This is a genomic window from Microbispora rosea (assembly GCF_900156315.1).
GTDB lineage: Bacteria > Actinomycetota > Actinomycetes > Streptosporangiales > Streptosporangiaceae > Microbispora > Microbispora rosea.
The window spans coordinates 1-113,056 of the sequence record NZ_FTNI01000025.1; the positions used below are offsets into that span (position 1 = coordinate 1).

General features: G+C 70.4%; 111 protein-coding genes, 3 tRNA genes and 1 other RNA gene (1 of these 115 cut by a window edge). 54 read left to right on the forward strand and 61 right to left on the reverse strand.

What is annotated here, in order from left to right; translation table 11 throughout:
* Nucleotides 1-515, reverse strand: a 515-nt coding sequence (locus BXA11_RS29380; RefSeq protein WP_143734582.1) for a hypothetical protein, incomplete at its 3' end; no start/stop codon positions are given.
* Between the two features lie 141 nt (nt 516-656).
* Nucleotides 657-1,286 carry a TetR/AcrR family transcriptional regulator gene (locus BXA11_RS29385; RefSeq protein ID WP_076439783.1) on the reverse strand — a complete coding sequence of 210 codons (630 nt, stop codon included), beginning with the start codon at nt 1,284-1,286 and terminating at the stop codon, nt 657-659.
* Between the two features lie 72 nt (nt 1,287-1,358).
* Between BXA11_RS29385 and BXA11_RS29390 the strand changes: the two genes are divergently transcribed.
* Nucleotides 1,359-2,924, forward strand: a complete 1,566-nt coding sequence (locus BXA11_RS29390) for an FAD-dependent oxidoreductase (protein ID WP_076439785.1) — start codon at nt 1,359-1,361, stop codon at nt 2,922-2,924.
* A 182-nt stretch (nt 2,925-3,106) separates the two neighbouring features.
* Entirely contained in the window at nt 3,107-3,763 is a 657-nt protein-coding gene (locus tag BXA11_RS29395) for a GNAT family N-acetyltransferase (RefSeq protein WP_076439787.1), read from the forward strand.
* A 76-nt stretch (nt 3,764-3,839) separates the two neighbouring features.
* On the opposite strand, the gene BXA11_RS43345 is transcribed toward BXA11_RS29395, so the two are convergent.
* A complete protein-coding gene (locus BXA11_RS43345) occupies nt 3,840-4,379 on the reverse strand; it encodes a hypothetical protein (protein WP_076439789.1) in 540 nt (179 codons plus the stop codon).
* Nucleotides 4,380-4,605: 226 nt separating this feature from the next.
* Here BXA11_RS43345 and BXA11_RS29405 point away from each other — a divergent pair, with 226 nt between their 5' ends.
* On the forward strand, nt 4,606-7,632 hold the full coding sequence (locus BXA11_RS29405) for an AfsR/SARP family transcriptional regulator (protein ID WP_076439790.1): 3,027 nt from the start codon (nt 4,606-4,608) through the stop codon (nt 7,630-7,632).
* Nucleotides 7,633-7,878: 246 nt separating this feature from the next.
* Here the strand turns inward: BXA11_RS29405 and BXA11_RS29410 are convergent, their stop codons facing one another.
* From BXA11_RS29410 to BXA11_RS29420, 3 genes are read right to left on the reverse strand one after another with little or no spacing between them, the layout of a single operon-like run.
* Nucleotides 7,879-9,348, reverse strand: coding sequence for a DUF7059 domain-containing protein (locus BXA11_RS29410; protein WP_239105214.1), 1,470 nt, complete (start codon nt 9,346-9,348; stop codon nt 7,879-7,881).
* Nucleotides 9,349-9,378: 30 nt separating this feature from the next.
* Nucleotides 9,379-9,969 carry a TetR/AcrR family transcriptional regulator gene (locus BXA11_RS29415; protein ID WP_076439794.1) on the reverse strand — a complete coding sequence of 197 codons (591 nt, stop codon included), beginning with the start codon at nt 9,967-9,969 and terminating at the stop codon, nt 9,379-9,381.
* The gene (locus BXA11_RS29420; protein WP_239105215.1) at nt 9,966-10,481 is read right to left on the reverse strand and encodes a GNAT family N-acetyltransferase; all 516 of its coding nucleotides are present in this window, start codon (nt 10,479-10,481) and stop codon (nt 9,966-9,968) included. Before BXA11_RS29420 ends, BXA11_RS29415 begins: the two co-directional genes overlap by 4 nt.
* Nucleotides 10,482-10,576: 95 nt before the next feature.
* Between BXA11_RS29420 and BXA11_RS29425 the strand changes: the two genes are divergently transcribed.
* The 3 genes from BXA11_RS29425 (at nt 10,577) to BXA11_RS29435 (ending at nt 13,133) form a co-directional block, all read left to right on the forward strand.
* Nucleotides 10,577-11,044, forward strand: a complete 468-nt coding sequence (locus BXA11_RS29425) for a winged helix-turn-helix transcriptional regulator (RefSeq protein WP_197042658.1) — start codon at nt 10,577-10,579, stop codon at nt 11,042-11,044.
* Nucleotides 11,045-11,081: 37 nt separating this feature from the next.
* A complete protein-coding gene (locus BXA11_RS29430) occupies nt 11,082-11,867 on the forward strand; it encodes an SURF1 family cytochrome oxidase biogenesis protein (protein ID WP_076439797.1) in 786 nt (261 codons plus the stop codon).
* A 117-nt stretch (nt 11,868-11,984) separates the two neighbouring features.
* Entirely contained in the window at nt 11,985-13,133 is a 1,149-nt protein-coding gene (locus BXA11_RS29435; protein WP_239105216.1) for an amidohydrolase family protein, read from the forward strand.
* 16 nt (nt 13,134-13,149) lie between these two features.
* Here BXA11_RS29435 and BXA11_RS29440 read toward each other — a convergent pair whose 3' ends face one another.
* The 9 genes from BXA11_RS29440 to BXA11_RS29480 form a co-directional block, all read right to left on the reverse strand.
* Nucleotides 13,150-13,926 carry an ABC transporter ATP-binding protein gene (locus BXA11_RS29440; RefSeq protein WP_239105217.1) on the reverse strand — a complete coding sequence of 259 codons (777 nt, stop codon included), beginning with the start codon at nt 13,924-13,926 and terminating at the stop codon, nt 13,150-13,152.
* Nucleotides 13,923-14,771, reverse strand: a complete 849-nt coding sequence (locus BXA11_RS29445; protein WP_076439800.1) for an ABC transporter ATP-binding protein — start codon at nt 14,769-14,771, stop codon at nt 13,923-13,925. The genes BXA11_RS29440 and BXA11_RS29445 overlap by 4 nt, the downstream gene beginning before the upstream one ends.
* A complete protein-coding gene (locus BXA11_RS29450; RefSeq protein WP_030508670.1) occupies nt 14,768-15,598 on the reverse strand; it encodes an ABC transporter permease in 831 nt (276 codons plus the stop codon). The genes BXA11_RS29445 and BXA11_RS29450 overlap by 4 nt, the downstream gene beginning before the upstream one ends.
* A complete protein-coding gene (locus tag BXA11_RS29455; RefSeq protein ID WP_030508669.1) occupies nt 15,595-16,572 on the reverse strand; it encodes an ABC transporter permease in 978 nt (325 codons plus the stop codon). Before BXA11_RS29455 ends, BXA11_RS29450 begins: the two co-directional genes overlap by 4 nt.
* Before the next feature lie 22 nt (nt 16,573-16,594).
* Complete coding sequence (locus tag BXA11_RS29460) at nt 16,595-18,142, reverse strand: ABC transporter substrate-binding protein (protein ID WP_076439802.1); 1,548 nt, start codon at nt 18,140-18,142, stop codon at nt 16,595-16,597.
* A gap of 65 nt (nt 18,143-18,207) precedes the next feature.
* Entirely contained in the window at nt 18,208-18,930 is a 723-nt protein-coding gene (locus tag BXA11_RS29465; RefSeq protein WP_197042657.1) for a DUF1684 domain-containing protein, read from the reverse strand.
* A gap of 88 nt (nt 18,931-19,018) precedes the next feature.
* Complete coding sequence (locus BXA11_RS29470) at nt 19,019-19,354, reverse strand: YkvA family protein (RefSeq protein ID WP_030508666.1); 336 nt, start codon at nt 19,352-19,354, stop codon at nt 19,019-19,021.
* Between the two features lie 74 nt (nt 19,355-19,428).
* A complete protein-coding gene (locus tag BXA11_RS29475; protein WP_197042663.1) occupies nt 19,429-20,370 on the reverse strand; it encodes an LLM class F420-dependent oxidoreductase in 942 nt (313 codons plus the stop codon).
* Nucleotides 20,371-20,443: 73 nt separating this feature from the next.
* Nucleotides 20,444-21,091, reverse strand: coding sequence for a TetR/AcrR family transcriptional regulator (locus BXA11_RS29480; RefSeq protein ID WP_231513926.1), 648 nt, complete (start codon nt 21,089-21,091; stop codon nt 20,444-20,446).
* Nucleotides 21,092-21,245: 154 nt separating this feature from the next.
* On the opposite strand from BXA11_RS29480, the gene BXA11_RS29485 reads away from it, so the two are divergent.
* Complete coding sequence (locus BXA11_RS29485; RefSeq protein ID WP_076439804.1) at nt 21,246-21,881, forward strand: hypothetical protein; 636 nt, start codon at nt 21,246-21,248, stop codon at nt 21,879-21,881.
* Between the two features lie 3 nt (nt 21,882-21,884).
* On the opposite strand, the gene BXA11_RS29490 is transcribed toward BXA11_RS29485, so the two are convergent.
* The 7 genes from BXA11_RS29490 to ffs all read right to left on the reverse strand — a co-directional run bounded on the left by BXA11_RS29490 (nt 21,885) and on the right by ffs (nt 28,319).
* Nucleotides 21,885-22,952 (reverse strand): aspartate-semialdehyde dehydrogenase, encoded by a 1,068-nt coding sequence (locus BXA11_RS29490; protein ID WP_030508662.1) that lies wholly within the window; start codon nt 22,950-22,952, stop codon nt 21,885-21,887.
* Entirely contained in the window at nt 22,949-24,223 is a 1,275-nt protein-coding gene (locus tag BXA11_RS29495) for an aspartate kinase (protein ID WP_030508661.1), read from the reverse strand. The genes BXA11_RS29490 and BXA11_RS29495 overlap by 4 nt, the downstream gene beginning before the upstream one ends.
* A gap of 98 nt (nt 24,224-24,321) precedes the next feature.
* The gene (locus BXA11_RS29500) at nt 24,322-24,852 is read right to left on the reverse strand and encodes a DUF5063 domain-containing protein (protein ID WP_030508660.1); all 531 of its coding nucleotides are present in this window, start codon (nt 24,850-24,852) and stop codon (nt 24,322-24,324) included.
* Nucleotides 24,845-25,444, reverse strand: a complete 600-nt coding sequence (recR, locus tag BXA11_RS29505; RefSeq protein WP_076439806.1) for a recombination mediator RecR — start codon at nt 25,442-25,444, stop codon at nt 24,845-24,847. The genes BXA11_RS29500 and recR overlap by 8 nt, the downstream gene beginning before the upstream one ends.
* Nucleotides 25,445-25,447: 3 nt before the next feature.
* A complete protein-coding gene (locus BXA11_RS29510) occupies nt 25,448-25,798 on the reverse strand; it encodes a YbaB/EbfC family nucleoid-associated protein (protein WP_030508658.1) in 351 nt (116 codons plus the stop codon).
* A gap of 177 nt (nt 25,799-25,975) precedes the next feature.
* Entirely contained in the window at nt 25,976-28,180 is a 2,205-nt protein-coding gene (locus BXA11_RS29515; protein WP_076439808.1) for a DNA polymerase III subunit gamma and tau, read from the reverse strand.
* A gap of 43 nt (nt 28,181-28,223) precedes the next feature.
* Nucleotides 28,224-28,319: signal recognition particle sRNA small type (gene ffs, locus BXA11_RS29520), an RNA gene on the reverse strand.
* An 86-nt stretch (nt 28,320-28,405) separates the two neighbouring features.
* Between ffs and BXA11_RS29525 the strand changes: the two genes are divergently transcribed.
* A tRNA-Ser gene (locus tag BXA11_RS29525) sits at nt 28,406-28,491 on the forward strand.
* Nucleotides 28,492-28,558: 67 nt separating this feature from the next.
* Here BXA11_RS29525 and BXA11_RS29530 read toward each other — a convergent pair.
* On the reverse strand, nt 28,559-29,284 hold the full coding sequence (locus BXA11_RS29530) for an SDR family oxidoreductase (RefSeq protein WP_076439810.1): 726 nt from the start codon (nt 29,282-29,284) through the stop codon (nt 28,559-28,561).
* Between the two features lie 105 nt (nt 29,285-29,389).
* On the opposite strand from BXA11_RS29530, the gene BXA11_RS29535 reads away from it, so the two are divergent.
* Nucleotides 29,390-30,238, forward strand: a complete 849-nt coding sequence (locus tag BXA11_RS29535; protein WP_076439812.1) for a LysR family transcriptional regulator — start codon at nt 29,390-29,392, stop codon at nt 30,236-30,238.
* Nucleotides 30,239-30,248: 10 nt separating this feature from the next.
* Nucleotides 30,249-31,106 carry an MBL fold metallo-hydrolase gene (locus tag BXA11_RS29540; RefSeq protein ID WP_076439814.1) on the forward strand — a complete coding sequence of 286 codons (858 nt, stop codon included), beginning with the start codon at nt 30,249-30,251 and terminating at the stop codon, nt 31,104-31,106.
* A gap of 8 nt (nt 31,107-31,114) precedes the next feature.
* Here the strand turns inward: BXA11_RS29540 and BXA11_RS29545 are convergent, their stop codons facing one another.
* Nucleotides 31,115-32,653 (reverse strand): dolichyl-phosphate-mannose--protein mannosyltransferase, encoded by a 1,539-nt coding sequence (locus tag BXA11_RS29545; RefSeq protein ID WP_239105218.1) that lies wholly within the window; start codon nt 32,651-32,653, stop codon nt 31,115-31,117.
* 133 nt (nt 32,654-32,786) lie between these two features.
* On the opposite strand from BXA11_RS29545, the gene ypfJ reads away from it, so the two are divergent.
* From ypfJ to BXA11_RS29565, 4 genes are all read left to right on the forward strand, one after another.
* Nucleotides 32,787-33,644, forward strand: a complete 858-nt coding sequence (gene ypfJ, locus BXA11_RS29550; RefSeq protein ID WP_030508652.1) for a KPN_02809 family neutral zinc metallopeptidase — start codon at nt 32,787-32,789, stop codon at nt 33,642-33,644.
* A 55-nt stretch (nt 33,645-33,699) separates the two neighbouring features.
* Nucleotides 33,700-33,996 (forward strand): type II toxin-antitoxin system VapB family antitoxin, encoded by a 297-nt coding sequence (locus tag BXA11_RS29555; protein ID WP_030508651.1) that lies wholly within the window; start codon nt 33,700-33,702, stop codon nt 33,994-33,996.
* 94 nt (nt 33,997-34,090) lie between these two features.
* On the forward strand, nt 34,091-35,419 hold the full coding sequence (locus tag BXA11_RS29560) for an ATP-binding protein (RefSeq protein ID WP_076439816.1): 1,329 nt from the start codon (nt 34,091-34,093) through the stop codon (nt 35,417-35,419).
* Nucleotides 35,413-36,615 carry a tetratricopeptide repeat protein gene (locus tag BXA11_RS29565; RefSeq protein WP_076439817.1) on the forward strand — a complete coding sequence of 401 codons (1,203 nt, stop codon included), beginning with the start codon at nt 35,413-35,415 and terminating at the stop codon, nt 36,613-36,615. The genes BXA11_RS29560 and BXA11_RS29565 overlap by 7 nt, the downstream gene beginning before the upstream one ends.
* Nucleotides 36,616-36,694: 79 nt before the next feature.
* Here the strand turns inward: BXA11_RS29565 and BXA11_RS29570 are convergent.
* The 4 genes from BXA11_RS29570 to BXA11_RS29585 all read right to left on the reverse strand — a co-directional run bounded on the left by BXA11_RS29570 (nt 36,695) and on the right by BXA11_RS29585 (nt 38,315).
* Nucleotides 36,695-36,779 (reverse strand) — tRNA-Ser (locus BXA11_RS29570).
* A gap of 61 nt (nt 36,780-36,840) precedes the next feature.
* Complete coding sequence (tadA, locus tag BXA11_RS29575; RefSeq protein ID WP_076439937.1) at nt 36,841-37,296, reverse strand: tRNA adenosine(34) deaminase TadA; 456 nt, start codon at nt 37,294-37,296, stop codon at nt 36,841-36,843.
* A 32-nt stretch (nt 37,297-37,328) separates the two neighbouring features.
* Nucleotides 37,329-37,811, reverse strand: coding sequence for a tRNA adenosine deaminase-associated protein (locus BXA11_RS29580; protein WP_030508647.1), 483 nt, complete (start codon nt 37,809-37,811; stop codon nt 37,329-37,331).
* Between the two features lie 15 nt (nt 37,812-37,826).
* Nucleotides 37,827-38,315 carry a tRNA adenosine deaminase-associated protein gene (locus BXA11_RS29585; RefSeq protein WP_030508646.1) on the reverse strand — a complete coding sequence of 163 codons (489 nt, stop codon included), beginning with the start codon at nt 38,313-38,315 and terminating at the stop codon, nt 37,827-37,829.
* A gap of 138 nt (nt 38,316-38,453) precedes the next feature.
* On the opposite strand from BXA11_RS29585, the gene upp reads away from it, so the two are divergent.
* From upp to BXA11_RS29610, 6 genes are all read left to right on the forward strand, one after another.
* Entirely contained in the window at nt 38,454-39,092 is a 639-nt protein-coding gene (upp, locus tag BXA11_RS29590) for a uracil phosphoribosyltransferase (RefSeq protein WP_076439819.1), read from the forward strand.
* Nucleotides 39,093-39,267: 175 nt separating this feature from the next.
* Entirely contained in the window at nt 39,268-39,486 is a 219-nt protein-coding gene (locus BXA11_RS29595) for a hypothetical protein (RefSeq protein WP_030508644.1), read from the forward strand.
* Between the two features lie 75 nt (nt 39,487-39,561).
* On the forward strand, nt 39,562-39,738 hold the full coding sequence (locus BXA11_RS43350) for a hypothetical protein (protein WP_156080953.1): 177 nt from the start codon (nt 39,562-39,564) through the stop codon (nt 39,736-39,738).
* Nucleotides 39,735-40,265 carry a PH domain-containing protein gene (locus BXA11_RS29600; protein WP_030508643.1) on the forward strand — a complete coding sequence of 177 codons (531 nt, stop codon included), beginning with the start codon at nt 39,735-39,737 and terminating at the stop codon, nt 40,263-40,265. The genes BXA11_RS43350 and BXA11_RS29600 overlap by 4 nt, the downstream gene beginning before the upstream one ends.
* A gap of 138 nt (nt 40,266-40,403) precedes the next feature.
* A complete protein-coding gene (locus BXA11_RS29605) occupies nt 40,404-41,726 on the forward strand; it encodes a helix-turn-helix domain-containing protein (protein ID WP_036406927.1) in 1,323 nt (440 codons plus the stop codon).
* 99 nt (nt 41,727-41,825) lie between these two features.
* On the forward strand, nt 41,826-42,515 hold the full coding sequence (locus BXA11_RS29610; protein ID WP_030508641.1) for a FadR/GntR family transcriptional regulator: 690 nt from the start codon (nt 41,826-41,828) through the stop codon (nt 42,513-42,515).
* 90 nt (nt 42,516-42,605) lie between these two features.
* On the opposite strand, the gene dnaN (BXA11_RS29615) is transcribed toward BXA11_RS29610, so the two are convergent.
* The 3 genes from dnaN (BXA11_RS29615) to BXA11_RS29625 form a co-directional block, all read right to left on the reverse strand.
* Complete coding sequence (dnaN, locus tag BXA11_RS29615; protein ID WP_030508640.1) at nt 42,606-43,697, reverse strand: DNA polymerase III subunit beta; 1,092 nt, start codon at nt 43,695-43,697, stop codon at nt 42,606-42,608.
* Nucleotides 43,698-43,764: 67 nt separating this feature from the next.
* The gene (locus tag BXA11_RS29620) at nt 43,765-44,412 is read right to left on the reverse strand and encodes a response regulator transcription factor (RefSeq protein WP_076439821.1); all 648 of its coding nucleotides are present in this window, start codon (nt 44,410-44,412) and stop codon (nt 43,765-43,767) included.
* The gene (locus BXA11_RS29625) at nt 44,403-45,902 is read right to left on the reverse strand and encodes a sensor histidine kinase (RefSeq protein WP_076439823.1); all 1,500 of its coding nucleotides are present in this window, start codon (nt 45,900-45,902) and stop codon (nt 44,403-44,405) included. The genes BXA11_RS29620 and BXA11_RS29625 overlap by 10 nt, the downstream gene beginning before the upstream one ends.
* 132 nt (nt 45,903-46,034) lie before the next feature.
* Here BXA11_RS29625 and BXA11_RS29630 point away from each other — a divergent pair, with 132 nt between their 5' ends.
* From BXA11_RS29630 to BXA11_RS29650, 5 genes are all read left to right on the forward strand, one after another.
* On the forward strand, nt 46,035-46,922 hold the full coding sequence (locus BXA11_RS29630) for an ABC transporter ATP-binding protein (protein WP_076439825.1): 888 nt from the start codon (nt 46,035-46,037) through the stop codon (nt 46,920-46,922).
* On the forward strand, nt 46,919-47,668 hold the full coding sequence (locus BXA11_RS29635; protein WP_076439827.1) for an ABC transporter permease: 750 nt from the start codon (nt 46,919-46,921) through the stop codon (nt 47,666-47,668). The genes BXA11_RS29630 and BXA11_RS29635 overlap by 4 nt, the downstream gene beginning before the upstream one ends.
* A gap of 79 nt (nt 47,669-47,747) precedes the next feature.
* The gene (locus BXA11_RS29640; RefSeq protein WP_030508635.1) at nt 47,748-48,539 is read left to right on the forward strand and encodes a helix-turn-helix domain-containing protein; all 792 of its coding nucleotides are present in this window, start codon (nt 47,748-47,750) and stop codon (nt 48,537-48,539) included.
* Nucleotides 48,540-48,621: 82 nt separating this feature from the next.
* On the forward strand, nt 48,622-49,074 hold the full coding sequence (locus BXA11_RS29645) for an SRPBCC family protein (RefSeq protein ID WP_239105219.1): 453 nt from the start codon (nt 48,622-48,624) through the stop codon (nt 49,072-49,074).
* Between the two features lie 96 nt (nt 49,075-49,170).
* A complete protein-coding gene (locus tag BXA11_RS29650) occupies nt 49,171-49,905 on the forward strand; it encodes a metallophosphoesterase (RefSeq protein ID WP_076439831.1) in 735 nt (244 codons plus the stop codon).
* Between the two features lie 71 nt (nt 49,906-49,976).
* On the opposite strand, the gene BXA11_RS29655 is transcribed toward BXA11_RS29650, so the two are convergent.
* Nucleotides 49,977-50,534, reverse strand: a complete 558-nt coding sequence (locus BXA11_RS29655; RefSeq protein ID WP_159454856.1) for a TetR/AcrR family transcriptional regulator — start codon at nt 50,532-50,534, stop codon at nt 49,977-49,979.
* A 68-nt stretch (nt 50,535-50,602) separates the two neighbouring features.
* Between BXA11_RS29655 and BXA11_RS29660 the strand changes: the two genes are divergently transcribed.
* The gene (locus BXA11_RS29660; protein WP_143734585.1) at nt 50,603-50,974 is read left to right on the forward strand and encodes a nuclear transport factor 2 family protein; all 372 of its coding nucleotides are present in this window, start codon (nt 50,603-50,605) and stop codon (nt 50,972-50,974) included.
* Between the two features lie 136 nt (nt 50,975-51,110).
* Here BXA11_RS29660 and BXA11_RS29665 read toward each other — a convergent pair whose 3' ends face one another.
* Both BXA11_RS29665 and BXA11_RS29670 read right to left on the reverse strand, forming a co-directional pair.
* Nucleotides 51,111-52,430, reverse strand: coding sequence for a carotenoid oxygenase family protein (locus BXA11_RS29665; protein ID WP_076439837.1), 1,320 nt, complete (start codon nt 52,428-52,430; stop codon nt 51,111-51,113).
* Between the two features lie 14 nt (nt 52,431-52,444).
* The gene (locus BXA11_RS29670; protein WP_076439839.1) at nt 52,445-53,002 is read right to left on the reverse strand and encodes a hypothetical protein; all 558 of its coding nucleotides are present in this window, start codon (nt 53,000-53,002) and stop codon (nt 52,445-52,447) included.
* 94 nt (nt 53,003-53,096) lie between these two features.
* Here BXA11_RS29670 and BXA11_RS29675 point away from each other — a divergent pair, with 94 nt between their 5' ends.
* A complete protein-coding gene (locus tag BXA11_RS29675; protein WP_036406924.1) occupies nt 53,097-53,651 on the forward strand; it encodes a PadR family transcriptional regulator in 555 nt (184 codons plus the stop codon).
* A gap of 34 nt (nt 53,652-53,685) precedes the next feature.
* Here BXA11_RS29675 and dnaB read toward each other — a convergent pair whose 3' ends face one another.
* Nucleotides 53,686-55,053 carry a replicative DNA helicase gene (gene dnaB / locus BXA11_RS29680; RefSeq protein WP_030508627.1) on the reverse strand — a complete coding sequence of 456 codons (1,368 nt, stop codon included), beginning with the start codon at nt 55,051-55,053 and terminating at the stop codon, nt 53,686-53,688.
* A 291-nt stretch (nt 55,054-55,344) separates the two neighbouring features.
* On the opposite strand from dnaB, the gene BXA11_RS29685 reads away from it, so the two are divergent.
* Complete coding sequence (locus tag BXA11_RS29685) at nt 55,345-56,673, forward strand: MATE family efflux transporter (protein ID WP_076439841.1); 1,329 nt, start codon at nt 55,345-55,347, stop codon at nt 56,671-56,673.
* Nucleotide 56,674: 1 nt separating this feature from the next.
* Here BXA11_RS29685 and BXA11_RS29690 read toward each other — a convergent pair whose 3' ends face one another.
* The 7 genes from BXA11_RS29690 to rpsF form a co-directional block, all read right to left on the reverse strand.
* On the reverse strand, nt 56,675-57,418 hold the full coding sequence (locus BXA11_RS29690) for an amino acid ABC transporter ATP-binding protein (protein ID WP_030508625.1): 744 nt from the start codon (nt 57,416-57,418) through the stop codon (nt 56,675-56,677).
* Complete coding sequence (locus tag BXA11_RS29695; protein WP_083744672.1) at nt 57,415-58,323, reverse strand: amino acid ABC transporter permease; 909 nt, start codon at nt 58,321-58,323, stop codon at nt 57,415-57,417. The genes BXA11_RS29690 and BXA11_RS29695 overlap by 4 nt, the downstream gene beginning before the upstream one ends.
* Entirely contained in the window at nt 58,320-59,201 is an 882-nt protein-coding gene (locus tag BXA11_RS29700; protein ID WP_076439941.1) for an ABC transporter substrate-binding protein, read from the reverse strand. Before BXA11_RS29700 ends, BXA11_RS29695 begins: the two co-directional genes overlap by 4 nt.
* A gap of 179 nt (nt 59,202-59,380) precedes the next feature.
* Entirely contained in the window at nt 59,381-59,827 is a 447-nt protein-coding gene (rplI, locus tag BXA11_RS29705; protein WP_030508622.1) for a 50S ribosomal protein L9, read from the reverse strand.
* A 19-nt stretch (nt 59,828-59,846) separates the two neighbouring features.
* Nucleotides 59,847-60,083 carry a 30S ribosomal protein S18 gene (gene rpsR / locus BXA11_RS29710; protein ID WP_076439843.1) on the reverse strand — a complete coding sequence of 79 codons (237 nt, stop codon included), beginning with the start codon at nt 60,081-60,083 and terminating at the stop codon, nt 59,847-59,849.
* Between the two features lie 86 nt (nt 60,084-60,169).
* A complete protein-coding gene (locus BXA11_RS29715; protein ID WP_076439845.1) occupies nt 60,170-60,715 on the reverse strand; it encodes a single-stranded DNA-binding protein in 546 nt (181 codons plus the stop codon).
* Between the two features lie 101 nt (nt 60,716-60,816).
* On the reverse strand, nt 60,817-61,107 hold the full coding sequence (gene rpsF, locus BXA11_RS29720) for a 30S ribosomal protein S6 (protein ID WP_030508619.1): 291 nt from the start codon (nt 61,105-61,107) through the stop codon (nt 60,817-60,819).
* A gap of 184 nt (nt 61,108-61,291) precedes the next feature.
* Here rpsF and BXA11_RS29725 point away from each other — a divergent pair, with 184 nt between their 5' ends.
* Nucleotides 61,292-61,624, forward strand: a complete 333-nt coding sequence (locus BXA11_RS29725) for a hypothetical protein (protein WP_076439847.1) — start codon at nt 61,292-61,294, stop codon at nt 61,622-61,624.
* Nucleotides 61,625-61,695: 71 nt separating this feature from the next.
* On the opposite strand, the gene BXA11_RS43725 is transcribed toward BXA11_RS29725, so the two are convergent.
* On the reverse strand, nt 61,696-61,872 hold the full coding sequence (locus BXA11_RS43725; RefSeq protein WP_167530482.1) for a hypothetical protein: 177 nt from the start codon (nt 61,870-61,872) through the stop codon (nt 61,696-61,698).
* A 181-nt stretch (nt 61,873-62,053) separates the two neighbouring features.
* On the opposite strand from BXA11_RS43725, the gene BXA11_RS29730 reads away from it, so the two are divergent.
* Complete coding sequence (locus tag BXA11_RS29730) at nt 62,054-62,845, forward strand: deoxyribonuclease IV (RefSeq protein ID WP_076439849.1); 792 nt, start codon at nt 62,054-62,056, stop codon at nt 62,843-62,845.
* A gap of 43 nt (nt 62,846-62,888) precedes the next feature.
* On the opposite strand, the gene BXA11_RS29735 is transcribed toward BXA11_RS29730, so the two are convergent.
* The 4 genes from BXA11_RS29735 to BXA11_RS29750 form a co-directional block, all read right to left on the reverse strand.
* Nucleotides 62,889-64,124, reverse strand: coding sequence for a glycosyltransferase 87 family protein (locus BXA11_RS29735; protein ID WP_076439851.1), 1,236 nt, complete (start codon nt 64,122-64,124; stop codon nt 62,889-62,891).
* Between the two features lie 114 nt (nt 64,125-64,238).
* Complete coding sequence (locus tag BXA11_RS29740) at nt 64,239-65,606, reverse strand: glycosyltransferase family 87 protein (RefSeq protein ID WP_076439853.1); 1,368 nt, start codon at nt 65,604-65,606, stop codon at nt 64,239-64,241.
* A gap of 103 nt (nt 65,607-65,709) precedes the next feature.
* Nucleotides 65,710-68,319, reverse strand: coding sequence for a transglycosylase domain-containing protein (locus BXA11_RS29745; protein WP_076439855.1), 2,610 nt, complete (start codon nt 68,317-68,319; stop codon nt 65,710-65,712).
* 420 nt (nt 68,320-68,739) lie between these two features.
* Complete coding sequence (locus tag BXA11_RS29750) at nt 68,740-69,123, reverse strand: DUF5318 family protein (RefSeq protein WP_076439857.1); 384 nt, start codon at nt 69,121-69,123, stop codon at nt 68,740-68,742.
* A 125-nt stretch (nt 69,124-69,248) separates the two neighbouring features.
* Between BXA11_RS29750 and BXA11_RS29755 the strand changes: the two genes are divergently transcribed.
* Nucleotides 69,249-69,887, forward strand: coding sequence for a PadR family transcriptional regulator (locus tag BXA11_RS29755; RefSeq protein WP_076439859.1), 639 nt, complete (start codon nt 69,249-69,251; stop codon nt 69,885-69,887).
* A 13-nt stretch (nt 69,888-69,900) separates the two neighbouring features.
* Nucleotides 69,901-70,980, forward strand: a complete 1,080-nt coding sequence (locus BXA11_RS29760; protein WP_030508611.1) for an inositol-3-phosphate synthase — start codon at nt 69,901-69,903, stop codon at nt 70,978-70,980.
* Nucleotides 70,981-71,058: 78 nt separating this feature from the next.
* Here the strand turns inward: BXA11_RS29760 and idi are convergent, their stop codons facing one another.
* Nucleotides 71,059-71,655, reverse strand: a complete 597-nt coding sequence (gene idi / locus BXA11_RS29765) for an isopentenyl-diphosphate Delta-isomerase (RefSeq protein WP_076439861.1) — start codon at nt 71,653-71,655, stop codon at nt 71,059-71,061.
* Between the two features lie 101 nt (nt 71,656-71,756).
* On the opposite strand from idi, the gene BXA11_RS29770 reads away from it, so the two are divergent.
* Nucleotides 71,757-73,055: an MFS transporter gene (locus tag BXA11_RS29770; protein WP_076439863.1), complete on the forward strand. Its 1,299-nt coding sequence runs from the start codon at nt 71,757-71,759 to the stop codon at nt 73,053-73,055.
* 21 nt (nt 73,056-73,076) lie between these two features.
* On the opposite strand, the gene BXA11_RS29775 is transcribed toward BXA11_RS29770, so the two are convergent.
* Both BXA11_RS29775 and BXA11_RS29780 read right to left on the reverse strand, forming a co-directional pair.
* Nucleotides 73,077-74,342 carry an adenosylmethionine--8-amino-7-oxononanoate transaminase gene (locus BXA11_RS29775; RefSeq protein WP_076439865.1) on the reverse strand — a complete coding sequence of 422 codons (1,266 nt, stop codon included), beginning with the start codon at nt 74,340-74,342 and terminating at the stop codon, nt 73,077-73,079.
* Nucleotides 74,343-75,779 carry a CCA tRNA nucleotidyltransferase gene (locus tag BXA11_RS29780; protein ID WP_076439867.1) on the reverse strand — a complete coding sequence of 479 codons (1,437 nt, stop codon included), beginning with the start codon at nt 75,777-75,779 and terminating at the stop codon, nt 74,343-74,345.
* A 142-nt stretch (nt 75,780-75,921) separates the two neighbouring features.
* Here BXA11_RS29780 and BXA11_RS29785 point away from each other — a divergent pair, with 142 nt between their 5' ends.
* The 8 genes from BXA11_RS29785 (at nt 75,922) to trxA (ending at nt 85,512) form a co-directional block, all read left to right on the forward strand.
* Nucleotides 75,922-76,458 carry an aminoacyl-tRNA deacylase gene (locus BXA11_RS29785; RefSeq protein ID WP_030508606.1) on the forward strand — a complete coding sequence of 179 codons (537 nt, stop codon included), beginning with the start codon at nt 75,922-75,924 and terminating at the stop codon, nt 76,456-76,458.
* Between the two features lie 46 nt (nt 76,459-76,504).
* Nucleotides 76,505-78,763: a hypothetical protein gene (locus BXA11_RS29790; protein WP_143734587.1), complete on the forward strand. Its 2,259-nt coding sequence runs from the start codon at nt 76,505-76,507 to the stop codon at nt 78,761-78,763.
* Between the two features lie 97 nt (nt 78,764-78,860).
* Nucleotides 78,861-80,459, forward strand: coding sequence for a murein biosynthesis integral membrane protein MurJ (murJ, locus tag BXA11_RS29795; RefSeq protein WP_076439871.1), 1,599 nt, complete (start codon nt 78,861-78,863; stop codon nt 80,457-80,459).
* Nucleotides 80,460-80,875: 416 nt separating this feature from the next.
* Nucleotides 80,876-82,405 (forward strand): protein kinase family protein, encoded by a 1,530-nt coding sequence (locus BXA11_RS29800; protein ID WP_076439873.1) that lies wholly within the window; start codon nt 80,876-80,878, stop codon nt 82,403-82,405.
* Nucleotides 82,406-82,414: 9 nt separating this feature from the next.
* The gene (gene sigM / locus BXA11_RS29805; RefSeq protein ID WP_030508602.1) at nt 82,415-83,056 is read left to right on the forward strand and encodes an RNA polymerase sigma factor SigM; all 642 of its coding nucleotides are present in this window, start codon (nt 82,415-82,417) and stop codon (nt 83,054-83,056) included.
* Entirely contained in the window at nt 83,046-84,029 is a 984-nt protein-coding gene (locus tag BXA11_RS29810) for an anti-sigma factor family protein (RefSeq protein ID WP_076439875.1), read from the forward strand. Before sigM ends, BXA11_RS29810 begins: the two co-directional genes overlap by 11 nt.
* Before the next feature lie 151 nt (nt 84,030-84,180).
* Nucleotides 84,181-85,110, forward strand: coding sequence for a thioredoxin-disulfide reductase (gene trxB / locus BXA11_RS29815; protein WP_030508600.1), 930 nt, complete (start codon nt 84,181-84,183; stop codon nt 85,108-85,110).
* Nucleotides 85,111-85,188: 78 nt separating this feature from the next.
* Nucleotides 85,189-85,512: a thioredoxin gene (trxA, locus tag BXA11_RS29820; RefSeq protein ID WP_030508599.1), complete on the forward strand. Its 324-nt coding sequence runs from the start codon at nt 85,189-85,191 to the stop codon at nt 85,510-85,512.
* A gap of 129 nt (nt 85,513-85,641) precedes the next feature.
* On the opposite strand, the gene BXA11_RS29825 is transcribed toward trxA, so the two are convergent.
* Nucleotides 85,642-86,262: a GNAT family N-acetyltransferase gene (locus BXA11_RS29825; protein WP_030508598.1), complete on the reverse strand. Its 621-nt coding sequence runs from the start codon at nt 86,260-86,262 to the stop codon at nt 85,642-85,644.
* A 352-nt stretch (nt 86,263-86,614) separates the two neighbouring features.
* Between BXA11_RS29825 and BXA11_RS29830 the strand changes: the two genes are divergently transcribed.
* Both BXA11_RS29830 and BXA11_RS29835 read left to right on the forward strand, forming a co-directional pair.
* Complete coding sequence (locus BXA11_RS29830) at nt 86,615-87,847, forward strand: aminotransferase-like domain-containing protein (RefSeq protein WP_081903601.1); 1,233 nt, start codon at nt 86,615-86,617, stop codon at nt 87,845-87,847.
* Nucleotides 87,848-88,324: 477 nt separating this feature from the next.
* Entirely contained in the window at nt 88,325-89,275 is a 951-nt protein-coding gene (locus tag BXA11_RS29835; RefSeq protein ID WP_076439877.1) for a D-alanine--D-alanine ligase family protein, read from the forward strand.
* A 1,054-nt stretch (nt 89,276-90,329) separates the two neighbouring features.
* Here BXA11_RS29835 and BXA11_RS29845 read toward each other — a convergent pair.
* From BXA11_RS29845 to rpmH, 8 genes are all read right to left on the reverse strand, one after another.
* Complete coding sequence (locus tag BXA11_RS29845; RefSeq protein WP_076439882.1) at nt 90,330-91,316, reverse strand: ParB/RepB/Spo0J family partition protein; 987 nt, start codon at nt 91,314-91,316, stop codon at nt 90,330-90,332.
* 443 nt (nt 91,317-91,759) lie between these two features.
* On the reverse strand, nt 91,760-92,533 hold the full coding sequence (locus tag BXA11_RS29850; RefSeq protein WP_197042656.1) for a ParA family protein: 774 nt from the start codon (nt 92,531-92,533) through the stop codon (nt 91,760-91,762).
* 322 nt (nt 92,534-92,855) lie between these two features.
* Complete coding sequence (gene rsmG, locus BXA11_RS29855; RefSeq protein ID WP_030508593.1) at nt 92,856-93,536, reverse strand: 16S rRNA (guanine(527)-N(7))-methyltransferase RsmG; 681 nt, start codon at nt 93,534-93,536, stop codon at nt 92,856-92,858.
* 189 nt (nt 93,537-93,725) lie between these two features.
* On the reverse strand, nt 93,726-94,220 hold the full coding sequence (locus tag BXA11_RS29860) for a Jag family protein (protein ID WP_030508592.1): 495 nt from the start codon (nt 94,218-94,220) through the stop codon (nt 93,726-93,728).
* A gap of 18 nt (nt 94,221-94,238) precedes the next feature.
* Nucleotides 94,239-95,189, reverse strand: coding sequence for a membrane protein insertase YidC (gene yidC, locus BXA11_RS29865; protein WP_076439884.1), 951 nt, complete (start codon nt 95,187-95,189; stop codon nt 94,239-94,241).
* A 4-nt stretch (nt 95,190-95,193) separates the two neighbouring features.
* Entirely contained in the window at nt 95,194-95,508 is a 315-nt protein-coding gene (gene yidD, locus BXA11_RS29870) for a membrane protein insertion efficiency factor YidD (RefSeq protein ID WP_079314210.1), read from the reverse strand.
* A complete protein-coding gene (gene rnpA / locus BXA11_RS29875) occupies nt 95,505-95,882 on the reverse strand; it encodes a ribonuclease P protein component (RefSeq protein WP_030508590.1) in 378 nt (125 codons plus the stop codon). The genes yidD and rnpA overlap by 4 nt, the downstream gene beginning before the upstream one ends.
* A gap of 61 nt (nt 95,883-95,943) precedes the next feature.
* The gene (gene rpmH / locus BXA11_RS29880; RefSeq protein ID WP_015772801.1) at nt 95,944-96,081 is read right to left on the reverse strand and encodes a 50S ribosomal protein L34; all 138 of its coding nucleotides are present in this window, start codon (nt 96,079-96,081) and stop codon (nt 95,944-95,946) included.
* A 435-nt stretch (nt 96,082-96,516) separates the two neighbouring features.
* Between rpmH and dnaA the strand changes: the two genes are divergently transcribed.
* The 11 genes from dnaA (at nt 96,517) to BXA11_RS42480 (ending at nt 111,980) form a co-directional block, all read left to right on the forward strand.
* The gene (gene dnaA, locus BXA11_RS29885) at nt 96,517-98,169 is read left to right on the forward strand and encodes a chromosomal replication initiator protein DnaA (protein ID WP_076439886.1); all 1,653 of its coding nucleotides are present in this window, start codon (nt 96,517-96,519) and stop codon (nt 98,167-98,169) included.
* A gap of 524 nt (nt 98,170-98,693) precedes the next feature.
* Entirely contained in the window at nt 98,694-99,833 is a 1,140-nt protein-coding gene (dnaN, locus tag BXA11_RS29890) for a DNA polymerase III subunit beta (RefSeq protein ID WP_030508588.1), read from the forward strand.
* A gap of 103 nt (nt 99,834-99,936) precedes the next feature.
* Nucleotides 99,937-100,881: a phosphogluconate dehydrogenase (NAD(+)-dependent, decarboxylating) gene (gene gnd / locus BXA11_RS29895; protein WP_076439888.1), complete on the forward strand. Its 945-nt coding sequence runs from the start codon at nt 99,937-99,939 to the stop codon at nt 100,879-100,881.
* A 322-nt stretch (nt 100,882-101,203) separates the two neighbouring features.
* Nucleotides 101,204-102,391 (forward strand): DNA replication/repair protein RecF, encoded by a 1,188-nt coding sequence (gene recF, locus BXA11_RS29900; protein WP_076439890.1) that lies wholly within the window; start codon nt 101,204-101,206, stop codon nt 102,389-102,391.
* Nucleotides 102,381-102,914: a DciA family protein gene (locus BXA11_RS29905; protein WP_030508585.1), complete on the forward strand. Its 534-nt coding sequence runs from the start codon at nt 102,381-102,383 to the stop codon at nt 102,912-102,914. Before recF ends, BXA11_RS29905 begins: the two co-directional genes overlap by 11 nt.
* A gap of 457 nt (nt 102,915-103,371) precedes the next feature.
* Complete coding sequence (gene gyrB / locus BXA11_RS29910; protein ID WP_076439892.1) at nt 103,372-105,318, forward strand: DNA topoisomerase (ATP-hydrolyzing) subunit B; 1,947 nt, start codon at nt 103,372-103,374, stop codon at nt 105,316-105,318.
* A gap of 29 nt (nt 105,319-105,347) precedes the next feature.
* On the forward strand, nt 105,348-107,849 hold the full coding sequence (gene gyrA / locus BXA11_RS29915; protein ID WP_076439894.1) for a DNA gyrase subunit A: 2,502 nt from the start codon (nt 105,348-105,350) through the stop codon (nt 107,847-107,849).
* Nucleotides 107,850-108,066: 217 nt separating this feature from the next.
* Nucleotides 108,067-108,804, forward strand: coding sequence for a DUF3566 domain-containing protein (locus BXA11_RS41595; RefSeq protein ID WP_239105220.1), 738 nt, complete (start codon nt 108,067-108,069; stop codon nt 108,802-108,804).
* Between the two features lie 155 nt (nt 108,805-108,959).
* A tRNA-Ile gene (locus BXA11_RS29925) sits at nt 108,960-109,036 on the forward strand.
* 422 nt (nt 109,037-109,458) lie between these two features.
* Nucleotides 109,459-110,715 (forward strand): hypothetical protein, encoded by a 1,257-nt coding sequence (locus BXA11_RS44055; RefSeq protein WP_204053941.1) that lies wholly within the window; start codon nt 109,459-109,461, stop codon nt 110,713-110,715.
* A 374-nt stretch (nt 110,716-111,089) separates the two neighbouring features.
* Nucleotides 111,090-111,980 (forward strand): hypothetical protein, encoded by an 891-nt coding sequence (locus BXA11_RS42480; RefSeq protein WP_143734589.1) that lies wholly within the window; start codon nt 111,090-111,092, stop codon nt 111,978-111,980.
* 155 nt (nt 111,981-112,135) lie between these two features.
* Here the strand turns inward: BXA11_RS42480 and BXA11_RS29935 are convergent, their stop codons facing one another.
* Together BXA11_RS29935 and BXA11_RS29940 are read right to left on the reverse strand one after the other, a co-directional pair.
* Nucleotides 112,136-112,339: a helix-turn-helix transcriptional regulator gene (locus BXA11_RS29935; RefSeq protein ID WP_076439950.1), complete on the reverse strand. Its 204-nt coding sequence runs from the start codon at nt 112,337-112,339 to the stop codon at nt 112,136-112,138.
* A gap of 5 nt (nt 112,340-112,344) precedes the next feature.
* Nucleotides 112,345-113,056, reverse strand: partial view of a DNA-methyltransferase gene (locus BXA11_RS29940; protein ID WP_076439897.1) — the 3' portion only. It continues 287 nt past the right edge of the window; 712 of the gene's 999 nt are visible here — the last part of the coding sequence; its start codon lies beyond the right edge, outside the window; the stop codon is at nt 112,345-112,347.

Consider the following 113,056-nt stretch of genomic DNA (forward strand, 5'->3'; position numbering starts at 1 on the left):
ACCCGCGGCAGACGCGCCAGCTCCACCGCCAACGTCAGCAGACGTCCCGCACCGCCGACGCTCATCCCGGCGGCGGTACGCAGCCAGCTGCGGGTGGAGGCATGCCCATGCTGCTTGGCCCGCCCAGCACCATGCACCCGACCCACCCGATCGGCCAGCGCGCACGTGATCCGATCCCGCGCGAACAGCAAATCCTCCGCCTCAGCAAGGCAGACATCCGCATCCTCGGGAAGCGGCGCCAACGCCAACGCCTGCGCCGACTCACGCAACGACCCCACCAGCACCCACGACGACCGAGCACGGGGACGACCACCCGCATCGGCGGCATCCGCGCCGTCGCTCGTGTTCGCGCTCGTGTGCCGCGGCGGGTCGAGGTCGATGATCGGAAAGTGCTCGCGGGCGGATGAGCCATCGGACGACCACAACGGCGAACCGGAGGTCAACCGGTCCCACCACTCACCGCCGACGTCATTCGAACGACGAGGGTAGTCGGGATCAGAATCGAACAGATCCATCGCACCCCCTCAATGAATTCGAAAGCTTGTATTAATTGTCACAGCTCACGATCGCCCCCGGCAACCGCCGGAGGCGAATAGTTGGAGCAGCAGGTCAGCCCCGGTTCCACAGCAAAAGGGGTGGTGACGCCGGGGGACTGCTCAGAAAGCGGCGACGGCGCTTTCGACGGCGCACAAGGCCCGATCGAGCTGGGCGGCGCGGTCGGCGATCACGTCCTGCATGGGATCACCGGCGCGGATCCTGTCGATGTTGGTGACGTACACGGCGCGGTAGGCGGCGACGACCAGGGCGGCCGCGAGCCGCGGGGCCGGGTCGGCCGGCTCACTTCCGGCCGCCTCGGCGAACAGGCCGGCGAGCACACCCTCGAACTCCTCGACCAGTTCCCTCGCCCGGGCCCTGAGCGCGGGCGAGTCCAGGATCACCTGCCAGAACACCTCGTATCCGGGCGCGATCCCGCCGAGCGGGTGACCTTCCCTGAGCATGTCGAGGAACAGCCGGCGCAGCGCGGCGAGAGGGCTCTCCCCCTCGGCGCGCTCCCGTACGGCGCGGGTGACCAGCTCGACAGCCTCGGGATAGCGGTCGAGGAACAGGTCCTCCTTGCGAGGGAAGTAGTTGAAGACGGTCTTGGTCGAGACTCCGGCCGCCTCGGCGACCTCGGCGACCGTGACGTTGTCGAACCCGCGCTGCATGAACAGGCTCGAGGCCACGTCAGAGATGAGCGAACGGGTCTGTCGCTTCTTCCGCTCCCGCAACCCCAAGCTCTCCGTCACCCTCCTCACTCTAGTTGCTAAAAACTTATATCGACAGTAAGTTTTTAGCAACGGTAACTACGGGGAGGACACATGTCGTACGACGTCGTTGTGGCCGGCGGAGGGCCGGTCGGCCTGATGCTGGCCTGCGAGCTGCGGCTGGGCGGGGCGTCGGTCGTGGTGCTCGAACGACTGACCGAGATCGACCCGACGCTCAAGGCCGGCGCGCTCAACACACCGAGTGTGGAGGCGCTCTACCGGCGGGGCCTGCTGCCCGAGCTCAAGGAGGTGCAGGCCCGGGCGATGGAGCTCGTGCAGGCCTTCATGCGCAAACAGGCCTCCACGGGAGGGCCGCGCCGGACTCCGCCGAGGTTCGCCGGCCATTTCGCCGGGATGATGCTGAGCGCCGATCTGCTGGACGCCGAAGACCCCGACCTGTCCGGCCGGGGACCGATCACCGAGATCGGCCTGGTGCCCCAGCAGCAGCTCGAGCAGATCCTCGCCGTACGCGCGGCCGAGCTGGGAGTCGAGGTGCGGCGCGGCGTGGAGGTGACCGGCTTCGCCGACGACGGCGAGCAGGTCACGGTCACCACGACCGGCGGCCCGGTGCACGGCCGCTGGCTGGTGGGCTGCGACGGCGGCAGGAGCACGGTGCGCAAGCTGGCCGGCTTCGAGTTCCCCGGGACGGACCCGGAGATCACCGCCTACCAGGCCGTAGCGGAGATGGAGGGCACCGAGCACCTCGGCGTGGGCTGGCAGGCCACTCCCACCGGGATCTACTCCCACGGGCCGGTGCCGGGGCGCATCCTCGTCGCGCGCTTCGACGGCGGCGCGCCCGGCAGGGCCGACAAGACCACGCCGGTGACGACGGAGGAACTGCAGGACGCGGTCAGGTATGTCACGGGCTCCGGCGTCGTCGTCAAGGAGATCACGTCGGTCACGCGGTTCACGGACAACGCGCGGCAGGCGACGACCTACCGGCTCGGCCGGGTGCTGCTGGCCGGCGACGCCGCCCACGTCCACTCGCCCTTCGGCGGCCAGGGGCTGAACCTGGGGCTGGGCGACGCCGTGAACCTGGGCTGGAAGCTCGCGGCGGTCGTACGCGGGCAGGCGCCGGAAGGGCTACTCGACACCTACACGCGCGAGCGGCACCCCATCGGCGCCTGGGTGCTCGACTGGACACGCGCCCAGATCGCCCTGATGCGTCCCGATGCCCACGCGCGGGCGGCACGGGCGGTGGTCGCCGACCTGCTCGGGACGGTCACCGGCACCACCTACTTCGTGAAGAAGATCTCCGGCGTCTGGCAGCGGTACGACATGCCCGGTGACAGCGGGCACCCCCTGGTGGGGCGGAGCGCGCCGGACTACGAGTTCGAGGACGGCTCACGGCTCGCCGACCACCTCCACGACGGTCGCGGCCTGCTCGTCCGCCAGAGCGGATCCCGGCTCGACGGCGCGGCGGCGGACGGTCACGGCGACCGGGTCGGCACCCTCACGACGGCGATAGGCGAGCCGCACGCTCCCGGCGCGTTGCTCGTCCGCCCGGACGGCGTCGTCGCATGGGCGGAGGACCCGGACGCGGCCGATGCCGAGGGGCTCGCGAACGCGCTGGAGACCTGGTTCGGCGCCCCCGCGGACGTCCCCGCCACCCTCGGCTGAACCGTTCGGCGGACTCCATGGATCTTTGGCCAAATCTTTACCCTGGCCGCCTGCTGCACGGTGCCTGAATCAACGCTCTGACCTGCGATTTAACATGCGAGCACACCCCTTAACCCGTACCCCGCCAAGATGTCTCGTGTCATTTGGTATCAGTCGTGGTCAGCAGCCCCCATCATGTGCTCATGCCCGCTTTTGTCACCCTGTCCGGGCGCTCCGTGCGCCTGGAACCGCTCAGCCTCGCGGCGCTCGACGACCTCGTCGCCGCGGCGAGTGAAGACCGTTCGACATACGCCTTCACTCGCGTTCCCGCCAGCCGGGATGAGATGGCTTCCTATGTGGAGGCCGCCATGGCTGAGCAGGCGGAGGGCCGCACGATGCCCTTCGCCATCCGGTGGCTGCACACCGACCGCGTGGTCGGTGCCACCCGTCTGATGAACCTGGAGTACTGGCAGGGCCCGATGCCCTGGCCGCCGGGGACCAAGGGCGCGGTGGGCGAGGTCCCGTCCGTCGCGGACATCGGGTACACCTGGCTCGCCGCGTCGGCCCAGGGCACCGGTGTCAACCGGGAGAGCAAGTACCTGTTGCTCTCTCTGGCCTTCGAGACCTGGCAGGTTCACCGGATCACCCTCAAGGCAGACGTACGCAACACCCGATCCCGGGTCGCCATCGAGGCCCTCGGCGCACACCTCGACGGTGTGCGACGAGCGGACAGCCGAGGCGCCGACGACACGGTCCGAGATACCGCCTACTACTCGATCCTGAGTCCTGAGTGGCCCGCCGTACGCGACCGCCTGCGGGTGCGGCTGGGCCTCCTGGAAACGGCATCGGAAGCAGCGTGATCAGCCCATAGAAAAGAGCGGCCCGTCCCGGAAGGGACGGGCCGCGTCATGCGGGGGTGCCGACGGGGGACGGTCGTCAGGCGTCGTAGCCGAAGTCCTCGTCGTAGGCGTTGTAGATGTCGCGCCAGTAGCCGCACTTGACGGGCTGGTTGCTGTACAGACCGATCTGGCAGACCTTCGCCTGGACCTGGGCGACGTCGTAGCGCCAGAAGTTGATCGGCTTGTAGCCGCCGGCGCCGCAGTACTTGTACGACTTGTAGCTGGAGGACCAGTCGTCCTCGTCGTCGTCCCAGGACGACACGCGGAACTTGATGTACGCGCACTTGCCGCCGTGGTTGTAGGTGCGGTTGTCGTTGTCGTAGAGCTTGCCGGTGATGTGGACCCGGTTCGACTCCTCGTCGTCGTAGTTCACGTCGACGTAGCCCTTGGCCTTGGCGAGGTGGTTGGACGACCAGTAGGTGCCCCACCAGCCGTCGTAGTCCCAGTCGTTGTGGTGCGGCGCGGAGGCGGAGGAGGCGGAGGCGGGGGCGGCGTTGGCCGCGGTCGCGAGGGCCGGCAGCCCGAGGGCGGCGACGGCGGTGGCGGCGGCGAGACCGAGGGTGATGGAGCGTCGCATTTCGGTTCTCCTGTTCGAGGACGATCCCCCGATGCGGGGTGCTGTCGGGGTTGCACCTCAGTGATAGGCCCGCCCGCCTGCAACCCGCTTTCAGCGCTGTCGCCGTGGTTTGCAGGCCACTTTCAAGCACCTGAACACACACTGAACCGGCGCGGTCACTCCTACTGCTGCCGCGTGACACGATCTATCATTTGGTCGGAAATCTTGCCAATGGGAGACAGGTCACATGCCTGATCACGCCGCCGCGGACGGCCTGCGCTTCGCCGTGCTGGGACCCGTCCTTGCTTGGCGTGACGGCGTCGAGCTCGACCTCGGCACACCGTTGCAACGCTCCATTCTCGCGATGCTCCTGCTCAGGGAGGGGCACGCGGTCACGCCCGACGAGATGATCGACGGCGTGTGGGGCGAGGACGCGCCCCCGCGCGCGCTCGGCGCGCTGCGCACCTACGTCTCCCGCCTGCGCACCGTCCTGGAGCCGGACCGTTCCCCGAGGACCCCGCCGCGGCTGCTGACCTCCGTTGGCCGGGGATACGCGCTGCGACTCGGCCCCGATCAATCCGGCGCCGTTCAATCCGGCGCCGCCCGCTTCGACCTCGCCGTCTTCGAGCGCGAGTGCGCCGCCGCCGAGTCCGACCGCCGTAAGGGCCGGGCCGACGAGGCCGCCCGGCGGCTGCGCGGGGCCCTGCGCCTGTGGTCGGGCGAGCCGCTGACCGGCGCGGTCGGCCCGTTCGCCGAGCACCAGCGCGACCGGCTGGCCGAGCGCCGGATGAGCGCGGTCGAGACGCTCATGGAGCTCGACCTGGAGCTGGGCCGGCACGCGGAGATCGTCTCCGAACTGGTCGCGCTCGCCGCGGAGCACCCGCTGCGCGAACGGTTACGCGCCCAGCTCATGCTGGCCTACTACCGCTGCGGCAGGCAGGCCGAGGCGCTGTCGGTCTTCACCGAGACCCGCCATGCGCTCGTCGAGGAGCTCGGCATCGAGCCCGGTGCCGATCTGGCACTCCTGCACCGGCGGATCCTCGCCGCCGACCCCTCCCTCGCCCCCACACCCCCTCCCGTACGGCTCTCGCCGCAGGATGTCCACGATGACGCCTCGGCGACCGAGACCGGCCCGGCGATCGAGATGCCGCGGCCGGCCCAGCTCCCGGCGGCCGTGCCCGACTTCACCGGCCGTACCGGCCTGGTGCGGAGGCTGCTCGCGCTGCTGCGCGGCGAAGGGGCGAGAGAGGGCGTGCCGATCGCGGCGATGTCGGGCATCGGCGGCGTGGGCAAGACGACCCTGGCCGTCCATGTGGCCCACCTCGCCGACGACCTGTTCCCCGACGGCCAGCTCTACGCCGACCTGCGGGGATACGGCGCCGAGCCGACCGCGCCCGAGACCGCGCTGGTCGCGTTCCTGCGCGCCCTCGGCATCCCGATGGACGTGATACCGGACGGCCTGGCCGAGCGCTCCGCGCTGTTCCGTTCGCTGCTCGCCGACCGCAGGATGCTGGTGCTGCTCGACAACGCCCGCGACGCCGAGCAGGTCGAGCACCTGCTGCCCGGCTCGGCCGGCTGCGCCGCGATCATCACCAGCCGGGGCAAACTGGCCGACCTGCCCGCGGCCCGGCTCGTCGACCTCGACGTGATGGAGCCCGAGGAGGCGCTGTCGCTGCTCGCGGCGGTCGCGGGACCCGAGAGGGTGGCGGCGGAACGGGCCGCCGCCATGGACGTGGTCGCCGCCTGCGGTTTCCTGCCGCTGGCCGTGCGGATCGTCGCGGCCAGGCTCGCCTCCCGGCCGTCGTGGACGGTCGCCTCGCTCGTCCCCCGGCTCGCCGACGAGCGCCGCCGCCTGGACGAGATGAAGATCGGCAACCTGGCGGTCTCGGCCACGTTCGCCCTCGGGTACGGCCAGCTCGACGCCCGGCAGGCGCGGGCGTTCCGGCTGCTGTCGCTGCCGTCGGGCTCGGGCATCTCGGTCTTCGCGGCGGCGGCCGTGCTCGACCTCACCCCGGCCGCGGCCGAGGACGTCATCGAGTCGCTGGTCGACGCCAGCCTGCTGGAGGCGCCCGCGCCGGGCCGCTACCGCTTCCACGACCTGCTCAAGCTGTTCGCCCGGCGGCAGGCGGAGGACGCCGAGGAGCCCGCGGCCCGCGCGCTCGCCCTGCGGCGGCTGCTCGGCTTCTACCTGGCGTCGGCCGGCGCGGCCCACCGGCTGGCGTACGAGGGCAGCGCGATCGCCGACAACCTCACCGACATGGGCGTGCGCGGCCATTCCTTCTCCTCCGCCGACGAGGCCGTGGCCTGGCTGTCGGCGGAGGCCGAGGACATGTTCGGAGCGGTCGCCCAAACGGCCGGGGCCCAGGACGTGCCGGGCGGAGACCTGCTGGCGGCGGCCGACCTGCTGCTGGCGATGGAGCCGCTGCTGGAGTCGGGCACCAACCAGCGGGACTTCGAGCAGCGCACCTCGGCCCTGCTGACGGCGACGCGCGGGGCCGGTGAGCGGCGCGGCGAGGTGCGCTGCCGCTACGTGCTGGGCCGGGTGCTGTTCGGCGCGAACCGGCTGGCCGAGGCAGAGTCCCATTTCCTCGCCGCGCGGACGCTGGGCGAGGAGACCGGCGACCACATCGTCCTGGGCGAGACGTGCAACGCGCTGGCGGTCGTCGCCGGCCGGCGACGCCGCCACACCGAGGCGCTCGAATGGTTCGACCGGGCGACCGCGGTCCACCGGGAGACGGGCAACCCCGCGGGCGAGGCGCTCGCGTCGTGCTACTCCGCCCGCGACCACCTGGGCCTCGGGCGGCCGGACGACGCCATCGCCGCGGCCGAGCGCGGGCTGGCGGTCTTCTCCGAGATCGGCAGCGGCGCGGGGATGGCCCGCGCCCGCTACCACCTCGGCAACGTGCTGTCCTATGTCGGGCGGCTCAACGAGGCCGTCGTCCACCACGCCGAGTGCCTGGCCTTCTTCCGCGCGAGCAACCAGCGGGTCTGGGAGCAGCGGGTCTGCTACCGGCTCGCCGCCACCTTCATCGCCGCCGGGCGGTACGCAGAGGCGGCCAGGCACGCCGAGCAGGCGCTGACCGTGAGCCGCGAGATCACCCACCCGTACGGCGAGGCGCAGTCACTGGCCGCCCTCGGCAAGGCCCTCGCGAGCCTCGGGGAGACCGGCCGGGGCAGGCAGGCCCTGGTCAAGGCCCTCGACATCTTCACCCGGCTCGGCTCGCCCGAGGCCGACGACATCCGCGCCCTCCTGCGCGAACAGGTCGAGACGTAAGTCCTCGTCGAGCCGGCTCATGCGGACGTGGTTGATCACACCGAACACCCATCTTCGCGTGCGGGAGGCTGGACGCCCGGCCGGCCGCCGGTCGTCACTGGGACGCGCAGGGGGCCCGGATCCTTACCGGTGCGCCCCGTGACGACTCGCCGCCTCACGTCGGCGACCGGCCGGGCTTCGTGCGCGGACTCCGACCCCCCCGAAGCCCGCCCAGGACCACTGTCGGCCCGGCCGTTCAAACTCCGATCAACGTGGGCTTGCAACGGTGAGGAAGCCCTCGGCGATCAGGGACCGCAGCGCGGCGGGAGCCCGCCCGAGCACGTCGCCGGGGTCCTCACCGGTCAGCTCGGCGATCGCGGCGAGCAGCGGGCGCGTGGGCAGATCGCCGTCGCACACCCCGGCCAGGGCCGCCTCCACCGTCCCCACGGCGGCCGTACGGCGCGCGCCCCGGGTCTGCCGCAGGACGATGCGGGAGGGGTCGTCGGCGCCGGGCGGGCCGACACGCTCCTCCACGACGCCCTCGGCCACCTGCAGCCGCGCGTCGAGCAGGTCGTCGTCGGACAGTTCGTGGGCGGCGCGTGCCGCGCGCAGGACCTCCTCAACCAGCGCGCCGGACGGAGGCTCGACCGGCTGCGTCATCTCCTCCACCCGCACGAGCGGGCTCAGCGAGCCGGAATCGTGCAGGGCGATCCAGCCGAAGCCGACGCCGGTCACGTCCATCGAATCGAACCAGCCGAGCCACTCGTCGTAACGCTCCCGGTAGGCCGAGGTGCCGTGTTCGGCGGAGTCCCGTAGCCACAGTTCGACGTACTCGGCCGGGTCCTGCACGTCGCGCTGCACGGCCCAGCCGTCGCAGCCGGTCTCGGCGAGCCAGCCGCCCACCCTGTCCTGCCAGTCCTCGCCCTTGACGTGCAGCCAGTTGGCGAGGAAACGCGCCTGACCGCCCTGGGCGAGGTGCCGGGGGGTGCGCCGCACGAGGTCGCGGCAGAACTCGTCGCCGCGCCGCCCGGCCTCCCGGTAGGTGTACCTGGCCTCGGGCGCGATGACGAACGGCGGGTTGGACACCACGAGGTCGAACCGCTCGCCGTCCACCGGGTCGTACATCGAGCCCTCGCGCGCCTCGGCGCCGGTCACGCCGGACAGGCCCCAGCTGAGGCGGGCCAGCCGCAGCGCCCTGCGGTTCACGTCGGTCGCGACCACGTGGTCCGCGCGGGGGGCCAGGTGCAGCACCTGCACGCCGCAGCCGGTGCCGAGGTCGAGCGCCCGGCCGACCGGGGCGGTCCAGCCGAGCTGGGCGAGGTTGGCCGAGGCGCCGCCCGCCCCCACCACGTGATCGGGCCGCAGGGAGGGATCGCCGGGCCGCACCTTGCGGTCCGACACCACGTACGCAGGGTCGCCCGTCCCGGTGTCCCACGGCTGGAGGTGCACGGTGGCCTGCACGGAGTCGCCGAGGCGCACCAGCAGCCCGGCCTCGATGAGGTCCTGCACCGGCAGGTCGGCGGCGGCCATGCTGACCGGGGCGCCCAGCCACCACAGCCGGATCAGCGTGGCGAGGGGGTCGGCGTCCCTGGTCGCGCGCAGCGCGGGCACGATCTCCTCACGCGCCAGTGCGGAGGCGGCCATGTCGCCCAGCCGCTCACGCACGCCGTCGATCGTGTATCCGGTCTCCACGAATCTGCCGCGAAGCCGCCGGACCAGGTCAGAAGGGGCGTCCACGCATCGAATCTATCGCGGGGCCAGACACCACTAGGGCATCTTGAGGCTGTTCCAGGCGGCCTCGCCCAGCTCGCGGATCTCCTCCTCGGTGGGCTGGTGGGCGCCGCTGAACCACAGACGGCACATCTCCTGCGCCGGGCCGAGCCACAGCACGTAGCACATGGTCGGGGGGACGGGGCGGAGCACGCCGTCCTTCATGTGCGGCCGCCACCAGTCGGCGACCTGCCGGAAGAACTCGCGCCTCGACTCGGCGACCTCCGGCCCGCCGGGCTCGTTGCGCCGGGGCGGGCGCTCGCTGATCAGCAGACGGGCGCGCTCGGGATGCTCGCCGCACCAGGCCATGTGCATCGCGACGATGGCCTCGATGCCGGCGCGGGCGTCCTCGTGGCGGACGAGCTCACCGACGAAGGCCTCCTGGTACATCTCCTGGATCTCGGCGTAGAGCACGCCGAAGACGTGCTCCTTGCTCGTGAAGTGGTGATAGAAGCTGCCGACGCTGACGCCGCTCTCCTGCCGCAGGCTGGCCAGGGTGGTGGCCGACACCCCGCTCTGGCTGAACCTGCGCAGGGCGCCCTCGATGATCCTGGCCCTGCCGTCTCGCCCGCTCTTCGCGTTCTTCACAAAGTCAATGGTGAACCAACAGAACCTTGTTCTGCAAATGCGAGGTCGGCTTTGATCTCGACGGATGTGCCGTACGTGTCGATTGTGGCAGAGGGCCAGGCTCTGCGCACCATGGACAGGACCCGCCGGTTCTCCGTCATGACGTCCATGCCGACGACCACCGCGCCGCGCACGGACGCCCGCCGCAGGAGGGTGCGCACGAGCCGCGACCCCACACCGAGGCCCTGCCACCGGTCGTCCACCACGACCGCGATCTCCGCCTCGACCCCCCGGGCGCCGTCGGACAGGTGGCTCATGGCGTGGCCGATCACGGCGTCACCGTCCAGCGCGAGCAGCGCGTCACGCCTGTCGTCGCGCGCGACCATCGCGCGGATCAGGCTCGCGCTCGGCCGGCCCGGGCCGACGAAGAAGCGGTTCGTCAGCGTGTCCCGCGACAGGCCCTCCACGAAGAGGCGCACCCGCTCCTCGTCGTCGCCGGGGCACGCCGCGCGGAGGTCCGCAATGGGCCTCACCTGAGTTCCCAACATGGACTCAGCCTCTCCCGAACGAGCTGAGTCTGTCAAGTAGACTTAGATGCGAGGAGGCTGTTGTGGTTACGATGCGCGACATGCGGCGTTATCGGGTGGACAACTGCTCCATCGAGCGAACCCTCGCCGTGCTCGGCGAGAAGTGGACGTTCCTGGTCCTCCGGGAGGCGTTCAACGGCATCCGGCGCTTCGCCGACCTTCAGACGCGCACCGGCGCGCCCCGGCAGGTGCTGAGCGCGCGGCTGTCCCGGCTCGTCGAGGAGGGCCTGCTGCGCAAGGTGCCCTACCAGGAGCCCGGCCAGCGCCAGCGCGACGAGTACCGGCTCACCCAGAAGGGCCTCGACCTCTACCCGATCATGATCGCCCTCATGCACTGGGGCGACCGCTATCTGGCCGACCCCGAGGGACCGCCGGTCGTGGTGACCCACCGCGACTGCGGCGCGCCCGTCGAGCTGCACCTGGCGTGCGAGGAGGGCCACCGGATCGCCGGCCCACGCGAGGTTACGCCGCGCCCCGGCCCCGGCGCCCGCCTCAGCACCCCAGCCTGAAATCGGGGGCACTCACCAGGCTGCCTAGGCTGGTGACGTGTACCGCTTCCTCCTCTCGCGCCGCTGGGTCGGGCTGCACCTGCTCGTGCTCGTGCTGATCCCCGCCTTCTTCTTCCTGGGAAGGTGGCAGTGGGGGCGGTTCGAGGAGCGGTCGGCCGAGAGCGCGAGGATCACCGCCAACCTCGCCGCGGCGCCCGTGCCGCTCGACCGGCTGGACCGGATCGGCGCGTCCGCGCCGGAGCGGGACAAGTATCGCCTCGTCACCGCCACCGGACGATACGACACCGCCCACGAGCTCGTGGTGCGCAGGCGCACCCTCAACAGCCGCGTCGGGTTCTACGTGGTCACCCCTCTCGTCACGCCCCAGGGCGCCGTGCTGGTGAACCGGGGGTGGGTCCCGGCCGGGGCGACCGCCGACGCCCCGCCGCAGGTGCCCGCCCCGCCCACGGGAGAGGTGACGGTCACCGGACGGCTCCGTCTCGCCGAGACGCAGGACAACACCGGCATCAGGAACCGGTCCGGCCTGCCGAACGGCCAGATCCTGCTGATCGAGACGCCCCGGATCGCCGGAGGCCTGCCGTACAAGGTCTTCGGCGGGTTCGTGGAGCTCACCGCGCAGCAGCCACAGGGCGGTTCCGCCCCCGAACTCCTGCCTCCGCCCGACGTCGGCGCCGGAGGCGGGCTCAACCTGGCGTACGCCGTGCAGTGGTGGCTGTTCATCGGGATCGCGGTGGGCGGCTGGGTGCTCCTGGTGCGCCGGGAGGCCCGCGACCTCCAGACGGAGCAGGCGTCACAGGACGTGACGGTACGCGCCGCAAGGTGAGCGAACGGATACCAACCGGAGACCTCGCAGCTTGTACGGTGTTATCCCTTGGCCCTACCGTTTACTACCGTGACTACGCCGCTGCATCCCGACCCAGAGCCGAGGCGGCGGGACTACGTGATCATCTCAGTTGATGACCACTTGATCGAGCCGGCCGACCTCTTCGAGGACCGCCTCCCGGAGAAGTACAAGGACCTCGCGCCCAAGGTCGTGGAGACCGACTCGGGCCACCAGGTCTGGCGGTACGGCGGCGCCACCTATCCCTGCGCCGGGCTGGACGTGGGCGCGGGCCTGCCCAAGGAACAGTGGACGCTCGACCCCGTCCGCTTCGAGGAGATGCGCCCGGGCTGCTACGACATCGAGTCCCGGATCGGCGACATGGACCGGGCCGGGATCTGGGCGGCGCTGTGCTTCCCCGGCATGCTGGCGAGCCAGGCGGGGGTGGCGTTCGGCCGCACCCGCGACCAGGACCTCGGGCTCGCGCTCGTCCGGGCCTGGAACGACTGGCACGTCGACGTGTGGGCCGGCACCTACCCCGAGCGCATGATCGCGCTGCAGCTTCCCTGGCTCCCCGATCCCGAGATCGCGGCGAAGGAGATCAGGGCCAACGCGTCACGCGGTTTCAAGGCGGTCGTGTTCCCCGAGTTCCCCACGCGGCTGCGGCTGCCGTCCATCCACAGCCGCCACTGGGACCCGTTCTTCGCCGCCTGCGAGGAGACCGGCACGGTCGTGTGCCTGCACACCGGCGCGTCCTCCTGGGCGCCGGTGCCCTCGCCGGACACCCCGGTCGAGGCGATCACCACGCTGATCCCGGCGAGCGCCATGTTCGCCTGCGCCGACTGGCTGTGGTCGGGGGTGGCGCTGCGCTTTCCCAAGCTGCGCGTCCTCATCGTGGAGGGCGGCGTCGGGTGGCTGCCGATGCTGGCCGAGCGGGCCGACTACGCGCTCGACCACCCCGTGGCCGGCGAGCCGAGCTGGGAGGGCGGCCTCAAGCCCAGCGAGGTGCTGCGGCGCAACTTCTTCTTCGGCACGCTCGACGACAGCGCGCTGAGCTCGGTGCGGCTCGCCGTGGGCATGGAGCGCGTGCTGCTGGAGGCCGGCTACCCGCGCGCGGAGTCCACCTGGCCCGACACCCAGCGCGCCGTGGCCCGCAACCTCGGCAGCCTGCCCCCCGCCGACATCGCCAGGGTCTCGTACGGCAACGCCGCCCGCCTGTTCGGCCACCCCCTGCCCTCGCGGGCCTGGCTGCGGCAGGAGCAGCTCTAGCTAGACCCGCTCTTTCTCAACCCTTGGGCGGGGGCAGCCGGGGGACGCTGTCGATCAGCCGTCGCGTGTAGGGGTGGCGGGGAGCGCCGAGCACCTGGGCGGTGTCCCCCCGCTCGACGATCCGGCCCCGCTCCAGCACGGCCACCTCCTGGCAGAGGGCGGCCACCACGGCCAGGTCGTGCGACACCATCACGACCGTCAGCGCGCGGGTCTCCCGAAGATCCTGCAGCAGGTCGACGACGCGTACGCGGGTGGAGACGTCGAGCGCGCTGACCGGCTCGTCCGCGAGCAGCACGCGGGGCTCGCACACGATCGCCCGCGCGATGGCGATGCGCTGCCGCTGCCCGCCCGAGAACTCCTGCGGATAGCGGCTCGCGGCGTCCTCGGGGAGTCCGACCGCGTCCAGGGCCGCCGCGACGCGCGCGGTCATGTCCTCCCTGAGGCCCAGCGAACGGAGGGGTTCCGACACGATCCTGCCCACCCGCTGCCGGGGGTCGAGCGACGAGTAAGGGTCCTGGAACACCGTCTGCACGCCCCGCCGGAACTCCCGCATCAGGGCCCGGTCACGCGGCGCGAGCTCCTTGCCCTCGTAGAGGACCTGTCCGCTCGTCGGCCTGGCCAGTCCGAGCAGCAGGCGCAGCAGTGTGGTCTTGCCCGCGCCCGACTCTCCCACGAGCGCGAGGCTGCGTCCGGGCGTGACGGCGACGGAGACGTCCGTGAGCACGGGGGCCGAGCGGCCGTAGGCGAAGTGCGCGCCCCGCACCTCCAAAATGGGCCGGATCGGCCGGGTCATGGCGTCCTCCCGTCGATGGCGCCGTCGATGGCGCTGTCGAGTGCGCCGTCGAGCCGCCGTGCGCTGCCCACCAGCTCCCTCGTGTACGGGTGGCGCGGCGCGTTGACGACCTCGCCGACGCTCCCGGACTCCACCGCCACGCCGTCCTTGAGGACGATGACGCGCTCGGCGATCCGCGAGACGACCGCCAGGTCGTGGCTGATGAACAGCAGTGCCATCCCCCGTTCCTCCACCAGGCCGTCGAGCAGCGTGAGGACGTCGGCCTGCACGGTGACATCCAGGGCGGTCGTGGGCTCGTCCGCGATGAGCAGAGCGGGATCGCAGGCGAGGGCCATGGCGATCGCCACCCGCTGACGCTGGCCGCCGGAGATCTCATGAGGGTACGCCCGGGCGATCCGCTCGGGATCGGCCAGCCGCACCTCCTCGAGCGCGGCCGTCACCGCCGCGTGCAGGGCCCGTCCGCGCAGCCCCCTCCTGCGCCGGAGCGGCTCGGCCACCTGACGGCCCACGCGCATGAGCGGGTCGAGGGCGGTGAGCGGCTCCTGGAAGACCGTGCTCGTCAGCCGGCCGCGCAGCGAGGTGAGCCGCCGCTCCCCCGCCCCCACGACCTCGATGCGGTCGAGGCCCCGGTCGAGGCCGGGCGTGTCGAACACGACACTGCCCGAGACGGTCAACCCGGGAGGCGTGAGACCCGTGATCGCCAGGGCGGTCATGGACTTGCCCGACCCCGACTCTCCGATCAGGCCGAGCCGCTCGCCCGCGCCGAGCGTGAACGACACGTCCGAGACGAGGTCGCGGCCCTCGGGGCCGCGCACGTGCAGCCCCGCCACGGTGAGAAGGGTCACCTCGTCCTCCTCCTGGTCGGGTCGGCCACGTCGCGCACGCCGTCGGCGATGAGGTTGACGCCGACGACAAGGACGACGATCAGGACGCCGGGGGCGATCACCCCCGCGGGAGCGATGAACACGCTCGCCTGGGCCTCCTGGAGCATCCGCCCCCAGGAGGCGTTCGGGGGCGGCGCGCCCAGGCCGAGATACGACAGGCTCGCCTCCGCCAGGACGGCCAGGCCGAACTGCAGCGCGAGGTTGACCGACAGCGTCGGCCAGATGTTCGGCAGCACGTGCTCGACGACGATCCGGGGCCAGGACGTCCCCGAGGTGCGCGAGGCCGTGATGAAGTCCTGCGCCAGGACGCGCTTGACCAGCACCCGGGTCAGCCGGGCCACGATCGCCGACATCGCCAGCCCGATCGCGATGACCGCCGAGCCGAGCGACGCGTCGCGCGCGGCGGTCACCAGCATGGCCAGGAGCACGGTCGGGAACGCGATGAGGATGTCGAGGAGGGCCGAGACCGTGTCGTCGAGCCACCGGGTGGCGAAACCGGCGGCGAGGCCGGCCGCGAGGCCCACGACCGCGCCGATCAGCACCGACCCCGCTCCCGCCTCCAGGGCGACCCTCGCACCGATCATGAGCTGGGTGAGCAGGTCCCTGCCGAGCTTGTCGGTACCGATCAGGTGGGGCAGGCCCGGCGGCATCAGCCGGTCGCCCGAGGTGTCGTCCGGCGGAAACGGCAGCCAGAAGAACGACACGACGGCCACGGCGAGGACGAGACCGGCGAGGACGCAGCCGGCGACCAGCGTCGCCGACCGGGGGACGCGGCGGCCCGCGGTCATGCGCCGTCCCCGGAGAGGTCGCCGCCGAGGGAGCGGCGCAGCCGCGGATCGATCAGCCGCTGGACGAGGTCGGCCGCGAAACCGATGAGCAGCACCGCGAACGTGCTCACCACCAGGATCCCCTGGATGACCGGGTAGTCGTGCTGCGCGAAGCCCTTCACGAGCATGCCGCCGAGCCCCGGCAGCGCGAACACGCTCTCCACGACGACCGCGCCGAGGAAGGTGGTGGCGAGTTCGATGCCCAGGATCGAGACGACCGGGACCACCGCGTTGCGCAGGCCGTGCCGCCACATCGCCCCGATGAACGAAGACCCGAGCGCCCGGGCCGTACGCAGGTAGTCGCTGCCCAGCACGTCGAGGGTGGCCGACCGCACGTAGCGGATCAGCGAGGCCGACATGACCAGGGCGATCGTGACGACGGGCAGCGTCAGCGAGGTGAGCGCGTCACCCGGGTGCGCCCAGTCGTCCTGGGGGAACCCTCCGGCCGGCAGCACGCCGAGGTGGAGCGAGAACACCGTGATCAGCAGCATGCCGACCCAGAAGACGGGCACCGCGATGCCGAGTTGCGACAGCGCGCTGAGCACCGAGCCATACCAGGTGCTCGCCCGGTAGGCCGCGACGAAACCGACCGGCACGGCGATCACGACGGCCAGGAGGAAGGCGAGCAGGGTCAGCGGAACCGTCACGACGAGGCGGGCGGCGATCTCGGGGCCCACGGGAAGCGTGCTGACGAACGAGGCGCCGAGGTCGAGCCTCGACATCTCGCCGAGCCACGAGACGAACTGCACGGGCAGCGGCTGGTCCGTCCCGATCTGGTGGCGGGCGGCGGCGATCTGCTCCGGGCTCGCCCCGACCGACAGCAGCGCGTTGGCGGGGTCGCCGGGAAGCAGGCGCAGCAGCAGGAACAGCACCACGGCGGCCAGGAACAGCGAGACGACGAGGAACGCCGTCCGGCGCAGCAGGTAGACGGTCATGAGGACGCCGCAGACGAGGGCATCAGCCCCGGCCGCTCTTCTTGATGCCGTACGCGTAGAACTGGGAGTTCAGGCCGTTGACGGGGTAGCCCGACAGCGACGAGGACGCCACGACGATCTGCGGGTAGAGGTAGAGCCAGTCGCTGGCCGCGTCGGCGGCGATCTGCCGGTTGACCTTCTTGAGCAGCTCCGTCTGCCCGTCGGCCGTGTCGGACTGCTCGGCCTGCTCGACCCACTTGGCGACCTGCGGATTGTCGTAGCCCCAGTAGAAGTCGGGGTTGCCGTACCAGACCACGTCGCGGTCGTTGACGTGCTCCTGCAGCGTCGCCGCGAAGTCGCGGTTCTTGTAGACCTTGGTGTACCACTCGTCCGCCGTGATGACGTTGATGTTCACGGTGATCCCGACCTTCGCCAGCTCCGACTTCACGAACGTCGCGACGGTGGGGTGGGGGTCGTAGTTCGGCGTGTCGAGCGTGAAGGAGAAGCCGCTCCCGTAGCCCGCCTCGGCGAGCTCCTTCTTCGCCAGGTCCGGGTCGTACGGGTTGACCGAGGTGAGGTCCTCATACCAGGGGTCGGTGGGCGGCACCATCGAGCCGATCAGCGTGCCGTACTCGCCCCAGATCGAGCTGAGCAGCTTCTTGTCGTCGATCGCCGAGGTGATCGCCTTGCGGACCAGCACCTTGTCGAACGGCGCCTTGCGGTCGTTGAACGCCAGCAGCAGCTTGGTCGTCGACTGGCCGTTGTTGACCTTGTAGTCCCCGTTGCCCTTGAAGTTCGCCAGCGCGTCGGGGCTCTGCTCACTGGTCACGACGTCGACCGCTTTGGTCAGCAGCGCGTTGTTCAGCGCGGTCGCGTCGGTGAAGTAGTGGAACACGACCTGCTTGTTGGTCGCCGGGGTGCCCCAGTAGCCGGGGAAGCGCTCAAGGGTGAGCGCGGAGCCGCGCTTCCACGTCCCCAGCGTGTAGGGACCGGTGCCGTCCTCCGTGGTCGTCAGGCTCTTGGCCTGGGAGTTGACGATCCACACGTAGCTGAGGTTGTAGACGAGCGAGATCGACTTGCCGGAGAGCTTCACCGTGACCGTGGAGTCGTCCGGCGTCTCGATGCTCTTGATCACCTCGAGGCTGCTCTTGCGGGCCGACTGGGAGTCGGGAGCGATGACCTTCTCGATGCTGTACTTGACGTCGGCCGAGGTGAGCGGCTTGCCCGAGTGGAACTTCACGCCGCTCCTCAGCGTGAAGGTGTAGGTGAGGCCGTCCTTGCTCACCGTGTGGTCCTCGGCCAGCAGGCTCTCGACCTTGCCGTCGTCGGTGAGCCGGAACAGCCCCTCGTAGACGTTGCCGTTGAACGCCTCCGTCACGCCCTGTCCGCCCCCGGCCGTGTTGTCGAGGTTCTGCGGCTCGTAGAGCGACCCGATCTCCACCGTCGCGTCCGGGTCGTACGCCGCCGTCGCCCCGGCGCCGCTCGTGGAGCCGGAGGACCCTGCCGAACCGGAGGAGCCCGAACCGCACCCGGCGAGGGCGAGCGCGAGCACGAGCGCGGCGCCGATCAGCGACGTCGTCTTGCTGTTCACTGTTTCTCCTGGTCGGCGGCCATGCGGCCGCTCGCTTGGTGCTGTCGGTGAGGAAAGGGGGGAGATCAGTGCGGCAGGAAGCCGTCGCGGAAGACGGGGAGCTTCTCCCCCGCCTCGACGGGCACGTCCAGCCGGTTCCGCGGCGGCGGCAGCGGACAGTTGTAGAAGGGCGAGAAGGCGCACGGCGGCGCGAAGGCGCGGTTGAAGTCCAGGACGACACGGCCGCCGGGCTCGGGCTCCACCGTCAGGAACCGCCCGCCGCCGTACGTCACCGAGCCGTTGGTGCGGTCGCCCACGACCAGGAGGAGCGTCCCCCCGTCGTCGAAGGCGGCCAGGTTGTACGGCGTGCCGTCGAGCGTGAAGGTGATGTCGCCGGGGACGGCGTGGTCACGGGTGCCGCCGGCGTCCTGGACGTGCTCGAAGGGCAGCCGCCGCGCGTCGGACACCGGTGTGAAGACGGCCTCGACGACCCACTCGGGGGCGAACGGGAAGACGTCGATGGTCTCGAAGTGGCGGACGGCGGGCGCGTCCGCGTCCCACAGCCGGATGCCGTGCTCGGGCTCGCCGGTCGTGATGTGGGACCGCTCGATCCGCGTCGCCGTGACGCTCCACGGCCGGCCGGCGAGGGCCTCCTCCGGGGACACCTCCTCGCCCGGGGCCGGCCACAGGGTCTCCACCAGGGCCAGGTTGCCCTGTGGAGCCAGCACGGAGGCCAGCCGCTCCGCCCGCCACGCGTTCCACCCCGCGCGGGCGGCTTCGATCGTGGCTGCGGAGGCGCGTGAAGACATGGAGGTAACGCTCATTTCGAGGTAGATCAGCACCTTTGCTGATGTTTGAGCATTACCCTACATATTCGGTAGGATTATGACCAATTGATCACTTCACTGTGGCGCGCGGGTCCCTCTCCCACTCGACGAACTGGCCGCTCTCGCCGAGCAGCGCGGTCGCCAGCCACAGGAACACGCCGAAGTCGTCGACCACGCCGATACCGAGGAGGAAGTCGGGGACCACGTCGATGGGCGACACGATGTACGCCACGGCCATGCCGAGCATGGCGAGCTTGCCCTTGGTCAGGCCCGGGTAGTCGCCCTTCACCGCGGCGCGGAGCATCCGGGGCACCGCCCGCAGCCGGGCCCGGACTCCCGGCGAGCCGGGCTTGGAGACCTCGCGGTAGGCGCGCCAGGTGGCCGCCGCACGTCCTGCCTTCACCATGAGGACACCTCCAGGGGAACACCTCTGCCCGCTTTGCCCTCTGGTTAACGTACGGCGGCACCCGGCCGGTTCCGTCAGGCGCCGGGCGCGAGCGCCCGCACGGTGTCGGCGAGCGGCAGATCACCACCCGGCAGCGGGGCCAGCACGGGCGTGTCCAGCCCGTTGGCCACGTACTCCCGCACCCGGGCCCGGCAGGTCGCCGCGTCGCCGTGCACGACGAGATCGTCCACCACCTCGTCGGGGATCGCCTTCAGCGCGGCCTTCCGGTCCCCGGCCGCCCACGCCTCCCGCATGGGCCGCAGCAGCTCTCCCCGGCCCAGCCACTCGTGGAACGCCGCGTACACCGGCACGGTCAGATAGGCGGCCAGCAGCCGGCGGCCGATCTCGCGGGCCTTCGCCGCGTCCTCGGTCACCACGACGAACAGCCGCGCGGTCAGCTCGGTCTGCGGCCCCAGCTCGGCCCGGACCTTCCGTACGTCCCCGGGCGACAGCCAGTTGGTGATCGCTCCGTCGGCCTCGCGGGCGGCCAGGCGGAGCATCCCGGGCCGCAGCGCGGCCAGCACGATCTTCGGCGGCGTCGCGGGGGCCTTCTCCAGCCGGAAACCCTTGACGGCGAAGGTCTCGTAGCTCTCGCCGACCTTCTCCCCGGCCAGCGCCGCCCGCAGGAAGCGCAGGGTGTCGCGGACCCGCGCGTACGGCTTGTCGAACTCGCCAGCGTTCCAGTTGCCCACGATCACCGGGGACGACGCGCCGATGCCCAGCACGAACCTGCCGGGGGCGAGATCCGCGAGCGTGGCCGCCGACATGGCCAGCAGGGCCGGGCCGCGGGTGTAGACGGGGACGATCGCGGTGCCCAGGCGCAGGGACGGCGCCCACTCGGCCGCCAGGGCCAGCGGGACGAACCCGTCCGTGCCGCCCACCTCGGCCGACCACGCGTCGGTGTAGCCGAGCGCGGGCAGCTCGGCGACGAGCTCCTTCGACTCGACCGGCGTCTGCCCGAAGAACGGAATCGTCATGCCCCAGCGGTCCACGGCCACCCCTTCCAAGGTCTCGCCCCGACCATACCAACCGGACGGTATGGAGTCGCGGTCACGCCCGAAGTTCGTGGACCACCTCGATGACCTCTCTGGCCACGCCCTTGATGCCGGGCAGATGCGACAGGCCGACCAGCCGGTCGACGAGCGGGACGACCCGGTCGATCAGCCGATAGGTGCGCGCGCAGCCGGGCGAGCTGTCGTGGACCCAGAACAACACGACCCCCATCCACAGCAGCCACAGCAGTTCGGGAAGCTCCTCGCGCAGCTCGTCGTCCATCCGCCCGGCCGATCCCTCGACCACCTCCCGGTAGAGCGCGATGGCCGACTCGCGGGCGGGCGCGGACTCGGCGCTGAAGGGGCTGAGGGGGTTGCTGGGCTCCGCCGCGTGCTTGAAGAACTTCACCGCGAACTCGTGGTAGGGCTCGGAGATCCGCACCCACTCCCGCAGCACGCCGCCCAGCCGTCCGGCGAACGACCGCTCGGCGGCGAACACCTCATGGCAGGCCGCCTCGTGCGTCTCCTGCGCCCGGTCGTAGTACGCCTGGATCAGCTGCTCTTTGGACCTGAAGTAGTAGTAGGCGTTGCCCACCGACACGCCCGCCTCCGCGGCGATGGCACGCATCGTGGTCGCCTCGTACCCCCGATCCCTGAACAACCGGAGGGCCGTCTCGACGATCTGCTCCCGTGTACTCTCGGCCACGCTCGTCACTGTACGGCTCGGGCCCGCGTCCGGTCATGAACCGACAAGATGATCCACGGGTCGTGGCAAACCGCCTCGTGGCAGCAAGCCCACCCGCCCCCGCGTATGGCATTGAAGACCTCAGCCCCCGTCGTCGAGTGAGGAAACGAGGCACGTGGACGTCCGCCCGTCACGGCGGGGGCTGGCCGGCATCGGCACCGCCGTACTGATCTCCCTGCCCATGCAGCACCACGGCAAGGACCCCCTCCCCCCTCCGGCGCCGCCGCCCGCGGCCGATCCCGGTGTGGAGGTGAGCGTGGAGGTGAGCGGGGAGGTCTCCCTTCCGCCGCTGCTGGCCGGCACGTTCGTCGCCACCGTGAAGACCTGGGACACGATGGCGGCGGACGAGCGGATCGGCCACGCGCGGGCGACCGGCCTGCTGCTGGACGCCGGAGTGCGCCGGAAGTCGACCGGAGACTGCGCCGACCGCCGCCGTCCGTACTGCACGTCGCTGGAGGACATCCGGTACGGCACGCTGATGCGCACCATCGACCTGCGGCGGGACAGCGGGTGCCCGGTGACGGTCACCGGCGGCACCGAGACCGGGCACGCCGACGGCCACTACAGCCACGGCAACGGCTACAAGGTGGACCTCGCGCACAACCGGTGCCTCGACGCGTACGTCACGGGCACCTACCGCCACTGGCGCACGCGCGCCGACGGCGCGGCGCTGTACCGCGCCGCGCCGTCGGACGTGAGGGCGGACGTGTGGGCGGACGAGCCCACCCACTGGGACGTGCTGTTCAGGTGACCCCTACGCGAACTCGGTCGCGACCAGCGCGGCGATCTCGGCCGTGTTGAGCGCGGCGCCCTTGCGCAGGTTGTCGCCGCACAGGAACAGGTCGAGCGTGTTCGGGAAGTCGAGGGCCTGGCGGATCCGCCCGACGTAGGTCGGATCGGTGCCCACGACGTCCGCCGGCGTGGGGAACACGCCGTTCGCGGGGTCGTCGAGCACCACGACGGTCGGGGCGGCGTCCAGGATCGCGCGGGCGCCCTCGACCGTGACCTCCCGCTCGAACGTCGCGTGGACGGCCAGCGAGTGGGTGGTCACCACGGGGACGCGCACGCAGGTCGCCGAGACCCTCAGGTCGGGGATGCCGAGGATCTTGCGCGACTCGTTGCGGACCTTCAGCTCCTCGGAGGTCCAGCCGCCGTCCTTGAGCGAGCCCGCGAGCGGCACCACGTTGAGCACCAGCGGGGCCGGGAACGGCGATCCGGCCAGGTCGGGCACGGCCTTGCGCACGTCGCCCGCCACGGTGCCCATCGTCCGGTCGCCGGCGACGGCCTCGATCTCGGCGTACAGCCGCTCGGGCCCGGCCACCCCGGCGCCGGACACCGCCTGGTAGGAGGCGACGACCAGTTCGCGCAGGCCGTACTCGCGGTGCAGCGCGCCCATCGCGGCCATCATCGAGAGCGTGGTGCAGTTGGGATTCGAGATGATCCCCTTGGGCCGGTTGCGGGCCTGCTCGGGGTTGCACTCGGGCACCACGAGCGGCACGTCCGGGTCCATCCGGAAGGCGCCGGAGTTGTCCACGGCCACCGCGCCCCGCGAGGCGGCGATCGGCGCCCACTCGGCGGAGACCTCGTCCGGCACGTCGAACATCGCGATGTCGACGCCGTCGAACGCCTCCGGCGACAGCGCCTGCACGACGACGTCCTCGCCGCGCACGCTCAGCACCTTGCCCGCGGACCGCGGCGAGGCGATCAGCCGGATCTCGCCGTACGCGTCGGACAGGTCGGTGCGGCCGGTCAGGATTTCGAGCATGACGGTGCCGACGGCACCGGTCGCGCCGACGACGGCGAGGGTGGGCTTGCGGCTCATCGTCCGGTACCTCCGTAGACAACGGCCTCGACCTGGTCGGCGTCGAGGTCGAACGCGCGGTGGGCGGCGGCGACCGCGGTGTCCACCTCGTTCTGCCCCACGACGACGGAGATGCGGATCTCCGAGGTCGAGATCATCTCGATGTTCACCCCGGCGTCGGCCAGCGCGCCGAAGAACTTGGCGGTGACACCCGGGTGCGAGCGCATGCCCGCGCCGATCAGGGAGACCTTGCCGATCTGGTCGTCGTACAGCAGCGACTCGAAGGCCACCTGGTTCTGGATCTTCTTCAGCGCCGTGAGGGCCGTCTGGCTGTCGTTGGCCGGGAGCGTGAAGGAGATGTCGGTGCGACCGGTCGCCGCGGCCGACACGTTCTGCACGATCATGTCGATGTTGATCTCGGCGTCCGCCAGCGTGCGGAAGATGGCGGCCGCCTCGCCGACCTTGTCGGGCACCCCGACCACAGTGATCTTGGCCTCGCTCCGGTCGTGCGCGACCCCGGAGATGATGGGCTGCTCCACTTCGGTTCCTTCGCTGTAGGGGTCGGAGACGACCCAGGTGCCTTCCCTCGTGCTGAACGAGCTTCTGACGTGGATGGGCAGGTCGAACCTGCGGGCGTACTCCACGCAGCGCAGGTGCAGGATCTTCGCCCCGCACGCCGCCATCTCCATGGCCTCGTCGTAGGAGATCCGCGGGATCTGCCGCGCCGTACGGACGATGCGGGGATCGGCGGTGTAGATGCCGTCCACGTCGGTGTAGATCTCACACACGTCCGCGCCGAGCGCCGCCGCGAGAGCGACGGCCGTGGTGTCGGAACCACCCCGGCCCAGCGTCGTGATGTCCTTGCTGTCCTGGGAGACGCCCTGGAACCCGGCCACGATCGCGATCTGACCGGCGTCGACGGCCTCCTGGATGCGGCTGGGCGTCACGTCGATGATGCGCGCCTTGCCGTGCGTCGAGTCGGTGATGACGCCGGCCTGCGAGCCGGTGAAGCTGCGCGCCTCGTGGCCGAGGTTGGCGATCGCCATCGCGAGCAGCGCCATCGAGATCCGCTCACCCGAGGTCAGCAGCATGTCGAGCTCGCGTCCTGGCGGCAGCGGCGACACCTGCTGGGCCAGGTCGAGCAGCTCGTCGGTGGTGTCGCCCATCGCGGAGACCACCACCACGACGTCGTTGCCCGCTTTTTTCGTCGCGACGATCCGCTGGGCGACCCGCTTGATGCAGGACGCGTCGGCTACGGAGGAACCACCGTACTTCTGCACAACGAGCGCCACTGGAATCTCCAACGAATCAGGACGTGGAGCTCACAGTGTACTTGGACGTCCCAAACTGAGACCGGCACCGACCAGCATGTGGACGCCCCGCCGCCGGGTCAGACCGCGGTGCCCTCTTCGACCACGTCCAGCCGGGTGTGCGCGACCAGCGCCTGCAGGGCCCGCAGCGCCGCGCCCGCGTGGTTGCCCCAGGTGTTGAAGTAGGAGTACTGCCACCACCACAGCGCCTCCAGCGGACGGCCGGCCTGGTAGTGCCGCAGCCCGTGGATGAGGTCGGCCGCCACCGCCGTGAGGTCGTCGGACAGCCGGTAGGGGGTGACCACGGTGTCCTTGTAGGGGTCGAACACCTCGGCGTAGTCGTCCACCGGGGCGAGGCGGGCGGCGAGAGCCGTACGGAGGGGGTCGATGTCGGGGTCGTCGCTCAGCGCGGGTTCGACGTTGCCCTGGAGGATCACGTCCTGGGCGGCCCCGAGCTGGGTGCCCGCGAGGCTGACCTGGGCCACCTCCACCAGGAGAAGCGGCAGCGTCGCGTCGCCGCCCTCACCGCCGGCCAGGCGGGTGAGGCCGTCGATGAAGTTCTGCGCGTGTCCGGCGACGCGTGCGGCCAGGTCGTTCCACTCGTCAGACATCCAGCAGCCTCCGTCCTTCGAAAGCGCGGCCCAAAGTGACCTCGTCGGCGTACTCGAGATCACCGCCCACAGGCAGACCGCTGGCCAGTCGGGTCACTTTCAATCCCAGGGGCTTGACGAGCCTGGCCAGGTAGGTGGCCGTCGCCTCGCCCTCGAGGTTCGGGTCGGTCGCGAGGATCAACTCGGTCACCTGGCCGTCGGCCAGCCGGGTCATCAACTCGCGGATCTTCAGGTCGTCCGGGCCGACGCCGTCGATCGGGCTGATCGCCCCGCCGAGCACGTGGTAGCGACCGCGGAACTCGCGGGTCCGCTCGATCGCCACCACGTCCTTCGACTCCTCGACCACGCAGATGACGTGCGGATCACGCCGCTGGTCCCGGCAGATCCGGCACTGGTCCTCTTCGGCCACGTTTCCGCACACGCGGCAGAAGCGCACCTTCTCCTTCACTTCGAGCAGCGCGTGCGCGAGCCGCTTGACGTCGGCCGGGTCGGCCGCGAGGAGGTGGAACGCGATCCGCTGCGCGCTCTTGGGACCGACGCCGGGCAGCAGCCCGAGCTCGTCGATCAGGTTCTGGACGACCCCTTCGTACATGCTCTAGAACCCCGGCAGCTGGCCGCCGAGGCCGCCCCCGAGTCCTTGCGCGAGCGGGCCCAGCTTCTCCTGCTGCAGCTCCCCCGCGGCGCGTACGGCGTCCCGCACGGCGGCGAGCACGAGGTCCGCGATCGTCTGCGCGGTCTCCTCCGGGTCGCTCGCGTCGATGGCCAGCGGGCTGATCTCGAGATCGAGCAGTTCGCCGCTGCCGTTGACGGTGGCGACGACCAGGCCGCCTCCGGCACTGCCCTCGACCTCGGCGTCGCTGAGCTCCTGCTGCGCGGTGACGAGCTGCTGCTGCATCAGCTGAGCCTGCTCCAGCAACTGCTGGAGGTTGACATCCCCTGGATTCACGATGGTTGCGCTCCTCAGCGTCCAGCGACATGTTCGTCGCGACCGAGCCTACGGCGTCCGCCCCGGTTTCCGCACCGGCGTGCGTACGTGTTCCGCGCCGGGTCGTGGGCGGACGGACACCGGTTACCCCACCAGTCTCCGTCCATGCGGCGACCGTCCCTCGGGCGGGGAAGGCACTCAGGAGTGGTCGATCTCCTCGATGACGCGGCCGCCCAGCTCACGCTGGATCAGGGCCATGCCGGACAGCTCGCTGACGTCCGCGTCGTCGTCGTTGAGCGGGTCCACGTCGTCGTCCGGACGGGAGGCCCCGCCCTTGCGGCCGGGCACCGTCTCCGGCCAGGCCTGCCGGGGACCGGTCTGGGCGGCGGCCCGCGCCGCCGACCGTGCCGCCGAGCGCGCCGCGGCCAGGCCGGGGCTCGGCGTGGGCCGCGAGGCCGGGGACGGTGACGGTGACGGGGCGTCGTAGTCGTCGGACGGCGCGTCCGGCCACGACTCGTCGGTCGCGGGGGGCGCGGCGGGTGTGGTGGGTGCCGCGGCCTTCCGCTCCGACGCCGGGGCGGCCTCGGGAGCGGCCGGCGCCGGCGCGGGCGCGGGCGCGGAGGGCGCGGCCGCGGCCGCGGCCGCGGCCGGCGGAGCCGCCGGCGCAGGAGGTGGCGTGGAAGGCGGCACGGAAGGCGGCGCGGGCGTCTGCGGGCCGGACGGCCCGCGCGTGGCGGGGCCGGCCGGGCCGGGGCCCGAACCGCCGACGACGACATCGACGCGCCAGGTGCCGCCGAGCACGTCGCCGAGCGCGGCGGCCACCACCTCGTCGCGCTTGCCCTTGAGGAAGCCCTGCACGTCGCCCGGCTTCTCGAAGCCGACGGTCACGACGTTGCCCTCGACGCCGAGCAGCCTGCCCTGGGCGTTGAGGATCATCCAGGCCACCCGCTGGCGGTTCTTGATCGCTTCGAGCACCTGGGGCCAGGCCTGCTGCACCGGCCCACCGCCCGCGGCCGGCGCCTGTGCCTGCTGTGCCTGTGCCTGCGGCGGAGGCGGCGCCGTCCCGGCGCCGGGCCGTACCGGAGTCGGCCAGTCGTCCGCGGCCGGGGCAGTCGGGGCAGCGGGGGCGGCGGCAGGCGCCTGAACCTGCGGCGCCGGTGCCGGTGCCGGTGCCGCGGGAGCCTGTGAAGCTGCGGGAACCTGTGGAGCTGGGGGAGCCTGCGGCGCGGCGGCGTAGGTCCCGGCCGCGGCGCCGCGCTCCAGCCGTTCGAGCCGGGTCAGCAGCGCGGCCTCGCCCTGGTCGGCCCCGGGCAGCAGCACGCGGGCGCACATCAGCTCCAGCAGCAGGCGGGGGGAGGTCGCGCCGCGCATCTCGGTCAGCCCGGCGTTGAACACCTCGGCCGCCCGGGTCAGCTCGGCGGGGCCCATCGACGCCGCCTGCGCCTGCAGCCGCTCCAGTTCGTCGGCAGGCCGGTCGAGCAGGCCGCTGCCCGCGGCCTCGGGGACGTTGGAGAGGATCACCAGGTCGCGGAAGCGTTCGAGCAGGTCCGTGGCGAAGCGGCGCGGGTCGTGACCGCCCTCGATCACCCGGTGCACGGCCTGGAACACGGCCGCGCCGTCCCGCTTGGCGAACGCGTCGACCACCTCGTCCAGCAGGTCGCCGTCGGTGTAGCCGAGCAGGGACACCGCCCGCTGGTAGGTGATGCCGGACTCGTCGGCGCCCGCGAGGAGCTGGTCGAGGATCGACAGGGTGTCCCGGGCCGATCCCGCACCCGCCCGTACGACCAGCGGTAACGCCGCCGGCTCGTACGGCACGGACTCGGAGTCGAGGATCTCCTCCATGAGCCGGCGCAGGGTCGCGGGCGGCATCAGCCGGAAGGGGTAGTGGTGGGTGCGGGACTTGATCGTCCCGATGACCTTCTCCGGCTCGGTGGTGGCGAAGATGAACTTGAGGTGCGGCGGCGGCTCCTCCACCAGCTTCAGCAGCGCGTTGAAGCCCTCACGGGTGACCATGTGGGCCTCGTCGATGATGTAGATCTTGTAGCGCGCCGAGACGGGGGCGAAGAAGGCCCGCTCACGCAGGTCGCGGGCGTCGTCCACGCCGCCGTGCGACGCCGCGTCGATCTCGATGACGTCGAGGTGGCCGGGCCCGGTGGGGGCCAACGCGACGCAGGACTCGCACTCCCCGCAGGGGTCGGGCGTCGGGCCCTTCTCGCAGTTCAGCGACCGGGCGAGAATGCGGGCGCTGGAGGTCTTGCCGCAGCCGCGCGGGCCGCTGAAGAGATAGGCGTGGTTGATGCGGCCGCTGCGCAACGCCTGGCGCAGCGGGTCGGTGACGTGCTCCTGCCCCTTGACCTCGGCGAACGTCCCGGGCCTGTACTTGCGGTACAGCGCAAGACTCATGCCGCCTCCTCGGAGGGTCGACCCGGCCGGAGTGCCCCGCTAACGGAGAGACCCCTCGCACACCCGCCAGAGCCCGCTTATCCTTGCTGCCTTCCGGCCCTGGGGAGGTTCACAGGATGACGCCGCGCGAGGGGTCCGCTGCACAGTCTAGCCACTCGACGGGTGTGCGCGGGCCGTCGAGACAACAGTCGAAACCACGCCGGAAAGTGGGCTAAGCTGTCCGACGGAGGATTCGCCTAGTTGGCCTAGGGCGCACGCTTGGAAAGCGTGTTGGGGGCAACCCCTCAGGAGTTCGAATCTCCTATCCTCCGCGCTTGGTTGAGCAGCAAAAACGCGAAAGGCCCGGTCCATCCAACCGGGCCTTTCGCGTATTCGGATTCACCAGGGCACGTGCCCGGCGTCGTCGAAGAACGCGCCGGTCGGGCCGTCGTCGGGCAGGGTCGCCAGCCGGATCGCGATCGCCGCGCCCTGCTCGGGCGTACGGACGCCGCGGAAGCCGTTGAGGTCGGTCGCGCAGAAGCCGGGGCAACCGGCGTTGATCAGGATGTTCGTGCCGCTCAGCTCCTTGGCGTACTGCACGGTGACGGCGTTGAGAAACGTCTTAGACGGCGCGTACGCGGCGGAGATCGGGCCCGTCTCGGCGCCGGGAGTGGTCTGCCGGGTGAGAGAGCCGACGGTGCTGGACATGTTCACGATCCGCGGCGACGCCGAGCGGCGCAGCAGCGGCAGCATCGCGTTGGTGACGCGGATGACGCCGATCACGTTGGTCTCCACGGCCGCCCGCATCGTGGCGGGGTCCACCGTGGTCGGCGTCTGGGGCATGCCCCCGGTAATCCCCGCGTTGTTGACGAGCACGTCGAGACGTCCCGCGCGCTCCTCGATCAGCCTGGCGGCGGCGGCCACGCTCGCGTCGTCGGTCACGTCGAGCGGCACGCCGAACGCGTCGACACCGGCCGCGCGCAGCTTCTCCACCGCGGACTCCCGGGGCTCGTCACCCCGGGCGCCGACGCCGACACTCCAGCCGAGGGCGCCGAGGCCGACCGCGATCTCGTATCCGATCCCCTTGTTCGCGCCGGTGACCAGCGCGATCGTCTGTTCGCTCATGGATCTCATCCTGTCCGCGCCCACCGCGAAACCTCCAACACCGTTTGGGTGGGCATCGATACCTCCCCGATATCGATCGCCCGCTTCCGGCGATACCGTGGCGGCATGGAGACGCGTGAGCTGCGGTACTTCGTCACCGTCGCCGAAGAGCTGCACTTCGGGCGGGCCGCGCAGCGGCTCGGGATCGCGCAGCCGCCGCTGTCGCGGGCGATCGGGCAGCTCGAACGGCGGCTCGGGGTGACGCTGCTGGAGCGCACGAGCCGCTCCGTCGCGCTGACCGCGGCCGGGTCGGTGCTGCTGCGCGAGGGCCGGGCCGCCCTCGACGCGGTCGAGGCCGCCGAGCGCCGCACCCGCCGTACCGCGCTCGCCGCGACGGGCAGCCCCGGCCTGGTCCTCGTCACGAAGGCCGGAGCGGCCGGCGAACTGCTGCCGAAGCTGCTCGACGCGTACGCCGCCGAGCCGGGCGCGGTCGCCGTCGACGTGCTCCTGTGCGGCATCGGCGAGCAGGAGCGGCTGCTGCGCGACGGGCGGGCCGACGTGGCGCTGCTGCACCGGCCTTTCGACTCGGCGTCCGGGTTCGACACCGAGGAGCTGCGCACGGAAGGTCAGATCGTGGTCCTGCCCGCCCGGCATTCCCTGGCCTCCCGGGCGCACGTGCTGATGGCCGACATCACCGCCCTGCCCGGACTGCCGATGCCGCGCTGGCCGAACCTCGACGGCACCTATCCGGACGGTCCAGGCCCGCAGGTCCGCGATCATACGCAGCTTCTTCAGACGATCGCGCTCGGCCGGGCCGCGGCTGTGCTGCCGGAGTCGACCCGGGCCTATCTGCCCTCCGGCCTCGCCGCGGTGCCGGTGCTGGACGCCCCGGAGGTGACGACGTTGATCGCGTGGCCGCCGCACAGCCGCTCGCAGGCCGTCGCCGGCCTGGTCCGGGCCGCCACCCGTCTCTAGGTTGGGGCGCATGGAACAAATCTGCTTCCCGGCGATTCCGAGTGCGGGGAACCTCGACGTCCGGTGGATCCACGGCTCTGAGTCGGCCAAGCACAACACCGACCCCGACATCCAGGTGCACCGGTATGACGAGCACACATACGTCCTGCGGCAGAACAAGGCGATCAACTACGAGGCGCCCTTCATGTTCCTGATGTTCGGGAACGCCCGGGCCCTCCTGCTCGACACCGGCGCGACCGCCTCACCCGCGTACTTCCCGCTGCGCCGGACGGTGGACGAGATCGTGGACCGCTGGCTGGCCGATCACCCCCGCGAGGGCTACGGGCTGCTCGTCGCCCACACGCACGGCCACGGCGACCACATCGCGGGCGACGGCCAGTTCCGCGACCGCCCGGACACGGTGATCGTGGACCCCGCGGCGGAGCGCGTACGCGAGTTCTTCGGGCTCGGCGACGATCTCGACGTGCCCGGGACCGTCGACCTGGGAGGCCGCGTTCTGGACGCGGTGGCGAGCCCCGGGCACCACGGCTCGGCGGTGACCTTCTACGATCGGGCCACCGGCCTGCTCCTGACCGGTGACACCGTCTACCCCGGGCGGCTGTACGTCGCCGACTGGCCGGCGTTCGAGCAGACCATCGACCGCCTGGTGAAGTTCGCCGAGTCCCGTCCCGTCACCCACGTTCTCGGCTGCCACATCGAGATGACCGGCGTGCCGGGCGAGGACTACCCGATCCGCACCACGTATCAGCCGGACGAGCCGCCGCTCCAGATGACGGTGGAGCAGCTGCGGCGGATCCGCGACGCGGTGGCGGAGATCGGCGGCCGGCCCGGCGTCCACGTCCATCCCGACTTCATCGTCTACGCCTAGCGATCCGGTCAGATCCAGCCGCGCAGCAGCATGCGGCTCAGCCAGACGTCGTACGGCACGGGCACGGCGGTGAGCACGGGCGACAGCCACCAGAAGTTGACCAGTGCGAGCAGCGTGAACGCGCCCACCACCGCCGCCCCCGTGGAGCGCCGCACGGCCGGCGCGCCCGGCGGCCCGAGGACGAGCCCGCACGCCAGCACGAGCCCGAGGACCATGAACGGCACCGCCGGGAGCGCGTAGAACAGGTACATCGTGCGGTCGTCGGCCAGGGCGAAGTAGAACCACGGCAGCCATCCCGCGCCGTAGGCGAGCAGGACGGCGCCCGCCCGCCAGTCGCGGGTCCGCAGATAGCGGACCACCATCGCGATCAGCGCGAGCAGCCCGCCGTACCAGATCACCGGGGTGCCGGTCCCGAGGATCTCCTGCGAGCAGGAGGCGGCGCCGCACGTGCCGTCGGGCGACCGGTAGAAGAACGCGACCGGCCGCAGCAGCAGCGGCCAGGTCCACGGGTCCGACTGGTAGTCGTGGTGCGAGCTCAGCCCCTGGTGGAAGCCGAACACCTGGCTCTGGTAGCGCACCAGCGAGCGAAGCGAGTCGAAGACGAAGTAGGCCCAGCCGTTCGCGGTCGCGCGGTCCCAGTTGCGGCCCCATCCCCCGGCCGAGGCGAACCATCCGGCGAACGACGCGACGTACACGACGGCCGGCACGGCGCCGAGCCAGGCGAGGCCGAGCGGCCAGTCGAGGCGGGCCGCCTGCCGGCAGGGCCGGGGCAGGCCGACGGCACGCCTGGCCCCGCAGTCCCAGACGAACGTCATGATCCCGAACGCCACGACGAACAGCAGGCCGGTCCACTTGGTCGCCGTCGCCGCGCCCAGGCACACGCCGGCCGCCAGCCGCCATGGCCGTGCGCCGAGCCGTGGAGCCGGCCCGTGCAGGGGGGAGGTGCGATACCACTCCGTCAGGCGGGCGCGGGCCGCGTCGCGGTCGGCGACCAGGCAGGCGAAGCCCGCGAGCACCCAGAACATGAGGAAGACGTCGAGCAGCGCGGAGCGCGACAGCACCAGATGCAGGCCGTCGAGCGCCAGCAGCAGACCGGCGAGGCAGCCGAGAAGCGTCGAGCGGGTCATCCGGCGGGCGGTCCGCGCCAGGACCAGCACGCTGAGCGTGCCCGCGAGCGCGGCGACGCAGCGCCAGCCGAAGGGCGTGACGCCGAAAAGCCACTCTCCCGCGCCGATGAGCCATTTGCCGAGCGGGGGGTGGGCGACGTACGCGGCGCACTCCTCGACCGTCCCGCACGCCCTGAACACGTCCGTGCCACCGCGGGCGAACACCTGGTCGGCGCCGTCGGCGAACTGCCGCTCGACCCCGAACCTGATCAGCGAGTAGGCGTCCTTGGCGTAATAGAGCTCGTCGAAGACGAGCGCCTGCGGGACATCGAGACGATAGAACCGGAGGAATCCCCCGAAAGCGGCCACGGCCAGCGGGCCGAGCCACCCCCGCCCGCCCGGCATCGGCGGCACCAGCCGGGGTAGTGCGGTCAGAGGCACGCGGTGATCCTAACCCGGCAAAACGCGAAGATCAGGGCAAGACGGATCCGGCATGGCGACCGTCCTGCATGATCACCGCCATCCGGGGCAGTAGCCCCGCCAACCACCGGCAACTCCATTGGGAGCGTCGCAGATGGATTTCGATGACCGAGCGCAACTCGACGCCTCGCAGGTCGAGGACGTCGGCCGTGGAGGCGGGTTCCGCGGCGGGGGTCTGGCCGTCGGCGGCGGAGCCGCCGGCATCATCGCCCTCATCGTGGCCCTGATCTTCGGCGTCAACCCCGGCAACATCACCGGCGGCGACGACCCCGCCGGCCTGCAGCCGACCAGCGATCTGAGCGCGCAGTGCAAGACCGGCGCCGACGCCGACCAGTCGGAGAAGTGCCGGGTCGTGGGCGTCGTCAACAGCATCCAGAAATACTGGAGCGAGCAGATCCAGGGGTACTCCGGGGCGAAGACCACGCTGTTCTCCGGCGGGGTGCAGACCGGCTGCGGCGCCGCGGACTCCTCCGTCGGCCCCTTCTACTGCCCGACCGACAAGCACGTCTACCTGGACCTGTCGTTCTTCGACGAGCTGCAGTCGCGGTTCGGGGCCAAGGGCGGCCCGTTCGCCCAGGCGTACGTGATCGCCCACGAGTACGGTCACCACGCGCAGGACCTGCTCGGCACGATGAACCGGGTCGGCCAGGACCAGGGCGCGGAGAGCGGCTCGGTGCGGCTCGAACTCCAGGCCGACTGCTACGCCGGCGTGTGGGCCAAGAACGCGGTGGACACCGGTTTCTACGCCGAGCCGTTCACCGACGCCGACATCCAGGAGGCGCTCGACGCCGCCGCGGCGGTCGGCGACGACCACATCCAGGAGCAGGCCCAGGGCAGCGTCAACCCGGACGCGTTCACCCACGGCACCTCCGCCCAGCGGCAGAAGTGGTTCACGAACGGCTACTCGTCGGGCGACCCGGCGCGCTGCGACACCTTCTCCGGGGGCATCTGAGACCTGAAAAGGGCCTTGGGCGCGAACCTTTGCGTCGTCTCCTAAACTACATACCGTGATCTTTAAGTTGGTCGGTGACGGACGGCCCTATCCAGAGCACGGACTGTCGTCCCGCGAGTGGGCGCAGATCCCGCCCCGGCAGGTCCGGCTCGACACACTGGTCACCACGAAGGCGGTGCTGGACCTGCACTCGTTGCTCGCCAAGGACTCGACCTTCTACGGCGACCTGTTCCCGCACGTGGTGCAGTGGAAGGGCGAGCTGTACCTGGAGGACGGCCTGCACCGCGCCCTGCGCGCCGCCCTCCACCAGCGCTCGGTGCTGCACGCCCGCGTGCTGGAGGTGCAGGACTAGCCGGACGCTCCCTGGGCGAGATCAAGTGTCTGACTGCTTCGGTAGCCTTGCGGTCATTTGACTTGACCAGCCCTAGAAAGAAGGGAGCCGGGCAGTGCTCGACGACGCCGGACTCCACGCCCTCCGCGAGGCGGCTCGGCTGTCTCCGGACAACCTTCCCCTGCGGCGCCACCTCGCCGAGCAGCTTCTGACCAAGGGTTACCTCGCAGAGGCCGAGGCCGAGTTCCGCGCCGCCCTCGTGCTGTCACCCCAGGACCCGGACGTCATCGCCGGTCTCGCGGAGGCCTTCGTGCGGCAGAGTGCGTACGGCCCCGCGCTGTCGGCGCTGGAACCGCTCCTGGCGGCTCCCGGCCACGCGCCGCGCGCCGGGTTGCTCGCCGCCAGGGCGCTGCTGGGCGAGGGCGACGTGGCGGGGGCGGCGCGCCGGTATCACGACGCGGTCTCCCGTGATCCCTCGCTGGCCGACCCCGACCTCGCCGCCCGGCTGACGCCCCAGCCCGCCACGCCGCACGCGCCCGAAACACCCCCGGACAACGCCGAGCGCTCCGGTGTCACGTTCGCCGACGTGGCCGGCATGGAGGCGGTCAAGGAGGCGCTGCGGGTGAAGCTCCTGCTCCCCGTCCAGCAGCCCGAGCTGTTCGCCGCGTTCGGCAAGCGGGCGGGCGGCGGAGTGCTGCTGTACGGCCCTCCGGGCGCGGGCAAGACCCACCTCGCCAGGGCCGCGGCCGGCGAGCTCGGCGCGGCGTTCATCAGCGTCGGGCTGGCCGACATCCTCGACATGTACATCGGCTCCAGCGAGCGCAATCTGCGGGCCACGTTCGAGATGGCCCGCCGCAACCGGCCGTGCGTGCTCTTCTTCGACGAGGTGGACGCGCTGGCCGCGCGCCGCTCCGACATGCGGCAGGCGCACACCCGGCAGCTGGTCAACCAGTTCCTGGCCGAGCTCGACGGCGTGGAGGAGAACGCCAACGAGGGCGTCCTGGTGCTGGCGGCCACCAACGCGCCCTGGTACATCGACGTGGCGTTCCGGCGTCCCGGGCGGTTCGACCAGATGGTGTTCGTGCCCCCGCCCGACGCCTCGGCCCGCGCCGCCATCCTGCGCATCCTGTGCCGCGACAAGCCGCTGGCCGAGATGGACTACGACGCGGTGGCGAAGGTGACGGACGGCTTCGTGGGCGCGGACCTCAAGGGCGTGGTCGACCGCGCGGTGGAGACCAAGCTGCGCCAGTCGATCAGCGCGGGCCGTCCCCTCCCGCTGACGACCCACGACCTGCTCGCCGTGGCCCAGGGCACGAAACCGACGGCCGTCAAGGAGTGGCTGGGGACGGCGCGCAACTACGTCCTGCACGCCAACGACTCCGGCGCATGGGACGAGCTGATGCCCTGGATCGACGGCAAGAAGGGCAGCAGAGGCAGATGGTGACCGCCGCGGCACCGCTTGAGCGGGCGCGGACGCTGCTGGAGCTGAACCGTCCGGTGGAGGCCGAGCGGGAGCTGCGGGGCCTGCTCGCCCAGGACCCCCAGGACGTCAACGGGCACGCCTTCCTCGCGGTGGCGCTGGCGCAGCAGCGGAGGCCGGCCGAGGCGATCGGCGAGGCCGCGGAGACGGTACGGCTCGCGCCGGACCACTGGTTCCCGCACTACGTGGCTGGTCAGGCGTACTACCGGGCGGGCCGGCCCGGGGAGGCCGCCGACGCCACGAGGGCGTGCCTGGAGCTCGCCCCCGAGCACGCGCCGGCCTGGGAGCTGCTGGCCCGGGTGCACATCCACGTCGAGCAGTGGCCGCAGGCGGCCGACGCGGCCCGCCACGGGCTCGCCCTCGCGCCCGAGGACGCCGACCTGGCGAGCCTGCTCGCGGTGGCCCTCACCATGCTCGGCGACGCCGCCGGGGCGACGGAGGCCGCCGCGCGGGCCGTGGGGCTCGACCCCGAGAGCGCCCTGGCCCACCTGGCGTACGGACGCGCGCAGCTCGCCTTCGGCTCACCCGGCGAGGCCGCCCGCGCGTTCCGCGAGGTGCTCCGCCTGTCGCCGGGGTTCGACCAGGCCAGGGACCTCCTGGTGGCGGCGCTCAAGCGGCGCAACCCCGTCTATCGCCTGCTCGCGCGGCTGCGCGGCACGTTCTTCGGCGGGTGGCGGATGCTGTTCCTGCTGCCGGTCGCGCCTCCGGTCATCGCTTTGTTCGTCCTCATCGCGCTCCTGCACTGGGCGGCCTGGGTGGCCGAGGCGGCCACCACCCTGCGCCTGGCCCGGGCCAGGGCCACCCGGCTGCTCTTCGAGGGCACGGAGGCCCGCGTGGCCCTCGTGTGCTGCTGCCTACTGGTCATCGGCGCGGTGCTGCTCGTGACGGGCGTGGCGACCGCCCAGGAAGCCGTGGGAATGGGCGGCGCGGCGGTCCTGGCGCTGATCACCCCCGTGCAGGAGGCGGCGCACACGAGCGCACCCCGGGGCCGGGCCGTCCTGTACGGCTGGGCGGTCCTCCTGGGACTGGCCGCCGCCCTGGCGATGGCCCTGTCCTCCCCCTCCGGCGCGCTGCTCACCGCCTATGCCGGGCTGGCCGGCATCTGGGTCGCGGCGGGCGTACGGCGGCTGGCCGGGAGCCGGGCGGCGAACGCGCTCTGACCGGCCGCGCCGGGCGGCACCCCTGAACGCACGAAAGCCGCCGACCCCTGTGATCAGGACCGGCGGCTCTCACGTCGAGCGGTGGAGGTGGGATTTGAACCCACGGTAGGTTGCCCTACACACGCTTTCGAGGCGTGCGCCCTCGGCCACTAGGCGACTCCACCGCGCAGCAGCTTACCGGACGAACACCACTGCGCGTGCATCCGTTTTCTTCCGCCCGCCGGCTCAGGCGCGGCGGCCCGAGAAGAACTCGGTCAGCACGGCCGCGCACTCGCCCGCCAGCACGCCCATGACCACCTCGGGCCGGTGGTTGAGCCTGCGGTCCCGCAGGACGTCCCAGAGCGATCCGGCGGCCCCGGCCTTCTCGTCCACCGCGCCGTACACGACGCGGTCCACCCGGGCGAGGACCGCGGCCCCGGCGCACATCGTGCAGGGTTCCAGCGTGACGACGAGCGTGCAGCCCGTCAGCCGCCAGTCGCCGATCCGCGCCGCCGCCGCGCGCAGGGCGAGCAGCTCGGCGTGGGCCGTGGGGTCGGCGCTCGCCTCGCGGTCGTTGCCCGCCGCGGCGAGCACCTCGCCCGGCGCCCCCGACCCAGGCCGTGACGGGCCGAGCACGACGGCCCCGACCGGCACCTCGCCGCGCTCGCCCGCTCGTACGGCCTCCGCCAGCGCCAGCCGCATGGCGGCCTCGTACGCGTCCGAGGGCGAGCCGGTCACCGCAGCCGGTCGAGCTCGTCGGCGAAGCCGAGCCGTTCGGCGATGAGGGAGAGGATGTCGGCGGGCAGCACGCCCTCCTCCATGCTGAGCTCCACGAGCTCCTCCGCGCTCAGCGAGAAGTCGCCGAGCAGCTCCAGGTCGCCGACGGGACGGATGCCGAGGTCGGGCGCGTCCTTGTCCACCACGACGCCGGCCAGCTCGGCGAAGATCTCGCCCAGGGGGTCGTTCTGCACGGCGTGCGCGTCGGAGATGAACACGCGGGGGTCGAGGTCGTCCTCATAACGGATGATCGCGAACCACTCGTCCTCGACCTCGACGCAGAGCAGCGCGAGCTCGTCGCCGTTGAGCCCGAGGGCCTCCTGCAGGGCGTCACTGAGGTCGTCGGCGATCTCGGCCTCGCCGAGATCGACCTCGGCGCCGGCCCAGCGGCCGTCGATGCGGGCGAAACCGGCGGAGAAGAGGTTGGATCTGGAGGGCATTGCCGTCTCCCCAGGTCAGCCGATGGCGGCGTCGACGGCGCGTTCGAACGGCTGGGAGAAGCCCAGCCGCGCGGCGATGCTGGACAGGACCTCGTCGGGCAGCAGATCGAGGTCGCCGGACAGCGCGCCCAGCTCCATCTCGTCGAGCCCGAGGTCGGCGAAGATGGACAGGTCCCCGGCGGGAAGCACGCTGTCGAGCTCCTCCTCCTCGGGCACGGGCACGTCGAGGTATTCGAGGACCTGCTGCGCCAGCGGCCACTCCCAGGCGGCCGTGATGTCCGAGAGGAAGACGTCCACCTGCTCACCGAAGACCCGTAACGCCACGAAGAAGTCATCCCCTACGGCGACCATGCCAATCGTGGTCCCCATGCTGGGGGTCTGGCGGAGGGCGTGAATGAGTCCGTCCAGGTCCGAGGTGAGCGCCACCGGGAGCATCTCCGCCTCCCAGCGGTCCTCCTCGCGATAGACGACGATGGCGAAGTCAAGTGTGTCCACGTCTGTCATCGTCTTCCCCACCGCGCGCTCTTCACGCAGGCAATGGTCGCAGAATCGGAGTCACACCGTACGGTGCTCACTCCAAATCGTGATCAAAGACTCAGCCGACGTCGAGAGTCTGCCCAGGAGACGGTAACTTTTCTACCCATGGAGACCCTCGTCGTCGACCACCCGCTCGTCGCCCACAAGCTCACCACTCTCCGCGACGTGCGGACCGACTCGCCGACGTTCCGCCGCCTGGCCGACGAGCTGGTCACGCTGCTCGCCTACGAGGCCACCAGAGACGTCCGGGTCACCGACGTGACGGTCGACACACCGCTCACCCCCACCCACGGCGTACGGCTGGCGCGCCCCGCGCCGCTCGTGGTGCCGATCCTGCGCGCGGGGCTGGGGATGCTCGACGGGATGACCCGGCTCCTGCCGACCGCAGAGGTGGGCTTCCTGGGCATGATCCGCGACGAGTCCACGCTCAAGGCCCAGACCTACGCCACGCGACTGCCGGAGGACCTGTCCGGCCGGCAGTGCTACGTGCTCGACCCGATGCTCGCGACGGGCGGAACCCTCGCCGCGGCGATCAACTTCCTGTTCGACCGCGGCGCCCGGGACGTCACCGCGATCTGCCTGCTGGCCGCCCCCGAGGGCATCGCATACCTGGACGAGGCGTTCCGCGGCGGCGACCGGCCGATCCGGGTGGTGACGGCCGCCCTCGACGAACGGCTGAACGAGAACGGCTACATCGTGCCCGGCCTCGGCGACGCCGGCGACCGCCTGTACGGCGTCGTCTGACTCCTGCCGGCCGCCCGTCTCCCCGGGGGCGATTTCCCCGGGGTCTGATTTCTCTTCCTTTCCGCGTGGTCCGTCCCTATCTCACCTCTGGTTACACTGCGCGCCCAGTAGGGTACTCAGTGTGATGACGACGTCACCTCGCGCTCTCGCGAGCGGCGCGCCACCAGGGAGAGCGATGATCCAGCATTCGGCCGACGAGCACTACGAACAGCTCGAGGCCCTGCTCAGGGACGAGTTCGCGGAGGTGCATCCTCCCGCGACGGTGACCCGGTGCGTTCAGGCCGCCCACCACGGCGCCATCGAGGTCACCGGACACGCGCACCCCGCACTGGTCGAGCGCATCGCCCGCAAGCATCTGCGGGTCCTGGCGACCGCCGCGGCGGAGCGGGGCTGACGGCCGTCACGATCACGAAAACCCGTTGGCGATTAGCCGCTTTACCAAACGGGGCGTCTGGGTAATGTATTGGTCATGGGAGTGGTGACGGCGGTGCAGGCGAAGAAAGTCATCAAGTGGACGCTCATCGTGTCGGCGGGCTTCTACCTGCTCACGAGACCGACTGACGCGGCTCAGACGGTCCACGGGGCCTTCAACGGAATCATCAGCGCGGCCGACTCGATGGCGCAGTTCTTCGCCACCCTGACATGAGACTTGTGACCCACGGGGACTCGGCCCCGTCGTCGGTCAACCGTTACCTCCTCCCCCACGAACAACAAGTCATCATGGTCCGGCGTCACCCCGCCGTCCTCCTGCGCCCTATCGCCGAGATCTTCGGCGGCCTCATCCTCGCCGGAGTCCTCAGCAAGTTCCTGAGCGACAACGGCGCAAGCCAGGCCCTCGCCCTCGTCTGGTGGGCCTGGCTCCTCCTGCTGGTTCGATTCGTTTGGAAGGTCGCGGAGTGGTCGGTCGACTACTTCGTCGTCACCTCCCAGCGCATGCTTCTCACCACGGGCCTCATCACGCGCAAGGTCGCGATGATGCCCCTGAGCAAGGTCACCGACATGAGCTTCCAGCGCTCGCTCCTCGGCCGCATGCTCGGCTACGGCGAGTTCGTGATGGAGTCGGCCGGCCAGGATCAGGCCCTGCGCACCGTCCCCCACATCCCCTATCCGGAGACGTTGTACCTCGAGGTCTGTCAGATGATCTTCCCCAGCAAGGACGGAGACGACGACTGACCGACGGTCCACCGTCCGATATCTCGACACCGTGATCGAACCTTCACCGTCGTGATTCTTGACGGAGGGTTACACGATTCGGTCGCTTCGTGCCATTATGGCGACACTATTGACCCTTCCCCCGCCCTGAGAGACCAGATGCCGAGTCAGGGAACCATCGGCGACCGCGTCCGCGGATTGCGGTTGAGCAGGCGCATGTCACAGGCCCAGTTGGCCGGACCCGACCTGTCCGACAGTTACGTCTCACTCATTGAGTCCGGAAAGCGGACGCCCACACCGGTCGTTGCCCGGTTACTCGCCGAGCGGCTCGGTTGCACCACCGAGTTCCTGCTCCACGGGATAGAACCCCGGCAGCGCATCGACACCGAGCTCGGCCTGCGACATGCCGAGCTCGAGCTGTATCACGGCGATCCCGCCGTGGCGGCCGACCGCTTCGGCGAGATCGTCAAGGCGGCGGGTGAGGACAACGCCATGCTGGCCGCCCACGCACGCCTCGGTGTGGCGCGGGCGCTGGAGGCCCAGGGCCGCATCGGCCGGGCCGTCGAGGCGTACGAGCGGCTGCGCCGCGAGGCCGCCGCGCACCCCGAGCGCCTCGCCGACCTGCCGCTGACGGTGGCGCTGTGCCGCTGCTACCAGCGGGCCGGCGACCGGCTGCGGGCGCGCGACCTCGGCGCCCAGGCGCTCGGCCAGATCGACCGGCTCGGCGTGATCGAGGGCGAGTTGGCCGTCGAGCTGGCGCTGGCGCTGGTGGAGGTCGAGACCGGCCTGCCGTACGTCGAGCGGGTGCTGTCGGCCGCGGGTCCGGCGCACGCGAGCGACCGCAGCACGGAGATCCTCGCGCTGTGGCAGGCCAGCGTCACGGCAGCCGAAGGCGAGGACTCGGCCCTGGCCGTGCAGCTCGCGGAGGACGCCCTCGCGGCGGGCCGTCCGGCCCGGATCGCCGTGCGCCGTGCGCGCATCGCGATGCACTGGGCTCGCATCACCGCGGCGGATCCCGAAGGTGCCGATTTGGATCGAGCCAACGACCTGGCGAAGTCCGCGGTGGACGTCTTCGCGGGCTTCCCGGCCGAGCGGCAGAACCACGCGCGGAGCCTTGTGGTGCTGGGTTTCGTACGATTCCGGACCGGAGACGCGGAATCCGCAGCCGCACTCGCCGGTGAGGCACTGGATCTATTGGACGGCGCCAAGGGGACCACCGCGGCGACCGCGAACATGGTCCTGGCCGAGATCGCGTTGGCACGGTCCCAAGATCCGGCTGCCGCGCTCGGTCGTGCTCACGACCTGCTGGACGACGAGGCGCCCGACCGGGAGACCGCCCGGGCCTGGCGCATGCTCGGCGACCTGTGGGGACAGGCCGGTGCCCTCGACCGGCAGTCAGGGGCATATCGTAGAGCCCTGGAAGCGGTCGGAATCCGCGTGAACATACCGGGCTCCATGACCACGACGGTGCTCGCTCGATAGCCTCCCCTGGGGCTCCGGACTTGTTCTGGAGGCTCTGGAATAATGAGGGTCTACCACTCATTCCATCATCGGATGATTGGCAACCCAAAGGAGGCTGACGTGAGCCTGCGGACGGCGCAGCGGGCGTCTCTCGTGGACCAGGTGATCGACCAGCTCAAGGAGCAGATCACCTCCGGCTCCTGGCAGATGAATGCCAAGATTCCCACCGAGACGGTGCTCGCCGAGCACCTCGGGGTCGGCAGGAATACGGTCCGTGAGGCGGTCCGCGCGCTGACGCACGCCGGACTGCTGGAGTGCCGACAGGGCGACGGCACGTACGTGCGGGCCACCAGCGAGCTGTCGGGTGCGATGGCCAGGCGGCTGCGTGCTGCCGAGCAGCTGGAGATCCTGGAGGTCCGGCGCGCCCTGGAGGTCGAGGCGGCCCGGCTCGCGGCGACGCGACGGACCGGCGGGGACGTCGCGTCGATCGAGGCCGCGCTGGCCGCGCGCGAGAAGGCATGGTCGGGCGGCGACCCCGACGCGTTCGTCGAGGCCGACCTCGCCTTCCACGTGGCGGTCGTCGAGGCTACGCACAACAGGGTGCTGATCGACCTCTACAGCGACTTCTCCGCGGCGCTGCGGGCGAGCATCGCGGCGGCCGGCGGCTCCCTGGAGCAGAACTACATCCCCCACGACGCGATCGTGCGCGCGATCGTCGCCGGCGACGCCACCGCGGCCGAGCGGGCCGGTCACGCGTGCATGGAGCACATCCTCATCGCCCTCACCGACTCCGCCGCCATCCCCTCCTGAGCCCCGCCCCGAAACCCCACCGCCCGGCGGGGCCGCGCGAACGGCACCCGCGGGGCCCGATCAGGCGAGCACGCGGCCAGGCAAGCGTGCTCAGCCGAGCCGCAGGGACATGACGAGGTAACGGAAACCGGGGTCCTCGCCCTCGTCGGTGATCAGCGCGGGACGGGTCGGCGAGTCCATGTGGAGGCGCGCCCGCCCGGTCTCGACCCCCGCCAGCCCGTCGAGCAGGAAGTGGGGCTGGAAGGCGATCTGGATGTCCGGACCCGCCAGCTCGGCCTCGACGACCTCCGCGCCCCTGCCGATGTCACCGCCCCCGGCCTGGATCAGCACCTGTCCCTGGGAGAACGACAACCGGACCGCGGCGTTGCGCTCGGCGACCAGCACGACGCGCTTGACGGCCTCCACGAACGGTCCCACCTCGACGTCCGCGTGGATCGTCCACTCTGAGGTCAGCCGGGACCGGTAGTCGATGAACTGGTCGTCCAGCAGCCGCACGGTCGTCGTGCGTCCCTGGCTCTCGAAACCCGCCACGTTGTCGCCCAGGCCGATCGCCACCTCGCCGCCCCGGAGCGATCGGGCCACCTCGACCAGCACCCGCGCCGGCACGACCACGCCGTGCTGCGCGTCCTCCCGCTCGGGATGCCACAGGAACTCGGCGGCGGCGATGCGGTAGCGGTCGGTCGCGGCCATCGACATCCGCGTGCCCTCGATGTCCACGCGGATGCCCGTCAGCATGGGCAGCGTGTCGTCGCGGCTCGCGGCGGCGGCCACCTGCCCGACAGCGGTGGCGAACGCGCCGCCGCCCACGGCGCCGACCTTCGGCGGCATCGGCGGAATCGCGGGGAAGTCCTCGTCCGGCATCGTGATCAGCCCGAACTCCGCGCTGCCGCAGGTGAGCACCGCCTCCGAGCCGCTTCTGACGATCTCGACGGGCCGGGCGGGCAGGCTCCGGGTGATCTCGGCCAGGACCTTGCCGGGAATCAGCACCCGCCCCGGCTCGGCGACATCGGCCTCGACGTCGGCACGGGCCGAGACGTCGTAGTCGAAGGCGGACACCCGCAGGTCGTCTCCCGCTTCCAGCAGCAGGCCCGCGAGGACGGGCACGGCGGGCCGGGCGGGCAGCACCCGGGCCGCCCATGCCACCGCGTCGGCGAGCACATCGCGGTTCACCTGGAATTTCATCCCGACCTCCTGCCTGTGCCACGACTCGCTCCCAACGTAGCGGCCCGCACCGACAATCCCGGCGGTGCTACTTGCTGTTGAGGAAGGCGAGCACGGCCAGCACGCGGCGGTTGTCGTCGTCGGAGGCCGCGAGGCCGAGCTTGGTGAAGATGTTCGCCGTGTGCTTGCCCACCGCGCTGTCGCTGAGGAACAGCCGCTGCCCGATCGCGGCGTTCGACCTGCCCTCGGCCATCAGCTCCAGCACCTCGCGCTCCCGGGGGGTGAGGCGGCCGAGCGGTTCGTTTCGCGCGTTGCTCGCCAGGAGCCGGGCGATCACTTCGGGGTCCATGGCCGTCCCGCCGGCCGCGACCCGGCGTACGGCGTCGACGAACTGCTCGCCGTTGAACACCCGGTCCTTCAGCAGGTAGCCGACGCCGCCGGACCCGTCGGCCAGCAGCTCCCTGGCGTACAGCTGCTCGACGTGCTGGGAGAGCACGAGGACCGGCAGGCCCGGCACCTGCCGCCGCGCGGCCAGAACGGCCTGCAGCCCCTCGTCGGTGAAGGTCGGCGGGAGCCGCACGTCCACGACGGCCACATCGGGACGCTCCCCCACGAGCGCGGTGAGCAGCTCGGGGCCGGACTCGACCGCCGCGACCACCTCGAAGCCGTGCGCGCGCAGCAGGGCGACCAGACCCTCCCTCAGCAGGTGGAGGTCTTCGGCCAGCACTACGCGCACCCGCCGCCCTCCGTTTCCCTGGTCCGCACCGTCGTCGCCAGCGCGACGGCCAGCAGGCCGCCGCCGAGCAGAATCATGCCGACGATGGCCGGCCACTGGAAGGGCCCGGGCATGTACAGGGCCAGGAACCAGGACTTCACCGGCGACCCCACCAGCTTGAACACCATCGCGACCAGTCCCTGCGGGAACAGCGCGATCGGCCACAGCGCCCAGCACAGGCGGCCGAAGTAGCGCCACGGGGTCGTCGGCGCCGGCCTCGTCCGGAACGCCCGGGGAAGTTCGATGACGGCCGTGGTCGGGCCGCCCACCGGGCTGTTCACCGCGAGGACGCCGTCGAAGGCCCCGAGCCTGCGCTCGATTCCGCGCAGGCCGGTGCCGCGCTCGGGGTCCGCGCCGCCGTGGCCGTCGTCGGTCACCGTCACGCGCAGCGCCGGGCCCTGCGCGCTCACGTCCACCCACGCCTCGGTCGCGTCGCCGTGCCTGGCGGCGTTGGCCAGCAGCTCGCTCACCGCGAAGTACGCCGCCGACTCCAGCGGCGCGGAGGCCCGCTCGGGCAGGTCGACGGTGACGTGGACGCGCAGCGGACTGTCCAGGGCGAGGGCGCGTACGGCGTCGCCGAGGCCGCGCTCGGCCAGCACCGGGGGATGGATGCCGCGCACCAGCCGCCGGATCTCCTGCAACGCGGTCGCCGACGCCTCCCTCGCCTTGCCGAGCAGCGCCCGGGCGGCCTGCGGGTCGCTTTCCAGCAGTTGCTCGGCCGCGCCGATCGTCATGCCGATCGCCACCAGGCGGGCCTGCGCGCCGTCGTGCAGGTCACGCTCGATCCGGCGCAGCTCGGCGGCCTGGGAGTCGACGGCCTCGGTGCGGGCGGCGTCGAGGCGGGTGACCCGCTGGGCGAGCCTGGCCTTCTCCGTGGGCCCCAGCAGCGCGGCGGCGACCTGGCCGTGCAGGCGCACGGCCCACGGCGCGTACCAGGGCGCGACGATCACCGCGAGCAGGATCCAGACCGCGCCCATCGCCGGGTTGCCCCCGGCCGCCCACGCGACGCCGTACGCGACCGCCAGCAGCGGAGCGGCGGCCACGAATCCGCCGGCCAACGGCGCGGAGACCAGGAAGGCGAGGTCCCGCCAGGTGGCGGGGTCCTTGGTCATCCAGTTCCACCGCTTGTTGAAGGCCGGGATCGTGGGCTTCCTGTAGAGGGTGCGGCCGTCGCGATACCAGCCGTCGGCCTGTGGGACCGGCGGGGGCGGCGCGGGCCGGTACGGGTCGTCGATCGGCACGCCCGACCAGCGGGAGGCCAGCCCGCGCTGCCGCCGGGTCACGGCCCGCGCGAACCGTACGGCCGGCGGGAAGACGAAGACCAGGCCGACCAGGAAGGTGAGCATCACCGCCACGAGCATCGCCAGGCCGGCGGCCAGGCCCAGCAGGGCGAGGCCGGCGAGGGCGGTGCTCCGGGCCAGGGCGGTGAGGGTCGAGCGAGCTGAGGCCATGTGTTCAGTCTGGGCGCTGACGCCGGGCGGGCACAGTGGGCGAAGCCGCCCGATGGGGGTGGAGGAAAGTGCACCCCCATCGGGTCCGCAGCCGCATTCCGGGCCGCCCGCCAGATTCCTAGCGTCGTCGGCATGGCAATCATCACCGTGGACCACCTCCGCAAGACGTACGGAACGCGGGTCGCGGTCGAGGACGTGTCGTTCTCCGTGAAGGAGGGCGAGGTCTTCGGCATCGTGGGCCGCAACGGAGCGGGCAAGACGACGACGGTCGAGTGCGTCGCCGGGCTGCGCACCCCCACCGCGGGCACGGTCACCGTGGACGCGGACCTGAAGGAACAGGTCGGCGTGCAGCTCCAGGAGTGCTCGCTGCCCGACAAGATCCGGGTCGGGGAGGCGCTGGCGCTCTACGCCTCGTTCTACTCCCGGCCGGCCGACTGGCGGGCCCTGGCCGCGGAGGCCGGGCTCGACCTCCGCGCGCCCTTCGGGAAGCTGTCGGGCGGGCAGCGCCAGCGGCTGTCGGTCGCGCTCGCGCTGGTCGGCAGCCCGCGCGTCGCGATACTCGACGAGCTCACCACCGGCCTCGACCCGCGTGCCCGCCGCGAGACCTGGGAGCTGATCGCCCGGATCAGGGAGCGCGGCGTCACGATCCTGCTCGTGACCCACTTCATGGAGGAGGTGGAGCGCCTGTGCGACCGGGTCGCGGTCATCTCCCGGGGGCGGGTCCGGGCGGTGGACACCCCCGCCGGACTGGTCGCCCGCGCCGGCGGCGAGCAGCGCCTGATCTTCCACACCGACGATCCCGTCGACGGCCTGCGGGCGCTGCCCGAGGTGGCGTCGGTCACCGTCGCCGACAGGAACGGCACGGAGGTCACCGTCACCGGCACCGGCGACCTGTTGAGCGCCGTGGCCGCCGTGCTGCCCCCGTCCAGGACGCGGGGCCTGCGCATGGAGCGCACCTCCCTCGACGACGCGTTCCTCGTTCTCACCGCCGAATCCCTCACCGGCAAGGAGGAGTCATGACGAAGTCCTTCGGAAAGCTCGCGGCCGTGGAGGCCCGGCTCTTCCTCCGCGAGCCGATGGCGGTGTTCTTCGCGATCGTGCTGCCGGTGGGACTGCTGCTGGCGCTGGGCCTGACGATCCCCGGTTTCCGGGACGCGGATCCGTCGCTGGGCGGGCAGCGGTTCGTGGACGCGCCCTTCACGGCGATGATGGTGCTGCTGTCGGTCGTGACGCTCGGGCTCAGCGTGCTGCCGAGCAGCCTCGTGATCTACCGGGAGCGCGGCGTGCTGCGGCGGCTGTCCACCACGCCGGTGCGGCCGGGCGCGCTGCTGTCCGCCCAACTGCTGATCAACGTGGTCGTGTCCGTGGTCGCCACCACGCTGACGCTGGTGCTGGGTCACCTGGTCCTCGGGGTGCCGCTGCCGGGCTCCCCCTTGGCGTTCGTGGCGGTCTTCGTCCTCGGCACGCTCACCGTCCTCGCCATCGGGCTGCTGCTGGCCGCCGTCGCGCCGAGCTCCCGGGTCGTCCAGGGGGTGGGCTCGACCCTCATGTTCCCCTTGCTGTTCCTCGCCGGGATGTGGCTGCCCCGGCCGCTGATGCCCGAAATCCTGCGCCGGATCAGCGACTTCACGCCCACCGGCGCCTTCGGGCAGGGGCTGATGGACGCCCTGGGCGGGCACGCCCCCCAGCCGCTCCACCTCGCCGTACTGGCGGGCTGGGCGCTGGCCACCGGTCTCGTCGCGGCCCGGCTGTTCCGCTGGGAGTGATCGATGCGGGTACGGACGGCCCGGCGGCTACCTCGGAGGTAATCGCCGGGCCGATCGGCGACCCGATAGCGTCCAGGACGTGACCGTCGCAACGCCCTATCAGCGGCCGTTCGGTGAGCTCCTGCGTCAGTGGCGCGAGCACCGGCGGATGAGCCAGCTGGATCTGTCCAACCGCGCGGAGATCTCCACCCGGCACATCAGCTTCCTGGAGACCGGCCGGTCCACGCCGAGCCGGGACATGGTGCTCCATCTCTCCGAGCACCTCGACCTTCCGCTCCGCGAGCGCAACCACCTGCTGCTGGCCGCGGGCTACGCCCCCGTCTACGGCGAGTCCCCGCTCGCCTCGCCGCAGATGGCGGCGGTGTACGACGCGATCCGGCGGCTGCTGTCGGCCCACGATCCCTACCCGGCCGTGGTGGTGGACCGGCTCTGGAACCTCGTCGACGCCAACGACGGCATCGGGCTGCTGGCGGAGGGCATCGACCCCGACCTGCTCGGCAACGTGCTGCGGGGAAGCCTGCACCCCGAGGGGCTCGCCCCGCACATCGTCAACCTGGGCGAGTGGCGGGCGCACCTGCTCGGCCGGCTGCGGCGGCAGATCACGCTCACCACCGATCCGCAGCTCGCCGAGCTGTACGCCGAACTGCGCGAATACCCCTGCGACCAGCCCGAACCCGAGGTGGAGCTGCCCGGCCCCGGTGACATCCTCGTGCCGCTCCGGGTGCGGCGGGCCGGGCGGGAGCTGTCGTTCTTCAGCATCGTGGCCACTTTCGGCACCCCGCTCGACATCACGGTCTCCGAGCTGGCCATCGAGTCGTTCTACCCGGCCGACGCGGCGACGGCGGCCTTCCTCCGCGACACCTCTTCGTGATCATCCGGCGTCCGTGCAGCGATACGGCCCTGCCACAATTCCCGCAAAAGGATCAGGGGAGGGGACCGGGGTGGCCGCACGGGTGCTGGAAAACACGTTCCACGTGGACGCCGCGCCGGAGGAGGTGTTCGCGCACCTCACGACGCCGGACAGTTACATCGGCCTGTCACCGCTCGTGGTGGCGGTCCGGGATGTCGACCGGTCCGAGCCGGGGGTGGTGCGCTACGTTTCGGTCGAGCGGTTCCGCTTCCTCGGCCTGAAGTACGACAACCCCATCGCCGTCACGCTGCTGACCGAGCGCACCGCCGAGAGACTGTCCGTGCGGGGCGAGGTGCGCAGCCCCGGCGGCGTCCGGATGGGCTACCGCTTCGACATGTCCCCGGAGGCCGGCGGCACGCGGGTGGACGACCGGCTCGACCTGAGCGCCTCGTGGCTCGTCATGGGGTTCGCGGCGGGCCAGGCGCGCAAGGTGCAGCTCGCCAGGGCCCGGATCCTCGCCGAACGGCTGTCCGCGCGGTCTGCGCACGGTTCGTGAACGGACTCCGGCAGGCACGCTCCGGCCGGTTTCCCGCCGATGCAACGCGGCCTTGCGTGAGAAGCTGGAGTTCCCCTTCCGCCCCGGAGGTATCACATGCTCGTGCTGGCGCACGTCAGCGACATCCACATCGACGGAAGCGAGCGGAACACCTCGCGCGCCGCACGCGCGCTCACCTACGCGCGGTCACTGCGGCCCGACGCGATCGTGCTCACCGGTGACCTGGCGGACCACGGCGCGGTGGAGGAGTACGAGACCGTCCGCGAGCTGATCGCCGGCGACGACGTGCCGCTCGTGCTGTGCCCGGGCAACCACGACGCGCGCGGCGATCTCCGCAAGGTCCTGCTGGAGCAGGACGGCGACCACCCGGTCAACCAGGCGCTCAACCTCGACCACGCGACGATCGCGCTGTGCGACTCCAGCATCCCCGGCCGCCCGGACGGCGCGCTGTCCGACGACACCCTGGCCTGGCTCGACTCCGTGCTCGCCGCCACGCCCGGCGTCCCCGCCTTCGTCGGCATGCACCACCCGCCCGTCGCGCTCGGCATCCCGTACGTGGACGGCATCCGGCTCGGGCGGCCGGAGGGGCTGGCGGAGGTCCTGGGCCGCCATCCGCACGCCGTCGCGGTGCTGGCCGGGCACGCCCACACGGCGGCGGCGACGACGTTCGCCGGGCTGCCGCTGCTGGTCGCGCCGGGGGTGGTCAGCACCGTGCTGCTGCCGTCCGAGACCTCGGCGCGCCCTCCGGTCGACTACGACCTGCCGCCGGCCATCGCCCTCCACGTGCTGGACGACGGCCGGATCACCACCCACTACCGCCCCGTGCCCTAGCCAGGTGCCCCCGGCCAGGCACGACGCAAATCCACGGCGCTCCCACCTGCGGCACCAACGCACATCGCGCGTTACACGGGGTCAGGATCGTCGGCGCCGCACAAGCGCATCACCGAGGCCCGGAAGTGCCTGGCCGCCCCCCGTGCGTCCAAGCGGCCGGCGCGGATGTGACGGTCGGCGGCATGGCCGAGCGCGATCGTCGCCGCGACCAACCAGCCGGTGTCCAGGTCGGTCGCGAACTCGCCGCTGTCGCGGCCGCGACGGATCAGGCTCTCCAAGCTCTCCTCGACCGGCAGGTGATGCGACGCGTCTTCCTCCTGGGTGGCATCCCCATGACCGACTGCCGCCTGCTCGGTCAGCAGTGTTCCGGCTGCGGTGAGAAAACGGCCGAGAGCTTCGGTGGCGGTACCTGCCTCGAGATCAGCGGCGTCCAGCACGGCGAACGCACGGCGGCTCAGCTCGTCACGCACCGCCGCAAGGAGCGCCTCGCGGGTCCCGAAGTGGACATACGCGGTCTGCCGCGTCACACCGGCCATGGATGCGATCTCCGCCATGCTCGCCTCTGGGTGCTGGGCGAGAACCCGGATCGCCGCCGACACCAGCGCGTCACGGTTGCGGACGACCTCCACCCGCTGACGCCGCCGCCTTATATCTGACACGGTTGACAATCATAACCACCACCCTAATGCTGACAACCATGTCAGAGATAACTGAGCAGGCGGCACGCCGTCTTCTGATCGACTACACCCGCGACATGGCCCTTTCCGACGAAGACCCCGAGCGGATCGTGGACCGCACCATGACCGCCGACGCGGTCTGGGTAACCGACGGCACAACGCTCACCCGCGACCAACTGGTCGGCCATGCGGCCCCGGCACGCAAGAACGTCACCTCCATCGAGATGCGAATCGACGACCTCTTCGTCAGCGGCCACGAGTTCGCCGCACGCTGCCGCCTCATAACGGAGCACCGCAAGCGCGGGCACGTGATGATCGACTGGATCCTGATCGGCGACGTCGCCGACGACGGCCGGGTGCGACGCATCCACCAGCTCGGTCGTACCGCCTAGTACTCCGTCGAGCCAGGAGCGCACGCCGGCACCTACAACGCCGTCGGCGTCAACCGCTGGACCTCCGGCACGGGCTACGTCGTGGCCGACGCCGTCCGGGTCACCCGGGTCTGACCCCAGTGCGCGTCCGTACGGCTCACGCGCCGAGGACGTCGCCGGGAACCTCGTCCGGGATCCACGAGCCGTGGAACCCGGACGGCACCCGGCGCGGCAGCCGTACGGACGCCACCTGGGCCAGGTCCGACGCGTCGAGCACCAGCAGCTCGGCGCCGTGCTCGGTGGTCGCGATCGACAACAGCCAGCCCTCGTCCTCGGCCCTGGCGCCCGCGGCGGGGACGAACACGGCCTCGCCCGGCGAGCGCTCGCCCGTCTGGTGGGCCCGGCTCGCGCCGTTCGCGGTGTCGTACTTCACGATCGCGCCCTTGCTCACCGCGTAAATGTAACGGCTGGTCAGGCCGGTGCGCGTCTCGTTGATCGTGGGGAACTCGACGTCCAGGTCGTCGAGCTGCCCGTCGCGCGCGACGCCCGTGGCGGGGTCGAGCGTCCAGCGGTGCAGGGCCGCGCCGCCGGTGTGGGCGGCCGGGTTGGCCACGCCGCCGATGGTCGGCCAGAAGCCGCAGAACGCCCCCGGCGAGTAGCGCACCGCGTCGACGACGACGCGCCCGTGCTCGTCCTCGCTCGCGTTGCCCACGTGGAAGACGTAGCAGGGGTCGACATCGAACCACCGCACCTCGCCGGTGCCGCGGCGCATCACGCCCAGCCGCGCGCCGTACGCGTCGTCCCACCGGTACGGCATGCCGCGGCCCACCAGGCCGAAGTCGAAGACGACCGGCAGGTCGAGCCACACCACGTGGTGCTCGGTGATCGCGAAGTCGTGGGCCATGGTGGGACCCGGCACGTCCACCGGCCGGGTCTCCACCAGCTCGCCGTCGGCCGACAGCCGGTGATAGGTGAGGTAGGGCTCGGCCCAGCCGTACCCGAAGAAGTGCAGCTCCCCGGTGATCGGGTCCTCCTTCGGGTGCGCGGTCATCGCGGTGGCGAGCCGCCCGCCGAAGTCGCAGGGGCCGACCGTGCCGAGCTCCGGCGTCATCTCGTACGGCAGGCCGTTCTCCACGAGCGCGAGGATCTTGTCGGCGTGCCGGATCACGTGGGTGTTGGCGGGCACGGCCGCGAGGTCCACGCCGCGCTCGTGCACGTACGGCGCGCCGGCGAGGCGCTTGGTGCGGACCCACCGGTTGCGGTACCACTCGGCCCGCCCGTCGCGCAGCCGGATGCCGTGGATCATGCCGTGGCCGACGAACCAGTGCCCGCCGTCCTCCCCCGGGCGGGGGTTGGGGCCGTTGCGGAAGTAGCGGCCGGTGAGCTCGGGCGGCAGCGTGCCCTCGACGGGCAGGTCGACGGCGTCGATCTCGTCGGGGACGGGGGCGAGACGGCCGGTCAGGTAGGAGGCACTCATCTCGGTGGTTCCCTTCAGGCGGCGTAGCGGGCGCGGACGATCTGGGGGTAGCGGATGGTGAACAGCGCGGGGAGCGCGAAGCCGCAGACCTTCACCGCGATGATCGCGACGGTGGCGTGCGGGGCGAACGCGAGCAGCAGGGCGAGGCCGACGGCGTTGAGGGTGAAGCCCACCGCCCACACGGCGGTGATGACGGCGTTGACCCGGTAGAACAGCGGGGTCGCCTGCACCGCGGCCGGGGTCGTCCGGCGGGCGATGCCCAGCGTGAACGGCTTGCGGACGGCCAGCGACCCCCAGGCGGTGAGCGCCAGCCAGGCCACCGAGACGGCCGGGCCGTACTCGCCGAAGGGCGCCGGCGTGACCGTGAACGCGGCGAGCGTCAGACCGGCGAAGAACACCCCCGAGCTGAGCTCGATGACCATCTCGTCCCAGCCGCGCCCCGCCCGGCGGTCGATGGCGAGCAGCACGAGCGAGACGAGGAGCGCGGCCGCGGCTCCGAACCTGGCCTCGCCGTTCGTGCTGAGAACGGCGAAGGCGATCCACGGGAGGAAGGTGAGGACGTAGCGGAGCACCGGGGGGTTCCTTCGATTCGACGTTCCATAAGTGACATGTCGAAAGTAGAACCTCCACTAGCGACATGTCAACACAGGAATGTAGGATCGGGCCATGAGCCTTCGTCATGCCATGCTCGGCCTCCTGTCAGCCGGGCCCGCCAGCGGTTACGACCTGCTGAAGACCTTCGAACTGTCGCTGGAGAACGTCTGGCCCGCGACCCAAAGCCAGCTCTACGCCGAGCTCGGCCGGCTGGCCAAGGAAGGGCTGGTGGAGGTCGCGGCGGAGGGCCCGCGCGGGCGTAAGGAATACGAGATCACCGAGGAGGGCCGGGCCGAGCTGCGCCACTGGCTGGTCGAGGTGCCGCCCACCATGAGCCGGCGCAGCGACATGCTGCTGCGGGTCTTCTTCCTCGATCAGGTCGGCAGCGACGCCGCCCGCGGCTACCTGGAGCGGCTGGCCGACCGGGCCGTCCACGAGCACGACCAGCTCCTCGCCATCCGCGAGTTCGTCATCGGCCAGGGCGACGACGCGCTGCGGCTGTACGGCGACATCGCGCTTGAGTGGGGCCTGCGCCTGACCGCCGCGCAGCGCGACTGGGCCCAGTGGGCCGCCGGACGGGTGGCAGCGCTGGACCAGGAGAAGGCCGGGCAGTCCGCGGCGGAATGACGACTTCCGACGCGGTCGTACGCGTGTCCCGGCGTCAGTGCGTGGCCATGTCCACGAAGCGGCTGTAGTGGCCCTGGAAGGCCACGGTGACCGTGGCCGTGGGGCCGTTTCGGTGCTTGGCCACGATCAGGTCCGCCTCGCCCGCGCGCGGCGACTCCCGCTCGTACGCGTCCTCCCGGTGCAGCAGGATGACCATGTCGGCGTCCTGCTCGATGGAGCCCGATTCACGCAGGTCTGACACTTGTGGGCGTTTATCCGTACGCTGCTCGGGACCACGGTTGAGCTGGGAGATCGCGATGACCGGCACCTCCAGCTCCTTGGCCAGCAGCTTCAGGGCACGGGACAGCTCCGAGACCTCCTGCTGGCGGCTCTCGGTCTTCTTGGGCGAGCTCATCAGCTGGAGATAGTCGACGATCACGAAGCGCAGGTCGTGGCGCTGCTTCAGGCGGCGGCACTTCGCCCGGATCTCCATCATCGACATGTTCGGGGAGTCGTCGATGAACAGCGGCGCCTCGGCGACCTCGCCCATCCGGCGGGCCATCCGCGTCCAGTCGTCGTCGCTCATCATGCCCGAGCGCATCGTGTGCAGCGCCACCCGCGCCTCGGCGGACAGCAGACGCATGGTGATCTCGTTGCGCGACATCTCCAGCGAGAAGACGACCGTGGTCATCCCATGCTTGATCGCCGCAGATCGGGCGAAATCCAGACCCAATGTGCTTTTTCCGATTGCGGGACGGGCGGCGACGACGATCATCTGGCCGGGGTGGAGGCCGTTGGTCAGGGCGTCGAGATCCTGGAAGCCGGTCGGGACGCCGACCATCTGGCCGCCACGGCTGCCGATGGCCTCGATCTCGTCCAGCGCCGACGGCATGATCTCCGCGAGCGGGAGGTAGTCCTCGGACGTGCGGCGCTCGGTGACCTTGTAGATCTCGGCCTGCGCGCGGTCGACCAGGTCGTCGACCTCCTCGCCCTGGCCGCCGTACCCGTAGGAGACGATGCGGGTGCCGGCCTCGATGAGGCGGCGCAGGACGGCCTGCTCCCGGACGATCTTGGCGTAGTAGCCGGCGTTCGCCGCGGTGGGCACGATCACGGTCAGCGTGTGCAGGTAGGCGCCGCCGCCGACCCGGGCGACCTCGCCGCGCTTCTGCAACTCGTCGAAGACGGTCACCGAGTCGGCGGGCTCGCCCCGGCCGTACAGGTCGGTGATCACCTCGAAGACGATCTGGTGGGCCGGCCGGTAGAAGTCGTCGGCGCGCAGCACCTCGATGACGTCGGCGATGGCGTCCTTGGACAGCAGCATGCCGCCCAGCACCGACTGCTCGGCCTCGATGTTGTGCGGTGGCGTCCGCTCGAACGTCGAATCGGAGCCTCCCGGTCCCCCCGGGAAGTCGAGCACGCTCACCCTCACACCCCCTGCCCAGCGGTCACAGCATCCCCAGCCCGGTCCGCAAGTCTCCCCAACCTCAGGGCCGGGCGGCAACTTGACCAGTGGACAACCCTGTGGACAACATGTGCAGTCCGCTCCCCGGACATGTGAAAACCCTGGGGACGACCCTGTGGACAGCGATGTGACCACGTCGGCGAAGGGCGCTCCCACCTGGGATTTCGATATCCACGGCCTGTGGAGGAAAGAAAGTCACCGGAGATTTCCGATACCGATCGAGCATGGCCCAGTAAGCCGCAAAATAGTCTTATGCCACTTACCACCGAGACGGGACACGGCCGTGCCCACGACAGGGAGATCCTCAGGCTCGCGATCCCGGCATTCGGGGCACTGGTGGCCGAGCCGCTCTTCCTGCTCACCGACTCCGTCATCGTCGGCCACCTCCCCGATCCTGCACTCGGCGCTCTCGGCGTGGCCAGCGCGGCCCTGTCGGCCCTCGTCGGGCTGTGCGTGTTCCTCGCGTACGCCACCACGGCCGCGGTCGCGCGGAGGCGGGGGGCGGGGGACGTCAGGCAGGCGATGCGCCAGGGGATGGACGGCCTGTGGCTGGCCGCGATCATCGGACTGGCCGTCAGTGTGGCGTGCTGGCCTCTTGCTCCGTTTATCGTACACCTGTTCGGAGCGACGGGCCAGCTCGCCGCGCAGGCGGTCACCTATCTGCGCATCAGCCTCCTGGGCACCCCCGGCATGCTGCTGGTCCTCGCCGGCACCGGCGTCCTGCGCGGGCTGCAGGACACCCGCACGCCGCTGGCCGTGTCCGTCGCGTCGTTCGGGCTCAACGGGCTGCTGAACATCTGGTTCGTGCTCGGCCTCGGCTGGGGGATCGCCGGATCGGCCTGGGGCACGGTCGTCGCGCAGTCCCTGGCCGCCGCGACCTACCTCGCGCTGGTCGTGCGGACCGCCCGCGCGCACGGCGCCTCGCTGCTGCCCGACCTCGCCGGAGTGCGGGCCGCGGGCGCCGCCGGGTTCGCCCTGGTCGTCCGTACGGCATGCCTGCAGGCCGTGCTGCTCGTCGCCACCTCGCTCGCCACCCGGATGGGCGACGACCAGATCGGCGCGCACACGATCGCCGCCCGGATCTGGACGTTCCTCGCCTTCGCCCTCGACGCCATCGCAATCGCCGGGCAGGCCATCACGGGCCGCGCACTGGGCGCGGGCGACGCCGCGGGCGCCCGGGCGGCCACCAGGCGCATGGTGATGTGGGGCATCGGATGCGGCGTCGTGTTCTGTGCGGCCGTCCTGCTGGCGCGCCCGCTGGTCCCGGCCCTGTTCGACGCGCACGCCGAGGCGGCCGCCGAGCTGCTCGCCGTGCTGTGGCCGGTCGCGCTCCTGCAGCCGATCGCGGGCGTCGTGTTCGTGCTCGACGGGGTGCTCATCGGGGCCGGCGACCAGCGCTACCTCGCCTGGGCGGGGCTGTGGACGACGCTGGCCTACCTGCCGTTCGCCGCCGTGGCGGGCACCCTGGTCGCTCTGTGGCTCGCGCTCGGCGTCTGGATGGCCGCCCGGCTCGTCACGCTCGCCCTCCGCGCGTACGGCACCGCCTGGATGGTCACGGGCGCCTCGCGGACGGCCGCCTGACTCACATGCGGCGGGCCTCCAGCACCCGCTGGAGGAACGCCCGCGTGCGCGGATGCTCCGGCGCGCTGAAGATCTGCTCGGGCGGGCCGCTCTCCAGCAGCACGCCGCCTTCGAGGAAGCACACGGTGTCGGCGATGTCGCGGGCGAAGCCCATCTCGTGGGTGGCCAGGATCATCGTCATCCCGGTCTCCTTGAGCTCGCGGATCACGCCGAGCACCTCGGTGACCAGCGTGGGATCGAGCGCCGAGGTGACCTCGTCGAGCAGCAGCAGCCGAGGGTCGGTCGCGACCGCGCGGATGACCGCGACCCGCTGCTGCTGGCCGCCGGACAGGCGGTCGGGATACTCCCCCGCCTTGTCGGCCAGCCCGAACCGGTCGAGCAGCTCCCGCGCCCGCGCCTCAGCCTCCTCCGTCCGCACGCCGTGGACCTTGCGCGGCGCGAGCGTGATGTTGTCGAGCACGGTCATGTGCGGGAACAGGTTGTACGCCTGGAACACCATGCCGATGCGGCGGCGCACGTCGTCGGCGTCGGCCCGCACGTCGGTGATCTCCGCGCCGTCCAGATGGATCGCGCCGTCGTCGATCGTCTCCAGCAGGTTGACGCAGCGCAGCAGCGTCGACTTGCCCGAGCCGGACGCCCCGATCAGGCAGACCACCTCGTGCGGCGCGACCTCCAGGTCGATCCCGCGCAGCACGCTCAGCCCGTGGTAGTGCTTCCAGACGTCTTCGATCTTCAGCAGGCTCATGCCGTGCCGCCTCCCGTACGGCGCCGGGCGGCCCGCGCGGCGAGATGGTCGGTGAACCGCGCCATCGGCACCGTCAGCGCGATGAAGAGCAGCGCCGCGACCAGGTAGGGCGTGTAGTTGAAGGAGGATGCGACGTGGATCTGGGCCTGGCGCAGCGCCTCCAGCGGGCCGAGCACGGAGACCAGCGCGCTGTCCTTCTGCAGCGAGACGAAGTCGTTGAGCAGCGGCGGAATCACCCGGCGGACGGCCTGCGGCAGCACCACGTGGCGCATGGTCTGACCGTGGCTCAGGGCCAGCGACCGCGCCGCCGCCCGCTGGCTCGGGTGCACCGACTCGATCCCCGCGCGGAACACCTCCGCGACGTACGCGCCGTAGGACAGCACGAGCGCGATGATGCCGAGCGTCACGGGGTCACTCGGCGTGCCCTGCAACTGGAGCGCCGGGATGCCGAACCCCACCAGGTAGATGAGCAGGATCGTCGGAATGCCGCGGAAGACGTCCGTATAGAGCACGGCCAGGGCGCGCAGCGGGAAGAACACCGGTGAGCGCAGGCCGCGTACGACGGCGACGAGGAGGCCCACCACCAGGATGAACACCTCGGCGATGAGGAAAATCTTGATGTTGAGCAGGAAGCCGCGCAGCACGTCGGGCAGCGCGTCGACGAACGCCTGGGGGCTGAAGAACAACTCCTGGACCCGGGGCCATCCCGGCGAGGAGGCCACTCCGACGACCAGGGCGACCACCACGACGATCGTGGACGCGGTCGCGATGGAGATGGACCGCCGCGCCCGGCCGCGCAGCTCCGCCTCCCGGCGGAGCTGCCGCTCGCTCTTCACCCACGCGGGCCCCACCTGCTCCGCGTCTTGCGACGGCGCGGGCGAGGCGGCGGATTGCCCGTCGGTCACTTCAGCTCCGGAGCGCCCGCGGCGGCGGTCAGCCACTGGCTCTCGATCTGCGCCAGCTCACCGGACGACTTCAGCTCGCCGAGCGCCTTGTCGACACAGCTCACCAGCGGGCTGCCCTTCTGGAACAGAAGGCCGAACTCCTCGGGCTCCCCGCCGTTCGCGGCGAACTGGCCGACGATCTTCGAGCCCTCCACCTGGGCGGCGGTGACGTAGAAGGCGGTCGGCAGGTCGACGACGATGGCGTCGATCTGCTTGTTCTTCAGCGCGTTGACCGCGTCGACCTGCTGGTTGAACACGCTCGGGTCCTTGGCGGGCTGGATGACCGACCGCACCGCCTCCAGTGCGGTGGTGCCGGCCTGCACGCCGATCTTGGCGTCCTTGAGCTCGGCGAGGCTCGTGGCGGAGGCGAACTTCGTGCCGTCGAGGGCCACGACGCCCTGCTTGACCGTGTAGTAGCCCTGGCTGAAGTCGACGGCCTTGGCCCGGCTGGGGGTGATCGAGATCTGGTTGACGTCGAAGTCGAACTGCTTGGGCCCCGGGGCGAACGACGAGTCGAACGGCACGACCGCCCAGGCGACCTCGTCCTTGGTGAAGCCCATCTTCCCGGCCACCGCGTAGGCGACCGCGCTCTCGAACCCCTGCCCGCTGGAGGGGTTGTCATCCTTGAACCACGGCTCGTACGCCGGCTTGTCGGTGCCGATCGTGAGCTTGCCGGGAGTGGTGAGCTTCAGGCTCTCCTTCGCGCACGCGTCGGCGGCGCCGGAACCGGCCGGGCTCGCGGCCGCGCTCGCGGTGGTGGAGGTGTCGTCCGCCGGAGCGCAGGCGGCGGCCGCCAGCACGAGGGCGCCGGACGCCAGCAGAAGTGAGGGACGGCGCATCACAGCCTCCATCAGAGGGTCTTTCCACGAAATCCGGTAAATCGGACGGCAAGATACTAGCGTTCCGTATAACCCCGGTTTACCTGAGGGGAATCGTCTCTTCGCCGGACGACTCGGGGAACCGCGAAGGGCCCCTCTCCGGTGGACGGAGAAGGGCCCTCGACGGACTGCGACGGGTGTCAGCCCGCGACCACCTCGACGTCGAGGGTGGCGGCGACCTCCGGGTGCAGCCGGACGCTCACCTTGTGGGTGCCGACGCTCTTGATCGCGTTGCCGATCTCGATGCGGCGGCGGTCGAGCTGCGGACCACCGGCGGCCTTGACGGCGTCGGCGATGTCGCCGGTCGTGATCGAGCCGAACAGCCGGCCCGACTCGCCCGCGCGGGTCTTAAGGCGCACCTTGAGGGCGCCGAGCTGGCCGGCGACCTCCTTGGCGGAGCCCAGGTCACGGATCTCGCGGGCGGCACGCGCCTTCTTCAGCGAGGCGACCTGCGACTCGGCGCCGCGAGTCCAGCGGATGGCGAAGCCACGAGGAATCAGGTAGTTGCGGCCGTAGCCGTCCTTGACCTCGACGATGTCGCCGGGAGCGCCGAGGCCGGAGACCTCAGTCGTGAGGATGAGCTTCATTTGTCCTGAGTCTCCTTTCTCAGCGCGCGGTGCTCGTGTACGGCAGCAGGGCCATCTCACGGGCGTTCTTGATAGCGGTCGCCACGTCGCGCTGGTGCTGGGTGCAGTTGCCCGTCACCCGGCGGGCACGGATCTTGCCGCGGTCGGAGATGAACTTCCGCAGCAGCCCCGTGTCCTTGTAGTCGACGTAGGAGATCTTGTCATGGCAGAAGAGGCAAACCTTCTTCTTGGGCTTGCGCACTGCCGGCTTCGCCATCGTGGTGCTCCTTTCAGAGCCCCGCATGAAGCGGGAATGGTCGCTCGGTTGTGTTTACGGTGGTGGGACCGGAAGGCCCCGGTGACCTAGAAGGGCGGTTCGTCGCTGAAGTCGCCGCCGAAGCCGCCACCGCCCTGCGGGCCGCCGCCGAAGCCACCGCCACCGCCGCCGGAGCCGTAGCCCCCCTGCGGAGCGGGTGCCGCGGTCGCCCACGGGTCGTTGGACGGTCCGCCGCCGAAGCCACCGCCACTGCCGCCGCCCTGGCGCGAGGTCTTGTTGACCTTCGCCGTGGCGTTGCGCAGCGAGGGGCCGACCTCGTCGACCTCGACCTCGTAGACCGTGCGCTTCTCGCCTTCCTTGGTCTCGTACGACCGTTGGCGCAGCCGTCCCTGAACGATCACCCGCATGCCGCGCTGGAGGCTCTCGGCGACGTTCTCCGCCGCCTGCCGCCAGACGTTGCAGGTGAGGAACAGGCCCTCGCCGTCTTTCCACTCGTTGGTCTGCCTGTCGAGGAACCGCGGAGTGGACGCGATGCGGAACCGGGCCACGGCCTGCCCCGTCGGGGTGAAGCGCAGCTCCGGGTCGTCGACAAGATTGCCGACGATCGTGATCTGGGTGTCGCCTGCTGCCATCGGTCGCTTTCGCCTTCCTATCCCGTCAGCTGAGCCGTCAAAGGCTCAGAGTACGGCCCGGGCCCGACAAACCGCCGGGCTTCGGGTTCTGCCAGTGGAGCTCAGTGGAGCTCGGGGCGGATGACCTTGGTGCGGAGGATGCCCTCGTTCAGGTTGAGCTGGCGGTCCAGCTCCTTCACGGTGGCGGGCTCGGCGGTCAGGTCGACCACGGCGTAGATGCCCTCGGACTTCTTGGCGATGTCGTAGGACAGGCGGCGGCGGCCCCAGACGTCGACCTTCTCCACGGTGCCGCCGTCATTGCGGACGACGGTGAGGAACTGGTCGAGCGACGGCTGCACGGTGCGCTCGTCGAGGGACGGGTCGAGAATGACCATCATCTCGTAGCGACGCATGTGTGATCCAACCTCCTCTGGACTCTTGCGGTCACGACGCCTTGCCGTGACAGGAGGACCCTGCGCTCGGCGCCGGGCGGCAATGCCCCCGGCCCTTATCAGACGCAGTCGAATAAGGCTACCAGCCACTTGGCCGTACCCGGCCCGGAGAGTGAAACTGGAGGTCGGAGAGGGGGTAGGCGCGATGCGAAACGCCATCGGCCGCAAAAGGAGGCACCCCGGTCACCTCACGCTGAACACGGACGGCAGGCCGCACCCGCGGGAGAACGCGATGACGATCGCGACGCTGGTGTGCGGCCTGGTGGCGTTCGTCACGGGCTTCATCGTGATGGCCCACATGATCGCGTCGTGGGTGGGCGCGATCGGGTTCTGGGGCGGCCTGTACGCCCAGTACGCCTCGTCGACCACCAGACAGCGGGCGCTGATCATCGTGGGGATCGTGGGGTCGTTCGTCGGCGCCGCGCTGGGCATCGCGCACGGGGGCTTCTTCCCCCGCGGCTTCACCCTGCGCGGCTGAAGCCCACGCAACCGAAGCCCACGCAACCGAAGCCCGGGCGACCGAAGCCCGGGCGGTCGCGGCGTGGCCGATCAGCCGCCGATGTGGAGGTCCACGCCGAGCAGCACGAGGAACCACAGGAAGACCGCGATCAGAGCCTGGGCGACCTGCTTGAGGAGGGTGGGGGTGATGTAGTGGTGGAGCCAGGCCACATAGAGGCCGACGAGGATGTAGATGAGAAGGATGAAGCTGCCTAAGCGATATCTCATGCTCGTCTCCTTGACGACGAAGTAGTATCGCGCGCGGATTTCGGGGGCGCGTGACCACGCGACTGCCCTGGCTCGCACTTTTGAAACAGCGTGTCCTCTTGAAACGCTCTTGGAGAGCGCCTAGAGTTCGCCCTCCGCGTCCGGCAGCCCCCTGACAGGCAAGCAAAGGTGGAGGAACGGCATGGACAGCCACGACGGCGCCCGCCCGCGGATCGGAGCCCACGTCGACCAGGACGACCCGCTGGCGCACGCGGCGGCCCGCGACGCCGACGTGGTGCAGTTCTTCCTCGGCGACCCCCAGGGGTGGAAGGGGCCCGTGACACCCGCCACCGCCGACGCCCTGCGCGCCTCGGACGTGGACGTCTACGTGCACGCGCCGTACGTCATCAACGTGGCCACCGCGAACAACCGCATCCGCATCCCGAGCCGCAAGCTGCTCGACTCGCATCTCAAGGCGGCGGCGGCCATCGGCGCCAAGGGCCTGATCGTCCACGGCGGGCACGTCAACGCGGGCGACGACCCGCAGACCGGCTTCGACAACTGGCGCAAGGTCTTCGAGCGCACCGAGTGCCCGATCCCCGTGCTGATCGAGAACACGGCCGGCGGCGGCAACGCGATGGCGCGCAAGCTGGAGCGCATCGCCCGGCTGTGGGACGCGGTGACGTCGGGGGCGCCTGACCCCTCGGTCGTCGGCTTCTGCCTGGACACCTGTCACTTCCACGCGGGCGGCGAGGAACTACTCGGCCTCGTGGAGCGGGTGAAGGCGATCACCAGCCGCATCGACCTCGTCCACTGCAACGACTCACGGGACGCGTTCGACTCCGGGGCCGACCGCCACGCCAACCTCGGCAGCGGCCAGATCGACCCCGAGCTGATCCTGGAGGTCTGCCGGGCGGCAGGCGCGCCGATCGTGGTGGAGACGCCGTTCGAGGGCCAGGCCGACGACATCGCGTTCCTGCGAAAGCACCTGTAGACGCTCGTCCACACCCTGTGGATAACTCTGCGGATTGAAACCATCAGGAAGCGGGTACGACCGCCTGAAGGCCCCGCTCGTCCCTCACCCTCCCGGGCCTGCGCGTGGCACGCCACAGCTGCACGTACGACGTGACGGCCGCGGCGAGGAAGACGAGGTTGCGCAGGACCAGCACGAGCGTTCCCGGCAGGGCGCCCCGCCAGCTGTAGTCCAGTTCCACCCAGGGGTACATGATGCCCGTCAGCAGGGCGGCGACCATGACGAGCAGTGCGGCCGGGCGCTGCGTTGGGCCCGGCCGGTCGCGCCGCACCGACAGGATGACGGCGGCGATGCCGATCACCCACACGAGATACTGCGGTGACAGCACCCGGCTGGTGGCGACCAGGAAGAGCACGGTGGTGAGGGCCGCGTCGTAGTACGACCGCGGGCTGGGGGCCGCGCGCAGCCACCACAGGCCGATCAGCGCCAGCGCCAGGGGCGTGGCGACCAGGCTCAGCGTCGTCGCGACGCCCACACCGCCGCCGACGGCCTCCATCGCGCCGTGCCGGTAGGTGGTGTAGCCGTCCCACCAGCCGAGGGCCCGGGCGAGCGCGAACGGCGTGGCGGCCAGCGACTCGATCTGCAGCCCCCGCTTCTCCTGCGCGGTCAGGAAGTCCAGCGCGTGCGGCATGAGCAGGGCGGCCACGCCGCACCCCGCGACCGCGACGACGAGCGTGAGCCCCGACGCGGTCAGCAGTTCGCGCCACCGCCGCAGGCCGGCGAGCAGCGCGACCGGCCAGACCTTCACGAGGAGCCCGACACCGATGAGCGACCCGCGCACCGCCGGGTTGGCCGACGCCGTCAGCGCGAGCACCGCCACGAGCGTGACCATGAGGTCATAGCGGGAGACGAGCACCGGGCCGAGCAGAGCCGCGCCCACGGTCCACGCCCACGGGCCCGTGCGGCCCCCGCCGCGCCGCGAGTTCGAGAACCGCCACAACAGGAGCAGGATCACGAGGTCGCACAGCGCCGCCAGCAGGAAGAAGGCGACGTGATAGCCCAGCGGCAGCAGGCGGGGGGCGAGCAGCGGCACCGCCGCGAACGGCGGATACTGCCACTTCTCGTCACCCGCCGGGAACTCCCCCTCCATCAGGATCTCGGACCAGCGACGATAGAGGGTGACGTCGTTCCTGAACGCCTCGCCATGCCCGGTCGGGATGGTCTGGGTCGCGACGAGGAGGAGCACCCCCCTGGTCGCGGCCCACACCAGCAGCAGGAGCCATGGTGGCCTCCGGCGCATCGTGTCTCCCCCGTTCGTCGCGCAGACTCTCACGCGACGCTACGCGATGCCTCCGCTCGGACGGCTCAGGGCCGCGCCGCGACGGGCGCGAAATCCGATGTAACTTTCACGGGTTCACGCCGTCTCCGGCTCCTGCCGCACGCCTCGCGCAAGGAGCGAACGGCGCAGCACGAGACGGTCCTCGGCGTGGTCGAACACCCCGCCCGACGGGTCGTCGGCCTCCCTCTGGCGTACGACGTCGTGCTCGGGCCGCAGGATGTCGCGCACGACGAGCGCCATGAGGATGACGATGGTCAGCGCCCTGGCCCAGACCGACAGGAAGTAGGGGTCGTCGCCGATGCCCTCCCCGGCGTGGTCGGGATACTGGCTGACCAGGTAGAGCCAGATCGAGAAGAAGTACCAGCACTCGGCGACCTGCCAGGCGGCCAGCGCCCCCCACCTCGGCCTGGCCAGCACCGCGAACGGCACCAGCCACAGGACGTACTGCGGCGACCAGACCTTGTTGGTGATCATGAAGGCGGCCAGGGCGAGGAAGCACAGCTGCATCAGGCGCGGGCGGCGCGGCGCGGCCAGCGCCAGCACGGCGACGCCCAGCAGGAGCACCGCCAGCGCGACCATGGCCATGGTGTTCAGCTTCTCGGCGTCGCCGAGAAGCGCCAGGAAACCGGGCCTTTCCATGCCGAACCACTGGGTCTTCTGGAAGAAGAACCACAGCCCACCCCAGTCGGCGCCGCGCTCGCTGCTGAACGCGTAGAACTTCTCCCAGCCCTCGAAGTTCACCAGCATGATCGGCACGTTCACCAGCAGCCACGCGGCCGCGGCCCCGGCGACCGTCTTGAGGAACGGCACCCACTTCGCCGTACGCACCGTGAGCAGGAACAACGCGCCGAAGAACATCAGCGGGTAGAACTTCGTGGCGACGGCGAGGGCCAGCAGCACGCCCGCGAGCCACGGCCGGTTGCGGGCCCAGGCCAGCAGGCCACCGAGCGCGAGGGCGCCCGCGGCCAGGTCCCAGTTGATGTACGCGCAGAGGATGACGGCCGGGCCGACGGCGTACCAGAGCGCGTCCCAGCGACGGGCCGGTCCGGCGAGCGCGGCCGTGAGCAGCACGCCCGCGACCAGCGCGATCCCCATCAGGATCACGGTGACGTCGTAGAACACGACCCCGTCGCCGCTCGCGAGCCGGCGGGCGAACTCCATGATCCCGCCGATGCCCACCGGGTATTCGACCGGGTAGTCGACGTACGGGACCTTGCCCTCGTTGAGCTTCTCGGCCCAGAACAGCGGATAGATGTCGGTGTAGCAGAAGTTCGTGAACTGCCCGACACCGCCGTTCCATGCTCCGCCGAACCGGCAGGGATATTTCCACAGGTATGCGAGAACGGCGCCGAGCCCCGCGAGAAGCCCGAGAGGCAGGTACGGCATCGCCCGCGCGGCGACCCTGAGCAACGGGGCGAAGGCGTTCGTGATCCGGGTCGTCATGCTCGGTATTGCACCATTCAACGCCTCGGCTTGGCGACTCCGCGCACCGGAAGGGCCCGCGGCGGGAGTCGCCGCGGGCCCCTTCGGGACGCCGGATCGTGGATCAGGCGCCGGTGCCGTCTCTGCCGTTTCCCGAACCGGTCGGCATGGCGGCCGGGGCCTGGTTGATGTTCAACGGGACGTCGCCGCCCCCGGGGCCGCCGTCCTGACCGCCCGTGCCCTGGTCGTCGCCGAGGCCGTCGCCGCTGTCACACCCCGGGCCGCCGTCGAAGCAGCTGCCGTCGTCGGGGAAGTCCGTCGGGAAGTCCGTCGGGAACCCGGCGTCGTCCGGCTCCGGGCTGGGCGACGGCGTCGGGCTCGGCACGATGTTCTCCGGACTGCCCAGTCCGGCCTTCTGCGGGAACTGCTCGACCGGCTTGCCCGCGAGCGCATCCATCATGAACGTCCGCCAGATCGTGGTCGGCGGGCCGGCGCCCTCGAAGCCCAGGGACACCTCATGCGGCCGGGTGTAAGGGGTGTTGGGGCCGTACTTCTTGCTCTCCTTGCCGCCGGGGGTAACCGGGCAGTTGGAGTAGATCGGCTCCACGATCTTGCCGCTCTTGGTCAGGCACTGCTCGCGGTACATGCCGACCGCGACCGACAACTGCGGGGTGAAGCCGACGAACCAGGCTTCCTTCTCGTCGTTGTTCGTGCCGGTCTTGCCCGCGGCGGGGCGGCCGATGCCCTTGCCCATCGCCGTACCCGTCTTGAGGACCTCCTCCATGGCCGCCACAGAGTCCGCCGCCGCCTCCGGCGTGATCACCTGCCTGATGTCCCGCCGCTCGGCGATAACGACCGCCTTGTCCTTCCGGACCTCCTTGACGACGTGGTAGTCGACGTGCTTGCCCTCGTTGGCGAAGATCGAATATCCGGCGGCCTGCTCGACCGGAGTGACCAGGGCGCTACCGATGGAGAACTGGTACTGGTGCTCCTTGACGTCGTCCTCCAGCCGGGTCTTGTCGAGCCCGGCGTCCTCCGCGATCTGCTTCACCGCGCTGAGCTGCCCGATCGTGCCGTTCTCCTCGTCCAGCTTGTACGCCATCGAGGCGAAGGCCGTGTTGATCGAGTGCGAGGTCGCATAGATGGCGTTGATGGCGGCGGGCACCGAGTGGCCGTTGGTGATTCCGCCCTTCGCCTGACCCGGCAATTCCTTGGGCACGGTCTGGTTGCCGGGCAGCCAGCTGTTCAGGCTGTAGCCGGCATCCAGCCAGGCGGCCAGCACGTACGGCTTGAACGCTGAGGCGGCCTGCTTCTTCGAGTCGAACGGCTCGTTCCAGGGATCCTTGACGTAGTCGTTGCCGCCATAGAACGCGAGCACGCGCCCTGTCTTGGGATCCACGGCGGCCAGGCCGGCGTGGAACTCCTTCGACATGGTGGAGGTGGTCGCGGTCACCGCCTTCTTGGCGGCCTGCATGAGCTTCTTGTCGAAGGTAGAAATGATCTTGTAGCCGCCGCTCCTGACCTGGTCGGGCGACAGGTTCATCCGGGTCTTCAGCTCCTGCAGCACCTGGACGATCATGTAACCCCTGAGGCCGCCGTACTCGTCTCTGGTGTTCGCCGGGACGGTCTTGGGGAACTTGGCCGTGCTCGGCAGCTTGCCGTACTTGGCCGGGTCGAGCTTCGCCATGGCGTTGACGACGTCCTTGAACCGGCTCTGCAGCCGTGGGGAGTCGGCGTCCAGGGCGGGCGTCTGGATGCGCGCGGCGAGATAGGCGCCCTGCTCCGGGGTGAGCTGTTCGACGTGCTTCTTGAAGTACGCCTGCGCGGCGGCCTCGATGCCGTACGCACGGCCGAAGGGCACCGTGTTGAGGTACTGCAGAAGGATCTGGTCCTTGGTCATCGACTTGTCGAGCTTGACCGAGACGAAGATCTCCTTGATCTTTCGCTTGATCGACACTTCCTGGCTGAGGCCGTCGTAGTAGTTGCGGGCCATCTGCTGGGTGATGGTCGAGGCGCCCTGGAGCTGCTGCCCGGTCGCCGTCATGTAGACCGACCGGATCATGCCGGGGATCGAGATGCCGCTGTCGTCGCGGAAGGTGTCGTTCTCGATCGCGATGACGGCGTCCTGGACGTGCCTCGGCACCTTGTTGATGTTGTCCAGGATGACGCGCGGGGTGCCCACCTTGCCGATCAGCGTCTTGCCGTCGTTGTAGTAGATGGCACTGCCCTGCGCCACGGCCTCCGCCTGCGTCGCCGCGGGCAGCGGGGTGTTGGCGTAGGCCACCGCGATCATGCCGAAGGTGCCGGCGGCCAGCACGGTGAAGGCCGCCACCAGGATCTTCCAGCTCGGGACGAAGCGCCTCCAGCCCGTACGGCGCGGCCTCTCGTCGTCCTCGTCGAAGTCGTCGAAGTCGCCCGGATCCCGGGGGCCGCGCCCGCCGGGCCCACCCGGGCCCCCTGGACCCCCCGGGCCTCCGGGGCCGCCGGGACCGTGGCCGCCCCGGCCCGAGGGCCTGCGGCGGCGGCCGCCGGTCTGCATCGCTTCGGTGCTCTGCCCGTCCCCTCGGGCGTCGCGGGGGAAGCCGCCCGTCGGCATGCCCAGCGCCTGGGTGCGCTCGTCCCCGCCGGGAACGCCGGGAACGCCGGGAACGCCGGGACGGCCGGGACCCGCGGGGCCGCCGGGACCGGCCGCGTAGCGCGGGTCACGGCCCGCCGGCGGGCGTCCGCCGCTCACCGGTCCCCGGGCGCCCTGCTGCCCCCGGACCGGCCTCTGCGGCGGGCCCTGCTCCGGTCTCTGTTCCGGCCTAGGGGGCACCGCGTTCATGGCCGCCGTGTCCTCGAAGGCGGCCGCCTCACGGCGGTGGTGCTCGGGTGCGGCCGGCCGGGCGGCCCGAGGCGGTTGCGGGGCCGGTCCCCTGCCGGGCTGTCGCGGCGGGGCGGGCTCGCCGTACTCGTCGTACTCGTCGGATTCCCGGGGCGAGCGACGACGGCGCCCAGGGCGGGATGATCCACCGGAGCCCGAGGCGTCCTCGGGACGGCCGGTCGGCTCCGGTCCATAGCTGCTGTAAGTCACGCGTCCTCGTCAGATGGTTCGGGGAATTTGTCGACGTCGGCCGGCAGGCCGGCGGGCTGCCTCCTGGAGGTGGAGGTCGCCCTACAGGGAAGGGCCCGGGGGATCGGCTGTTCCGAGGACGAACGACACCGCCAGGTGGTTCCAGGAACAACCTTGGCAGACCTCCACCACGTAGACCCGGAATTCGCGGTATTCCCGGGCCATCGCGCTGAGCTCGGCCATCCCTTTTGCCTGGCCGGCCACTCGTCCTAATTCATCCCCATATACGTATGTGACGTTGGTCACGTTCCTTCGTTCACATATGGGGCAGCTGCGAGCCGTCGGCTCTCCGTGGAACCGAGCCGCGCGCAGCAGGTAAGGGTGGGCGTCACACACGTCCCGCGCCCGCATGCGGCCGGAGCGGACTGACTGCACGGCCGCCCGCTTAGCGAGGCCGTAGTCCACGACCGACCGCTGTGACCACATACGGCCAGATTACGACCCTTTGCCAAATCTTGCCCAACCGTTGACCCGTTGCCATCTATGACACCCCGACGTATCCTGCGGATGTATCGAGTCGATACATCGGTCGGACACAGGAGGTGGTTCCAGTGACGGGCTCTCGTGGAGGTGTGCTGGAGCTCGCCGTCCTGGGATCGCTGCACGAAACGCCGTTGCACGGCTATGAGCTGCGCAAACGGCTCAACACGCTGCTCGGCATGTTCCGTGCGTTCTCCTACGGCTCGCTGTATCCCTGCCTCAGGGGTCTGCTCAACGAGGGCCTCATCGCCGAGGAGGAGCCTCCTGAGGACACGGTTCTCGGCCGCAGGTCGAAGATCGTCTACAAGATCACGGCGGAGGGCAAGGAGCGGTTGCAGGAGCTGCTCAGCCAGTCGGGCCCGTCCTCCTGGGAGGACGAAAGCTTCGGCATCCACTTCGCCTTCTTCCGCCACACGGAGGCGGAAGTGCGGCTCCGCATCCTGGAGGGCCGCCGCAGCCGCCTGGAAGAGCGCCTCGACCGCGTCCGTGAGGCTCTCGCCCGCACAAGAGAGCGGCTGGACAGCTACACGCTTGAGCTCCAGCGCCACGGGCTGGAGTCGGTCGAGCGCGAGGTCCGCTGGCTGAACGAGCTGATCGACTCGGAACGGCGGAGCCGTTCGGTTCCCGGCGAGGGGGATCACCCCCCGGATCCCGCGCAAGCCGTACAGGAAGAGACCCAGAGGGCGGACACGCCCGAGGCAGATAGGTAAAGGAGCGAGTGCTATGGGTTCGGTGCGCGTAGCCATCGTCGGTGTGGGCAACTGCGCCTCATCGCTGGTGCAGGGCGTCCATTACTACAAGGACGCGGATCCGAGCAGCCGTGTGCCGGGCCTCATGCACGTGCGGTTCGGTGATTACCACGTCGGCGACGTGGAGTTCGTCGCGGCCTTCGACGTGGACGCCAAGAAGGTCGGCCGCGACTTGTCGGAGGCCATCGTCGCCTCCGAGAACAACACGATCAAGATCTGCGACGTGCCGCCGCTCGGCGTCACCGTGCAGCGCGGCCCGACCTTCGACGGGCTGGGCACGTACTACCGCGAGATCATCGAGGAGTCCGACGAGAAACCGGTCGACGTCGTGCAGGCGCTGAAGGACGCCCAGGTCGACGTCCTGGTGTCCTACCTGCCGGTGGGCTCGGAGGAGGCCGACCGCTTCTACGCGCAGTGCGCCATCGACGCGAAGGTGGCCTTCGTCAACGCGCTGCCGGTCTTCATCGCCTCCGACCCCGAGTGGGCCGCGAAGTTCACCGAGGCCGGCGTCCCGATCGTGGGTGACGACATCAAGTCCCAGGTCGGCGCCACGATCACGCACCGGGTGCTGGCCAAGCTGTTCGAGGACCGCGGGGTCGAGCTGCTGCGCACCTACCAGCTCAACTTCGGCGGCAACATGGACTTCATGAACATGCTGGAGCGCACCCGTCTCCAGTCCAAGAAGATCTCCAAGACCCAGTCGGTCACGTCGCAGATCCCGCACGAGATGGCCAAGGCCGACGTCCACATCGGCCCGTCCGACCACGTGCCGTGGCTGGACGACCGCAAGTGGGCCTACGTCCGCCTCGAGGGCAGGTCGTTCGGCGACACCCCGCTCAACCTGGAGTACAAGCTCGAGGTCTGGGACTCGCCCAACTCCGCCGGCATCATCATCGACGCGGTCCGCGCCGCCAAGATCGCCCTCGACCGGGGCGTTGGCGGCCCGCTGCTGTCGCCCTCGTCCTACTTCATGAAGTCGCCGCCGGAGCAGTACTCCGACGACCACGCCCGCGAGGCCGTGGAGCAGTTCATCCGCGGCCAGCTCGAGCGCTGACGTCCGTCGTTCACCGCGTGTCCCGCCCCGGTCCGATCGATCGGACCGGGGCGGTCGCATGTCCCCGCCCGCTACACCTCAGCGATGCGTGAGCGGGCGCGCGGCCGGCGGCAGAGCCGCGGCGTCGGCCACCGGCCACGCCAGCGGGTCGGGCCCGAGCGCGACGAGCTGGGGCACCTGCTCCCGGGCCCAGGGCGAGATGTCCAGCTCCCCGCTCATCACCTCGGCGGCGAAGCGCGTCCACGGCTCCCAGCGGACCTCGCCCACCTCCTCGGCGTTGGGCGCGGCCTCCTCGGTCACCACGGCCCGGTAGACCGGGCACAGCTCGTTCTCCACCATGCCGTTGTCCATCACGGCCCGGTAGGAGAAGCCCGGCAGGATCAGGTCGACGGACTCGACCGCCAGGCCCAGCTCGAACCCGAGCCGGCGGATCACCGCCGACGACAGCGATTCACCCGGCAGCGGATGCCCGCAGCAACTGTTGGTCCACGCGTCGGGCCAGGTCAGCTTCGTGCCCGCCCGCCGCGACAGCAGCACGCGCCCTTGGTGGTCGAAGACGTAGCTGGAGAACGCGAGATGCAGCGGCGTGTCCGCGCCGTGGACGGTGGACTTGGGAGCGGTGCCGATCGGGTTGCCCTCGCCGTCGAGCAGCACGACATGTTCCTGTGAAGTCACTCTGCGAGAGTACGTGATCACCTCGATCTCAGTGAGATGTACGGGGCTTTATCGGGGTTGCTCCTGATGCCCGTGCGTGATCGCCCGCGTAGGCTGTCGCCGTGTCCTACGTCTCCGATCTGCGGGTGGTCCTGCGGGGCCGAAACTTCCGGCGGCTTTTCGCCACACGGCTCGTCTCGCAGTTCTCTGACGGGATCTTCCAGCTCGCCGTCGGCGGCTACGCGTTCTTCAGCCCGGAACGGCAGGCGAGCGCCGCCGACATCGCCGCGGGCCTCGCCGTGCTGCTCCTGCCGTACAGCGTGCTCGGGCCCTTCGTCGGGGTGTTCATCGACCGCTGGTCCCGGCGGCAGATCCTCGTGATCGCGCCGATCGTGCGCGGGACGCTGCTGGTGCTGGCCGCCTGCCTCATCGCGGCGGGGGCCTCCGACGTCGTCTTCTACGCGGCGGCCCTCGGCGTCCTCGCGGTCAACCGCTTCTTCCTGTCGGCCCTCAGCGCCGCGCTGCCGCACGTCGTGCCGTCCGATCAGCTGATGATGGCCAACGCGGTCACGCCCACCTCGGGCACGGTGGTGACGTTCGTCGGAGCGGGCGCCGGCGTCGTGCTCCGCATCATCTCCGGATCGGACGACAAGGGCGTCGCCGTGCTGCTGGTCTGCTCCGGCCTCGTCTTCGGCCTGAGCGCGCTGATCGCGCGGACGATGGAGCGCTCCCTGCTCGGCCCCGCGTACGATCCGGACCGTCCGCAGGCCCGCGAGGCCGTACGGCACGTGCTGGCCGGCCTGGTGGACGGCGCGCGGCACATCGCGCACCGGCGTTCGGCCGCGGCGGCCCTCGGCGGCATCGCGACCCACCGCCTGATGTTCGGCATCTCGACGGCGGCCGTGGTGATGCTCTACCGCTACCACTTCACCACCGACGCCGACGAGGCGTTGAAGGGCATCGCGCTCGTGCTGGGCGCGGTCGGCGCGGGAAGCTTCGCCGCGGTCGTGGTCACCCCGTGGGCCACCGAGCGGATCCGCATCGAGGTCTGGATTCCGATGATGCTCGTCACCTGCGGAGTCCTGGAGTTCGCACTGTGCGCGACGTTCCGGGAGTGGGCGTTCTTCGGCGCCGGGCTGGTGATCGGGGTCGCGGGGCAGAGCGTGAAGATCTGCGTGGACACCGTCGTGCAGCGTGACGTCGAGGACGCCTATCTCGGCCGCGCCTTCTCCGTCTACGACATGCTGTTCAACGGCATGACCGTCCTCGGCGCGGTGCTGGCGGCGGCGCTGCTGCCGCCCGACGGCAAGTCCTATCTCGCGCTCGCCGTGATCGCCGTCGGCTACCTGCTCGGCGCGGTGGCGTATCGGCTGACCCTGCCCTCCGCCGTACGCAGGCCGCCGGTCCCCGCCACCGACTGACTCCGGCTGACGCCGACTGACTCAGAGCGCCGCCGTGGCGGCCACCATGGCATCGGCGATGCGGGCGACGTCGTCGGGCGTGCAGGCGTACGGCGGCATCGTGTAGATCAGACGGCCGAAGGGCCGCAGCCACACGCCATGCCCCATCACGATGTCCTGAATTTTCGCGACATCGACGGGCTGGTCGGTCTCGATCACTCCGATCGCGCCCAGCACCCGTACGTCCCGTACGCCGGGGGCGGCAGCGGCCGGGGCGAGGCCGTCGAGCAGGGCCGCCTCGATGCGCGCGACCTCCTCCCGCCAGGGCCGTTCGGCGAGCAGGTCGAGCGAGGCGCCGGCCACGGCGCAGGCGAGCGGGTTGCCCATGTAGGTCGGGCCGTGCATCAGCACGCCGATGCGGTCGGCCACCCGCGCGGTGCACAGCGTGGCGGCGAGCGTCAGATAACCGCCGGTGAGCGCCTTGCCCACGCACATGATGTCCGGCCTGATCCCGGCGTGGTCGCAGCCGAACATCTCCCCCGTGCGGCCGAAGCCGGTGGCGATCTCGTCGGCGATCAGCAGGATGCCGTGCTCGTCGGCCAGCTCGCGCAGCCGGCGCAGGTAGGCCGGGTGATAGAACCGCATGCCGCCCGCGCCCTGCACGACGGGCTCGACGATGATCGCGGCGAGCCGGGCCGCGTGGACCTCGACGGCCGCGGTCAGCTCCGCCAGATACGCCTCGTCGGGACCTGCCTCCGACTTCGCGGCCGGGCGGCGGCCGTAGTCGTCCGGCGGCGCCGGCGCGAAGACGTGTCGCGGGAGCATTCCGGTGAACAGATGGTGCATGCCGTTGACCGGGTCGCAGACCGACATCGCGCCGAACGTGTCGCCGTGGTAGCCGCCCCGCACGGTCAGCAGGGCCGAGCGCCCGCTGTACTGCACCGCCATCTTGATCGCGACCTCGACCGCCACCGAGCCCGAGTCCGCGAGGAAGACGCGGTCGAGCCCGGTCATCCCGGCCAGCCGGTGCGCGAGCCGTACGGCGGGCTCGTGGGTCAGTCCGCCGAACATGACGTGCGCCATGTCGTCGATCTGATCGCGCGCGGCCCGGTTGAGACGCGGGTGGTTGTGGCCGTGGATGGCCGCCCACCAGGAGGCCATGCCGTCGATCAGCTCACGGCCGTCGCCGAGGGTGATCCGCACGCCCCCGGCCCGCCGGACGACGTGCACGGGCGTCCCCGAGGGCACGGCCGTGTACGGATGCCAGACGTGCTCCCGGTCGAGCCGGAGGACCTCCCCGGCGTCCACCTACGAGACGATCCCGTTGTCGCGCGCCCAGGCGAGCAGGGCCTCCCGCGCGGCCTCCTTGCCGATCATGCCCTGGTCCATGCGGATCTCCAGCATGTGCTTGTAGGCGCTGCCGATGACCGGTCCCGGCGGCACGCCGAGGATCTCCTGGATCTCGTTGCCGTCCAACTCGGGACGGATCTTGGCCAGCTCCTCCTCCTCGGCCAGCCGGGCGATGCGCTCCTCCAGCTGGTCGTAGGTGCGCGACAGGGCCTGGGCCTTGCGCTTGTTGCGGGTGGTGCAGTCGGCCCTGGTCAGCTTGTGCAGGCGTTCGAGGAGATGCCCCCCGTCGCGGACGTAGCGGCGCACGGCGCTGTCGGTCCACTCCCCCGTCCCGTAGCCGTGGAAGCGCAGGTGCAGCTCCACGAGCCTGGACACGTCGGACACCACGTCCTTGGGGAACTTGAGCTCGGTGAGCCGCTTCTTGGCCATCTGCGCGCCGACGACCTCGTGGTGGTGGAACGACACCCGGCCGCCGGGCTCGTTGCGCCGGGTCTTCGGCTTGCCGATGTCGTGCAGCAGGGCCGCCCACCGCAGCACCCGGTCGGGACCGGCCGTCTCCAGCCCGATCGCCTGCTCCAGCACGATCAGCGTGTGCTCGTAGACGTCCTTGTGCCGGTGGTGCTCGTCGATCTCCAGCCGCAGCTTGGGCAGCTCGGGCAGGACGTGGGCGGCGAGCCCGGTGTTCACCAGCAGCGCCAGCCCCAGCCTCGGGTGCGCGCCGAGGATCAGCTTGTCGAGCTCCTCGCGGATGCGCTCGGCCGAGACGATCTCGATGCGGCCGGACATCGCGGTCATCGCCTCGACGACCTCGGGGGCCACGGTGAACCCGAGCTGGCCCGCGAACCTGGCCGCCCGCAGCATCCGCAGCGGGTCGTCGTCGAACGACTGCTCGGGCCTGCCCGGGGTCCGCAGCGTCTTGGCGGCCAGGTCCGGCAGCCCGCCGTACGGGTCGACGAACTCGTGGCCGGGCAGGCGGACGGCCATGGCGTTGACGGCGAAGTCGCGCCGGGCGAGGTCGCCGTCGAGCGAGTCGCCGTACATCACCTCGGGCTTGCGCGAGGCGGGGTCGTACGACTCGCTGCGGTAGGTGGTGATCTCCAGCAGCCAGCCGCCCTTGCGCACGCCGACGGTGCCGAAGTCGATCCCGATCGTCCAGACGGCGTCCGCCCAGTCCTTGACGATCTCCAGCACCCGCTCGGGGCGGGCGTCCGTGGTCAGGTCGAGGTCCTTGCTCGCGCGGCCGAGGAGGACGTCGCGGACGGAACCGCCGACCAGGGCCAGCTCGTGCCCCCGGGCCGAGAACAGCTCACCGAGTTCGTCGGCGACAGGGGCGATCCGGCGGAACAGTTCGTTCACGGCGTGCTGCTGGCTGTCGCTCAGATTTGAAACGGACAAGGCTGGGTAGGTCCTTCGGTCACGGAACAGAAACTCTCCCCCGATGGCCCAGGTGTTCGGGTGTCACCCAGGGGAGACACACCTAGCGATCACCAGGCTACGGACGGTTCGGGGGCGCTGGACGACGCAAGGAGCACACGAGATGAAAGACGCTCTCGCGATTCACCGCTGGCTCCTCGCCCACCAGATCCACCATGAGATCGTACGTCTTCCGCGCCCGTTGACATGCTCGGACGAGCTCCCCGAGGTGCTGGGGGTCACTCCCGAGAAGTGCCTGTGCGTGTCGCTGTTCGAGGTGTCGGCGCGTGGGCGGACCCACGAGGTGGCCGTGGTGAGCGCGGTGAACGCCTGCCCCGTGCCGGCGGCTGTGGGCGCCGTCCTGCGCGCCCACAGGGTAACCCCCGCGTCCGCCTTCACCGTGAACTCCGCGACCGACTACGCGCACGGCCTGGTCTGCCCGCTCCTGCTGCCCGACGACCTGACCGTTCTGGTGGACCAGCGCCTGATGGACCGCATCGATCCCGACGAGGTCGTCCACACCGCGACCGGCGAGCGCCGCACGGCGTTGCGCCTGCGTGCCATCCACCTGTTCGACCTGGTCGCGGCCAAGCCCGTCGACCTGAGCGCCACCCACAGGAGGGGACTGGCGAGCCTGGTGAGTCCTATGCGGACGGCTTAGGCCATAGCATTCTGGGCGTGCGCCGTACCTCACCGCCGGCCGGCACATGATCCGTAAGGCCGCGCTGCTGACATTGCTGACCGCCCTGCTCGCCTCCCCCGCGGGCATGGCCGGTACGGCTGTCGCGGCACCTCCTCCGGGTCGTGTCGCGGCCGCGGCACCGGCCGATCCGCTCTCCGTCAGCGAGATCACGCCGGAGGTCGTGCGCGTCGCCACCTCCCCCATCACGGTCGCGGGGACCGTTTCCGGCACCCCGGGATCATTCGTCCGGGTCGCCGTCCGTTACTCCCGGGGCAGACCGTTCGCCTCCCGTGCCGAGATGGCGGCCTACCTCTCGGAGCAGGGGTACGGCACCACCAACTGGAGCACCAGAATCCAGGCCACGCCGCTCGACCAGTCGGGAAAGCTTCCGTTCCAGTTCACCGTGACCCCCGCGGAGCTGGGCATGCCCCGGCCCGGGGTCTATCCCTTCGAGATCGAGCTGACCGACGCGGGGACCGGGCAGCGGCTCGGGGTCGAGCGGACCTTCCTGACGTACGCCCCCAAGGGCGAGCAGATCCCCAAGGTCAAGCTGGCCGTCGCCCTGCCGATCGTCGACCGGCCCCACCGCGCCGACGACGCGACGTTCATGGACGACGACCTGTCGGCCTCGCTCACCTCCGGCCGCCTGGCGTCGCTGCTCCAGACGGCGCAGGACACCGGCGACGGGGTGACCTGGTTCGTGGACCCCGCCCTGCTCGACGACGTCCGCGTCCTGTCCTCCGGTCCCAGGAACGTGCGTGGCACGCGCAAGGACGCCGACCCGGCCGCGGGCCAGTGGCTGAACGGCCTGCGCAGCGCGCTGACGGACAAGACCGTCCTCGCCACGCCGTACGCCGACCCGGACATGGCCGCGCTGGTCCACCACGGCCTCGACAAGCAGGCCGCCGCGTCCGTCCAGCGCGGGGCGGCGCTCGCCAGCGAACTGCTCGGCCGGGAGATCCACGGCACCACCGCGTGGCCGCCCAACGGCAAGATCGACCGCGACGCGGTGGACGAGCTGGCGATGTCGGGCGTGACGTCCGTGCTGCTCTCGGGAGACGCGCTGCCGCCGCGGGCCACGGCGCAGAACACAGGGCAGAACACGGGGCAGAACGCGCCGCAGAACGGACAGCCCGTCCCCCCGCCCGCGCAGACCACTCCCGACGGTGCCGCCACGCTCGACACCGTCGCGGACAACCCGCTCACCGCGCTGCTGGCCGACCCCACGCTCAGCGAGGTCCTCGGCGGGAACATGTCCGCTCCCGGCGCCGCGATGCTCGCGCGGCAGCGGTTCCTCGCCGAGACCGCGATGATCGCCTTCGAGCAGCAGACCGGTCCGTCCGGACAGACGGGCCCGACCGGCGGGACCGGGCAGGGCGACACGGCGAAGGCGGCCACGCGCACGGTGATCGCGACCCCCGAGTCGCATCTGTGGACGCCCGACCCGGCGTTCGTCTCCAGCCTCCTGCAGGCCGCCTCCAGCGCCCCCTGGCTGCGCATGACCTCGCTCGACTCGATCAAGCCGGGCCGGGCGGGGGTGCCGCGCGCCGACCTGACGTACACCGAGCGCGACCGCCAGGCCGAGCTGAGCCGCTCCTACCTCGCGACCGTACGCAAGCTGGAGCGCAAGGCCGACGCCGTGGCCACCGTGACCGAGGAGCACACGGACGTCTTCCACACGGCCATACTCCGGCTGTCCTCAGCCTCCTGGCGGGGCGACGGCAAGCGGGCGCTGTCCTTCGCCGGGCAGGTGCAGAAGGCCATCGACGAACGCATCGACGACGTGTCCGTGCTCGACACCCCGCGCGCGGTCGCGGGAAGCAACGGCCAGGTCCCGGTCAGCGTGGCCAACAACCTCGACAAGGACATCCAGATCAAGATCCGGGTCACGTCGGCCAGCAAGTCGCGGCTCGCGATCGACGCGCCCGCAGGGGTCTACCTGACCCCCACCACCAGGATCCTCGCGGGGCGCAGCCAGCTCGTGAACGTGCCGGTGATCGTGCGCAACGAGGGCGGCGACGCGAGCATCGCGGTGCAGCTGCTGACCGACGGTGACGAGAAGTACGGCAGTGCCGTGCGCGTCGTGGTGCGCGCGACCGGCTACACCGGCATCGCCCTCGTCATCGTGGGGGCGGCCGTGGTCATCATGCTGGCCGCCGTGGTGATGCGCGTCCTGCGCCGCAGGTCGCGCAAGGCGTTCCCATTCGACGGTTCCGGTGACGAGGAGGGCCCGCCCGGCGACCGGCAGGGAGCCGTCCCGGCCGAGCGCACCCAGTCGCCGTAGTCTGGGTCGCCGTAATCCGGACCACCACTCTCACGCCCGGGACCACTGGAGGAAGGCGGCCACCCCAAGTCCGGCCGCCGCGAACCGAAGGACAACCATGAGCAGGATGCTGCGGGCCAGCGCGATCATGGCGGCCGGGACGATGGTCTCGCGGCTCACCGGCTTCGTCCGTACGGCGATGCTCGCCGCCGCCATCGGCACTCTCGCACTCGGCGACGCCTACAACGCGGCCTACCAGATCCCCTACATCCTGCTCGACCTGCTGCTCCAGGGCGTCCTCAGCGCCGTGGTCGTGCCGGTGATCGTGCGGGCGCAGAAGCGGGACCCCGACGGGGGCCAGGCGTTCGAGCAGCGGCTGATGACCCTGGGCGTCGTGGTGCTGACGGCCGTCGCGGTGATCGGCGTGCTGCTGGCCCGGCCGATCATGGAGCTCTACACCGCCTCGAACTGGTCCGAGGACAAGGTCGCGGTGGCCACCACGCTCGCCAGGTATCTGCTCCCGCAGATCGCGTTCTTCGGGATCGGCTCGCTGGCCGGGGCGATCCTCAACACGCGGGACAGGTTCGCGGCCCCGATGTGGGCGCCGGTGCTCAACAACATCGTGGTCATGGGGGTCCTGGCCGCCTACTACGTCGTCGGGACGTCCGACATCGAGAAGGTGAGCGAGCGCGACCTCACGCTGCTCGGCCTCGGCACCACCGCGGGCATCCTGGCCCAGGCGCTGGTCCTGATCGTCGCGCTGCACCGGGTCGGGTTCCGGTTCCGCCCCCGGTTCGGGGTGCGCAACACCGGGCTCGGCGAGGCGGCCAGGGCCGCCGTGTGGACGTTCGTCTTCGTCGGCGTCAACCAGATCGGGTTCTGGGTCACCACCAAGCTCGCCACCGGCGCGGGCGACCGGGCCCCGGGCGCCGGCAACAGCGCGTGGGCGTACGCGTTCCAGCTCTTCCAGCTCCCGTACGGGATCATCGCGGTGTCGGTGATCACGGCGATGCTGCCGCGGATGAGCAGGCTCGTGGCGGACGGGGACTTCGCCACGGCCCGCGAGGAGTTCTCCTCCGGGGTGCGGATGGTCTCCTGCGTCATCGTCCCGGCGGGCCTGCTGCTGATGGTGCTCGGCCCGGCGGTCACCACGCTGATCTTCTCGTGGGGCCACATGACGACGGGCAACGCGATCTACATCGGTCATGTGCTGCAGGTGTTCGGCGTCGCGCTCATGCCGTTCTCGGTCTTCCAGCTCCTGCTGCGGATCTTCTACAGCTTCGGCGACACCCGCACCCCCGCGATCATGTCCGGGGTGAACGTGGTCATCAACGCGTCGCTCAGTCTCGTCGCCTACTTCACGCTCCCCGACCGGTACATCGTCATCGGGCTGGCGTTCGCCTACCTGATCACGTACGTCGCGCTCTGCGGCGTCGCGTGGGTGCTGGCGAGCCGGAAGATCGGCGGGCTCGCCGGCCGTGAGGTCACCGCCGGCCTGGGCCGGATGTACGCGGCGGCGATCCCGGCAGCCGCGCTGGCGCTGGCGGTCCTGTGGCTGGCCAGGGAGATCACCTCGATCACCCCCGTCAGCTCGGCCGTGGTGCTCGTGGTGGGCGGCGGCGCCGGAATGCTGCTCTACATGCTGGCCGCGCACCGGCTGCGGGTTCCCGAGGTCCGCTCCATCATTGGACTTGTCGCAAGCCGGGTAGGACGGTAAGAGTCCTCAAGAACGACCGGCAACTGGAAGGTAACTCGAAAGTCCGATTCGGACGTCTTCGATCGGGAAGGCGGGCACAAGCGGCACGGCACTAGCATGGTGCGCCAGGGAGTGTTGAGACACACTCAGGGAACGTCCCGCAGAAACTTGCCCTACCGATGGATTCGGCCGGGCGGGCGACCGCGAGGCGGAGGAGGACCGGCGGCGGCGGCCGTGCGGGCCTGTTCCGGCCCCGCGGATGCTCGTCTCCGGGGTCTCGCCGACCCGGCGGTGCTCCGCTCGGCGACCACGGCAGGCAGGAGGTCTTAGGGGCGCGATCTGGAGTTTCGGACCGGCGAGCGGAAGCGGGAAGGCGTGGGCGGAACCACCCGGCATCGGCTGATGCATGCCGACAAGCCGCGGAGCGGGGCGGCCGCATGAGCATGTCCACGGTCGAACCGGGGACCCGGCTGGCGGATCGGTTCCGCCTGGAGGACAGGGTCCACGAGTCCGGCGGCGCGACCCTGTGGAAGGCCCTGGACGAGATCCTCGCCCGCCCGGTCGCGGTCCACACGTTCACACCCGATTTCTCCCGGGTCCAGGAGGTGGTCACCGCCGCACGCCAGGCGAGCCGCCTGACCGACCCCCGCCTCACCCAGGTCTTCGACGCGGCGGACGAGGACGGCACGGCGTACGTCGTGAGCGAGTGGGTCAGCGGAGAGTCGCTCCTCGACCTGCTGGAGAGCGGGCCCGTCGAGCCCGAGCGGGGCGCGGCCCTGGTCGCCGAGGCCGCCGAGGCGCTGGCGCACGCGCACACGGCGGGGCTCACCCACCTGCACCTGACCCCCGGCCGCCTGGTCTGGACGAGCGGCGGCACGGTCAAGCTCCTCGGCCTCGCCGTCGACGCCGCGATCCTCGACCTGAGCAGCGAGGATCCCGCCAGGGAGGACGCCGAAGGGCTGGGCCGCCTGCTCTACGCGGCGCTGACCGGCCACTGGCCCGGCGACTTGGACTGCGGGCTGCCCCCCGCGCCCCTGGACGACGGCAAGATCTGCACGCCCCGGCAGGTCACCGCCGGAGTCCCCGGCTATCTCGACGCCATCACCTGCCGCGCGCTGCTGCAGGAGCCGCGGCGGGGGCAGCCGCCGCTCGCCACCCCGGCCGACGTCGCCGAGGCGCTCGCCGTGGTGCCCCGCCCCGCGCCGGCGCCGGTCACCACCGCGCCGCCCGCGTTGAACCTGCGCAGCGAGGCGCCGGACGCGCCGGGCATGTCCACCATGCCGCCCCGCATGCCGTCTCATCTGGCGCACCAGATGGCGATGACCTCGCCGCCGCCGCTGCCCCCGCCCCGCCCGCAGACCGGCGCCGCGAGCAAGATCCTGCTGACCGTCATCGTCCTGCTCGTGATGGCGGCCGTCGGCGTGGGCGCCTGGACCGTGGGCAAGAACCTCGGCAACACCCCGCGGGGCGTGGCCGAGTCGGGTGCCGCGCAGTCCCCCTCCCCCTCGCGGAAGCCGGTCACCGTCAAGCCGGTGAGCGCGGCCGGGTTCGACCCCCTGGGCACCGACCGCGCCGAGAAGCCGGAGATCGCTCCGCTCGCCGTCGACGGCAAGCCGTCCACCGACTGGCACACCGACAGCTACAGCAGCGCCGACCTGGGACGGCTCAAGGACGGGGTCGGGCTCATCCTCGACATGGGCAAGCCGGTCCCCATCGCCGACGTGGTCGTCTCCCTGGGTAGCGCCGGCGGATCGACCGTGCAGCTCAAGGTGGGCGACGCGGCGGAACTGTCCTCACTCAAGACCGTGGCGGAGAAGAAGGGCGCATCGGGTTCGGTGACGCTCACTCCGGAAAAGGCCACAACGGGTCAGTACGTTTTGATCTGGTTCACTCGGCTTCCCCCCTACAACGGGCAGTATCGTGGCACTATCTACGACGTAACGGTGCATTCCCCAGGATCGGCATAGCAGGGACTTGTGAATTCCCCACCAGACAATCCCCCGACGGCTGAGCACGCGCGACGCGCGACGTCCGATGCCGACCTGCTGGCCCGCCATCTCGGCGGCGACCCTCACGCGTTCAGCGAGATCGTCAGGCGGCACCGCGACCGGATGTGGGCGGTCGCCCTGCGTACGCTCGGCGATCCCGACGAGGCCGCCGACGCGGTCCAGGACGCGTTCGTCTCGGCGTACCGGAAGGCGGACAGCTTCCGCGGCGAGGCGGCGGTCACGACCTGGCTGCACCGCATCGTGGTCAACGCCTGCCTCGACCGCATGCGCCGCAAGTCGGTGCGCCCTGTCGCCGACGACGAACTCATCGAGGCCGCGGAGCGCGAGTCCCCGGCGACCGACCAGGCAGGCGAGCGCGAGGTCTCCCTGGAGGTCACGGCGGCGCTCAAGCTGCTGCCACCCGACCAGAGGGCGGCTCTCGTGCTGGTCGACATGATGGGGTACGCGGTGGACGACGCGGCGGCGGTGCTGGGCGTCCCACCGGGCACCGTGAAGAGCCGCTGCGCACGGGGGCGCGCCAAACTCGCCCCGATTCTTTCGCATCTGCGGAACCGATCCGACCTCACTCGCGTCTCATCCGGGAAGGGAGCAGAACTTCGTGACGGGTGACACGCACTACGACCTGGAGGTTCTCGCCGAACTGGCGGAGGGTCTCCTCGACGACACGACGGCCCGGCGGGTCCGCGAGCATCTCGCGGTCTGCGACCCCTGCGGGGAGAGTCTCGCCGACCTGGCCGCGGTCCGCGAGGTCCTGGCGGCGATGCCGGTGCCGGCGATGCCCCTGGGCGTCGCCAGGCGTATCGACCGGGCGCTGGCCGCCGAGGCTCCGGACTGGGACCGCGTCCTGCGGGACGCGCCATGGGAAAGCGCTCCACAGGAGACCGCTCCGTGGGACAGCGCCCCATGGGATGACGTCCCGTGGGAGACGGTCGAGCCTCCGGTCGCGAGCCCCGTGGGAACCACCGCGGAAACCGCTGCGGACGTGGAGCCGGAGCGCGAGCCGGCGCCGGTGGCCGCGACGGCGGCTCCATTGGGCGTCGTCGCCGACGACGGGACGATCGTGCCGGCCAGGCGCCGATCGGGACCGCGTACGGCGGGCCGCAAGGCGTCCAGGCGGCGCACGTGGGCGTTGCCGGCCGCGGTCGCCGCGGCGGCGGCCGTGGTGATCGGGAGCGGCGGTCTCGCCACCGGCCTGCTCTCGTTCGGCGACTCGCCGGCCCAGCAGGTGGTCAGCCAGGGCGACCCCGGCCAGAGCCCGGACAATGTCGAGGCGCTGACCTACTCGACGTACGCCAGCGGCCACAACTACACCAGCCGGGAGCTGCACGGTCCGCTGCTGGGTTACTTCGGCGTGGCGCCCGGCTCGGGCACCAACGACGACGAGGACCTCGACACCTGCGTCAAACGGTTCTCCACCGAGCTCGACCGCACACCGATCGGCGTCGACAAGGCCCTCTACAACGGCAACGAGGCCACGGTGATGGCGTTCTGGGAGGACAAGAGCAGTAACGCCGTGCGGGTGGTCGTGGTGGACTCGCAGTGCCACAAGCTGCGGCCCGAGGTTCTGGCCTCCTGGAAGTGAACGCGCGGCGCGAGCCGTACCATCGGCAGTGACGAAGCCCCCCGCGACCTCCGGGGGGCTTCGCCGTATCGGGGCTCGGCACGGGAATGACCGGGGCCTAGGATCTGTTGACGGCACTGCACATCCACCGGGAGCGAAGAAGGCGGGTCCGTTGAGCGACGTTCGTAACGTGATCATCATCGGGTCGGGTCCGGCCGGTTACACGGCGGCCGTCTACACCGCGCGCGCGGACCTCAAGCCGCTCGTCTTCGAGGGGTCGGTCACCGCCGGCGGCGCGTTGATGAACACGACCGATGTGGAGAACTTCCCCGGGTTCCCCGACGGCATCATGGGCCCGGACCTCATGGACAACTTCCGCAAGCAGGCCGAGCGGTTCGGCGCCGAACTGGTGGCCGACGACGTGGTCGAGGTGGACCTGGAGGCGAACCCCAAGGTCGTCAAGACCCACACCGACACCTACTACGCCAAGGCCGTGATCCTGGCCACCGGATCGGGCTATCGCGAGCTCGGGCTGGAGAACGAGAAGCGGCTGTCGGGGCGGGGTGTGTCGTGGTGCGCCACCTGTGACGGGTTCTTCTTCCGCGACCAGGAGATCGTGGTCGTCGGCGGCGGCGACACGGCGATGGAGGAGGCGATCTTCCTGACCCGGTTCGGCAAGTCGGTGACGGTGATCCACCGCCGCGACTCGCTGCGCGCCAGCAAGATCATGCAGGACCGGGCGTTCGCGAACGAGAAGATCCGCTTCGTCTGGGACAGCGAGATCGTCGAGGTGCTCGGCGAGGACCGGATCTCCGGTGTGCGGGTGCGCAACGTCAAGACCGGTGAGGAGTCCGATCTCGCGGTGGGCGGCCTGTTCATCGCGATCGGACACGATCCTCGCACCGAGCTGCTCAAGGGCCAGATCGATCTGGACGAGCAGGGGTACATCAAGGTCGAGTCGCCGTCGACGCGGACGAACATCGACGGGGTGTTCGCGGCCGGGGACGTCGTGGACCACACCTATCGTCAGGCCATCACGGCGGCCGGGACCGGATGTGCGGCGGCGCTGGACGCCGAGCGCTGGCTGACGCTGAACGCCTGAGTCCCGGCATCGGGAATGCGGGGACCGTCCCCGCGGTTGACTGCACCGCCACACCACTCACGCAAGGGGAGAGATACCGTGGGCGCGATCAAGAGCGTGACCGACGCGAGCTTCGAGGCCGAGGTCCTCAAGAGCGACAAGCCGGTTCTGGTCGACTTCTGGGCCGAGTGGTGCGGTCCGTGCCGTCAGGTCGGGCCGATCCTCGAGGAGATCGCCGCCGAGAACGCCGACAAGCTGACCATCGTCAAGCTCAACATCGACGAGAACCCGGTCACGCCGCGGGACTACGGTGTGCTCCAGATTCCGACGATGAACGTCTACAAGGGCGGAGAGGTCGTCAAGCAGATCATCGGCGCCAAGCCGAAGGCCATGCTGCTGCGCGAGCTCGACGGCGTCATCTGACGCGGTTTCCGCCGGCACCACCCGAAGAGCCTCCCGCGTGTGCGGGGGGCTCTCGCGTTTCCCGGGTCCGTACGGGACCGGCTCTCTGGGGGGCGTGCGGGACCCGTGTGCGGGATCCCTGGAAGCGCCTCAGACGGGCCGCAGGGCCCGCTCCGGAGACATGGACCCCAGGAGGCGCTCCAGTGCCACCTCGACGTCCTCACGCCACGACACGGCCGTCTTGAGCTCCAGCCGGAGCCGGGGGAAGCGCAGATGCGGGCGCACGGTCTTGAACCCGACCGACAGCAGGTAGTCAGCGGGCAGCACGCAGCCGCCCACCTGCTCCCACTTCAGGTCGCCGAACGCCTCGATCGCCCGTACGCCGCGGCGGGTCAGGTCCTTGGCCACGCCCTGCACGAGCATCCGGCCCAGCCCGCCGCCGGTGAACTCCGGCACGATGTGCGCGGTCATCAGCAGCACGGCGTCCGAGCTGACCGGGGAGGTCGGAAACGCCACGGAGCGCGGGACGTACAAGGGCGGGGCGTAGAGCACGAATCCGGCCGCCACGCCGTCGACATAGGCGATCTTCCCGCAGCTTCCCCATTCGAGGAGGGTCGCGGAGATCCACGCCTCCTTCTCCAGGGCCGGGTCGCCGGCCTCCGCGGCGCGCTCACCGCTGACGGGGTCGAGCTCCCAGAACACGCACCGCCGGCACCGCCGCGGCAGGTCATCGAGATTGTCCAGGGTGACATTGACCAGCCGACGCGACACGTGATGCCCCAATCCCCGTCAGGAGTCCTGCCAGAAAAGCGCGCGAATACGGCGTCTCCAGCTCGCATCGTAACTCAGCGGAAGGGCGGGAGCGGGTCCGCCACAACGGCCGCCGACGACCATTAAAGGGGTTGGGCGGGCCGAAACCAGTGGTGCGGGAATGCAAGAAAAGGGGCCCTTGATGGTCAATACCCTGTTGTGATCGGAGTGGCGCGTTACCGTACCCTGGATTTCTCGGCTACGTGATCGGAGGTGGACCGTGGCACAAGAGATTGATCACGGTCGGACGAACGCGACTCATGGGTCGCGCATTGACGCCTACGTCGACAGGTACGCCGCCCGCGCAGCCGGGATGGTCGCCTCCGAGATCCGAGCTCTCTTCGCCGTCGCGTCGAGGCCCGAGGTGGTCTCGCTCGCCGGCGGCATGCCGTACGTGAACGCGCTCCCCCTCGACCTCGTCAGCGAGCTCGTCGCCGACCTGGTCGCCTCGCGCGGCTCCGTGGCTCTGCAGTACGGCTCCGGGCAGGGCGACCCCGCCCTGCGCGAGCAGATCTGCGAGGTCATGCGCATGGAGGGCATCGAGGCGAACGCCGACGACGTGGTCGTCACCGTGGGCTCGCAGCAGGCGCTCGATCTGATCACCAGGATCTTCATCGACCCCGGCGACGTCGTGCTCGCCGAGGGACCCTCGTACGTCGGCGCGCTCGGGACGTTCAGCGCCTACCAGGCCAAGGTCGTGCACATCGCGATGGACGACCAGGGCCTCATCCCCGAGTCCCTCGCGCAGACCATCTACGCGCTCCATGCGGCCGGCAACCGGATCAAGTTCCTCTACACGATCCCCAACTTCCAGAACCCGGCCGGCGTGACGCTGAACGAGGTGCGCCGCCGCCAGGTGCTGGAGATCTGCCGCCGCGCCGGCGTCCTCGTGGTGGAGGACAACCCCTACGGCCTGCTGGGGTTCGACGGGGAACCGATGCGGGCGCTGCGGGCCGACGACCCCGAGGGCGTGGTCTACCTCGGCTCGTTCTCCAAGACCCTCGCCCCCGGCTTCCGCGTCGGCTGGGCCCTCGCCCCGCACGCCGTACGCGACAAACTGGTCCTGGCCATGGAGTCGGCGGTGCTGTCGCACTCGTCCTTCACCCAGCTCGCCGTCGGCCAGTATCTCGCCACCCAGCCGTGGCGGGAGCAGATCAAGTCGTTCCGTGAGCTGTACCGCGAGCGGCGCGACGCGCTCCTCGGCGCGCTCGACGTGCTCATGCCGCCCGGTTGCACGTGGACCCGCCCCGCCGGCGGGTTCTTCGTCTGGATGACACTGCCCGAGGGGCTCAACTCCAAGGCGATCCTCCCCCGTGCGGTCGCCGAGCGGGTCGCGTTCGTGCCCGGCACCGGTTTCTACTCCGACGGCGGCGGCGCGCGGAACATGCGCCTGTCGTTCTGCTACCCGGAGCCCGACCGCATCAAGGAGGGCGTGCGCCGCCTGGCCGGCGTGATCGAGCAGGAGCTCAGGCTGCGGGACACGTTCGGCACGGGCTCCACCCCGGGGCACGCCGGCGTCGACACTCCCGGCCCGGATCTCGCCTAGCGGGGTGTCCACGAACCTTGGCCGGGTCGGTCACTGCGCCGGAAGGAAACGCAGATCCCCGCGAAGCCCGCTCCGCTCCACCCGTTCTGGGTCTTCGCTGTGGTCCTCGCTCCCTTCCGCTCCGCTCTCTCCGCCCGGTGAATGGTGACGGACAGCGCACTAGACACGGTACGGCCGCTGCCCGCACGTGACAGAGGAGCCGCCCATGGCACCGCTCATGGGCGGCTCCGGCACAAGTACGACCTTGTCCGAGACGTGACGGCGACGACGCGGCGGCACGGGCGGGGCACTAGCCTGTTCAGGCTGGCCGTACTGACTTCTCGAGGCGAGAAAGGCCCTCTTCGTGAGCGAGCGAACGATGACCCAAGGATCGCCCCCCGCGCGTCCGTGGAGGGGGACGCGACTCGGGCCAGGCGGAACCGATCACCGCCGGACCGTGGTCGGCGCCGTGGCGGAGCGCACGGGCGGTGAGGCGTGATGAGCGACCTGGGCCACGTGCTCATCCTCGCGGGAGGGCTCTCCTACGAGCGTGAGGTCTCCATCCGGTCGGGACGCCGCGTCGCGGAAGTGCTGCGCACTGCCGGTGTGGACGTGGAGACCCGCGACGCCGACGCCACTCTCGTGCCCGCCGTGCTGGCGGACCCTCCGGACGCGGTCTTCGTCACCCTGCACGGCGGCGCCGGAGAGGACGGCGCCATCCGCTCGGTGCTGGAGCTGCTCGACGTGCCCTACGTCGGCGCGACCCCGGACGCCTGCCGGGTCGCCTTCGACAAGCCCACGGCGAAGGCGGTCGTCCGCTCCTGGGGGCTGAACACGCCCGACTCGGTGGCACTGCCCAAGGAGACGTTCCACGATCTCGGCGCCACGGCCGTGCTCGCCCGCATCATCGACCGGCTCGGCCTGCCGCTCTTCGTCAAGCCCTCGCGCGGCGGCTCCGCGCTGGGCGCCTCCATGGTGCGCACGGCCGAGGAGTTGCCCGCCGCCATGGTCGGCTGCTTCGCCTACGGCGACACCGCGCTCATCGAGCGGTACGTCCAGGGCGTGGAGGTGGCGGTCTCCGTGGTGGATCTCGGCGATGGGCCGGTCGCCCTGCCGCCGGTGGAGATCGTGCCCGACCGAGGCGTGTACGACTACGCAGCCCGATACACGGCCGGACAGACGGAGTTCTTCGCGCCGGCCCGGCTCTCCCACGAGGCCACCGAGGCATGCGCGGGCATGGCGGTCGCCGCCCACACCGCGCTCGGCCTTCGGGACATCTCCCGCACCGACCTCATCGTCGACGCCGACGGCAAGCCGTACTTCCTCGAAGTGAACGTGGCCCCAGGCATGACGGAGACCTCTCTGCTGCCCATGGCCGCGGAGGCCGCGGGCCGGGATCTCGGCACGCTGTGCAAGGGGCTCCTGGAGCTCGCCGCCGCCCGAGGCTGATCCGCCTTCGTTTCACGTGAAACACTCCCCTCCAGGCTCACCTGGAGGGGCGGCTCAACCGCACGAGCCGCCCTTCTACGGGCGGCGGGGGCACAGGCGAGGCCGCTCGATCCAATGGCCCGGTGACAGTGCGGTGCCCTCTTGCGCGAGACAGCCGCCCAGGAACCACGCCGATGGAGCGTGCAAGCTTCTCGGCAGGGACCGGTCGGTGCGCCGTGCGGTGAGCAGGACGCGCGCAGGGGTGGCGTCCACTCCACCCGCTCTGGGTCTTCGCTGCGGTCCTCGCACCCTTCCGCTCCGCTCCCTCCACCCGGTGACACGGGGGCACCGTGGCGGGTTGAGGTCCGCGCGGTCCCTGTGGCGGCGTCTCCGGCCATCCCACGTGCTCTCCCCCACGGCCGCCTACACTCCCGGCGGCCGTTCTGCCGCCGCGGCCGGGAGTCGCATCTGCCTCATGCGCTGGGTGCGCCGGATCACGACGTCGGCGTCGCCGGCCTAGGAACTCTCCAGGCTGGCGAGGCGGCCCATGGCAATCACGGCCATCCGCGTCGGGGCGGCATGGGTCCCCAGTCGTGGTTGTCAGTCGGCGCCGAGCTCCATGGCTGCCTGCTCCATGGCTGTCCGCTTCACGGCTGCCTGCTCCAGGGCTGCCTGGTCGAGGAGCTCCTCCTCGGTGGAGGTGTCCCCACGAGAGGCGATCGCCTTGGCCCCGCCCTCGGGGGCATCGCACCGATCAACCCGGTCGACGCCGCGTGGGCAACCCGGATCAACGCCGGCTACCGCAGCCGCCGAGACTGCCGAGCCGCCGGCCTCCTGTGGCCGTCCAGCCATGTGGGCGCCACGGCCATCCGGCTGCGCAGCCGAAAGGAGCACAACGAGGCGTGCGTGGGTCGGCGATGAAGTCGGCGATGAGGCTCGCGCAGGCTGTCTTCAAGCGAACGGACGCGAACCTGCCCGCAGTGGGAACGTCGCAGGGCCTCACTTACCAGGCACTGGGCGCGATGTTTCACGTGAAACCTGCGTCAGGTCGCGGGTACGAGCGCAGGCCCTGCGGTCAGTCCGCCGTGATGCCCCGGCTGCGCATCGCGTGGGCGGCATCCGGCGCCATCGTGTCGATGATGCGCTCCAGGTCGTCGATGGTGGAGAACTCGACCACGATGCGCCCCTTACGGCTGCCGAGATCGACCTTCACCTTCGTCTCGAAGTGGTCCGAGAGGCGGTCCGCCAGGTCGCGCAGCGCCGGGGCGGTCGGCTTCTTCGCCCGAGGCTTGCGTGGAGCCGGCCCCGCGGTCGCCTCACCCAGAGCCACGATCTCCTCGACGGTCCGGACCGACAGCCCCTCGGCCACGATCCTGGTCGCCAGCCGCTCCTGGGCCGCGGGGTCGTTCAGCGTCAGCAGCGCCCGGGCGTGCCCGGCGCTGATCACCCCCGCCGCCACCCGCCGCTGCACCTCGGGAGGAAGGTTCAGCAATCGCAGGGTGTTGCTGATGTGCGAGCGCGACCGTCCGACCTTCCTGGCGAGCACCTCGTGGGTGGCTCCGAAGTCGTCCAGGAGCTGCTGATAGGCCGCCGCCTCCTCCAGCGCGTTCAGCTGCTCCCGCTGGAGGTTCTCGATCAGCGCCTCACGGAGCATCTCGTCGTCCTGGGTGCTCCGGACGATCGCGGGGATGCGGTCGAGGCCGGCGATCTGCGAGGCGCGCCACCTCCGCTCCCCCATGATGAGCTCGAAGCGGTCGTCCTCCACGGCGCGGACGACGACCGGCTGCAGCAGGCCGACCTCCTTGATGGACGCCGCGAGCTCGTCGAGCCGGTCCTCGTCGAACACCTCTCGCGGCTGCCGTGCGTTCGGGGAGATGGAGCCGACCTCGATCTCCTGGAAGTAGGCGCCCTCGACCGGACGCAGGCCCACCGCCTGCGTCCCCGGCACGGTCGCCTGTGAACCGGGAGGTGGAGCGCTCGCGGCGGACGCCGGATCGACGATCGGTCCCGTGGGGATCAGAGCCCCAAGTCCCTTGCCCAGTCCCCGACGCTGCTGGCTCACCGCTGCTCCTTCATGCCCGCACCCGCACAGAAGCCGGTGCCCAGCGACTCGGGGTCACTGGGCACCAGCACGCACACACCAGGAGAGAGTACCGCTGCGAAGCCCTGCCATGAGTCTCCACGCATCCGGCTGTGCACACCCCTTCCGCCAGATCCCCGTGTGTGGGTCAGGCGTACGGAGCGGGGCGGGCGGGCGCGAGGACCGCAGCCAACGCCCAGACCCGGCGGCCCCGCGGGTTGACCGGAGCGGGCTTCGCGAAGACCGGAGTCTCTGCCCGGCGCAGTGACGTCCCCGGCGAAGCCGTGAATGTCCCAAGCCGTGACGCGCCGAATCAGGACGCCGGCGTGTGCGGAGGCCGTGACGCCCAGCCCACGTCCTCGTCCGCACGCCGCAGTCTCTCCCGCCGTCCATGCCGCGGCGCCTACGCCAGGATCGCGGCTCCGTCAGGCGCCGGTGAGAGCCGCAGCGCGATAGGCGATCTCACGAGCGGCGCCCATGTACGCCAGTGCCCCGCTCGATCCCGGGTCGTACGTCATGACCGACTGGCCGTAGCTGGGAGCCTCGGAGACGCGGACGCTCCTGGGGATGACGGCGTCGAGCACGGTGTCCCCGAAGTGGGAACGAACCTCCTCGGCCACCTGAGAGGCGAGGCGGGTGCGCCCGTCGTACATCGTGAGCAGGATGGTCGAGATCGACAGCGTCTGGTTGAGGTGTGCGCGCACCAGTTCCACGTTCTGCAGAAGCTGGGTGAGCCCTTCCAGGGCGTAGTACTCGCACTGGATGGGAATCAGCACCTCCTGCGCCGCCGCCATGGCGTTCACCGTCAGCAGGCCCAGCGACGGCGGGCAGTCGATGAGGATGTAGTCGAACTCCATCGCGTCGAACGAGGCGAGCGCCCGCCGCAGACGGGTCTCCCGGCCGACCATCGGAACCAGTTCGATCTCCGCACCCGCAAGGTCGAGTGTCGCCGGAGCGCAGTACAGGTTGGGCATGTCGGGGACCGGCTTCACGATCTGCGACAGCGGCATGTCGTCCACGAGGACCTGGTACACCGACGGCATCCCCGACCGGTGCTCGGTCGCCAACGCCGTGGACGCGTTGCCCTGCGGGTCGAGGTCGACCACGAGAACGCGCTGATCGTGCATGGCCAACGCCGCCGCGAGGTTGACGGCCGTGGTGGTCTTCCCCACGCCGCCCTTCTGGTTGGCCACCGTCATCACGCGACACCGGGAAGGCCGGGGCCAGGCCCCCTCGTCGCGCGTCGAGTAACCGACGGAAGGCGCAGCCGCCTGCGGGGGCGTGGCGGCTGTTTCACGTGAAACCACAGAACTCAGTGCCTCTCGTACCAGCGGCGAATCGCCAGAGTTAAGGGGGGTCTGGGACACGGTCGTCGTCCTTTCGACCGGCGAGACAGGGGGACGAGGCCAGCCCACCCCGGAGGACCGGCCTGCTGTCGCGATCTCCCAGCGTAGGGGGAGCCGAGTCTCCGGCCAACCCAGACCCGCTGTCACACCGCCTGATCCGGCGTCCGCCACCGGTTCACCTCTTTCGTCGCCTCCGCGTGTCCGTCCGCGGAGACCGTCCGGCGACGACGCGAACGAGGGTCGCGGGCGGCTCGACCCTACCGCGCCCCACTGTGACCAACTCGACGTGCCTCACGCCGAACGAATCCAATTGGGGACGGGCGGCGTCCAGCTCCTCCTGTGCCCGCTCCCCCTTCATCGCGAGCAACTCCCCGCCCTCGTGCAGCAGCGGCATCGACCACGACAGCAGACGGTCGAGCGGCGCGACCGCCCGCGCCGTCGCCACGTCGAAGACGCGCTTGCCGGCGAGCTCCTCGGCCCGCCCGCGCAGCACCTCCACGTTGTCGAGCTTGAGCGCCTCGACGCACTCCGACAGGAAAACGGTGCGGCGCAGCAGCGGCTCCAGCAACGTCACCGTCACATCGGGCCGGACGATCGCGAGCACAAGGCCGGGCAGGCCGGCGCCCGAGCCGATGTCGATCAGAGTCGAGTCCGGCGGGACCGCCTCCTCCACGACCGCGCAGTTCAGCAGGTGCCGGTCCCAGATGCGGGGCACCTCGCGCGGTCCCAGCAGTCCCCGCACCACGCCCGGCCCGGCGAGCAACTCGGCGAACACCCGGGCCCGCTCCAACGCCTCACCGGTGAAAATCTCCCGGGCCACCGGGGGCGCCTCGGGCAGCTCGTTGCTCTCCGTCATCACTCACTCATCCAGGAACGCTCTTGGCCAAGGGTAACCGTCCTTCCCCTTCGGCGACGGCCGGCCGTACATCCGGCGGTGTGGACCCGGCCGAAGGAGAAGGGCGAGGAAGGGACGTACAGGACGGAAAAGCCGCCGGTCCCTTAGTCGGGACCGGCGGCTTCCCCGCGTCGGAACTGTGAAAAGCGATCAGGCGGGCAGGACCACCACGAAGCGGCGGGGCTCCTCGCCCTCGGACTCGCTGCGCAGGCCCGCCGCGGCGACCGCGTCGTGCACGATCTTGCGCTCGAACGGCGTCATCGGCTTGAGCGCCTTCGGCTCGCCGGTGCGCTTTACGTCGTCGGCCGCCGCGGCGCCCACCTTGGTGAGCTCGGCGCGGCGCCGCTCCCGATAACCGCCCACGTCGAGCATGAGCCGCGAACGCTCCCCCGTCTGCCGGTGCACGGCCAGGCGCGTCAGCTCCTGCAGCGCCTCCAGCACCTCCCCGCCTGGGCCCACGAGCTCGTCGCCCTTGATGCCGACGATCGAGACCACGGCGCGGTCTCCCTCGACGTCCATGTCGATGTCGCCGTCCAGGTCGGCAATGTCGAGCAGGCCCTCCAGGTAGTCCGCCGCGATCTCGCCCTCCTGTTCCAGGGCTTCGATGTCGGGAGCAGGCTTGAGGGTCTCCTCAGCTTCGGTCACGTCCGGACTCTCCTTCTCCTACGACTTCTTGCTGCCGGTGCGCTTGCTGCGGGGCTGGCGCGTCGGCTGCTGACGGACGATCTTGGGGGCGGGTTCCGGCTCAGGCTCCGCCGCCGCCTTGGGCTTTCCCACCAACTTGGTGAAGATGCCGTTCGTCGGCTCGGGGGTGGTGATGTTGCCCTTCTCGTCCACGACCGGCATCGGGTGACGGCTGTAGAACCAGTGCTGCTGGCCGAGTGTCCACAGGTTGGTGGTCACCCAGTACAGGATCAGACCGAGCTGGAAGTTCAAGCTGAAGACGGCGAACAGCGGCGAGATGTACATGAGGATCTTCTGCTGCTGCGCCATGGGGTTGTCCGGCATCTGCGCCACCGAGCGCTTCACGCTCTGCCGGACGGTGAGGAACGTGGTGCACGAGCTGACGGCCACAAAGCAGGCGAGCACGATCTTCGTCATCAGCGGCTGGGCGCCGAGGCTCCTGATGACCTCAGCGCTGTCGAAGAACTTCGCCGCCAGTGGCGCGCCGATGACATGCGCGGCACGCGCGCTGTTCACCAGCTCCTTGGTCATGCCGAAAACGGCCCGGTCCTCGGCGATGGCCCGCAGCACGGTGAACATCGAGATGAAGATCGGGAACTGCGCGACGATCGGGAGGCAGCCCCCGAGCGGGTTGGCGCCCCCCTCTTGGTACAGCCGCATGACCTCCTGGTTCATGCGCTGCTTGTCGTTCTTGTACTTCTTCCGCAGCTCCTGGACCTTGGGCGCCAGCTCCTGCATCTTGCGCGACGAGCGCATCTGCTTCATGAAGAGCGGGAAGATCAGCAGACGCATCAGCACGGTCAGCGTGATGATGGTCAGCGCCCAGTTGAGACCGCTGCTGGAGGGGATGAAAGTGCTGTAGCCGGCGTGGATCTGGGTGATCACCCAGGCCACCGCCGTATACAGCCAATTCAGGAATGGCAGCTCCACCGAGCTAGCTCCCTTGCGTTTCGTCGTGAGACCGGACTCGGCGTGGGGGCACCGGGTCGAAACCTCCAGGATGGAACGGGTGACACCGTCCGATTCGCCTGACGGTCAGCCATACCCCGCGCGCCGCTCCATGAACGGCGACGGCTTCCAGACCATAGGCACTGCAGGACGGCTCGAACCGGCACCTCGGCCCCAGCATCGGGCTGATGAAGGCGCGGTAGAACCGGATGATCGCGAGCAGCACGCGAGCGACCGGCCCGGTCGCGGGCCGATCGGCCTCCCCGGGCACCACAGCCGGGGTCGGTTGCTGCGCTGTCATGACCGTCCATCCGTCGGGGTCCGGGAATCGGACCCGCGCCGCCGGAGTAAACGACTCAGCGCGACGTCGAGTTCGGCGGCCAGGTGCTCGCTACGCGCGGACGCGGCCGGTGGATTGGCGCGTACCACCAGAAGGCTACCTCTCGGCAGCAGTGACAGGCGGCTCCGCACGAGGTGTCTCAACCTGCGCCTGACCTGGTTCCGCACGACGGCGCCACCGACCGCCTTGCTCACGACGAAGCCGACCAGCGGTGGCTCGTCGGCGTCACGCAGGTTCAGGTGTGCGACCAGCGTCGGACGTCCGGCGCGCCGCCCACGGCGAATCGCGTCGGCGAACTCGTCACCCCGCCGCATGCGGGACGCGGACGGCAGCACCGGGCCTTCCTCGACGTATGGCCGCCCGCTCCGCTCGGCACGGGCGGGCGGCGTCTGATGGTCAGACCGTCAGCTCGGCGCGGCCCTTGCGGCGGCGCGCGGCCAGGATGGCGCGGCCGGCCCGGGTGCGCATGCGCAGCCGGAAGCCGTGGGTCTTCGCGCGGCGACGGTTGTTCGGCTGGTAAGTACGCTTGCTCACGAGTGGGCTCCAGGCTTCAGGTACGTCCGCGGCGTTCCGCGGGCGCGGTACATTCCATGGTCACGGCTCGTCAGATGCGCGGGCATGCGAAATAGCCGTCGCGTGATTAGCCGACCGGGACACGTTACGGGCCCACCGTACGTCAGGTCAAACCGGCACACGTGACGGCAAGCGAGTACGGCGAGCGACCATGGGCCGTTAGGCTGTGGACAACGCCTTGAACGCAGGTTGCGCATACCGCTACCGTCGGCCGTCCGGCCCTTCCCCTCATCAGCGTGAATGTGCCCGGGGAGGATGCACGGGCTGTGCACATCATGTGGATCATATGTGGATGGCAGCCGGACGAGGACCGGTGCGGCGAGGCGCGCAGGACTGAGAAACGACACGGATCGCGGCGGGCGAGCGGGGCCGCGTAACGAGAGGAGGGGCCGAGCCATGGAAGGCGTCGATCTCAACGCTGTATGGGCTCGGGCGCTCAGGACCCTGCTCGACGAGGGCGTCTCGGGGCAGCAGCGCGCGTTCCTCCAGATGACGCAGCCCTCCGGCCTCATCAACGACACGATTCTCCTGGCGGCCCCCAACGACTTCGCCAAAGAGGTCATCGAGGTACGACTGCGCCCGCTGATCGTCCACTCGTTGTCGCAGGAGCTCGGCCGCCCTGTGCGGATCGCCGTGATGGTGGATCCCGGCGCCGGTCTGCCCGCCGCTTCGGACCCCTCCGTGGCGCCGCCGGCCGACCATCGCCCACAGGCGCCGTCCACAGATTATCCACAGCCCCGTCCTCAGGCTCCGCGCTTTCCCTTAGCTGAGGACGGCCCGATCCATCGTGAGGCTGAGCCGCACGGGCCGCACTATCCACAGGGCCAGCAGTATCCACAGCCTCCGCAGCACATGTCCCCGCCGGACCACCCGCAGCGGCACGGCGGCTACTCCCCCGAACCGCCCGCCGCGCCCAAGCCCGAGCCGGTGCCGGGCCCTGTGTCCGGTCCTGTGCCCGGCGGCCCCGGGCAGAACCGCTGGGACGCCCGCGGCGGCCGTACCTCGGGCGAGCCGGCCCGGCTGAACGCCAAGTACACGTTCGAGACCTTCGTCATCGGCGCCAGCAACCGCTTCGCGCACGCCGCCGCGGTCGCGGTCGCCGAGGCCCCCGCCAAGGCGTACAACCCGCTGTTCATCTACGGCGACTCCGGGCTGGGGAAGACCCACCTGCTGCACGCGATCGGCCACTACGCGCAGAGCCTGTACGACGGCGCCCGGGTGCGGTATGTGAGCTCCGAGGAGTTCACCAACGACTTCATCAACTCCATCCGCGACCACAAGGCCGACGGGTTCCGTTCCCGTTTCCGGGCTGTGGACATCCTCCTCGTGGACGACATCCAGTTCCTCGAGGGCAAGGAGCAGACGCAGGAGGAGTTCTTCCACACCTTCAACACCCTCCACAACGCCAGCAAGCAGATCGTCATCTCCAGCGACCGGGCGCCGAAGCAGCTCGTGACGCTGGAGGACCGGCTGCGCAACCGGTTCGAGTGGGGGCTGATCACCGACGTCCAGCCGCCCGAGCTGGAGACCCGCATCGCGATCCTGCGCAAGAAGGCGATCCAGGAGGGCCTGGCCGCTCCGCCCGACGTGCTGGAGTACATCGCCAGCCGCATCGCGACCAACATCCGCGAACTCGAGGGCGCGCTCATCAGGGTCACCGCGTTCGCCAGCCTCAACCGGCAGTCTGTGGACATCCAGCTCGCCGAGATCGTCCTCAAGGACCTCATCAGCGAGGACGCGAGCCCGGAGATCACCATCTCCCTCATCATGTCCACAACCGCCGAGTACTTCGGTGTATCGCTCGACGACCTGTGTGGAAGCTCACGCTCGCGCGCCCTGGTCACCGCCCGCCAGATCGCCATGTATCTGGCCCGCGAACTGACCGACCTGTCGCTGCCCAAGATCGGCCAGCAGTTCGGCGGACGCGATCACACGACCGTGATGCACGCGGAGCGTAAGATCCGGTCGCTCATGGCCGAGCGGCGCTCGATGTACAACCAGGTCAACGAGCTGACGACACGGATCAAGCAGCGGGCACGCAACGCTTAGTACACAGCTGTGGATAACTCTGTGGATCAAAAATGCCGCCCTCGGCGGCGGCTCCGTCGCGTTACCCCCACCCTCTCCGGCCCGCCAACGCGCCGTCCCCACTTGGGGACAACTTTGGGGAGAACCTGGGGATGGTTTGGGGAATACTCGTGGACGACCTGGGGACGCCCTGTGCGTACTCGTCACACGCAACTCAGCTGTCCCTTTTACCCCGTGGACAACCGGTGGAAACCTCGTGGATTACTCGTGGACAGAGGGCCCTCCGGCTGGGGAACGGGTGTGGGGACAGCGGGGCCGCCCACAGTCCACAGGGGGTCCGTCCACGTTTCCCCCACACCGGCAGTGGATGAAGCAGCTCCGCTGAGCTGCGAAAATGCTCGACATCCACATATCCACACTGCCTAATAAGACGACTTGTATCTCTCTCCCTAAGAACTCAAGAACCATAGAAGGGGTTCTGGAGGCACACAGGTGCGGGAGAGTGAAGACTTGACGAAGCAGCGACACCCAGGAGGCTGATCCACGTGATGTTCCGGATCGATCGCGACGTGCTCGCCGAGGCCGTGGCGTGGACGGCACGGAGCCTTCCGGCCCGTCCCTCGGTGCCGGTGCTCGCCGGCATGCGGCTGGAGGTGACCGACGACCAGCGGCTGAAGCTCTCCGGCTTCGACTACGAGGTCTCCGCCGAGGTGACCCTCGACCTGCAGACCGGAGAGCCGGGCGTGGTTCTCGTCTCGGGCAAGCTCCTCGCCGAGATCACGCGCGCGCTCCCCGCACAGCCGGTCGAACTGGTTGTGGACGGCGCCAAGGCCGTCGTCACCTGTGGCAGTGCACGGTTCACACTTCTCACCATGCCTGTGGAGGACTACCCCTCCCTGCCGGCCATGCCGCCCGCCGCCGGACGGGTCGGCAGCGACGTGTTCGCCTCCGCCGTCGGCCAGGTGGCCGTCGCGGCGGGCAAGGACGACACCCTCCCGATGCTCACCGGCGTACGGATGGAGATCGAGGGCGACACCGTGACCCTCGCCGCCACCGACCGCTACCGCCTCGCCGTACGCGAGCTCAAGTGGCAGCCCGAGCAGCCCGACTTCCAGGCCGTGGCGATGATCCCCGGCCGTACGCTGGCGGACACCGCCAAGGCGCTGGGCGGCACCGGCGCGGAGGTCGAGATCGCACTGAGCTCGGCCGGCGGCACCGGCGAGGGCATGATCGGGTTCTCCAGCTCCGGCCGGCGGACGACGACCCGGCTGCTCGACCCCGAGTTCCCCAAATACCGCTCGCTGCTGCCCACCGAGTTCTCTGCGCGCGCCGACCTGTCCACAGCCTCGTTCGTGGAGGCCGTCAAGCGCGTCGCGCTCGTCGCCGAGCGCAACACCCCCGTACGGCTGGCCTTCCGGGGCGGAGAGGTCGTCCTGGAGGCCGGCAGCGGAGACGAGGCGCAGGCCGTGGAGGCGCTGCCGGTCGAGTTCGACGGCGACGAGATCAACATCGCCTTCAACCACCAGTTCCTGCTGGAGGGCCTCGGCGCGATCGACTCCGACGTCGCGCGGCTCCAGTTCACCACGCCGACCAAGCCGGCCATCCTCACCGGCGGCAAGCCTGTGGACGACGGGGGCAGCGAGGACTACCGCTACCTCATCATGCCCATCCGCCTGTCCAGCTGACACGGCCGGAACACCCCGGGCGTACGATCTCCTGCGGGCATGGACCCCTGACGTAGGGGTACGCGTGCCTCGTGGACGACGCAGACGTTGAGGGGTGGCTCAGATGCAGATCGGCATGATCGGGCTCGGCAAAATGGGCGGGAACATGGCCGAGCGGCTGCGGCGCGGCGGCCACGAGGTCGTCGGCTACGACCGCGATCCCTCCATCAGCGACGTCGGCAGCCTGAAGGAGCTCGTCGAGAGGCTTCAGGCGCCGCGCGCGGTCTGGGTCATGGTCCCCGCGGGGGCGCCCACGCGGAGCACGGTCGAGCAGCTGCGCGACCTGCTGTCGGACGGTGACATCGTCATCGACGGCGGCAACTCGCACTACCTCGACGACCAGCGGCACGCGGCCGACCTCGGCACCCACGGCATCGGCTTCGTCGACGTGGGCGTCAGCGGCGGTGTCTGGGGGCTGGAGTACGGCTACGCCCTGATGACCGGCGGCGAGGAGGAGCACATCCGCCGGCTCATGCCGATCTTCGAGACGCTCAAGCCCGAAGGCGAGGACGGCTTCGTCCACGCGGGCAGCGTGGGCGCGGGGCACTTCGCGAAGATGGTCCACAACGGCATCGAGTACGGCATGATGCAGGCCTTCGCCGAGGGCTGGGAGCTGCTGGAGGCCAGCGACGTCGTCACCAACGTCCCCGAGACGTTCAAGAGCTGGCGGCACGGCACGGTGATCCGGTCCTGGCTGCTCGACCTGCTGGTGCGGGCGCTGGAGGAGGACCGCGACCTCACCGAGCTGAAGGGCTACGCGGAGGACTCCGGCGAGGGCCGGTGGACGGTCCAGGCGGCCGTGGACCACGCGGTGCCCCTGCCGGCCATCACGGCCGCGCTGTTCGCCCGCTTCTCCTCGCGCCAGACCGACTCCCCGGCGATGAAGATGGTCGCGGCGTTGCGCAACCAGTTCGGCGGGCACGCGGTCGCCTCGGTCGAGGGCCAGACCGGCAAGGGCGCCGACGCCCCCGGCGCCGACGTCACCCCGCCGGTGGAGGCCGAGGGCTGACCAGCGGCCGGACCTCGGCGTCCACGCCCGGCCCCGGCTTCGTCCACACGCATGTGGATACCGGGCCGCACCCCAGGTGACGCTGCCTGACCGCGGGCCGGTTGCGTGGTTCCTCCACAGGCTGTGGACGAACCACCCCGCACCCACCCGCTTCTCCACACTGCGTCGTTTCTCCACAGCCCGCCGCGGCCGACATCCTCGGGCCCCGCGGAAAGTCCGAGCTTGCGAGGAGTTTTCGTGGGTGGGGCGACAACGCAGCGAGGTGCCGCTCTGGGCGACGCGACGGGGCGAGGATTGGCGGGAGGGGCACTAGCCTGGCGGGGTGCACGTGGCGAGCCTGTCCCTCACCGACTTCCGGTCATACCCGGAGGTCGAACTCGTGCTGGAACCGGGGGCGACGGCGTTCGTCGGGCCGAACGGGCAGGGCAAGACCAACCTGGTCGAGGCGCTCGGCTACATCGCGACCCATTCGAGCCACCGCGTGGCCACCGACGCGCCGCTCGTGCGGCACGGCGCGCAGCGGGCGATCGTGCGGGCGGCGGTGGTCAGGGACGACCGCCGGGCGCTGATCGAGATCGAGATCAACCCGGGCCGGGCCAACCGCGCCAGGGTGAACCGCTCGCCCGTCCCCCGGCCGCGCGACGCCCTCGGCCTGCTGCGGACCGTGCTGTTCGCCCCGGAGGACCTCGCGCTGGTCAAGGGCGACCCGTCCGAGCGCCGCCGTTTCCTTGACGACCTGCTCGTCGCCCGCGTCCCCAGGTTCGCGGGCGTGCGCGCCGACTACGAGCGGGTGCTCAAGCAGCGCAACGCCCTCCTGCGTACGGCCGCGGCGACGCGGGCGGGACGTCGGCGCGGCGGCCGCAGGCAGGAGGACGACGCGGCCTTCGCCGCCGCCGGCGCGGGGAACGTCCTGAGCACGCTCGAGGTCTGGGACTCCCACTTGGTGCGCCACGGCGCGGAACTGCTGGCGGCGCGGCTGCGCCTGGTGGACGCGCTGCGTCCGCTCGCGGCGAAGGCGTACGCCACGCTCGCCCCGTCGTCCGGACTCGCCGACCTCGAATACCGGCCGTCGGGCTTATCCACAGATATCCCCACCCTGGGGACAAACTGGGAACCACTGGCCGAGCACCTGCGGGCGGGCCTCGCGGAGGCGCGTCAGGCCGAGCTCGAACGCGGCGTGACTCTCGTCGGCCCGCACCGCGACGACCTGCTGCTGCGGCTGGGCGAGCTGCCGGCCCGGGGCTACGCGAGCCACGGCGAGTCGTGGTCGTTCGCCCTCGCGTTGCGGCTGGCCGCCTACGACCTGCTGCGAGCCGACGGCGGCGACCCCGTGCTGATCCTGGACGACGTCTTCGCGGAGCTGGACGGCCAGCGGCGCAGGCGGCTCACCGAGATCGTCGCCCCGGCCGAGCAGGTGCTTATCACGGCGGCGGTGCCGGACGACGTGCCTCCCGAACTGGCCGGCGCCCGGTTCGACGTCATGGAAGGGAGCGTGACCCGTGTCCGATGAGATATCCACAGGCGGTGGACAGTCCCCGAAGGGCTCGGTCGCGCGGGGCGCTGCGCTGGCGCGGGAGAAGCTGGCGCAGGCGAAGTCCGACGCACTGAAGCGGGGGCAGCTCCCCCGCAGCGAGCCGCGCCGCCGCTCCGGCTCGGGCGGCCCGCGGCGTGACTCCGGCGACCCGCTGCCGTTCGGCCGGGCGATCCGCGATCTGCTCGCCGCCAGGGGCTGGGAGCAGCCGGTCGCGGTGGGCGGGGTGTTCGGCCGCTGGGCGGAGATCGTCGGCCCCGAGCTGGCCGCCCACACCCGGCCGGAGACCTTCGAGGACGGCGAGGTGGTGGTCGCCGCCGACTCGACCGCCTGGGCGACCCAGGTCCGGTTGCTCGCGCCCACCCTGGTCAGAAGGTTGAACGAGGAGCTCGGCGACGGCACCGTGACCCGCGTCAAGGTGCACGGCCCCGGCGCGGGCCACCGCCCGGAGGGCGGCCTGCGCGTACGCGGGAGCCGCGGGCCGGGCGACACGTACGGCTGACGGTGCGACGGTGGGCGCATTCCACGGTGCCTCCGCGGTGCCTCCGCGGCCTGTCCGCCGCCCGTCCGCCGCCCGTCCGCGGCCCCCGTTACGGGCGCAGAACCGCTCCGCGCAGAGCCCGAAACGGCGCATCCAGAGCCCGAACCGACCCGTGAAGAGCGCCGAACCGGCCCAAAATCGCGTCTGAGGCTCCGACCCCCGTTCCGTGTGGGGGGTGCTCAGAAACATGATCGTCAAGCGACAGGGCACCACAGCCCCCGTGAATGCCACCTGATGTCCGTCGGACCGGTAGAATGTAAACGGACTCAAGGACACGTCCGGTTTGCGTCACCCCGGTCCCATGGGCCGATCTCCCTTGGGTGTGCGCATCGGGGCACTCACGACGGTGACGGGCACGGCAGGGGCAGCCAATCCACGGTGTCGCCCGCCGCGTGTCCGCGGCAGGAGGATTTCGCACTTGTCCTACGACGCTAGCTCTATCACCGTTCTCGAAGGGCTGGAAGCGGTCCGCAAGCGCCCTGGCATGTACATCGGCTCCACCGGTGAGCGCGGGCTGCACCACCTCGTCTACGAGATCGTCGACAACGCGGTCGACGAGGCGTTGGCCGGCTACAACGACCTGATCGAGGTCACCCTGCTCGCCGACGGCGGCGTGCGCGTGATGGACCACGGACGCGGCATTCCCGTGGGCATCGTCGCCGCCGAGGGCAGGCCGGCCGTCGAGGTCGTCTTCACCGTGCTGCACGCCGGCGGCAAGTTCGACAGCAAGTCGTACGCCGTCTCGGGCGGCCTGCACGGCGTGGGCGCCTCGGTCGTCAACGCGCTGTCGACGCGCCTGGAGGTCGAGGTCCGCACCGACGGCCACGTGTGGCGGCAGAAGTACGTGACGGCCAAGCCGACGGCGCCGCTGGAGAAGGGCGAGCCGACCGAGGAGCACGGCACGACGATCAGCTTCTGGCCGGACCCGGCGATCTTCGAGACGACCGCCTGGAACTTCGAGACGCTGGCGCGCCGGTTCCAGGAGATGGCCTTCCTCAACAAGGGTCTCAAGATCACGCTGACCGACGAGCGGCCCGACCACATCATCGACGGCGAGCACAAGGTGCTCACCTACCACTACGAGGGCGGCCTGTCCGACTTCGTGAAGCACCTCAACTCCAAGAAGGACGCGATCCACAACTCGGTGATCGACTTCGAGGAGCACGGCGACGGCATCTCGGTAGAGATCGCCATGCAGTGGAACGCCTCCTACTCCGAGTCGGTCTACACGTTCGCCAACACGATCAACACGGCTGAGGGCGGCACCCACGAGGAGGGCTTCCGCGCGGCGCTGACCACCATCGTCAACCGGTACGCGCGCGAGCAGAAGTTCCTCAAGGAGGGCAAGGACGACAACCTCAGCGGCGACGACGTCCGCGAGGGCCTGGCCGCGATCATCTCCGTGAAGCTGGCCGACCCGCAGTTCGAGGGCCAGACCAAGACCAAGCTGGGCAACACCGAGGCGAAGTCGTTCGTCCAGAAGGCCTGCAACGACCACCTGCGCGACTGGTTCGAGCGCAACCCGGGCGAGGCCAAGGAGATCATCAACAAGTCGCTCCAGGCGGCCCGTGCCCGCATCGCGGCCCGGCAGGCCCGCGACCTCACCCGGCGCAAATCGCTGCTGGAGAGCGGCAGCGGCCTCCCCGGCAAGCTGGCCGACTGCCAGTGGTCGGAGCCGGAGAAGTGCGAGCTGTTCATCGTCGAGGGCGACTCGGCCGGCGGCTCGGCCAAGGGCGGGCGCGACCCCAAGTTCCAGGCGATCCTCCCGCTCCGCGGCAAGATCCTGAACGTCGAGAAGGCCCGGATCGACAAGGTCCTCAAGAACAACGAGGTCCAGGCGCTCATCACGGCCCTCGGCACCGGCGTCCATGACGAGTTCGACATCTCGAAACTGCGCTACCACAAGCTGATCCTGATGGCGGACGCCGACGTGGACGGCCAGCACATCACCACGCTGCTGCTGACGCTGCTGTTCCGTTTCATGCGTCCGCTGATCGAGGCCGGGCACGTCTACCTGTCCCAGCCGCCGCTCTACAAGATCAAGTGGGACCGCAAGGGCGAGGACGCGTCGTACGCGTACTCCGACTGGGAGCGAGACGCGATCATCGAGGACGGCGTCGCCCGCGGCCGGCGCGACCCCCGGCTCCACGACGGCGTGCAGCGGTTCAAGGGTCTGGGCGAGATGAACGCCGCCCAGCTGTGGGACACCACGATGAACCCCGACACCCGGGTGCTGCGCCAGGTCACCCTCGACGACGCCGCCCAGGCCGACGACCTGTTCAGTGTGCTGATGGGTGAGGACGTCGAGGCCCGCAGGAACTTCATCATCACCAACGCACGCGACGTCCGCTTCCTCGACGTCTGAGCAAGCGTGGCCGACCAGAAGGACTTTTCGTGACGGAAGTGAACACGCCGCCTGGGCCTCCCGCCGATCGCATCGAGCCGGTCGACATCCAGGCCGAGATGCAGCGCAGCTACATGGACTACGCGATGTCCGTCATCGTGTCCCGCGCGCTGCCCGATGTCCGCGACGGCCTCAAGCCCGTGCACCGCCGCGTGCTGTACGCGATGTTCGACGGCGGCTACCGGCCCGACCGCGGCTACTTCAAGTGCTCCCGCGTCGTCGGCGACGTCATGGGCTCCTACCACCCCCACGGCGACACGTCGATCTACGACACCGTCGTACGGCTCGCGCAGCCGTGGTCGCTGCGTTACCCGCTCGTCGACGGCCAGGGCAACTTCGGCTCGCCGGGCAACGACCCGGCCGCCGCGATGCGGTACACCGAGTGCCGTCTCGCGCCGATCGCCATGGAGATGCTCCGGGACATCGACAAGGAGACCGTCGACTTCCAGCCCAACTACGACGGGCGGTCGCAGGAGCCGATCGTCCTTCCGTCGCGGTTCCCGAACCTGCTGGTCAACGGATCCGCCGGCATCGCGGTCGGCATGGCGACGAACATCCCGCCGCACAACCTCCGCGAGGTGGGCGAGGCCGTCAAGTGGGCGCTCGACAACCCCGAGGCCACCGACGAGGAACTGCTCGAGGGGCTGCTCGCGCGGGTCAAGGGTCCCGACTTCCCGACCGGCGCGCTGATCGTGGGCCGCCGTGGCATCGAGGACGCCTACCGCACCGGCCGCGGCTCGATCATCATGCGGGCCATCGTCGAGGTCGAGGAGGACCCGAAGGGACGGCAGTGCCTGGTCGTCACGGCCCTGCCGTACCAGGTGAACCCGGACAACCTCGCGCTCACGATCGCCGAGCTGGTCAGGGACGGCAAGGTCACCGGGATCGCGGACGTCCGCGACGAGACGTCCTCGCGCACCGGCCAGCGGCTCGTGATCGTGCTCAAGCGCGACGCGGTCGCCAAGGTCGTGCTGAACAACCTCTACAAGCACACCCAGCTCCAGACCACGTTCGGTGCGAACATGATCGCGCTGGTGGACGGTGTGCCGCGGACGCTGCGCCTCGACCAGTTCGTCCGGCACTACATCACGCACCAGATCGAGGTCGTGGTCCGGCGGACCCGGTTCCTGCTGCGCAAGGCCGAGGAGCGGGCCCACATCCTGCGCGGCCTGCTCAAGGCGCTCGACCGGCTCGACGACGTCATCGCCCTGATCAGGCGGTCGCCCTCGGCGGCCGAGGCGCAGGGCGGCCTGATGACGCTGCTGGACATCGACCAGGTCCAGGCGCAGGCCATCCTCGACATGCAGCTGCGCAAGCTGGCCGCGCTGGAGCGGCAGCAGATCCAGGACGAGTACGACGGCCTGATGGCGCAGATCGCCGACTACCAGGACATCCTGGCCTCCGAGCCGCGGCAGCGCCGGATCGTGTCGGACGAGCTCGGGGAGATCGTCTCCAAGTACGGCGACGAGCGCAAGACCGAGATCATCGCGTACGAGGGCGACATGTCCATCGAGGACCTGATCGCCGAGGAGGACGTGGTCGTCACGATCACGCGCGGTGGCTACGCCAAGCGGACGAGCACCGACCTCTACCGGGCGCAGCGGCGCGGCGGCAAGGGCGTCAGGGGCGCGCAGCTCCGCCAGGACGACATCGTGGAGCACTTCTTCGTCACCACGACGCACCACTGGCTGCTGGCCTTCACCAACAAGGGCCGGGTCTACCGCTTCAAGGCGTACGAGCTGCCGGACTCGGGGCGGGACGCCCGCGGCCAGCACCTGGCCAACCTGCTCGCCATGCAGCCCGACGAGCACGTGATGGAGATCCTCGACCTGCGGGACTACAACGTCGCGCCCTTCCTGGTGCTGGCCACCCGCAGCGGCCTGGTGAAGAAGACGCGGCTGTCCGAATACGATTCGCCGCGATCCGGTGGCCTGATCGCTATCAATCTGCGCGAGGATGACGAGGTGATCGCCGCCCGTCTCGTCTCCGAGGGTGACGACCTGCTGCTCGTGTCCAAGAACGCGCAGTCGATCAGGTTCACGGCCTCGGACGACGCGCTGCGCCCGATGGGCCGCGCCACCAGCGGTGTGATCGGCATGCGCTTCGTCGACGGTGACGAACTGCTCGCGATGAACGTCATGAGCGACGGCGATGACGTGTTGATCGCGACCGAGGGTGGGTATGCGAAGCGGACACCCGCCGACCAGTACCCGGTCCAGGGCCGGGGCGGCAAGGGCGTACTGACGGCGAAGATTGTCAGCGCTCGTGGCAAGCTGGTCGGAGCCGTCATGGTGCGTCCCGAGGACGAGGTCTTCGCGATCACCTCTGCCGGTGGGGTGATCCGTACCAGCGCCGGCGAGATCAAGCAGTCGGGCCGCCAGACCATGGGCGTCCGCCTGATGAACCTGGCCGAGGGTGACAGCGTTGTGGCCCTCGCTCGCAACGCCGAGTCGTTGGAGACCGAGGAGAACGGGGCAGGAGGCGAGGCATGAGCGAGCGTAGCGGGCGAAGCGCTGAGCACAGCGCGATTCGCGGATGCGCACCCGAGCCGTCAGATGAGGGCGTGGCATGAGTGACACCGGCGGACCGCGGACACCGGGCGGCAAGCAGAGACCCACGGGCGCCCGCCCGGCGTCGTCTTCGAACGGCGTTACCGCACGGGCGCACGATGGCGGTAGCGTCGCCAAGGTGGCTTCCGAAGGAGATGACGTGACCGCCGCCGACAAGGCGAAGGCCGACGACACCATGCGCATCCGGACCTCGGCCGCCGACCAGCCATGGAAGCGGCAGCCGGGCACGGACGGCGCGTCCGAGAACGGCAGGTCCGAGAACGGCAGGTCTGACGGCGGTGGAGCGACCGCGCAGTACCCCCGGCCCGCCGGCCTCGGTACGTCCACACCCCCTGTGGACAACGGCCGTCCGCCTGTGGAAAACGCTCGTCCCTCCACGGACGCTCGTCCTTCCGTGGACGGCGGTTCCGTACGCGGCCTGAGCTTCGGGCCGGGGCCGGGCGGAGACCGGGCCGAGCCCTCCAAGAAGGACAAGGACAAGAAGCTCGGCGTGCGCCCGCCGCGCAAGGCCCACCTGGTCCTGCGCAGGATCGAGCCGTGGTCGGCGATGAAGTTCAGCTTCGTCGTGTCGCTGGTGTGCTTCGTCGTGCTGTTCGTGGCCGTCGCCGTGCTGTACGGCGTGCTGTCGGCACTCGGCGTCTTCTCCTCGATCACCGACACCGTCAACCAGCTCACCAGCGGCGCCGGTGGCGCCGGGGCCGGCACGATCGACATCGCGAAATGGTTTGAGCCGGTCCGCATCCTCGGGTACGCGGCTCTGCTGGGCGCGCTGAACGTCGTGCTCATCACCGCGCTGTCCACCCTCGGTGCCGTGATCTACAACATCTCCGCGGACCTCGTGGGCGGTGTCGAAGTCACCTTCAGCGAAGCCGAGTGACCCTACCGGTACGGCAGGCCGCCCACACGAGCGGCCCGCCGTACGGATGCGCCTCGATGGCACGACCACGGGCCCGGAGACGGTAAGCTTTTCCTCGTTCGGAACGACGGATTCGCCACCGGAAACGGGATACGGTAACCTTCGTTGCGCGGTGCGGGGCTATAGCTCAGTCGGTTAGAGCGCTTCCCTGATAAGGAAGAGGTCCCAGGTTCAAGTCCTGGTAGCCCCACCACGAAGTACCAGCTCAGAGGCCAGATCCCAAGATCCGGGATCTGGCCTTTTGATCGTCTGACCGTCATCTGACCGTCGCGCTGTCCGTCACCAGCGGGCACCGGTGAGTTCAAGTAAGTTCGCACGTACCCTTCTCCAGAAGGGCAGGCGGCATGGCAAGCGTGCACGTCCCGTTCAGCTAGCCGCGCGGGACGAGAATTCGGCGGTGCTGGCCAGCAGGATCAATAAGTGGGAAGGGTCTCGCCAGGCTGCGCGAGGCAGAGCTGCGTCAGGGACCGCCTTGGGGGGAGCGGGCCCGGCTGAGGACTACTGCATCATGTGAGCCGCAGTCGAATCACCAAAAAGCCGTACGACGCCTGATACTGCGCAAAGTAAGCTGTCGAAGGTCGCACTTGATCCCTTCGTCCCCCAGAAGGGCTGCCCATGATCCACGATGCGCAGCTGCTGCTCGGCCTGTCACGGCATCTGTCTGCATATTCGATATCTCCGGTACACGCAGCCCTTGACTCGCTGCAGTTCGCCGGCCAGGTCTATGAACTCGCGTGGCGTCTGCGGCAGTCTCAACTATCGTCGGCAGAGCGGATCCGGGCCATCGCGATCGAAGCCAAGATCGGCCCAAGACAGCTTGAGCGTGAGGTACTGCCTACTCTTGAGCAGCTTGGGTGGGTCCAGTGTCAGCGCGACACCAACGGCCAACTTCTTAACGTTGCAGCGCTCATCCCTCCGGCGAACGAACTCATCGCCAGCGCCTCGCGACTGCTGGACATTGTCCTCGCGGACCAGACGCAGCGAGCCGCGCTCACCATCCTCCGAGCCACGACCCGGCAGCCGCTTGAACGTACTGCGTGCCTCGCCGAGGCGGCGGCTCACGGTGAGCAGGAGGCTGAAGCCGCTCTGCGGCATCTCACGGCCATCAACCTAGTTCGCCAGGTACGTGGCGATGACGGCCGCACGGCCGTCTTCAACCCAAACATTTGGGTCGGCAACGAGAAGGTTGCGGCTGCCGCTCTCAAGACGGAGGATGCCCGCGTACGCACTGAGGTGGGGGCGCTCCTGGAAGAGGTCGGGGCATCTCCGGGACTACCCGAGGCTCATGTTACGAGTACCGAGCAGCGCTGGGTTGATTTCGCCGTGGGCGTTGGCTTGATCGAGCGGACGGTCGTCCAGACCGCGAACGGCGCAGAGCAGCGTTTCCTGTTCGCGCCTCACATGGGCCGAGATCCGTTCGGCGTGGCGCATGGTGATCCGTCGGGTCACGTGCGTCAGCTAGTCGGCAGCATGATCTACGCCTCGACATTCGCGAGCTGGAAGCTCAGAAGCCCGGGAGCATTCCTGTACGTGCTGATTCGTGACGGGCAGGCAGGTGGTCACGAACGGATTGCCGAGGACTATCCCATGCTGGAGACAGCGGGGACCATCCGAGTCGTAGGCACCGGTCGAAACGCGGCGATGCAGTTGCTACAGGCCGATGTCGCGGAAGCTGCGCTCGAAATCATCGATAGCCGCGGATCACACGTTGGCGGAAGCATCGATGGAGTCGAGTCCCTCGGCGACCTGCGCTCCTACACCCACCTTGAACGGGAGCGAGCGGAGCTAGCCAGCCGTGTCACGCTTGACGACGCCGACGCACGCCGGATCATCGACGCGCTGCGCGATACGACGGCGAAGAGGGACTTCTAGTGGCTGACCGGAGATCAACAAGACCAAGTACGCCTCCGCCCGGTGCGGACCTCGAGCGACGGGTAGCGCGACTGGAGTTCGCCGAAGGCGCACTCGCCCGTCTCCGAGTGCCTGTTCGTGTGGACGCCGACCCCGGTCGCGGAGTGCTGACTGACCTGGATGTGCTGGCGCTTGACTTCGATCGGCGTCTCCGGCTTACGCGCTCAATTCTAGAGTGCAAGAGCGGCAAGGGACAGGCCGGTGAACCCGACCGACTTCTGTGGCTCGCAGGACTTCAGCGGTTCGTTCGCGCTGACCGGGCTGTTCTGGTCCGCCAGACGATCACTCGTCGTGGGCGTGAAGTGGCCGCCTCGCTAGGGGTCCAAATCTTGGACGTGTCCACACTGGAGGGGCGGGAGGCGGCCCACGCTTGGGTGCCCAGCAAGTTCGCACACATTGACGGAGAGGCATGTGCGGCAGCTGAGACCCGAGCAGATGCGCACCTAAAGGCGCTGCCGCACCTGCCGTCGCAGCTCATCAGTTTCCTTCGTCACGAGGCGTTTCTAGCCAACCCGACTCGCTGTATCAATGCCCTGCACGCGCTGAAAGGGGCAGTGGAGTCCGGCGGAGCGCTTCCTCAGCCGACAGCAAAAATCCTGGCTAGTCACGCGCTCGTCACGTTGCTGTTCGCCGCTTTGCAGGACGCTGCACGGCTTGATGTCGTACCACCTGAGCAACTTCAGATCAGGGTGGAGCGGTCAGTCACTCTAGGAGACCCGGAAAACGACCGAATCCTTCGGGTACTCGACCAAGCCGACGCGCTGGTCGCGCTTATGGTCAACCGGATCCATGACAGCTACGCCGCCGCAGGCGCGCGACGGCAGAGTCTCGAACCGGCGAGCCTCAGGGAGCTTGTCGCCGATCCACCGACGTGGGTCGAGCGATATCTTGACTTCGTCCAACGGCTCAGAGCTAACCCCTCGGTCGCGTCAACCTTGCTACAGACGGTGGAACTGGCGTGCTTTGACGCTCTACTCGGGGACTCCGGCTATACTGCTCCCGCTTTCGGTCAGCTGTTTACCCCCGAACACCACTACCTGCTGGTAGTTGCCGTCCGGTTCCTCCGTGAAATCGCCGGAAATCAGATCGGTGAACAGGTCATGCCAATACTCGATCTTGACTTCGAGCGCGGAGCTCCGCCGCTGCCCGACCGAACTAATGGGTACGACTCGAGGGCGGCCGCTGCGAGTATGCCCACTACCGCTCGGCCCGTGACACCGACATAGATGCCGCGCGGGCGTGTTCGCGTGTACGAGTAGGTGATGCCGCGCGGCACGTGTCGCCTGGAGTTCGGCGACGGCAACGTAAACAAGCTCATCGTCCCCTAGCCGGGGGTGACCGGGTGCTTTGAAGCGCGGACCTCCCCCCGGCACCGCCGTCCTCAGCTATCCGCCGCCGGTAGCCCCAGTACGGTGAGGATCTCGATCGTGGGGACTCTGTAGAGGTCGCCAGCCTGAATCACTCGGCAGGGGAACTCGCCGCGTTTGACCAGGCGGTAGGCGGTGTTGCGACTGAGACCCAGGGCGCGGGCGGCGGTCAGCAGAGGGACGACGGCCGGGAGGGCACGTACCTCCTCGATGGTCATGGGCGTCACTCTGCCTCCCCTCCTCTCTCCGCTCCGGCAGCCAGCAGGCGTGCTTTGGCGAGCGCGCAGTAGTCCGCGTTCAGCTCGATGCCGATGAACTGCCGGCCGAGTTGCCGGGCGGCAAGGGCAGTCGTTGCCGCTCCGGAAAACGGGTCCAGGACGGTGCCGCCGGGGCGGCAGCCGGCGGCAATGGCGCGGAGCGGGATGTCGATCGGGAATGGGGCGAAGTGGGCGCCGCGGTAGGGCCTGGTCGAGATGGTCCAGACGTCGCCGGGGTTGCGGCCGTTCGGGTTGGCCGCAACAATGGCACGGTGGTTCGGGCGGCTGCCGGTGCCGTGCAATGGGCTGGCTGACTCCGGCGTGGCGACCGGTGGCCAGGGGGTCTGGATGGCGTTGGGCTTCATCCCCCCGCGCCGCGCCCGGCGGGATAGTGATCGGTTGCCGGTGTACTGCTCGCGGATGGCGTCGAGGTCGAACCAGTAGAAACGCTGCTTGACGAGCAGGAAGATCAGCTCGTAGCGGGTGGAGAGCCGGTCCAGGACCGGCTGCGGCATGGCGTTGGGCTTGGACCAGACGATCGCGTTGCGCAGGATCCAGCCGTCCTGTTGGAGGGCGAAGGCGACCCGCCAGGGCATGCCGAGCAGGTTCTTGGGCGGCACGGCAAGCCGAGAGCGAGGGCGTACGACCGGTTGCCGTTGGTTGTAGCTGTCGCCGCGG

Bases quoted from the DNA above. Each gene is read 5' to 3' on its own strand.
- rpsF (WP_030508619.1), bottom strand. From the start codon at position 61,107: ATGCGTCGCTACGAGATGATGGTCATTCTCGACCCGTCCCTCGACGAG.
- BXA11_RS29800 (WP_076439873.1), top strand. From the start codon at position 80,876: ATGAGCATGTCCACGGTCGAACCGGGGACCCGGCTGGCGGATCGGTTC.
- BXA11_RS29700 (WP_076439941.1), bottom strand. From the start codon at position 59,201: ATGCGCCGTCCCTCACTTCTGCTGGCGTCCGGCGCCCTCGTGCTGGCG.
- BXA11_RS29440 (WP_239105217.1), bottom strand. From the start codon at position 13,926: ATGACCCGGCCGATCCGGCCCATTTTGGAGGTGCGGGGCGCGCACTTC.
- BXA11_RS29750 (WP_076439857.1), bottom strand. From the start codon at position 69,123: ATGTGGTCACAGCGGTCGGTCGTGGACTACGGCCTCGCTAAGCGGGCG.
- BXA11_RS29935 (WP_076439950.1), bottom strand. From the start codon at position 112,339: ATGACCATCGAGGAGGTACGTGCCCTCCCGGCCGTCGTCCCTCTGCTG.
- yidD (WP_079314210.1), bottom strand. From the start codon at position 95,508: ATGACAGCGCAGCAACCGACCCCGGCTGTGGTGCCCGGGGAGGCCGAT.
- BXA11_RS29850 (WP_197042656.1), bottom strand. From the start codon at position 92,533: ATGACGGTGGCCAACCAGAAGGGCGGCGTGGGGAAGACCACCACGGCC.
- BXA11_RS43345 (WP_076439789.1), bottom strand. From the start codon at position 4,379: ATGCGACGCTCCATCACCCTCGGTCTCGCCGCCGCCACCGCCGTCGCC.
- BXA11_RS29405 (WP_076439790.1), top strand. From the start codon at position 4,606: ATGCCTGATCACGCCGCCGCGGACGGCCTGCGCTTCGCCGTGCTGGGA.
- BXA11_RS29475 (WP_197042663.1), bottom strand. From the start codon at position 20,370: ATGACGATTCCGTTCTTCGGGCAGACGCCGGTCGAGTCGAAGGAGCTC.
- BXA11_RS29790 (WP_143734587.1), top strand. From the start codon at position 76,505: ATGATCCGTAAGGCCGCGCTGCTGACATTGCTGACCGCCCTGCTCGCC.
- BXA11_RS29595 (WP_030508644.1), top strand. From the start codon at position 39,268: ATGATCCAGCATTCGGCCGACGAGCACTACGAACAGCTCGAGGCCCTG.
- BXA11_RS29735 (WP_076439851.1), bottom strand. From the start codon at position 64,124: ATGCGCCGGAGGCCACCATGGCTCCTGCTGCTGGTGTGGGCCGCGACC.
- BXA11_RS29740 (WP_076439853.1), bottom strand. From the start codon at position 65,606: ATGACGACCCGGATCACGAACGCCTTCGCCCCGTTGCTCAGGGTCGCC.
- BXA11_RS29515 (WP_076439808.1), bottom strand. From the start codon at position 28,180: ATGAGTCTTGCGCTGTACCGCAAGTACAGGCCCGGGACGTTCGCCGAG.
- upp (WP_076439819.1), top strand. From the start codon at position 38,454: ATGGAGACCCTCGTCGTCGACCACCCGCTCGTCGCCCACAAGCTCACC.
- BXA11_RS29390 (WP_076439785.1), top strand. From the start codon at position 1,359: ATGTCGTACGACGTCGTTGTGGCCGGCGGAGGGCCGGTCGGCCTGATG.
- BXA11_RS29470 (WP_030508666.1), bottom strand. From the start codon at position 19,354: ATGGTGAAGGCAGGACGTGCGGCGGCCACCTGGCGCGCCTACCGCGAG.
- rplI (WP_030508622.1), bottom strand. From the start codon at position 59,827: ATGAAGCTCATCCTCACGACTGAGGTCTCCGGCCTCGGCGCTCCCGGC.
- BXA11_RS29450 (WP_030508670.1), bottom strand. From the start codon at position 15,598: ATGACCGCGGGCCGCCGCGTCCCCCGGTCGGCGACGCTGGTCGCCGGC.
- BXA11_RS29565 (WP_076439817.1), top strand. From the start codon at position 35,413: ATGGTGACCGCCGCGGCACCGCTTGAGCGGGCGCGGACGCTGCTGGAG.
- BXA11_RS29715 (WP_076439845.1), bottom strand. From the start codon at position 60,715: ATGGCAGCAGGCGACACCCAGATCACGATCGTCGGCAATCTTGTCGAC.
- BXA11_RS29585 (WP_030508646.1), bottom strand. From the start codon at position 38,315: ATGACAGACGTGGACACACTTGACTTCGCCATCGTCGTCTATCGCGAG.
- BXA11_RS29835 (WP_076439877.1), top strand. From the start codon at position 88,325: ATGAGCGACCTGGGCCACGTGCTCATCCTCGCGGGAGGGCTCTCCTAC.
- dnaA (WP_076439886.1), top strand. From the start codon at position 96,517: ATGGAAGGCGTCGATCTCAACGCTGTATGGGCTCGGGCGCTCAGGACC.
- BXA11_RS29650 (WP_076439831.1), top strand. From the start codon at position 49,171: ATGCTCGTGCTGGCGCACGTCAGCGACATCCACATCGACGGAAGCGAG.
- BXA11_RS29685 (WP_076439841.1), top strand. From the start codon at position 55,345: ATGCCACTTACCACCGAGACGGGACACGGCCGTGCCCACGACAGGGAG.
- murJ (WP_076439871.1), top strand. From the start codon at position 78,861: ATGAGCAGGATGCTGCGGGCCAGCGCGATCATGGCGGCCGGGACGATG.
- ypfJ (WP_030508652.1), top strand. From the start codon at position 32,787: ATGGATTTCGATGACCGAGCGCAACTCGACGCCTCGCAGGTCGAGGAC.
- gnd (WP_076439888.1), top strand. From the start codon at position 99,937: ATGCAGATCGGCATGATCGGGCTCGGCAAAATGGGCGGGAACATGGCC.
- BXA11_RS29630 (WP_076439825.1), top strand. From the start codon at position 46,035: ATGGCAATCATCACCGTGGACCACCTCCGCAAGACGTACGGAACGCGG.
- BXA11_RS29635 (WP_076439827.1), top strand. From the start codon at position 46,919: ATGACGAAGTCCTTCGGAAAGCTCGCGGCCGTGGAGGCCCGGCTCTTC.
- BXA11_RS29760 (WP_030508611.1), top strand. From the start codon at position 69,901: ATGGGTTCGGTGCGCGTAGCCATCGTCGGTGTGGGCAACTGCGCCTCA.
- BXA11_RS29465 (WP_197042657.1), bottom strand. From the start codon at position 18,930: ATGTCTTCACGCGCCTCCGCAGCCACGATCGAAGCCGCCCGCGCGGGG.
- BXA11_RS29500 (WP_030508660.1), bottom strand. From the start codon at position 24,852: ATGTCTGACGAGTGGAACGACCTGGCCGCACGCGTCGCCGGACACGCG.
- BXA11_RS29425 (WP_197042658.1), top strand. From the start codon at position 10,577: ATGCGGCGTTATCGGGTGGACAACTGCTCCATCGAGCGAACCCTCGCC.
- BXA11_RS29830 (WP_081903601.1), top strand. From the start codon at position 86,615: ATGGTCGCCTCCGAGATCCGAGCTCTCTTCGCCGTCGCGTCGAGGCCC.
- recR (WP_076439806.1), bottom strand. From the start codon at position 25,444: ATGTACGAAGGGGTCGTCCAGAACCTGATCGACGAGCTCGGGCTGCTG.
- BXA11_RS44055 (WP_204053941.1), top strand. From the start codon at position 109,459: ATGATCCACGATGCGCAGCTGCTGCTCGGCCTGTCACGGCATCTGTCT.
- BXA11_RS29535 (WP_076439812.1), top strand. From the start codon at position 29,390: ATGGAGACGCGTGAGCTGCGGTACTTCGTCACCGTCGCCGAAGAGCTG.
- BXA11_RS29625 (WP_076439823.1), bottom strand. From the start codon at position 45,902: ATGGCCTCAGCTCGCTCGACCCTCACCGCCCTGGCCCGGAGCACCGCC.
- BXA11_RS29395 (WP_076439787.1), top strand. From the start codon at position 3,107: ATGCCCGCTTTTGTCACCCTGTCCGGGCGCTCCGTGCGCCTGGAACCG.
- BXA11_RS29530 (WP_076439810.1), bottom strand. From the start codon at position 29,284: ATGAGCGAACAGACGATCGCGCTGGTCACCGGCGCGAACAAGGGGATC.
- tadA (WP_076439937.1), bottom strand. From the start codon at position 37,296: ATGCGGCTGGCGCTGGCGGAGGCCGTACGAGCGGGCGAGCGCGGCGAG.
- BXA11_RS43725 (WP_167530482.1), bottom strand. From the start codon at position 61,872: ATGAGATATCGCTTAGGCAGCTTCATCCTTCTCATCTACATCCTCGTC.
- rpsR (WP_076439843.1), bottom strand. From the start codon at position 60,083: ATGGCGAAGCCGGCAGTGCGCAAGCCCAAGAAGAAGGTTTGCCTCTTC.
- BXA11_RS29730 (WP_076439849.1), top strand. From the start codon at position 62,054: ATGGACAGCCACGACGGCGCCCGCCCGCGGATCGGAGCCCACGTCGAC.
- BXA11_RS29580 (WP_030508647.1), bottom strand. From the start codon at position 37,811: ATGCCCTCCAGATCCAACCTCTTCTCCGCCGGTTTCGCCCGCATCGAC.
- BXA11_RS43350 (WP_156080953.1), top strand. From the start codon at position 39,562: ATGGGAGTGGTGACGGCGGTGCAGGCGAAGAAAGTCATCAAGTGGACG.
- BXA11_RS29785 (WP_030508606.1), top strand. From the start codon at position 75,922: ATGAAAGACGCTCTCGCGATTCACCGCTGGCTCCTCGCCCACCAGATC.
- BXA11_RS29540 (WP_076439814.1), top strand. From the start codon at position 30,249: ATGGAACAAATCTGCTTCCCGGCGATTCCGAGTGCGGGGAACCTCGAC.
- dnaN (WP_030508640.1), bottom strand. From the start codon at position 43,697: ATGAAATTCCAGGTGAACCGCGATGTGCTCGCCGACGCGGTGGCATGG.
- rsmG (WP_030508593.1), bottom strand. From the start codon at position 93,536: ATGACGGAGAGCAACGAGCTGCCCGAGGCGCCCCCGGTGGCCCGGGAG.
- BXA11_RS29605 (WP_036406927.1), top strand. From the start codon at position 40,404: ATGCCGAGTCAGGGAACCATCGGCGACCGCGTCCGCGGATTGCGGTTG.
- BXA11_RS29675 (WP_036406924.1), top strand. From the start codon at position 53,097: ATGAGCCTTCGTCATGCCATGCTCGGCCTCCTGTCAGCCGGGCCCGCC.
- BXA11_RS29690 (WP_030508625.1), bottom strand. From the start codon at position 57,418: ATGAGCCTGCTGAAGATCGAAGACGTCTGGAAGCACTACCACGGGCTG.
- BXA11_RS29725 (WP_076439847.1), top strand. From the start codon at position 61,292: ATGCGAAACGCCATCGGCCGCAAAAGGAGGCACCCCGGTCACCTCACG.
- BXA11_RS29490 (WP_030508662.1), bottom strand. From the start codon at position 22,952: ATGAGCCGCAAGCCCACCCTCGCCGTCGTCGGCGCGACCGGTGCCGTC.
- BXA11_RS29660 (WP_143734585.1), top strand. From the start codon at position 50,603: ATGTCAGAGATAACTGAGCAGGCGGCACGCCGTCTTCTGATCGACTAC.
- BXA11_RS29600 (WP_030508643.1), top strand. From the start codon at position 39,735: ATGAGACTTGTGACCCACGGGGACTCGGCCCCGTCGTCGGTCAACCGT.
- BXA11_RS29665 (WP_076439837.1), bottom strand. From the start codon at position 52,430: ATGAGTGCCTCCTACCTGACCGGCCGTCTCGCCCCCGTCCCCGACGAG.
- BXA11_RS29455 (WP_030508669.1), bottom strand. From the start codon at position 16,572: ATGACCGTCTACCTGCTGCGCCGGACGGCGTTCCTCGTCGTCTCGCTG.